This window comes from Streptomyces sp. NPDC044044 (assembly GCF_056434405.1).
The window spans coordinates 224,302-334,806 of the sequence record NZ_JBWKFG010000001.1 but is presented as its reverse complement, the minus strand read 5'-3'; the positions used below and the strand labels follow the sequence as shown (position 1 = coordinate 334,806).

Annotated in this window: 110 protein-coding genes, 2 pseudogenes and 1 riboswitch (2 of these 113 cut by a window edge); of the genes and pseudogenes, 56 read left to right on the top strand and 56 right to left on the bottom strand. The window is 70.7% G+C overall.

The genetic code is table 11. The features are described 5' to 3' along the window. On the top strand, positions 1-418 hold the 3' portion of the coding sequence (locus tag AC07AG_RS01590) for a glutathione S-transferase C-terminal domain-containing protein (protein WP_478750734.1). It extends 362 nt beyond the left edge of the window; the window shows 418 of its 780 coding nt (coding positions 363-780); its start codon lies beyond the left edge, outside the window; it ends in the stop codon at positions 416-418. A 112-nt stretch (positions 419-530) separates the two neighbouring features. On the opposite strand, the gene AC07AG_RS01585 is transcribed toward AC07AG_RS01590, so the two are convergent. Beyond that, positions 531-2,492: a M13 family metallopeptidase gene (locus tag AC07AG_RS01585; RefSeq protein ID WP_478750732.1), complete on the bottom strand. Its 1,962-nt coding sequence runs from the start codon at positions 2,490-2,492 to the stop codon at positions 531-533. Between the two features lie 60 nt (positions 2,493-2,552). Continuing rightward, a complete protein-coding gene (locus AC07AG_RS01580; protein WP_478750730.1) occupies positions 2,553-4,817 on the bottom strand; it encodes an ATP-binding cassette domain-containing protein in 2,265 nt (754 codons plus the stop codon). A 218-nt stretch (positions 4,818-5,035) separates the two neighbouring features. Here AC07AG_RS01580 and AC07AG_RS01575 point away from each other — a divergent pair, with 218 nt between their 5' ends. Together AC07AG_RS01575 and AC07AG_RS01570 are read left to right on the top strand one after the other, a co-directional pair. Continuing rightward, positions 5,036-6,181, top strand: a complete 1,146-nt coding sequence (locus AC07AG_RS01575) for a S1 family peptidase (protein WP_478750728.1) — start codon at positions 5,036-5,038, stop codon at positions 6,179-6,181. A gap of 182 nt (positions 6,182-6,363) precedes the next feature. After that, positions 6,364-7,338 (top strand): DUF3048 domain-containing protein, encoded by a 975-nt coding sequence (locus tag AC07AG_RS01570; RefSeq protein WP_478750726.1) that lies wholly within the window; start codon positions 6,364-6,366, stop codon positions 7,336-7,338. Positions 7,339-7,425: 87 nt separating this feature from the next. On the opposite strand, the gene AC07AG_RS01565 is transcribed toward AC07AG_RS01570, so the two are convergent. After that, positions 7,426-9,654: an MMPL family transporter gene (locus AC07AG_RS01565; RefSeq protein ID WP_478750725.1), complete on the bottom strand. Its 2,229-nt coding sequence runs from the start codon at positions 9,652-9,654 to the stop codon at positions 7,426-7,428. A 368-nt stretch (positions 9,655-10,022) separates the two neighbouring features. On the opposite strand from AC07AG_RS01565, the gene AC07AG_RS01560 reads away from it, so the two are divergent. Continuing rightward, positions 10,023-11,123, top strand: coding sequence for a hypothetical protein (locus AC07AG_RS01560; RefSeq protein WP_478750723.1), 1,101 nt, complete (start codon positions 10,023-10,025; stop codon positions 11,121-11,123). A 179-nt stretch (positions 11,124-11,302) separates the two neighbouring features. Continuing rightward, positions 11,303-12,331, top strand: a complete 1,029-nt coding sequence (locus AC07AG_RS01555; protein WP_478750721.1) for a tetratricopeptide repeat protein — start codon at positions 11,303-11,305, stop codon at positions 12,329-12,331. A 42-nt stretch (positions 12,332-12,373) separates the two neighbouring features. On the opposite strand, the gene AC07AG_RS01550 is transcribed toward AC07AG_RS01555, so the two are convergent. The 3 genes from AC07AG_RS01550 to AC07AG_RS01540 all read right to left on the bottom strand — a co-directional run bounded on the left by AC07AG_RS01550 (position 12,374) and on the right by AC07AG_RS01540 (position 15,026). After that, positions 12,374-12,760: a PPOX class F420-dependent oxidoreductase gene (locus tag AC07AG_RS01550; protein WP_478750719.1), complete on the bottom strand. Its 387-nt coding sequence runs from the start codon at positions 12,758-12,760 to the stop codon at positions 12,374-12,376. Between the two features lie 174 nt (positions 12,761-12,934). Further along, positions 12,935-13,435, bottom strand: a complete 501-nt coding sequence (locus AC07AG_RS01545) for a hypothetical protein (protein ID WP_478750717.1) — start codon at positions 13,433-13,435, stop codon at positions 12,935-12,937. A gap of 190 nt (positions 13,436-13,625) precedes the next feature. Continuing rightward, complete coding sequence (locus AC07AG_RS01540; protein ID WP_478750715.1) at positions 13,626-15,026, bottom strand: tetratricopeptide repeat protein; 1,401 nt, start codon at positions 15,024-15,026, stop codon at positions 13,626-13,628. A 220-nt stretch (positions 15,027-15,246) separates the two neighbouring features. Here AC07AG_RS01540 and AC07AG_RS01535 point away from each other — a divergent pair, with 220 nt between their 5' ends. The 4 genes from AC07AG_RS01535 (at position 15,247) to AC07AG_RS01520 (ending at position 19,409) form a co-directional block, all read left to right on the top strand. Further along, complete coding sequence (locus tag AC07AG_RS01535; protein ID WP_478750713.1) at positions 15,247-16,593, top strand: M64 family metallopeptidase; 1,347 nt, start codon at positions 15,247-15,249, stop codon at positions 16,591-16,593. A gap of 111 nt (positions 16,594-16,704) precedes the next feature. Further along, entirely contained in the window at positions 16,705-17,187 is a 483-nt protein-coding gene (locus AC07AG_RS01530; protein ID WP_478750711.1) for an N-acetyltransferase family protein, read from the top strand. 168 nt (positions 17,188-17,355) lie between these two features. Then, a complete protein-coding gene (locus tag AC07AG_RS01525; protein ID WP_478750709.1) occupies positions 17,356-18,636 on the top strand; it encodes an MFS transporter in 1,281 nt (426 codons plus the stop codon). A gap of 32 nt (positions 18,637-18,668) precedes the next feature. Further along, complete coding sequence (locus AC07AG_RS01520) at positions 18,669-19,409, top strand: Clp protease N-terminal domain-containing protein (protein ID WP_478750707.1); 741 nt, start codon at positions 18,669-18,671, stop codon at positions 19,407-19,409. Here the strand turns inward: AC07AG_RS01520 and AC07AG_RS01515 are convergent. Together AC07AG_RS01515 and AC07AG_RS01510 are read right to left on the bottom strand one after the other, a co-directional pair. Then, positions 19,396-20,487, bottom strand: coding sequence for an isopenicillin N synthase family dioxygenase (locus tag AC07AG_RS01515; protein ID WP_478750705.1), 1,092 nt, complete (start codon positions 20,485-20,487; stop codon positions 19,396-19,398). The two genes, AC07AG_RS01520 and AC07AG_RS01515, sit on opposite strands and share 14 nt — an antisense overlap. Before the next feature lie 42 nt (positions 20,488-20,529). Beyond that, positions 20,530-21,387: a (2Fe-2S)-binding protein gene (locus AC07AG_RS01510; RefSeq protein WP_478752171.1), complete on the bottom strand. Its 858-nt coding sequence runs from the start codon at positions 21,385-21,387 to the stop codon at positions 20,530-20,532. Between the two features lie 264 nt (positions 21,388-21,651). On the opposite strand from AC07AG_RS01510, the gene AC07AG_RS01505 reads away from it, so the two are divergent. The 9 genes from AC07AG_RS01505 to AC07AG_RS01465 all read left to right on the top strand — a co-directional run bounded on the left by AC07AG_RS01505 (position 21,652) and on the right by AC07AG_RS01465 (position 33,332). Then, complete coding sequence (locus AC07AG_RS01505; protein ID WP_478752169.1) at positions 21,652-22,662, top strand: FecCD family ABC transporter permease; 1,011 nt, start codon at positions 21,652-21,654, stop codon at positions 22,660-22,662. Next, entirely contained in the window at positions 22,659-23,714 is a 1,056-nt protein-coding gene (locus AC07AG_RS01500) for a FecCD family ABC transporter permease (RefSeq protein WP_478750703.1), read from the top strand. Before AC07AG_RS01505 ends, AC07AG_RS01500 begins: the two co-directional genes overlap by 4 nt. Further along, positions 23,711-24,577, top strand: coding sequence for an ABC transporter ATP-binding protein (locus tag AC07AG_RS01495; RefSeq protein WP_478750701.1), 867 nt, complete (start codon positions 23,711-23,713; stop codon positions 24,575-24,577). The genes AC07AG_RS01500 and AC07AG_RS01495 overlap by 4 nt, the downstream gene beginning before the upstream one ends. Before the next feature lie 85 nt (positions 24,578-24,662). Next, positions 24,663-25,667: an ABC transporter substrate-binding protein gene (locus AC07AG_RS01490; protein ID WP_478750699.1), complete on the top strand. Its 1,005-nt coding sequence runs from the start codon at positions 24,663-24,665 to the stop codon at positions 25,665-25,667. A gap of 61 nt (positions 25,668-25,728) precedes the next feature. Further along, the gene (locus AC07AG_RS01485; protein ID WP_478750697.1) at positions 25,729-26,997 is read left to right on the top strand and encodes an ATP-grasp domain-containing protein; all 1,269 of its coding nucleotides are present in this window, start codon (positions 25,729-25,731) and stop codon (positions 26,995-26,997) included. 89 nt (positions 26,998-27,086) lie between these two features. After that, entirely contained in the window at positions 27,087-29,087 is a 2,001-nt protein-coding gene (locus tag AC07AG_RS01480; RefSeq protein WP_478752167.1) for an IucA/IucC family protein, read from the top strand. After that, on the top strand, positions 29,087-30,313 hold the full coding sequence (locus AC07AG_RS01475; protein WP_478752165.1) for an MFS transporter: 1,227 nt from the start codon (positions 29,087-29,089) through the stop codon (positions 30,311-30,313). Before AC07AG_RS01480 ends, AC07AG_RS01475 begins: the two co-directional genes overlap by 1 nt. Further along, complete coding sequence (locus tag AC07AG_RS01470) at positions 30,313-32,130, top strand: IucA/IucC family protein (protein WP_478750695.1); 1,818 nt, start codon at positions 30,313-30,315, stop codon at positions 32,128-32,130. Before AC07AG_RS01475 ends, AC07AG_RS01470 begins: the two co-directional genes overlap by 1 nt. After that, a complete protein-coding gene (locus AC07AG_RS01465; protein WP_478750693.1) occupies positions 32,127-33,332 on the top strand; it encodes a type III PLP-dependent enzyme in 1,206 nt (401 codons plus the stop codon). The genes AC07AG_RS01470 and AC07AG_RS01465 overlap by 4 nt, the downstream gene beginning before the upstream one ends. On the opposite strand, the gene AC07AG_RS01460 is transcribed toward AC07AG_RS01465, so the two are convergent. Both AC07AG_RS01460 and AC07AG_RS01455 read right to left on the bottom strand, forming a co-directional pair. Beyond that, positions 33,329-34,327 carry a D-2-hydroxyacid dehydrogenase gene (locus AC07AG_RS01460; protein ID WP_478750691.1) on the bottom strand — a complete coding sequence of 333 codons (999 nt, stop codon included), beginning with the start codon at positions 34,325-34,327 and terminating at the stop codon, positions 33,329-33,331. The two genes, AC07AG_RS01465 and AC07AG_RS01460, sit on opposite strands and share 4 nt — an antisense overlap. A 163-nt stretch (positions 34,328-34,490) precedes the next feature. After that, on the bottom strand, positions 34,491-35,000 hold the full coding sequence (locus AC07AG_RS01455) for a DUF2269 family protein (RefSeq protein WP_478750689.1): 510 nt from the start codon (positions 34,998-35,000) through the stop codon (positions 34,491-34,493). 316 nt (positions 35,001-35,316) lie between these two features. On the opposite strand from AC07AG_RS01455, the gene AC07AG_RS01450 reads away from it, so the two are divergent. Next, a complete protein-coding gene (locus tag AC07AG_RS01450) occupies positions 35,317-36,255 on the top strand; it encodes a GlxA family transcriptional regulator (RefSeq protein ID WP_478750688.1) in 939 nt (312 codons plus the stop codon). 75 nt (positions 36,256-36,330) lie between these two features. On the opposite strand, the gene AC07AG_RS01445 is transcribed toward AC07AG_RS01450, so the two are convergent. Beyond that, positions 36,331-37,059 (bottom strand): class I SAM-dependent methyltransferase, encoded by a 729-nt coding sequence (locus AC07AG_RS01445; protein WP_478750686.1) that lies wholly within the window; start codon positions 37,057-37,059, stop codon positions 36,331-36,333. A gap of 140 nt (positions 37,060-37,199) precedes the next feature. Here AC07AG_RS01445 and AC07AG_RS01440 point away from each other — a divergent pair. After that, positions 37,200-38,021, top strand: a pseudogene (locus AC07AG_RS01440) (slipin family protein); the annotation flags it as partial. Between the two features lie 236 nt (positions 38,022-38,257). Beyond that, complete coding sequence (locus AC07AG_RS01435; RefSeq protein ID WP_478750684.1) at positions 38,258-39,085, top strand: hypothetical protein; 828 nt, start codon at positions 38,258-38,260, stop codon at positions 39,083-39,085. Between the two features lie 113 nt (positions 39,086-39,198). Here AC07AG_RS01435 and AC07AG_RS01430 read toward each other — a convergent pair whose 3' ends face one another. Then, complete coding sequence (locus AC07AG_RS01430; RefSeq protein ID WP_478750682.1) at positions 39,199-39,882, bottom strand: alpha/beta fold hydrolase; 684 nt, start codon at positions 39,880-39,882, stop codon at positions 39,199-39,201. Positions 39,883-40,023: 141 nt separating this feature from the next. On the opposite strand from AC07AG_RS01430, the gene AC07AG_RS01425 reads away from it, so the two are divergent. From AC07AG_RS01425 to AC07AG_RS01405, 5 genes are all read left to right on the top strand, one after another. Next, on the top strand, positions 40,024-42,462 hold the full coding sequence (locus AC07AG_RS01425) for a polysaccharide lyase 8 family protein (RefSeq protein WP_478750680.1): 2,439 nt from the start codon (positions 40,024-40,026) through the stop codon (positions 42,460-42,462). A 378-nt stretch (positions 42,463-42,840) separates the two neighbouring features. Further along, a complete protein-coding gene (locus AC07AG_RS01420) occupies positions 42,841-43,284 on the top strand; it encodes a subtilase-type protease inhibitor (RefSeq protein ID WP_478750678.1) in 444 nt (147 codons plus the stop codon). Positions 43,285-43,546: 262 nt separating this feature from the next. Further along, positions 43,547-43,897 (top strand): YciI family protein, encoded by a 351-nt coding sequence (locus AC07AG_RS01415; RefSeq protein ID WP_478750676.1) that lies wholly within the window; start codon positions 43,547-43,549, stop codon positions 43,895-43,897. Beyond that, a complete protein-coding gene (locus AC07AG_RS01410) occupies positions 43,897-45,138 on the top strand; it encodes an RNA polymerase sigma factor (protein WP_478750675.1) in 1,242 nt (413 codons plus the stop codon). The genes AC07AG_RS01415 and AC07AG_RS01410 overlap by 1 nt, the downstream gene beginning before the upstream one ends. Before the next feature lie 86 nt (positions 45,139-45,224). Continuing rightward, a complete protein-coding gene (locus AC07AG_RS01405; RefSeq protein WP_478750673.1) occupies positions 45,225-45,767 on the top strand; it encodes a GNAT family N-acetyltransferase in 543 nt (180 codons plus the stop codon). Positions 45,768-45,792: 25 nt separating this feature from the next. Here the strand turns inward: AC07AG_RS01405 and AC07AG_RS01400 are convergent, their stop codons facing one another. From AC07AG_RS01400 to AC07AG_RS01385, 4 genes are all read right to left on the bottom strand, one after another. After that, positions 45,793-47,025, bottom strand: coding sequence for an epoxide hydrolase family protein (locus AC07AG_RS01400; protein WP_478750671.1), 1,233 nt, complete (start codon positions 47,023-47,025; stop codon positions 45,793-45,795). Between the two features lie 30 nt (positions 47,026-47,055). After that, positions 47,056-48,015, bottom strand: a complete 960-nt coding sequence (locus AC07AG_RS01395; RefSeq protein ID WP_478750669.1) for a TauD/TfdA dioxygenase family protein — start codon at positions 48,013-48,015, stop codon at positions 47,056-47,058. Between the two features lie 153 nt (positions 48,016-48,168). After that, positions 48,169-49,017, bottom strand: a complete 849-nt coding sequence (locus tag AC07AG_RS01390; RefSeq protein ID WP_478750667.1) for an SAM-dependent methyltransferase — start codon at positions 49,015-49,017, stop codon at positions 48,169-48,171. A gap of 132 nt (positions 49,018-49,149) precedes the next feature. Continuing rightward, positions 49,150-50,553 carry an 8-oxoguanine deaminase gene (locus tag AC07AG_RS01385; protein ID WP_478750665.1) on the bottom strand — a complete coding sequence of 468 codons (1,404 nt, stop codon included), beginning with the start codon at positions 50,551-50,553 and terminating at the stop codon, positions 49,150-49,152. Positions 50,554-50,756: 203 nt separating this feature from the next. Between AC07AG_RS01385 and lpdA the strand changes: the two genes are divergently transcribed. Beyond that, positions 50,757-52,160, top strand: a complete 1,404-nt coding sequence (gene lpdA / locus AC07AG_RS01380) for a dihydrolipoyl dehydrogenase (RefSeq protein ID WP_478750663.1) — start codon at positions 50,757-50,759, stop codon at positions 52,158-52,160. Between the two features lie 143 nt (positions 52,161-52,303). After that, positions 52,304-54,463, top strand: a complete 2,160-nt coding sequence (locus AC07AG_RS01375) for an MMPL family transporter (protein WP_478750661.1) — start codon at positions 52,304-52,306, stop codon at positions 54,461-54,463. A gap of 14 nt (positions 54,464-54,477) precedes the next feature. Here the strand turns inward: AC07AG_RS01375 and AC07AG_RS01370 are convergent, their stop codons facing one another. After that, the gene (locus AC07AG_RS01370; RefSeq protein WP_478750659.1) at positions 54,478-55,293 is read right to left on the bottom strand and encodes an isocitrate lyase/PEP mutase family protein; all 816 of its coding nucleotides are present in this window, start codon (positions 55,291-55,293) and stop codon (positions 54,478-54,480) included. A gap of 200 nt (positions 55,294-55,493) precedes the next feature. Here AC07AG_RS01370 and AC07AG_RS01365 point away from each other — a divergent pair, with 200 nt between their 5' ends. From AC07AG_RS01365 to AC07AG_RS01355, 3 genes are read left to right on the top strand one after another with little or no spacing between them, the layout of a single operon-like run. Beyond that, a complete protein-coding gene (locus tag AC07AG_RS01365; protein WP_478750657.1) occupies positions 55,494-55,910 on the top strand; it encodes a YciI family protein in 417 nt (138 codons plus the stop codon). An 11-nt stretch (positions 55,911-55,921) separates the two neighbouring features. Then, a complete protein-coding gene (locus tag AC07AG_RS01360; RefSeq protein ID WP_478750655.1) occupies positions 55,922-57,142 on the top strand; it encodes an RNA polymerase sigma factor in 1,221 nt (406 codons plus the stop codon). After that, positions 57,139-57,807: a formylglycine-generating enzyme family protein gene (locus AC07AG_RS01355; protein ID WP_478750653.1), complete on the top strand. Its 669-nt coding sequence runs from the start codon at positions 57,139-57,141 to the stop codon at positions 57,805-57,807. The genes AC07AG_RS01360 and AC07AG_RS01355 overlap by 4 nt, the downstream gene beginning before the upstream one ends. Positions 57,808-57,817: 10 nt before the next feature. On the opposite strand, the gene AC07AG_RS01350 is transcribed toward AC07AG_RS01355, so the two are convergent. Next, complete coding sequence (locus AC07AG_RS01350) at positions 57,818-59,155, bottom strand: FtsX-like permease family protein (RefSeq protein ID WP_478750651.1); 1,338 nt, start codon at positions 59,153-59,155, stop codon at positions 57,818-57,820. Between the two features lie 3 nt (positions 59,156-59,158). After that, positions 59,159-59,962, bottom strand: a complete 804-nt coding sequence (locus AC07AG_RS01345; RefSeq protein ID WP_478750649.1) for an ABC transporter ATP-binding protein — start codon at positions 59,960-59,962, stop codon at positions 59,159-59,161. A gap of 347 nt (positions 59,963-60,309) precedes the next feature. Between AC07AG_RS01345 and AC07AG_RS01340 the strand changes: the two genes are divergently transcribed. After that, positions 60,310-60,639 carry a plasmid mobilization protein gene (locus AC07AG_RS01340; RefSeq protein WP_478750647.1) on the top strand — a complete coding sequence of 110 codons (330 nt, stop codon included), beginning with the start codon at positions 60,310-60,312 and terminating at the stop codon, positions 60,637-60,639. 3 nt (positions 60,640-60,642) lie between these two features. Here AC07AG_RS01340 and asnB read toward each other — a convergent pair whose 3' ends face one another. Both asnB and AC07AG_RS01330 read right to left on the bottom strand, forming a co-directional pair. Continuing rightward, positions 60,643-62,484 (bottom strand): asparagine synthase (glutamine-hydrolyzing), encoded by a 1,842-nt coding sequence (asnB, locus tag AC07AG_RS01335; protein WP_478750645.1) that lies wholly within the window; start codon positions 62,482-62,484, stop codon positions 60,643-60,645. Positions 62,485-62,660: 176 nt separating this feature from the next. Next, positions 62,661-63,236: a TetR/AcrR family transcriptional regulator gene (locus AC07AG_RS01330; RefSeq protein WP_478752164.1), complete on the bottom strand. Its 576-nt coding sequence runs from the start codon at positions 63,234-63,236 to the stop codon at positions 62,661-62,663. 191 nt (positions 63,237-63,427) lie between these two features. Here AC07AG_RS01330 and AC07AG_RS01325 point away from each other — a divergent pair, with 191 nt between their 5' ends. Further along, complete coding sequence (locus AC07AG_RS01325) at positions 63,428-64,390, top strand: DMT family transporter (protein WP_478750643.1); 963 nt, start codon at positions 63,428-63,430, stop codon at positions 64,388-64,390. Here the strand turns inward: AC07AG_RS01325 and AC07AG_RS01320 are convergent. From AC07AG_RS01320 to AC07AG_RS01310, 3 genes are all read right to left on the bottom strand, one after another. Continuing rightward, a complete protein-coding gene (locus tag AC07AG_RS01320; protein WP_478750641.1) occupies positions 64,363-64,809 on the bottom strand; it encodes a cupin domain-containing protein in 447 nt (148 codons plus the stop codon). The two genes, AC07AG_RS01325 and AC07AG_RS01320, sit on opposite strands and share 28 nt — an antisense overlap. A 97-nt stretch (positions 64,810-64,906) precedes the next feature. Then, positions 64,907-65,548 carry a TetR/AcrR family transcriptional regulator gene (locus AC07AG_RS01315; protein WP_478752162.1) on the bottom strand — a complete coding sequence of 214 codons (642 nt, stop codon included), beginning with the start codon at positions 65,546-65,548 and terminating at the stop codon, positions 64,907-64,909. A gap of 22 nt (positions 65,549-65,570) precedes the next feature. Beyond that, a complete protein-coding gene (locus AC07AG_RS01310) occupies positions 65,571-67,049 on the bottom strand; it encodes an MFS transporter (protein WP_478750639.1) in 1,479 nt (492 codons plus the stop codon). A 222-nt stretch (positions 67,050-67,271) separates the two neighbouring features. Here AC07AG_RS01310 and AC07AG_RS01305 point away from each other — a divergent pair, with 222 nt between their 5' ends. From AC07AG_RS01305 to AC07AG_RS01290, 4 genes are all read left to right on the top strand, one after another. Then, positions 67,272-68,183, top strand: coding sequence for a Gfo/Idh/MocA family protein (locus tag AC07AG_RS01305; protein ID WP_478750637.1), 912 nt, complete (start codon positions 67,272-67,274; stop codon positions 68,181-68,183). Between the two features lie 432 nt (positions 68,184-68,615). Beyond that, positions 68,616-69,437: an MmyB family transcriptional regulator gene (locus tag AC07AG_RS01300; protein ID WP_249585792.1), complete on the top strand. Its 822-nt coding sequence runs from the start codon at positions 68,616-68,618 to the stop codon at positions 69,435-69,437. A gap of 107 nt (positions 69,438-69,544) precedes the next feature. Beyond that, entirely contained in the window at positions 69,545-70,585 is a 1,041-nt protein-coding gene (locus AC07AG_RS01295; RefSeq protein ID WP_478750635.1) for a 3-oxoacyl-[acyl-carrier-protein] synthase III C-terminal domain-containing protein, read from the top strand. A gap of 67 nt (positions 70,586-70,652) precedes the next feature. Further along, entirely contained in the window at positions 70,653-71,450 is a 798-nt protein-coding gene (locus AC07AG_RS01290; RefSeq protein WP_478750633.1) for a GNAT family N-acetyltransferase, read from the top strand. Positions 71,451-71,512: 62 nt separating this feature from the next. On the opposite strand, the gene AC07AG_RS01285 is transcribed toward AC07AG_RS01290, so the two are convergent. The 4 genes from AC07AG_RS01285 to AC07AG_RS01270 form a co-directional block, all read right to left on the bottom strand. Beyond that, entirely contained in the window at positions 71,513-72,061 is a 549-nt protein-coding gene (locus tag AC07AG_RS01285; protein WP_478750631.1) for an isochorismatase family protein, read from the bottom strand. A gap of 94 nt (positions 72,062-72,155) precedes the next feature. Beyond that, positions 72,156-73,553, bottom strand: coding sequence for an MFS transporter (locus AC07AG_RS01280; RefSeq protein ID WP_478750629.1), 1,398 nt, complete (start codon positions 73,551-73,553; stop codon positions 72,156-72,158). Beyond that, positions 73,550-73,993 carry a MarR family winged helix-turn-helix transcriptional regulator gene (locus tag AC07AG_RS01275; protein ID WP_478750627.1) on the bottom strand — a complete coding sequence of 148 codons (444 nt, stop codon included), beginning with the start codon at positions 73,991-73,993 and terminating at the stop codon, positions 73,550-73,552. Before AC07AG_RS01275 ends, AC07AG_RS01280 begins: the two co-directional genes overlap by 4 nt. 150 nt (positions 73,994-74,143) lie before the next feature. After that, positions 74,144-75,370, bottom strand: coding sequence for an acyl-CoA dehydrogenase family protein (locus AC07AG_RS01270; protein ID WP_249585947.1), 1,227 nt, complete (start codon positions 75,368-75,370; stop codon positions 74,144-74,146). Positions 75,371-75,537: 167 nt separating this feature from the next. Between AC07AG_RS01270 and AC07AG_RS01265 the strand changes: the two genes are divergently transcribed. Further along, positions 75,538-76,185, top strand: a complete 648-nt coding sequence (locus AC07AG_RS01265) for a TetR/AcrR family transcriptional regulator (RefSeq protein WP_478750625.1) — start codon at positions 75,538-75,540, stop codon at positions 76,183-76,185. A gap of 38 nt (positions 76,186-76,223) precedes the next feature. On the opposite strand, the gene def is transcribed toward AC07AG_RS01265, so the two are convergent. Next, positions 76,224-76,763 carry a peptide deformylase gene (gene def / locus AC07AG_RS01260; RefSeq protein WP_478750623.1) on the bottom strand — a complete coding sequence of 180 codons (540 nt, stop codon included), beginning with the start codon at positions 76,761-76,763 and terminating at the stop codon, positions 76,224-76,226. 142 nt (positions 76,764-76,905) lie between these two features. Here def and AC07AG_RS01255 point away from each other — a divergent pair, with 142 nt between their 5' ends. From AC07AG_RS01255 to AC07AG_RS01235, 5 genes are all read left to right on the top strand, one after another. Further along, positions 76,906-78,144, top strand: a complete 1,239-nt coding sequence (locus tag AC07AG_RS01255; RefSeq protein ID WP_249585950.1) for a MurT ligase domain-containing protein — start codon at positions 76,906-76,908, stop codon at positions 78,142-78,144. Positions 78,145-78,184: 40 nt separating this feature from the next. Beyond that, entirely contained in the window at positions 78,185-78,913 is a 729-nt protein-coding gene (locus tag AC07AG_RS01250) for a type 1 glutamine amidotransferase (RefSeq protein ID WP_249585951.1), read from the top strand. A 143-nt stretch (positions 78,914-79,056) separates the two neighbouring features. Then, positions 79,057-80,082 carry a 6-phosphofructokinase gene (locus AC07AG_RS01245; RefSeq protein WP_478750620.1) on the top strand — a complete coding sequence of 342 codons (1,026 nt, stop codon included), beginning with the start codon at positions 79,057-79,059 and terminating at the stop codon, positions 80,080-80,082. A 115-nt stretch (positions 80,083-80,197) separates the two neighbouring features. Continuing rightward, positions 80,198-81,148: a cytochrome c oxidase assembly protein gene (locus tag AC07AG_RS01240; protein ID WP_478750618.1), complete on the top strand. Its 951-nt coding sequence runs from the start codon at positions 80,198-80,200 to the stop codon at positions 81,146-81,148. An 85-nt stretch (positions 81,149-81,233) separates the two neighbouring features. Further along, positions 81,234-81,395, top strand: coding sequence for a hypothetical protein (locus tag AC07AG_RS01235; protein ID WP_453396101.1), 162 nt, complete (start codon positions 81,234-81,236; stop codon positions 81,393-81,395). Positions 81,396-81,435: 40 nt separating this feature from the next. Here AC07AG_RS01235 and AC07AG_RS01230 read toward each other — a convergent pair whose 3' ends face one another. Then, complete coding sequence (locus AC07AG_RS01230; RefSeq protein ID WP_478750617.1) at positions 81,436-81,855, bottom strand: SSI family serine proteinase inhibitor; 420 nt, start codon at positions 81,853-81,855, stop codon at positions 81,436-81,438. 304 nt (positions 81,856-82,159) lie between these two features. On the opposite strand from AC07AG_RS01230, the gene AC07AG_RS01225 reads away from it, so the two are divergent. Beyond that, positions 82,160-82,888 carry a lysophospholipid acyltransferase family protein gene (locus AC07AG_RS01225; protein ID WP_361040388.1) on the top strand — a complete coding sequence of 243 codons (729 nt, stop codon included), beginning with the start codon at positions 82,160-82,162 and terminating at the stop codon, positions 82,886-82,888. Positions 82,889-82,911: 23 nt separating this feature from the next. Further along, entirely contained in the window at positions 82,912-83,406 is a 495-nt protein-coding gene (locus AC07AG_RS01220; RefSeq protein ID WP_478750614.1) for a YbaK/EbsC family protein, read from the top strand. A 106-nt stretch (positions 83,407-83,512) separates the two neighbouring features. On the opposite strand, the gene AC07AG_RS01215 is transcribed toward AC07AG_RS01220, so the two are convergent. The 8 genes from AC07AG_RS01215 to AC07AG_RS01180 form a co-directional block, all read right to left on the bottom strand. Beyond that, on the bottom strand, positions 83,513-85,117 hold the full coding sequence (locus AC07AG_RS01215) for an alpha/beta hydrolase (RefSeq protein WP_478750612.1): 1,605 nt from the start codon (positions 85,115-85,117) through the stop codon (positions 83,513-83,515). A 151-nt stretch (positions 85,118-85,268) separates the two neighbouring features. After that, entirely contained in the window at positions 85,269-86,042 is a 774-nt protein-coding gene (locus tag AC07AG_RS01210; RefSeq protein WP_478750610.1) for an urease accessory protein UreD, read from the bottom strand. Beyond that, the gene (gene ureG / locus AC07AG_RS01205) at positions 86,039-86,722 is read right to left on the bottom strand and encodes an urease accessory protein UreG (protein ID WP_478750608.1); all 684 of its coding nucleotides are present in this window, start codon (positions 86,720-86,722) and stop codon (positions 86,039-86,041) included. Before ureG ends, AC07AG_RS01210 begins: the two co-directional genes overlap by 4 nt. Positions 86,723-86,871: 149 nt before the next feature. Next, a complete protein-coding gene (locus AC07AG_RS01200; protein ID WP_478750607.1) occupies positions 86,872-87,546 on the bottom strand; it encodes an urease accessory protein UreF in 675 nt (224 codons plus the stop codon). Positions 87,547-87,557: 11 nt separating this feature from the next. After that, positions 87,558-89,279, bottom strand: coding sequence for an urease subunit alpha (locus AC07AG_RS01195; RefSeq protein WP_478750605.1), 1,722 nt, complete (start codon positions 89,277-89,279; stop codon positions 87,558-87,560). After that, positions 89,272-89,583 carry an urease subunit beta gene (locus tag AC07AG_RS01190; RefSeq protein ID WP_478752160.1) on the bottom strand — a complete coding sequence of 104 codons (312 nt, stop codon included), beginning with the start codon at positions 89,581-89,583 and terminating at the stop codon, positions 89,272-89,274. Before AC07AG_RS01190 ends, AC07AG_RS01195 begins: the two co-directional genes overlap by 8 nt. A gap of 32 nt (positions 89,584-89,615) precedes the next feature. Then, positions 89,616-89,918: an urease subunit gamma gene (locus tag AC07AG_RS01185; protein WP_266873899.1), complete on the bottom strand. Its 303-nt coding sequence runs from the start codon at positions 89,916-89,918 to the stop codon at positions 89,616-89,618. A 199-nt stretch (positions 89,919-90,117) separates the two neighbouring features. Continuing rightward, on the bottom strand, positions 90,118-90,738 hold the full coding sequence (locus AC07AG_RS01180; protein WP_478750603.1) for a TetR/AcrR family transcriptional regulator: 621 nt from the start codon (positions 90,736-90,738) through the stop codon (positions 90,118-90,120). A 226-nt stretch (positions 90,739-90,964) separates the two neighbouring features. Between AC07AG_RS01180 and AC07AG_RS01175 the strand changes: the two genes are divergently transcribed. Then, complete coding sequence (locus AC07AG_RS01175) at positions 90,965-91,978, top strand: ABC transporter permease (RefSeq protein ID WP_478750601.1); 1,014 nt, start codon at positions 90,965-90,967, stop codon at positions 91,976-91,978. A gap of 174 nt (positions 91,979-92,152) precedes the next feature. Here AC07AG_RS01175 and AC07AG_RS01170 read toward each other — a convergent pair whose 3' ends face one another. Next, entirely contained in the window at positions 92,153-92,440 is a 288-nt protein-coding gene (locus tag AC07AG_RS01170) for a type II toxin-antitoxin system Phd/YefM family antitoxin (protein ID WP_478750599.1), read from the bottom strand. A gap of 64 nt (positions 92,441-92,504) precedes the next feature. Beyond that, the gene (locus AC07AG_RS01165; RefSeq protein WP_478750597.1) at positions 92,505-92,876 is read right to left on the bottom strand and encodes a helix-turn-helix transcriptional regulator; all 372 of its coding nucleotides are present in this window, start codon (positions 92,874-92,876) and stop codon (positions 92,505-92,507) included. A 133-nt stretch (positions 92,877-93,009) separates the two neighbouring features. Here AC07AG_RS01165 and AC07AG_RS01160 point away from each other — a divergent pair, with 133 nt between their 5' ends. After that, positions 93,010-93,390 (top strand): ANTAR domain-containing protein, encoded by a 381-nt coding sequence (locus AC07AG_RS01160; RefSeq protein WP_478750595.1) that lies wholly within the window; start codon positions 93,010-93,012, stop codon positions 93,388-93,390. A gap of 125 nt (positions 93,391-93,515) precedes the next feature. Continuing rightward, a pseudogene (locus AC07AG_RS01155) lies at positions 93,516-93,740 on the top strand (WhiB family transcriptional regulator); the annotation flags it as partial. Between the two features lie 64 nt (positions 93,741-93,804). Here the strand turns inward: AC07AG_RS01155 and AC07AG_RS01150 are convergent. Further along, complete coding sequence (locus AC07AG_RS01150) at positions 93,805-94,815, bottom strand: Ppx/GppA family phosphatase (protein ID WP_478750594.1); 1,011 nt, start codon at positions 94,813-94,815, stop codon at positions 93,805-93,807. Positions 94,816-94,963: 148 nt separating this feature from the next. Between AC07AG_RS01150 and AC07AG_RS01145 the strand changes: the two genes are divergently transcribed. Then, positions 94,964-95,509 carry a type 1 glutamine amidotransferase domain-containing protein gene (locus AC07AG_RS01145; RefSeq protein ID WP_478750592.1) on the top strand — a complete coding sequence of 182 codons (546 nt, stop codon included), beginning with the start codon at positions 94,964-94,966 and terminating at the stop codon, positions 95,507-95,509. Positions 95,510-95,583: 74 nt separating this feature from the next. On the opposite strand, the gene AC07AG_RS01140 is transcribed toward AC07AG_RS01145, so the two are convergent. From AC07AG_RS01140 to AC07AG_RS01085, 12 genes are all read right to left on the bottom strand, one after another. Then, the gene (locus tag AC07AG_RS01140) at positions 95,584-95,877 is read right to left on the bottom strand and encodes a gas vesicle protein K (RefSeq protein ID WP_478750590.1); all 294 of its coding nucleotides are present in this window, start codon (positions 95,875-95,877) and stop codon (positions 95,584-95,586) included. After that, positions 95,874-96,062 carry a gas vesicle protein gene (locus tag AC07AG_RS01135; RefSeq protein WP_160509195.1) on the bottom strand — a complete coding sequence of 63 codons (189 nt, stop codon included), beginning with the start codon at positions 96,060-96,062 and terminating at the stop codon, positions 95,874-95,876. The genes AC07AG_RS01140 and AC07AG_RS01135 overlap by 4 nt, the downstream gene beginning before the upstream one ends. Further along, entirely contained in the window at positions 96,059-96,859 is an 801-nt protein-coding gene (locus AC07AG_RS01130) for a GvpL/GvpF family gas vesicle protein (RefSeq protein WP_478750589.1), read from the bottom strand. The genes AC07AG_RS01135 and AC07AG_RS01130 overlap by 4 nt, the downstream gene beginning before the upstream one ends. Beyond that, positions 96,856-97,323, bottom strand: coding sequence for a gas vesicle protein (locus AC07AG_RS01125; RefSeq protein ID WP_478750587.1), 468 nt, complete (start codon positions 97,321-97,323; stop codon positions 96,856-96,858). The genes AC07AG_RS01130 and AC07AG_RS01125 overlap by 4 nt, the downstream gene beginning before the upstream one ends. Further along, positions 97,320-98,444, bottom strand: a complete 1,125-nt coding sequence (locus AC07AG_RS01120) for an SRPBCC family protein (RefSeq protein WP_478750586.1) — start codon at positions 98,442-98,444, stop codon at positions 97,320-97,322. The genes AC07AG_RS01125 and AC07AG_RS01120 overlap by 4 nt, the downstream gene beginning before the upstream one ends. Further along, positions 98,437-99,099: a DNA primase gene (locus AC07AG_RS01115; protein WP_478750584.1), complete on the bottom strand. Its 663-nt coding sequence runs from the start codon at positions 99,097-99,099 to the stop codon at positions 98,437-98,439. The genes AC07AG_RS01120 and AC07AG_RS01115 overlap by 8 nt, the downstream gene beginning before the upstream one ends. Further along, positions 99,096-99,359, bottom strand: a complete 264-nt coding sequence (locus AC07AG_RS01110; protein WP_478750582.1) for a gas vesicle protein GvpG — start codon at positions 99,357-99,359, stop codon at positions 99,096-99,098. The genes AC07AG_RS01115 and AC07AG_RS01110 overlap by 4 nt, the downstream gene beginning before the upstream one ends. Positions 99,360-99,362: 3 nt before the next feature. After that, complete coding sequence (locus tag AC07AG_RS01105) at positions 99,363-100,142, bottom strand: GvpL/GvpF family gas vesicle protein (protein ID WP_478750580.1); 780 nt, start codon at positions 100,140-100,142, stop codon at positions 99,363-99,365. After that, positions 100,139-100,561, bottom strand: a complete 423-nt coding sequence (locus tag AC07AG_RS01100; protein WP_478750578.1) for a gas vesicle structural protein GvpA — start codon at positions 100,559-100,561, stop codon at positions 100,139-100,141. The genes AC07AG_RS01105 and AC07AG_RS01100 overlap by 4 nt, the downstream gene beginning before the upstream one ends. Positions 100,562-100,626: 65 nt before the next feature. Further along, positions 100,627-100,992, bottom strand: a complete 366-nt coding sequence (locus AC07AG_RS01095; protein ID WP_478752158.1) for a gas vesicle protein GvpO — start codon at positions 100,990-100,992, stop codon at positions 100,627-100,629. 65 nt (positions 100,993-101,057) lie between these two features. Then, complete coding sequence (locus AC07AG_RS01090) at positions 101,058-101,525, bottom strand: phage holin family protein (protein ID WP_478750576.1); 468 nt, start codon at positions 101,523-101,525, stop codon at positions 101,058-101,060. Continuing rightward, positions 101,503-103,044 (bottom strand): amidase, encoded by a 1,542-nt coding sequence (locus AC07AG_RS01085; protein WP_478750574.1) that lies wholly within the window; start codon positions 103,042-103,044, stop codon positions 101,503-101,505. The genes AC07AG_RS01090 and AC07AG_RS01085 overlap by 23 nt, the downstream gene beginning before the upstream one ends. A gap of 278 nt (positions 103,045-103,322) precedes the next feature. Here AC07AG_RS01085 and AC07AG_RS01080 point away from each other — a divergent pair, with 278 nt between their 5' ends. The 4 genes from AC07AG_RS01080 to AC07AG_RS01065 all read left to right on the top strand — a co-directional run bounded on the left by AC07AG_RS01080 (position 103,323) and on the right by AC07AG_RS01065 (position 105,979). Next, entirely contained in the window at positions 103,323-103,958 is a 636-nt protein-coding gene (locus AC07AG_RS01080; RefSeq protein WP_478750572.1) for an ATP-dependent Clp protease proteolytic subunit, read from the top strand. A 7-nt stretch (positions 103,959-103,965) separates the two neighbouring features. Beyond that, entirely contained in the window at positions 103,966-104,274 is a 309-nt protein-coding gene (locus AC07AG_RS01075; protein WP_383272226.1) for a hypothetical protein, read from the top strand. A gap of 364 nt (positions 104,275-104,638) precedes the next feature. Next, positions 104,639-104,802: riboswitch (cyclic di-AMP (ydaO/yuaA leader) on the top strand. A gap of 3 nt (positions 104,803-104,805) precedes the next feature. Next, positions 104,806-105,279, top strand: a complete 474-nt coding sequence (locus AC07AG_RS01070; RefSeq protein WP_478750570.1) for a C40 family peptidase — start codon at positions 104,806-104,808, stop codon at positions 105,277-105,279. A 139-nt stretch (positions 105,280-105,418) separates the two neighbouring features. After that, positions 105,419-105,979: a DUF6328 family protein gene (locus AC07AG_RS01065; RefSeq protein WP_478750568.1), complete on the top strand. Its 561-nt coding sequence runs from the start codon at positions 105,419-105,421 to the stop codon at positions 105,977-105,979. Here the strand turns inward: AC07AG_RS01065 and AC07AG_RS01060 are convergent. Further along, positions 105,957-106,586, bottom strand: a complete 630-nt coding sequence (locus tag AC07AG_RS01060; RefSeq protein ID WP_478750566.1) for a LysE family translocator — start codon at positions 106,584-106,586, stop codon at positions 105,957-105,959. The two genes, AC07AG_RS01065 and AC07AG_RS01060, sit on opposite strands and share 23 nt — an antisense overlap. 130 nt (positions 106,587-106,716) lie before the next feature. Here AC07AG_RS01060 and AC07AG_RS01055 point away from each other — a divergent pair, with 130 nt between their 5' ends. Then, complete coding sequence (locus AC07AG_RS01055; protein ID WP_478750564.1) at positions 106,717-107,628, top strand: LysR family transcriptional regulator; 912 nt, start codon at positions 106,717-106,719, stop codon at positions 107,626-107,628. On the opposite strand, the gene AC07AG_RS01050 is transcribed toward AC07AG_RS01055, so the two are convergent. Continuing rightward, on the bottom strand, positions 107,617-108,078 hold the full coding sequence (locus AC07AG_RS01050) for an ATP-binding protein (RefSeq protein ID WP_478750562.1): 462 nt from the start codon (positions 108,076-108,078) through the stop codon (positions 107,617-107,619). The two genes, AC07AG_RS01055 and AC07AG_RS01050, sit on opposite strands and share 12 nt — an antisense overlap. 270 nt (positions 108,079-108,348) lie before the next feature. Between AC07AG_RS01050 and AC07AG_RS01045 the strand changes: the two genes are divergently transcribed. Both AC07AG_RS01045 and AC07AG_RS01040 read left to right on the top strand, forming a co-directional pair. Beyond that, a complete protein-coding gene (locus AC07AG_RS01045) occupies positions 108,349-109,209 on the top strand; it encodes a helix-turn-helix domain-containing protein (protein WP_478750560.1) in 861 nt (286 codons plus the stop codon). A 9-nt stretch (positions 109,210-109,218) separates the two neighbouring features. After that, positions 109,219-109,443, top strand: a complete 225-nt coding sequence (locus AC07AG_RS01040) for a DUF397 domain-containing protein (RefSeq protein ID WP_478750558.1) — start codon at positions 109,219-109,221, stop codon at positions 109,441-109,443. Here AC07AG_RS01040 and AC07AG_RS01035 read toward each other — a convergent pair whose 3' ends face one another. Beyond that, positions 109,444-110,505: the 3' portion of an 8-amino-7-oxononanoate synthase gene (locus AC07AG_RS01035; RefSeq protein ID WP_478750556.1), read on the bottom strand. The gene runs 81 nt beyond the window's last position; only the last 1,062 of its 1,143 coding nucleotides appear in the window; its start codon lies off the right edge, out of view — the gene reads right to left on this strand; its stop codon occupies positions 109,444-109,446.

The window sequence follows — 110,505 nt, the reverse complement described above, 5'->3', positions numbered from 1 at the left end:
CGGGCACGTCGTCAGCAACCACACGCCCGACATCCTGCGCGACCTCGCCTGCCGCCTCGCCGCGCACGGCAGCGGCCCTCGCCTGCGCCCATCGGCCCTGGCAGCGCACATCGACACCTGGCACGAACTCCTCGCGAGCCCCCTCACCCACGAGACGCTGGACCGACTCGACAGCCGTCTGGCCTCCCACCCGTACCTCGTGGGCGACGAACTCACCGCAGTGGACGTGGACTTGTGGGCAGCGCTGGTCCACCCCACTCCGGACGCGGCCGAGCCCGGCGACTCCCACCCCCACGTCCGCGCCTACGTCCGCCGCCTGCACACCCACCCCGCCTTCTACGCCAACGGCCCTCACCCCAGGGCCGCGAGCACCTCCCGCGCCACCCGTTCCCCGCTCTCCACCCCGCCGTCGAGGTAGCCCTGGCCGTGCGTGCTGGTGTGTTCGCCGCTCGGACTCCCTCATCAGGGACCACCCGTTGTGCGGTTCTCGCAGCGGCGGCCGCGGCAGGATCGCCGCGGCCGCCGGTGGATCACCAGATCCGGACGCGCTCCGCGCGGTCCAGCCAGAGACCGTCGCCCTCCGCCGTCCCGAACGCCTCGTGGAACTCGTCGAGGTTGCGGACGATGTTGGCCCGGAACTCGGGCGGCGAGTGCGGGTCGATGGTGAGGTACTGCTGCTCCTGCTCCTTGCGGCGCTTGGTGCGCCAGCAGTAGGCCCAGTTCATGAAGAGCCGCTGCGAGCCGGTCGTGCCGTCGCTCTCGGGCATCGGGGCGCCGTCGAGCGCGATCTTGTACGCCGTGTGCCCGATGGTCAGGCCGCCCAGGTCGCCGATGTTCTCGCCGACGGTCAGGGAGCCGTTGACGAACTCGTCGGGCAGGTTGCGGGGCGAGAAGGCGTCGTACTGCTTGACCAGCGCCTTCGACTTCGCCTCGAACGCGGTCTTGTCGGCCGCGGTCCACCAGTCGTTGAGGTTGCCCGCGCCGTCGTACTGCGCGCCCTGGTCGTCGAAGCCGTGGCCGATCTCGTGGCCGATGACCGAGCCGATGCCGCCGTAGTTCTCGGCGGGGTCGGCGTCGGGCGAGAAGAACGGCTTCTGCAGGATGCCCGCGGGGAAGCAGATCTCGTTGGTGCCCGGGTTGTAGTACGCGTTGACCGTCTGCGGCAGCATGAACCACTCGTCGCGGTCCACCGGCGCACCGATCTTGGCGAGCTGCCGGTCGGACTCGAAGGCGTCCGCCGCGTGCGCGTTGCCGAGCAGGTCGTCGGGGGACACCTCGAGCGCCGAGTAGTCGCGGAAGGTGTCCGGGTAGCCGATCTTGGGACGGAACGTGGCGAGCTTCTCGTACGCGCGCTCCTTCGTCTCGTCCGTCATCCAGTCGAGGCGCGCGATCGACTGACGGTAGGCCTCAAGGAGGTTGGCGACGAGGTCGTCCATCATCGCCTTGGAGCTCGGCGGGAAGTGCCGCGCCACGTACTCCTTGCCGACGGCCTCACCGATGGAGCCCTCGACGAAACCGACCGCCCGCTTCCACCGGGCGCGCAGCTCCGGGGTGCCGTTGAGGGTGCGGCCGTAGAACTCGAAGTTGTTCCGGACGAACGCGTCCGTGAGGTACGGAGCGCACGAGCGGAGCACCCGGACCAGCGTCCAGTCACGCCACTGCCCGATCGGCACCTCGTCGAGGACCGCGGACAGGTGACGGAAGAAGGACGGCTGACGGACGCACGTCTCGGCGATGGTGGCGTCCGAGCCGCCGAGCCCCTCGGCATAGCCGCGCCAGTCGAAGTGCGGCGCCAGGGTGATCAGTTCGTGCAGGGTGAGGAGGTTGTAGGTCTTCTGCACGTCACGCGTCTCGGCCCGCTCCCAGTGGCCCGCGGCGAGACGGGTCTCCAGGGCGAGGACCGTCTGCGCGGCCTCGGCGGGCGCGGCGTGCTGCCCGAGCGTGAGGAGCTCGGTGAGATAGGCGACGTACTTCTCGCGGATCTCGGCGAACTTCTCTTCGCGGTAGTACGACTCGTCGGGCAGGCCGAGCCCGCCCTGGAGGACGTTGAAGAGGTAGCGGTCGGAGTCGCGGTCGTCCGTGTCGATGTACGTGCCGAAGAGGCCGGAGCCGCCGGTCCGCTCGAAGCGGCCGAGGAACGCGGCGAGCTCCCGGGTGTCCCGCAGCCCCGCGACCTCGTCGATCAAGGGCTGCGCGGGGGCGAGCCCGCGGGCGGCGATCGTCTCCTCGTCCATGAAGGAGGCGTACAGCGTGGCGATCTTGCGCGCGTCATCCGGGACGGCGCCGGACGACGCGGCCGACGCCAGATCCTGGATGATCACCTTCACTTGTTCCTCGGCCGTGTCGACCAACTGCACAAAGGGGCCCCAGCTGGAGCGATCCTCGGGGATCGCCTCGGTCTCCAGCCAGTGACCGTTGACGTGGCCGAACAGGTCGTCCTGCGGCCGGATCTCAGGGTTCATGCCCGCGCGGGCGTCATCCAGCATGCTCATTCACGCACCCTACGCGGACACGCCCCCCGAGCACGATCGGCCGGTCACCGCGGGCACGCCTCATCCAGCGACGTACTCCCGCAGGTGCTGCGCCGTCACGGTCTGCGCATCGGCCACCAGGGACGCGGGCGTCCCGGTGAACACCACTTGACCGCCGTCGTGGCCGCCGCCGGGGCCGATGTCGATGATCCAGTCGGCGTGCGCCATCACCGCCTGGTGGTGCTCGATGACGACCACCGAGTTGCCGTCGTCGACGAGGCGGTCGAGCAGGGCGAGGAGCTTGTCCACGTCGGCCAGGTGCAGTCCGGTGGTCGGCTCGTCCAGGACGTACGTCGATGACTTCTCGGCCATGTGGATGGCGAGCTTGAGGCGCTGGCGCTCACCGCCGGAGAGAGTGTTGAGCGGCTGGCCGAGCCGCAGATAGCCGAGGCCCACATCGCTGAGGCGGCCGAGGATGGTGTGCGCCTGGCCCGAGGGGAAGAAGTCATGCGCCTCGGCGATCGACATGCCGAGGACCTCGCTGATGTTCTTGCCGCGCAGCCGGTAGGTGAGGACCTCCGCCGTGAAGCGCTCCCCCTCGCAGGCCTCGCAGACGGACGCCACCCCGGCCATCATCGCCAGGTCGGTGTAGATGAGCCCGATGCCGTTGCACTTGGGGCAGGCGCCCTCCGAGTTCGCGCTGAACAGCGCGGCCTTGACGCCGTTGGCCTTGGCGAACGCTGTGCGGATCGGGCCGAGCAGTCCGGTGTAGGTCGCCGGGTTCGAGCGGCGCGAGCCGCGGATCGGCGACTGGTCTGCCACCACGACGCCCTCCCGGCCGGAGAGATAGCCGTGGATCAGCGAGCTCTTGCCGGACCCCGCGACCCCGGTCACCACGGCGAGCACCCCGAGCGGGATGTCGACCTCGACGTCCTTGAGGTTGTGCAGATCGGCGCCCTTGATGGACAGCTGCCCCTTGGGCACGCGCACCTGTTCGCGCAGCTGGGCCCGGTGCTCCAGGTGCCGTCCGGTCAGCGTGCCGGAGGAGCGGAGCCCCGCCACGTCGCCGGTGAAGCAGATCTCGCCGCCCGCCGTTCCGGCCCCCGGGCCGAGGTCCACCACGTGGTCGGCGATCGCGATGACCTCGGGCTTGTGCTCCACCACGAGCACCGTGTTGCCCTTGTCGCGCAGCCTGATGAGCAGGTCGTTCATGCGCCGGATGTCGTGCGGGTGCAGGCCGATGGTCGGCTCGTCGAAGACGTACGTCACGTCGGTGATGCTGGAGCCGAGATGGCGGACCATCTTCACGCGCTGCGCCTCGCCGCCGGAGAGCGAACCCGATGTGCGGTCCAGGCTCAGATAGCCGAGCCCGATCTCGACCAGCGATTCGAGCAGCTCGCGCAGGCTCGTGATCAGCGGCGCGACAGCGGGGTCGTCGAGTCCGCGTACGAACACGGCCAGATCGCTGATCTGCATCGACGAGCAGTCGGCGATGTTCAGGCCGTCGATCCTCGACGACAGCGCCGCCGCGGTGAGACGCGTGCCGTCGCACAGCGGGCACCGCGCGAACACCACGGCCCGGTCCACGAAGGTCTTGATGTGGGACTGGAGGGATTCGCGGTCCTTGGCGAGCCAGGTCCGCTGCATCTTGGCGATCAGGCCTTCGTACGTGAAGCCGTTCGAGCCCACCTTCACCTTGACCGGGGGCTTGTGCAGGAGGTCGTTCCACTCCTGCTCGGTGTAGTCCTTGAGCTTCTTGTCCGGGTCGTGGAAACCGGAGTTGACCATGATCTGCCAGCTCCAGGAGTCCACCGCGTAGTACGGGATCGTGATCGCGCCCTCGTTCAGCGAGAGCTCGCGGTCCACGAGCTGGTCGACGTCGACCGTGGAGGCCTCCCCGGTGCCCTCGCACTCGGGGCACATGCCTTCGGGCAGATTGAAGCTGAAGGCGCCCGATGTCCCTATCTCCGGGACGCCGAGGCGGCTGAAAATGATCCTGAGCATGGTGTACGCGTCGGTGGCGGTGCCCACCGTGGAGCGCGAGTTGGCGCCCATCCGCTCCTGGTCGACGACGATCGCCGCGCTGAGATTGCGCAGGCCGTCCACGTCGGGGCGGCCCAGGCTCGGCATGAACGACTGGATGAACGCGGTGTACGTCTCGTTGATCAGCCGCTGGGACTCGGCGGCGATGGTCCCGAAGACGAGCGAGGACTTCCCGGAGCCCGAGACTCCGGTGAAGACGGTGAGCCGCCGCTTGGGGATGTCGAGCGAGACGTCGCGCAAGTTGTTCTCGCGGGCGCCTCGCACCTGAATCACGTTGTGGCTGTCGGCGGGGGTGACCGTCACTGATGCTCCTTGGCCTGAACCGGGCGGAAGGAAAAGCGTACACCGTACCCAGTCCTCGTCCGGCATCAATTTTCCGACACCAATTGCCGCCCAATGGCGCTGAGTTGGTATGGACATGACGACCAAGCCGCTCCTATGCTCCGCCTGAACTCATCGTGAGAGCGCTCTCATCACCCTGTTCCTCCCCACCACGATGGAACGACAGAAAGGGCACTGCCATGAGACGCAGAACCGGAGTGCGCATCGCCTTCTCCTCCTTGCTCCTGGTCGGCACCTGGGCGAGCGCCTCGCTCGCCCCCACCGCGAGCGCCGCCCCCGCACCCTCCGCTCCCCACGCCTCCGCGGGCATGCTCACCGCCCTGCAGGACGACCTCGGGCTCACCGCGAGCCAGGCGCGCGCCCGACTCGCCTCCGAGAAGACCGCGATCCGCGTCGACCGCGCCGCACAGCGAGCGGCCGGATCCTCCTATGCCGGGTCCTGGTACGACGCGGACACCGGAAAGCTGACCGTCGCCACCACCAGCGCGGGCAGGACCGACGCCCTGCGCGAGGCCGGCGCCGCCGTCCGCGTGGTCCGCCACAGCGCGAAGGAACTGGACGCCGCCAAGGAACGCATCGACGCCCTGCCCGCGCCCAAGGGCGTCAGCAGCTGGCACGTGGCGCCCCGCAGCAACAAGGTCGTGGTGAACGTCGTCGCCTCTCAGCAGGACGACAACGATGTCCAACGCTTCGTCGAGCGTGCCCGCGAGGCGGGCCCCGTGCAGGTCGAGACGGTCGGCAAGGCGCCGAGCACCTTCGCGGCGGGGACCGTGGGCGGCGACCCGTACTACACAGGCAACGTCCGCTGCTCCATCGGCTTCTCGGTGCACGGAGGGTTCGTCACGGCGGGCCACTGCGGGCAGGCGGGAGCCGCGGTGCGCGGCTGGGACAACTCGAACATCGGCACCTTCCAGGGCTCTTCGTTCCCCGACAACGACTACGCGTACGTCAGCGTGGGCAACGGCTGGTGGACCGTCCCGGTGGTTCTCGGCTGGGGCACCGTCTCCGACCAGCTCGTGCGCGGCTCGGCCGAGGCTCCGGTGGGAGCGTCGATCTGCCGCTCCGGTTCCACCACGCACTGGCACTGCGGCAGCGTGCTCGCCAAGAACGAGACCGTGAACTACAGCCAGGGCGCCGTCCACCAGATGACCAAGACCAGCGTCTGCGCCGAACCGGGCGACTCCGGCGGCTCGTTCATCAGCGGCGACCAGGCCCAGGGGGTCACCTCGGGCGGCTGGGGCAACTGCAGCGGCGGTGGCGAGACCTGGCACCAGCCGATCAACGAGATCCTCGGGCGCTACGGACTGACCCTGCACACGGCCTGACGGCGGCGGACCGTGCCGGGCTCGCGCAAGGGCCCGGCACGTACGCCGCTGCGGTGAGTCCTGGCGGCTGGATGGCCCTAACCGGGTTCACCGCGGGTGCCCCGGAGGAAGGACTGCGGCTGCCACTGCCAGGAACGAACTGGTCCCGGAACCGCGTGTTCGGGGACGGACGGAGAACCGCGATGACCGCCAGGGCCCGCCGCCACAGCCGCATCGGCACCCGACTCCTTGCCACGGTCGCCGTGGGCGCGCTCACCATGGGAGCCGCACAGGAGAGCGCACCGGCGGACCCCGGCGCCCCGCCGCGCGACCGCTCCCCCTTCACCGGCGTGAACGCCGATCAGGGCCCGGTACTCGCGGTGAAGTTCGACAACGCGCGCATGGCACGGCCGCACACCGGTCTCGCGCAGGCGGACATCGTGTACGTGGAGAAGGTCGAGGGCGGCATGAGCCGGCTGATGGGGGTCTACTCCAGCCGCCTGCCGCAGTACGTCGGCCCGGTGCGCAGCGCCCGGGAGTCCGACGTCGAGCTGCTGCGGCAGTTCGGCCGCCCCGCCCTCGCCTACTCGGGAGTGCGCAGCTCGCTCAGCAAGATGCTCAAGCGGTCCCCGCTGTACGTCCGCTCGCACGGCCGACTCCCGGGTGCCTACTTCCGCACCGGCAGCCACCCCGCCCCGCACAACCTCTTCGTCCGCCCCCGGTCCGTGCTGCGCTCGGCCCCGAAGGCCGACCACCCCACCGACATCGGCTTCCGCTTCGGCGCGGCCCCGGCCGGCGGCGCCCCCGCCACATCGCGGACCGTCCGCTACGCGTCGGCGAGCCACACCTTCCACTGGTCGCCCCAGGAGCGCCGCTGGCTCGCGTCGTTCGACGGGGCCCCGGCCCGCAGCACCTCGGGGGCGCGTCTCGGCGCGAAGACGATCGTGATCCAGTACGTGGACATGCCCCCGTCGCGCTACAAGGACGTCAACGGCGCGGCGACGCCGTACATCAAGACGATCGGCAGCGGCAGGGCGACCGTCCTGCGGGGCGGCAAGGCGTACAAGACCCACTGGAAGCGGTCGAGCGCCACCGGCGGCACGACGTTCACCCGCCCCAACGGAGAGCGGATGCCCTTCGCGCCCGGCCAGGTGTGGATGGTCTTCGCGGACCGCTGAGCGGGCGGGCCGGGACAGGCGTCAGCCCGGTGACCGTGATGGGTCACCGGGCTGACGGGGGGGTACTCCTCACGGAGCGTCAGGTGCTCAGCCGCGTACGGACGCGAGCTCCCGGTCCTCGTCGTCCTTGCGCGCCTCGGGGAAGTCGCCGAGCTGCTTGTGCAGCTTCTCGCCCTCCACGTCGACGTTCGGGAGCAGCTTGTCGAGCCACTTCGGCAGCCACCACGCGGACTTGCCCAGGAGGGCGAGCACGGCGGGGACGATCGCCATCCGGACGACGAAGGCGTCGAAGAGGACGGCGATGGCAAGGCCGAAGCCCATCATCTTGATCATGTCGTCGTTCTCCATGATGAAGCCGGAGAAGACGCTGATCATGATGACGGCCGCCGCGGCGACGACCCGTCCGCCGTGCGTGAAGCCGGTGACGACGGACTCGCCGGGGCGCGCCCCGTGGACGTACGCCTCGCGCATGCGGGTCACGAGGAAGACCTCGTAGTCCATCGCGAGGCCGAAGACCACGCCGATCATGAAGATCGGCATCATGCTCATGATCGGGCCCGGCTGGTCCACGCCGACGATGTCGGCGAGCCATCCCCACTGGAAGACCGCGACGACCGCGCCGAGCGCGGCTGCCACCGACAGGAGGAAGCCGAGCGCCGCCTTGAGCGGCACGAGCACCGAGCGGAAGACCAGCATCAGGAGCAGGAAGGCCAGGCCGACGACGAGTCCCAGGTAGGGCAGGAGCGCGTCGTCGAGGGTCTGCGAGAAGTCGATGGTCATGGCGGTCGCGCCGGTGACCAGGACCTCGGAGCCCGTCTTGTCCCCGAGACCGTCGACCGTCGAGCGGATCGTCTTGACGACGCTCTCGGTCTCGTGGTCGCTGGGGCCGGTCTTCGGTACGACGTTGAAGATCGCGGTGTCGTCGGACTTGTTGCCGTTCGCCGGCGTGACGGCGGCGACGCCGTCGATCTTGGCGATCTCCTTGCCGACGGTGCCGGCCGCGGCGGCCGCGCCCTCGTCCTTGTCGGTGTCGACGGTGACCATCAGCGGGCCGTTGAAGCCGGCGCCGAAGGACTCGGACAGCATGTCGTACGCCTTGCGCTGCGTGGTGTCCGGTGCCGATGTGCCCTCGTCGGGCAGGCCGAGCTCCAGGCTGGTCGCCGGTACGGCGACCACACCGAGGCCCACCACGGCGAGCAGCAGGACCGGGATCGGGCGGCGCAGCACGAAGCGTGCCCAGCGCGTGCCGAGCTTCGGCTTGGCGTTCGGGTCGTTCAGGGTGCCTGCGGGCTTCTTGCGGTCCTTGCGGCGCAGCACCTTCTTGCCCGCGAAGCCGAGCAGCGCGGGGATCATGGTCAGCGCGATGAGGACGGCTATCGCGACCGTGCCCGCGGCGGCCAGGCCCATCTTGGTGAGGATCGGGATGTTGACGATCGCCAGGCCGGAGAGCGCGACGATGACGGTGAGTCCGGCGAACACCACGGCGGAACCGGCGGTGCCGGTGGCGCGGCCCGCTGCCTCCTCGGGCTCCCGGCCGTCGGCGATCTCCGCCCGGTAGCGGGAGACGATGAACAGGGCGTAGTCGATGCCGACGGCGAGGCCGATCATCATCGCCAGCGTCGAGGTCGTGGCGGAGAGGTCGAGGACGCTGCCGAGGGCCGCGATGCCCGAGACGCCGATGCCCACGCCGATGATGGCGGTGAGGAGCGGCATGCCGGCGGCGACCATCGAGCCGAAGGTGATGATCAGGACGACCGCGGAGACCGCGATGCCGATGAGTTCGGCGGAGCCGCCCATCTCCTGCTCGGCCATGACGGCGTCGCCGCCGGTCTCGACGGTGAAGCCCGTCTTGCGGGCGTCGTCGGTGGCCTTGGTCAGCGCGTCACGCGCCTTGTCGGTCAGCTCGGTGGCGGCCACCTTGTACGTGACGGACGCGTACGCGGTGGTGCCGTCCTTGCTGACGGCGTTGGCCTTGTACGGGTCGGCGACCTCGGAGACCTGCGGGCCGGTGCCCAGGGTCTTGACCAGCTTCTCGACGTCGCTCTTGGGGCCGGACTGCGTCAGCTTCTCGCCCTCGGGGGCGCGGATGACGACACGCGCGGTGGCGCCCTCGGCGCTGGCCGCGGGGAACTTCTCGTCGAGGAGGTCGAAGGCCTTCTGGGACTCCGTCCCCGGCATGGAGAAGGAGTCCTCGGGCGGTGCGGGTGCGGCCGACGCGGAGAAGCCGACGCCGACTAGCAGCACCACCCACATCAGTGCCACATAGCGGCGTCGCCGGAAGGCGAGGCGGCCCAGTTTGTAGAGGAACGTAGCCACGGCGAAGGGGCTCCCGTCGGTTTCGGCAGGCAGGGTGACACCCCCCGCGGCACGATCAGCGCACGTCAGGGCGGTCAGCAGGTTTCCTCTCAATAGTCCAGGCCCTGACAGGCCCGGAAGTCAGACTCAGAGCCGGACTATCGGCCCACGGGCGCTGTAGTGCCGTGCACCCTGGGTCATCCTCGGGTAGGAGATGTGGTCATGTTGTGTAGGACCCACACCGCACGCCTGATCGCCGGAGGATTCGCCTCCGTACCGTGGGACACCTCTTCACCACTCAACAACTCGCCCTCATAACACCTCAATAGGAGCGATAAGGTGTCGAGTCAGCTCTCAGATACTTGTCATCACCATCCAGGAGAACCTTCGTGACTCTTGCCATCGCGCCGTCTGAAGCCGCCGACCCGGCCGACGCCACCCCGGCCGACGCAACCTCGGCCGATGCCACCTCGGCCGACGTGCCCGAGCCGGTGGCCCGGGACGCCCGCGACTTCGGCGCCTACGCACGGACCGGCGGCTGGACCTTCGCCCTGAAGGTGGCGCGCAGCGTGCGCCCCGGCGGGCAGGGCGCCGACGAGACGCCGAAGGTCTCGGCGAAGGAGTTCAGCGAGCTGGCCGGCTGCTCCGCCGAGCGCGTCATGCGCTACTACAAAGCCTGGGACAAGGCCGCTGACGACGGCCTCGTACCCCACTTCGAGGCGCTCACGCCCGGCGAGGACATCGAACTTCCGGACTCCGACGTCTGGTTGACGTACTACGCATCCCGCTCCAGCGCCCTCACCCCGCGCGGCACCGCGATCACGGAGGCCGCCGAGGCCGAGGGCATCCGCCCCACCAAGGCCCTGGAGGTCGCCGAGAACCCCACCGCGCTGCGGGCCGCGATCCTCGCCGACCCCGGCACCGCGGAGGCGGCGCGGCGCGCGCTGATGGACCGGCTGGAGGAGGACCCGGCGCTGCGCACCGAGATGGTGCGCGACATCGTCAGGGCCGACGACCTCAAGAAGGCGGTGGCGGCCGAGGCCAAGGCGGGCGACCGCGTCGACTACGTCCGTCAGATCGTCGACAAGGGCCAGGTCAAGACGCCGGCGGGTCAGCTGATCGACGCGCCCGCCGAGCTGAAGGAGGAGGCCGAGCGCCACCTGTCCCTCATCGACGAGCTGGACGACGGCGAGGACTCCGGCGAGTGGGCCCGCGAGGCGTACGACACCGTGAAGGACCTGGTCGCCCAGACCGTCCAGAGCGACCCGCAGCTGCGGGTGCAGGAGCGCCGCGCGAAGTTCTACAGCAGCCTGCAGAAGGCGACGAAGGTCTTCGAGGAGCTGACCTTCGACGACGCCGAGGTCGACGACATCTACGAGGACGACATGCTGCTGCGCCTGGAGGAGCTGCAGAAGTCGATCGCCGCGTGCATCACGGCCTTGCAGGCGGCGACCACGGGCGCCGCCGCACCCACCGGGGACGCCGCCTGACGTCGGCGGAACCCCACCCTCCCCGTACATCCCGATGATGACCATGGCCTCTCCCGTAGCCCTGGAGTCGTACGGAATGACCCATACGCGGAGGGATTCGCCGCACCCCGCCCCGCTCGTAGCTTCTTGATCAACGTACGGAGACCGACGTACGGAGTTGATCGAGAGGTCATGGATCTATGCACGGCAAGGCATTCGCGCCTGAATACCAAGGCGAGTTGGGCACGGCACTCGGGGTGAACTCCTCCTACGAGGAGGTGCTGACAGCGGCGGACCGCGCCCTCTCCCAGGCGGACACCGCACTGGAGAGGGCGCGCGCCGCTCTCGCCCTGGCCGAGGCCAACCGGCGGCTCGGCCAGGTGGACGACGCGGGGACCGCCTGGCGCCAGAGCTACCGCAGCGCGCGCGTCGCGGGGGACGAGGGGGCCATGGCCTGGGCCCTGTGGAGCGGCGGCACGCTCGCCCGCCAGTGCGGACAACTGCGGCTCGCCCGAAGGCTCTTGACCTGGGGGGTCGCACTGGCCGCCGACAGCGGTGAACGGCTCGCGCACGGCTACGCGCTCGCCGGGCTCGCCGAGACGGGACGCATCCAGGGGGACTACGCGGCGGTGGCCGCGCTCCACGAGCAGCTGCTCGAACAGGGCCGGGCGCACGGCGAGGCGCGGCACATGGTGTGGGCGATGTCCGGCATCGCCCAGATGCGGCGGAACACCGGCGACTACACCGAGGCGCTCGAACTCTTCGAGGAGTGCGTCAGGATCGCGGCCGACGCGCAGGACGCGCGGGGGCGCGCCTGGTCGCTGCGCGGGGTCGCCGACGTCCTCTCGCTGCGGGGCGAGACGGAGCGGGCACTCGCACTGCTCTCGGAGGCGGAGGTCATCTGCCGGTCCATGGATCTGGCGAGCGCGCTCGCGTACAACCACAAGATGCGCGGCAATGTCCTGTTCCGGGACGGGAGTTACGACGCGGCACGCGAGATGTACGCCATCGCGCTCGATGAGTTCAGCGTCATGCGGGAGCCGCGCGGTGTGGCCCTCGCCCGCCTCGGCCTGGTCAAGTCGCGCGCCCGCCTCGGTCGCGACCACAGCGAGACGCTGGCCGAACTGACCGAGCTCGAAGGTGACTTCGCGCGTATCGGGCTGCGTCACGCGCGGGAGACGGCCGTCGCCTTCCGCGGCGAGCTGGCGGCGGAGCCGAGCCTGACGTGACGGCGGGGCGGCACGGGGGAAGCGGTCGGCGGACGCGGGGCGTCACGGGGTCGGCGTGATGCGGATGCCCACTGTTCCCGTCGCGCCGCGCCGGAGCTTGCTGCCGAGCAGGGTGAGGCGGCCGACCAGACCGTACTTGCGCTTGATGAGGGTGCGGTAGCGCTCGGTCGTCTCCGGGTCGCAGATCTCGGCGGTGGCGGGGACCGACTCGCCGGTCGGGTTGCCCCGCAGGTCGCAGGGGCCGATGAGGACGTCGGCGCGGTTGCGGATCCGCTTGACCTTCCAGGAGTCCGTGACCGTCCAGATGCCGAGCGCGGAGCCGTCCTCGACGACCCAGACGGGGCTCGGCACCCCGTTGCCGTTCTTGCGGAAACTGGTGACCAGCAGGTACTTCCCGGCGCCGAGCCCCGCCTGCGCTACGTCGTCCACTTAACCGCTCCAACCTCTTGTTTGACTCAGATTCAAACAGCCTGTGGAGCGGATGTTACGCGCGATGAGGTTCGCTTCCGGCGGTGGACCCGAACCTCACGGTCACCACCGGCCAGGTCCCGCTCTCCGGGACCCGGACGGATCCGGGTCCCGGAGGCATGGGCCGTGCGATGCTCAGGCGCCCCAGGTGCCCTGGTTGACGGCGCAGTTCCAGCCGTTGCCGTGGACCTTGAACTTCACCTTGTACGACCTGGTGTTCAGCAGGCGCGTCTTGACCCTGACCCCGAGGCTGGCCTTGCCCTTGAGGCTCTTGTCGTAGACGGAGATGGTCTTCGAGGTCTTGTGCGTGACCTTGCCGCCCTTCGCCTTCGCCGTGCCGAAGCGGACGTTCTTGACGTTGCTGACGGTGAAGGTGACCTTCTTGAAGGTCTTCGTGCTCTTGTTCTTGAGGCCGAAGTACAAGCCGTCGCCCTTCACCCAGCCACCCGGACCGATGTAGAACCGGGACGTGTAGACAATGTCGATCGGGCAGCCGGCACTCTGCGCCGCTGCGGCCGACGCCTTCGGTGCCTTCGGTGCGTCCGCCGCGGACGCGGATCCGGCCAGGCCGAGCTGAGCGGCCGTGAGCGCCCCCGCCGTGGCCAGGACTGCGGCGGTCGTGCGTGCGTGGTTCATCAGGCTGTTGCCTTTCCCCCTGCGGCCCTCTCGGGCCCAACTGTCGAAATACTGCGATGCAGGCACACAAGGCGGTCTGCGTCCCTGCGCCGCCCGTATTTTTAGCAGGCGGACGGACATGAGGGGACATCAGGTTGTCCGCGCGCACAGCACCGTGACAGAAGCCGGACAATCGCTCAGCGGTCCGCCCTCACATCGGCGGTGGCGCGGGCGCGGGCCCCAGTGTCGTCGTGCCCGGAGTGGACCGGTGGGCGAGGCCGGTGCGGTAGGCGTCCAGGGCGGCCTCCGTCCGCCCCGTGCGCCGGAGCAGATCGCCGAGGAGGCAGCACAGGTCGGCCACGTCCCCGGCCACGCCCGCGCGTTCGAGCAGCGGCAGTGCGGCGCGGTAGTGCTCCTCGGCGGCCTCCGTGTCGCCGCACTCCTCCGCGATGAGGCCGAGCAGCCGGTGCGCCGCGCCCACGTGCACCGCGCCGCGTCCGGCCCGCAGGGCCGGGATCTCCGTGGAGTCCACGGTCTCCCTGCCGGTGGCCAGCAGCGGCCTCAGCAGCGCCTCCGCCTCACGGGCCTTGCCGCGCCGCCGCAGCACGTCCGCGAGTTCCACCTCGACCTGCTCGGCGTAGAGGGCGGCCCGCTTGGCGGTGAGCATGGCCTGTGCGGTGCGCAGTTCGCTCTCGGCGCGTTCCAGTTCGCCGTCCTGGGCGTGCACATAGCCGCGCATCCAGTGGCAGTGGGCGAGTTCGGTGCGCATGTGCAGCTGCTGATAGAGATCTTGGGCTTTGGCGAGCGATGTGTCGGCCTCGGCGATACGGCCCTGGGCGATGAGGGTACGGGCCACCCCGCGGTGCATCCCTGCGAGCAGTGCCGGATCGTCCACGCGCGGCGCGAGCGCGAGGGCCAGTTCGGCGGCGTGGGCGGCGCGTTCCGGTGCCCCCATGTCCATGTACGGGGCGATGGACGCCGAGTAGAGGAGGAGCAGCGCGTCGGGGTCGTGCAGGCCCGACGCGTTGAGCTGGTCGAGGGCGGTCTCCAACAGGTGGCAGGCGTAGCGGAGTTCACCCGTGAGGCGGTGGGCGTTGGCGCGGCCGCGGATGGCGGGGACGCGGCGTGGCAGCGGCTCATCGGCGAGCAGCCGCTCCACCGATGCGAAGCACTCGTGCGCGTCGTCGAGGTCGCCGGACTCCAGGAGGCACTCGCCGAGGCCGAGGAGCGCGGTGGCCTGCTCTCCCGGCAGCGCGTGCTCGACGGCCTCGGCGCGCAGGGTGCGGAAGAGGGCGGCAGCGTCCTCGGGGGCCCCGGTGGCCAGGGCGCGCCGCGCGTCGGTGAGGCGTAGGCGCAGCTCCGCGGCGAGGCGGGCGGGGCGCCCCGTCGCGAGCTCCTCGGGAGTCACGCCGAGCCGCTCGGCCAGGTGCCTGAGGGCCGCCTCGGAGGGTCTCACCTTGCCCGACTCCAGCGTGGAGACGTAGGCAGGCGTATACGCGGGCTCCGCCAACTGCCGCTGGGTGAGCCCGAGTTCCGTACGCAGGCGCAGGACGCGGCGCCCGATCACCCCGGGCCCGTCGAGCCGCACACCCCCAGATCCGCTCTCCGTCATCTCTTCCTCTCCGGTTCCGAGCCAAGTCCATCGACGCCTGATGCACGGGAATTTGGGACCACGTGGCGCGAACTCACCACTCCCACAGCCACCTTGCGTCCCAGGCATTGCCTGGCTTCCCGACAGCCCCTACATTGAACCGCGCCTTAACCTCCCTTAACCCCCCACTTACGTCGCGGACTTGCCGACCCCAGTCCGCACAGATCCCGGGAGATCTTCCATGCGCCGCAGACACTCATCTCGCATATCCCCCATATCCCGCATATCCTGCAAGCACCTCGCCATCGCCACCGGTGTCGCCCTGGCCGCCGCGCTCGCCGTCACCGCGCCGGTCGCCGCGGACCAGGGGCAGGACAGCACCGCCGCTGCCGCCCACGACACCGGCCAGGTCGAGGTCGAGTACTTCGCAGGACCCGGCAGCCACCCCCGCCACACCCAGGTCCCCGCCTCCGCCCCGCTCACCAGGAACGAGCGGTCCACGATCAAGGGCGACGGCGACGTCCTGCCGATCGTGGAGGCCGGAGCGAGCGACACCAAGGTCGACGTCGTCTTCATCGGCGACGGCTACACCGCCGCCCAGCAGGAGGACTTCCACGCCGACGTGCGCACCAAGTGGAAGGAGATGGCCGCCGTCGAGCCGTACGCCGAGTACGAGGACCTCTTCAACGTCTGGGCCGTCGACGCGCACTCGCAGCAGTCCGGCGTCTCGGGCGACCCGACGAGCGACGTCCGCAAGAACACCGCCCTGGACTCGGCGTTCTTCTGCGACGGCATCGAGCGGCTGCTGTGTGTCGACACCAACAAGGTCGAGGCGTACGCGAGCAAGGCCGCCGACCCGGACCTGGTCATCGTGCTCGGCAACTCCACCAAGTACGGCGGCGCCGGCTACAACGCCATCACCTCGCCCTCCGGGTACGACGGCATCGGCACCGCCTCCTCCGACCACCCCGACTCCGACCAGGTCGCCGTCCATGAGACCGGCCACTCGTTCGGCAAGCTCGCCGACGAGTACTGGTACGACGAGAGCACCTACACCGGCCCCGAGCCGGGCGAGTCCAACCTCACCAAGCTCAGCGCCGACGAGATGGCCGCGCAGAAGACGAAGTGGCACCAGTGGCTCGGCCAGGAGTCACCTGACGGCGGCGCCGTCGGCGCGTACGAGGGCGGCGGCTACCACGGGCACGGCCTCAACCGCCCCACCGAGGACTCGATCATGCGCACGCTGGGCCGCGAGTTCAACCTGCCAGGACGTGAGGCGATGATCGCGGGCTTCCACCAGCACGCGCCCGTCCTCAGCGGTGTCACCCCCTCGGACCGGCAGGTGCGCGGCTCCGAGCGGATACGCGTCGAGGCGTCTTCCCACGCACGGGTGCGCTGGTACGTCGACGGCCGCGAGGCACGCAAGGCCAGGGACGCGAGCAGCGTGACCGCCGCCGCACTCGGCGTACCGGCCGACGGCCGCGCGCACACCGTCACGGCACGCGCCACCGACCCGACCAAGGCGGTGCGCGCCCCGGAACTGCGCAAGCACCTGACCGGCTCGCTGAGCTGGCAGGTCACTCGCTGATGTGCCGTAGCGCCATGACGTACGCCATGGCATAGACGGGAGCCGGGGCCCGCTCGGCGCCGATGGCGCCCCGGCCCCGTTCCGCCGGTCATGGCCGGGGATACTCCGGCCATGACCACACATGCGAAGCAGTCGCGGGAGGCCGCGGCGTCTGTTCCGGGATGGGCGCTGCGGGCCGCCGAGCAGACCGACCTGGAGGCCATCGTCGAGCTGCGCGCGAGGGTGATGCGCCCGGATCTGGAGCGGCTCGGCCGGTTCGACGAGCATCGGGTGCGCCAGAAACTGCGGGACGCGTTCTCCCCCCGGGACACCTCGGTCGTCGTCGCCGACGGCTCCTTCGCGGGCTGCGTCGCCCTGCGTCCGGCCACGGACGGGCGGTGGCTCGAGCACTTCTACCTCGACCCGGCGCTCCAGGGCCGGGGCCTGGGTTCGGCGGTGCTGCGCAGGCTGCTCGACCGGACCGACGCCGACGGCGACCTCGTCCGCCTGAACGTCCTGCAGGGCAGCGCGGCCCAACGCCTTTACGAGCGCCACGGTTTCAGCGTCGAGCACGAGGACCCGGTCGACGTCTTCATGGTGCGAAGGCCAGGCTGATCCTGGGGGGGGGCGGGGCGCATCTTCGTGGCCGCCCACCCGGCTTCGGGCAGGAAATTGGCCCGCGCTCACGACCCGTGAATGGTCCACGAGCTGGACCATCTGGCTGGCTAGCCTCTTCTCATCAGCGAAGAATCCGGCCCAACGGCCGCCTAGCCAGGGAGCCTTGTGCCGCTCGAGATCCTGCCGCCGGCCGGAGCGCCACGCGTGCTCGCCGCCGCCCAGCTGAGCAACTCCCTGGGCGACGGCGCCTACTACGTGACCTCGGCCCTGTACTTCAGCCGCGTCGTCGGCCTCTCCCCCACACAGATCGGACTCGCGCTCACGGTCGCCTGGGCCATCGGTTCCGTCACGGGTGTGCCGCTGGGCGCGCTCGCCGACCGGAAGGGGCCGCGCGGCACCGCGGTGCTGCTCGCCCTGGCCACCGGCGCGTCGGTCGCCTCCTTCCTGTTCATCCGCTCCTTCGTCCCTTTCCTCCTCGCGGCCTGTCTGTACGCGGTCGCCCAGTGCGGGCTCGCCGCGGCACGGCAGGCGTTGCTCGCGGGGCTCGTGCCGCCCGCGGCACGTACGGGCGTCCTGGCCCATCTCCAGTCAACGCTCAACGCGGGGCTCGCCATCGGTGCCGCGCTCGGCGGCCTCGCCCTGCACCACGACTCGCGCGGGGCGTACCTGGCGGTCTTCGCCCTGGACGGGGTCAGCTTCCTGCTCTGCGCGCTCGTACTGCTCCGACTGCCCGCGGTGCCGCGGTCCGTGGCCCGCGGGAAGGGGGAGCCGCGCCTTGCGGTGCTCCGCGACCGGCCGTACGCCGTCATCACCGCACTCAACGCGGTCCTGCTGCTGCGGATGCCGCTGCTGAGCCTCGCGATTCCGCTGTGGGTGGTGGACCGGACGGACGCGCCGAGCTGGCTGGTGTCGGCGCTCTTCGTCCTCAACACCCTTGCGGTGACGGCCTTCCAGGTCCGCATGGCCCGCGATGTCGCCGGGCCGCGCACGGCCACGCGTGCGGTGCGCCACTCCGGTCTCGTCATGCTCGCCGCGTGCGCCGTCTTCGCCTTCTCCGCCGCGGGGCTTCCGGTGTGGGCGACGGTGGCCGTCCTGGTGGTGGGGGCGGTGCTCCAGGTCATCGCGGAGATGCAGCAGTCCGCCGGTTCCTGGCAGATCAGTTTCGACCTGGCGCCCGCGCACCAAGTGGGGCAGTACCAGGGCTTCTTCGGCACCGGAGTCCCCGTCGCCCGCACCATCGGCCCGCTCCTGCTCACCTCGCTCCTCGTGGTGTGGGGCGTGCCGGGCTGGTTGCTCCTCGGCGGGATCTTCCTCGCGGCGGGACTTGCGATGGGGCCCGCGGTGCGGTGGGCGGAGCGCTCACGGACGGGCACGGCGGCCCGCTCCCCGCGAAGGTCGCCGTCTCCGGCAGGAAGCCCGAGCGACCGAGTGTCAACGCAGGGTTGACGCTCACTCCACTGTCAACCTAACGTTGACACATGACGCAGCCCACTCAGCCCACACAGCCCGTCCGTCTCGACGATCTGATCCAGGCCATCAAGAAGGCCCACCCCGAAGCCCTCGACCAGCTCTCCGACGCCGTGATCGCCGCCGATCACCTCGGTGACATCGCCGATCACCTGATCGGCCACTTCGTGGACCAGGCGCGCCGCTCGGGTGCCTCCTGGACGGACATCGGCAAGAGCATGGGGGTCACCCGGCAGGCGGCCCAGAAGCGGTTCGTGGCCAAGGACCCCGGCGAGATGTCCGACCTCGACCCCCGGCAGGGCTTCAGCCGGTTCACCCTCCGGGCGAAGAACGTGGTCATGGCCTCGCAGGAGGAGGCCCGCGCGGCGGGCAACGACGAGATCGGCCCCGGCCATCTGACGCTCGCCCTCCTGACCGACCCGGACGCCCTCGCCGCGAAGGCACTTCTCACACAGGGGAGTTCGCTCGACGCGATCCGCGAGCGCGTCACCGAGGCGCTGCCGCCCGCGGTCGGCGAGGTGCCCGACCTGATCCCGTACGACGCCGGGGCGAAGAAGGTCCTTGAGCTGACCTACCGCGAGGCACTGCGGCTCGGTCACAACTACATCGGGACCGAGCACATCCTGCTCGCCCTCCTGGAGGCGGAGGGCGGCACGGGCACACTCGGCGGGCTCGGCGTAGACAAGGCGGCCGCCGAAGCGAACATCACCGAGGCCCTGGAGGCGATCCGCACCTCCCTCAACCAGGGGTGACGGAGCCCGAGTCGGCCGCGGGACCGCCCTTCCCCGCCTCCCGCCCCGCGGCCGCGCGCACCCGCGCCGCCTCCCGGACGGCCGCCACGTTCGCCTTGCCCTGCCGGGATCCCGCGAGCTTCGCCTTGATGTGGTCGCGCACGAGGATCGGTTCGTAGGCGAGTTCGTCGGCCGCTTCGAGGTGGCTCGGCAGCGTGGAGATGACCGCGTCGACGTTGCCGTCGTGGAAGTAGGCGGCGGACCGGCGCCGGACGATGCCGCCGTCCACGATCGGCGGCTTGACGCGGTGCAGGGTGGACATCCAGCGGTCGTTGGTGAGCCGGGCAGTGAGGTCTCCGAGGTTGACCAGGAGCGCGCCGTCGACGGGGGACACGTCGTGCCAGGCGCCGTCCGTGCCGAGCACCTGCAGTCCGGCGACCTGGTCCGCCCACAACACCGTGACCAGACCGAAGTCGGTGTGCTCCCCCATCCCCGTCAGGTCACCGTCGAGGGTGACGGTCCCTTCCGGCAGCGCGTAGTGGTTCATGCGCAGTACGTCGATGGAGTGGTCGGTCAGCGACTCGAAGAAGTCGGCGGGCTGCCCCAGGGCGTCCGCGAAGATGCGGGTCAGGGTGCGTGCCACGCGGCCTGCGCGGGCGAAGTAGCCGAGCACGGCCGGTTCGAAGCCGTCGACCTGCGTGGGCCAGACGTTGAGACCGTAGTCGTCCTCGAACAGGTCGAGTCCGGGAAAGGAACGGGCTTCGGTGCCGATGTTGAACGCTTCGAAGAAGTCGTTCATTCGGGCGGCGGACTCCACGCCGAGGCTCAGGCTGAGGGATTCACTCCTGGGCGGGCTGTAGCCGCGGTTCGCCCCGGTGACGCGGTAGCTCTTCTTCGTCTCCAGGGGCAGTCCGAAGAAGCCGTCCACGGCGGCGGCCAGACCGTCCACCGTCTCGTCGGGGATGCCGTGCCCGAGGATCTGGACGAAGCCGACCGCGGAGCAGGCTTCGTCCATCTCGCGCGCCACACGGGCGCGTTCGGCCGCGGAGCCGCCGTCGACGTACGGCGTGATGTCGATGACGGGAACGTGGAAGGGCACGGGCGTCTCCTGGCGCGAGCGAGGGCTACGCCAGATTCCCTATCACGATTCCCCTTCCAGCCTCCGCAGCCGTTCCGCGTCGCAGACGCGCGGGCAGGTGCCGCACGCCTCGGCGGCGCGGATCGTGTAGTAGAGGCAGCAGCCGAGACGCGTGCGGGTCGGGTGCCGTTCGCCGTCGAGGGTCGTCAGGTGACGGAAGGCGGCGCCACCGGGGAAGGGTCCCACGGGGCCCGGGAGCAGGGCGTCCACCGCGCGCAGCGCCTCGTCCTCCTGGCCGAGCATGCGGCCCAGATACCAGATCCCGGAGATGAGATCGTCCCCGGCCATGCCCCACAACGCCCGCTGGCCCCGCCGCAGTTGAGGCCCGATCGCCGCGAGCAGCGGGCGCATGTGCGCGACGACCGCGGCGCGGAGTTCGGCGCGCAGCGACTCCTCGTCGGGCAGGACCCGCACTCCGGGAAGTCCGGCCGCGGGGTCGTCCGGGAGGCAGGCGAAGGATCCGGTGACGACCTCGAAGGCGCCGGTCTCCAGGTGGACACGGACGTCCTGAGGGCGGATCCGCGGCACGCGCCGATCCAGGTACCAGGCGCCGCTCATCAGCAGGGAAACCGACCAGAGATAGCCGTGCAGCGCGCGGGACGCGGCGACATCCGGGCGCGGGACGTGGTCGTGACCGGCGCGGATCCGTGCGTCCTCCGCCGCGACGAAGGCTCGCAGCGCATCTTGATGTGCCGTCAGTTCGGCGCCGGTGAGCCACCCTTGACCCGCGGCCGAGCCGGGTTGCGCCACCGTGACGGCGAGCGTCCCGCAGTGCGCGACAAGCCGCCGATAGGTCGTGGCGAGCAGGGCGGCGGGGCTCAGGGCGGTGGCGGTCGACGCCAGGGCCGGGGCCACGGTCAGCGGCACGCGTAACTCCTTGAAAGGCAGGTCCATCGGTCGTTCGGCGGCGAACCCGTCCACCGCGAACTAGGTAAGGCTTACCTTATTTCACTTGAACTTGCCTCATCGGGGGCGACGCACCGCGCACTCTGCCGTCCGAGTGACCCGCGAGCGATCCGCTGGTGACCCACGAGTGAGACACAAGCGAGTCGCGAGTGAGCCACCCCTCACAGCGAGTTGACATCGTTAGGTATACCTAACCTAAACTCTCACCCCGTGTCCAAGATCGCTCGGGCCGTCCCGCCAGACAGCCTCGTCACGCGGCGGATCCCTCTACTCCTCGCCGGATTCGGCACGTTGGTGCTGTGCGCCGCCCTGAGCCTGGCCCTGGGATCACGCCCCGTGCCGCTCGCCACCGTGGCCGAAGCGCTCTTCGGCGACGCCCACGGACGGGACGCGATCGTCGTCACCGGGCTGCGCCTTCCGCGCACCGTCGTCGCACTCGCCGTGGGCGCCGCCCTCGGCGTCGCCGGAGCCGTCGCCCAGGGCATCACCCGCAACCCGCTCGCGTCGCCGACCACGCTCGGCATCAACGCGGGCGCCGGTTTCGCGGTCGTCGTCGCGATCTACGCCCTGCATCTCACGCGGCCCGTCGAGTACTTGTGGTTCGCCTTCTTCGGGGCCGCGGCGGCCGGGATGCTGGCCCAGATGCTGGCCCGGCGCGCGGGCGACCTCGATCCGGTGCGCCTCGCGCTCGGCGGAGTCGTACTCCAGATGGTGCTCCTCTCCTGGACCCAGGCCGTGATGCTGGCCAGCGAACGCACCCTGGACGAGGCCCGCTTCTGGCTGGCCGGATCCTTGTCCGGGCGTACGTTCGATGTGCTCTGGCCGGTCCTGCCCACCCTCGTCATCGGCCTGGTGCTCGCCCTCGCGATCTCGCCCGCCCTCAACGCCCTCGCGCTGGGGGATGATTCGGCGCAGGCCCTCGGTGTGCCGGTGGCCAGGATCCGCGTCGCCGGCGGCATCGCGGTCGTATTGCTGGCGGGCTCGGCGGTGGCGGTCGCCGGGCCCGTCGCGTTCATCGGGCTCGCGGCCCCGCACCTGGTGCGGCTCGCGGTCGGCTCCGACCACCGGCTGCTCGTGCCGGGGTGCCTGATCGCCGGACCTCTGCTGCTCCTGGCCGCCGATGTCCTCGGCCGCGTCGTCGTGCGCCCCTCCGAGCTGGAGGTCGGCATCGTCAGCGCCTTCCTCGGCGCGCCGCTCCTCGCGGTCCTGGCCCGGAAGGTGGCGCGATGACCGTCTTCGCCGTACGCGAGGCCGCTGCCGCGCCCACCGGCGCTCGGGTGCGGCAGCGGCGCCGCCTCGCACTGCTCGCCTGCGTCGGCCTCGCCGTCCTCTTCGTACTCGTCACGCTCGCCCTGACCACAGGTCAGATGCCGCTGCCCGCCACGGTCGCGCTGCGCGGCCTGATCGGGCTCGGCGACCCGGCGGACGTGCTGGTGGTGCAGGACTTCCGGGCGCCCCGGGTGATCGCCGCGGTCGTCGCCGGGGTCGGGCTCGGGGTCGCGGGCTCGCTGCTGCAGCGGGTCTTCCGCAATCCCCTGGCCTCACCGGACGTGATGGGCGTGACGGGCGGCGCCTCCTTCGGGGCCGTCGTCCTGCTCGCCACCGGGGCTTCCCAGACCCTGATCCCGCCGGCCGCGCTGGCCGGCGGTCTCCTGGCCGCGCTGCTGCTCGGCGTGTTCGGCTGGCGCTCGGGGCTCACCGTCACCCGGCTCGTGCTCGTCGGGCTCGCCGTCCAGGCGGGTCTTGCCGCCGCCGTGAACCTCATGGTCGTACGCTTCCCCGCCGAACTCGCGGGCTCCGCGCTCCAGTGGACCACCGGATCGCTCTACGGACGGACGTGGACCGAGGTGTGGGCCGCCGGAGGCGCGGTGGCACTCGCGCTGGTGGCCGCGTTCGCGCTCCAGCGGCGGCTCGCCGTACTGGATCTGGGCGACGAGTCGGCGGGCGGGCTCGGCCTGAATCCGTCGGCCGCGCGGCTCCAACTCCTGCTCACCGCGATCGTGTTGGCCTCGCTGGCCGCCGCGCTCACCGGACCCGTCGCGTTCGTGGCGCTCGCCGTGCCGCACCTGGTGCGGTTCGTGGCGGGTCCGCCGACTCCGGGGACGCTGGCGCTGACCGGCCTGGCCGGGGCGGTGCTGCTGCTCGCCTCCGACCTGGTGGTGCAGCACCTGCTTCCCGTGGCGGGCCTGCCCGTCGGGGTGGTCACCGCCACGCTCGGCGCCCCTTGGCTCCTTGTGCTGATGATCCGACAGAGCAGGCCCGTCAACCGGAGTGCCGCATGAGCCCCACGCCGACGTCCGCACCGACCTCCACGCCGACGCCCTCCGCCAATCAACTCTCCACGCACGGGCTCGATCTGCGGTACGGCGACAAGGTCGTGGTCGGCGGCCTCGACGTGACGCTGCCGGGCGGCGCCGTCACCGCCATCGTCGGACCGAACGCCTGCGGCAAGTCCACGCTGCTGCGCGGCCTGACGCGGCTGCTCGCGCCCGCCGGCGGCAGTGTCGCCCTGGACGGCGCGGACATCCACCGGATGTCGGCGCGGTCCCTCGCCCGGCGGATGGGGCTCCTGCCGCAGCAGCCGGTGACGCCCGAGGCCATCACCGTCGAAGCCCTCGTACGCCTGGGCCGCTACCCCCATCAGACCTTCCTCAGCCCCTGGTCCAAGGCCGACCAGGCCGCGGTGGACGAGGCGCTGGAGCGCACCGGCACCACGGAGCTTCGCGACCGATCCGTCGACCGGCTCTCCGGCGGCCAGCGTCAGCGCGCCTGGATCGCCCTCGCGCTCGCCCAGGACACCGACCTGCTGCTCCTCGACGAGCCGACCACCTTCCTGGACCTGCGGCACCAGCTCGACGTACTCGACCTGGTCGCCGATCTGCACAGCGAGGCGGACCGCACCGTGGTCATGGTGCTGCACGACCTCGGGCAGGCCGCCCGGTACGCGGACCATCTCGTCGTACTCAAGGACGGGCGGCTCGCCGCGGCCGGGGCGCCCGCCGACATCCTCGACGCGGACCTCGTGAAAGACGTCTTCGACGTCGACTGCCGGGTCATCCCCGACCCGGAGACCGGCACCCCACTGGTCGTACCGAAGGGCAGAGCCGCCCGCCGCGCCACGGGCGATCCGGCAGTCCCCGCCTGATCGTCGCCCCGTGTGTTCCGTCCCGCCCCGTCCACCTCTCTCGTCCCCGTCCCAACCTCCGCTCACAGCAAGGGATCCAGGCCTCATGACCACCAGAAGCCTTCCGCGCGGGCTCGCTGCCGTCCTGCTCTCCGTCGTCATCGGCACCGGGGCACTCGCCGCGTGCGGGGACTCCGGGGGAGACGACAAGGGCACGACCGACGCCGCCGCCGACGCCGGATTCCCGCGCACCATCAAGCACGCCATGGGCAGCACCAAGATCCCCGCACGGCCGCAGAAGGTCGTCGTCCTCGACACCGGCGAGCTGGACGACGTCACGCTGCTCGGCATCAAGCCGGTCGGCGCGGTCTCCCCGCACTTCAAGACCTCGGGCGGCTTCCCCTCGTACCTCAAGGGCAAGATCGGCGGGGTGAAGGACGTCGGCCCGATGGAGGAGCCGAACCTGGAACTCATCGCCTCGCTCAAGCCCGATCTGATCCTGTCCTCCAAGGTCCGGCACGAAAAGGTCTACGACAAGCTGGGCGGCATCGCGCCGACCGTCTTCACCGAGACCACGGGATCCCCCTGGAAGGAGAACCTGAAGGTCCACGCCAAGGCCCTGGGCATGGAGAGCAAGGCCGACACGGCGCTCAAGAGCTACGAGACGCGTGCCAAGGCCCTCGGCGACTCCATCAAGGCGAAGTACGACGGGAAGATGCCGTCGGCCTCGGTCGTCCGCTTCATCGCAGGACCGACCCGGCTCTACCAGAAGTCCTCCTACAGCGGCATCGTCCTCGACGACATCGGCCTCACGCGCCCGGCCTCGCAGAACTCGTCCGACCCCGAGAAGACGATGCTCGACGTCAGCCCCGAGCAGATCGACAAGGCCGACGCCGACCTGATCTTCGTGACGGTGGCCGACGCCCCCGACAAGACCCAGCAGAAGGACGTCACGTCCAACCCCGTCTGGAAGGACCTGGACGCCGTCAAGAAGGACAAGGTCTTCACGGTCCCGGACGAGACGTGGATGTCGGGCATCGGGGTCCAGGCCGCGGAGCACGTCCTTGAGGACGTGGCCAAGGCGACGGGCGTCGAACTCCCGGTGAAGTAAACGGCCTTCCCCCCTCCCCCCCCCACGCACCTCCGCTCGCACCCGGAAGTGGACCCACGCCATGCGGCTGTACGTCCTTGCCCGCAACCCCACCGACTCGGTCACCGAAGGCTTTCTGCCCGCCGCGCGCAGGCTCGGCCTCGACGTCACCCTCCTCACCGATCAGCCCGATGCCCACCGGCGCGGTACCGCGCAGGCGACCCTGGAGTCATCGGAGACCCCGGACAGCCTTGAGACCCCGGACAATCTGGAGACCCAGGACAACCTGGAGATCCTGGAGATCCTGGAGTGCGACGTACGCGATTTCCGCGCCGTCATCAGCCGGATCTCCGCACACCACTCCCCCGGCGCGATCTTCACCAACAGCGACCACCTGCAGACCCAGGCCGCCTTGGCCGCCGAGTACTTCGGGCTGCCCGGCAAGGACTGGCGGGCGGCGCTGCGCACCAAGGACAAGGCGCAGATGCGCCGCCATCTGGCGGCTGCGGGCGCCGACGCGGTCTGGTCGGCGGAGCTCTCCGCCGACCAGGATCCGGCCGAACTCACGGCCCTCGACGTCCCGTTCCCGTGCGTGGTCAAGCCGCGGGAGGGCGTGGCGAGCGAGGACGTGGTGCTGGCCGACGGTCCTGCGGACCTGATCCGGCGGTGCACGGAGATACAGGCGCGGCGTCCGGGGGCGGCACTGGTCGTCGAGGAGTATCTCGCCGGGGAGCTGTGCACCCTGGAGACGCTCGGCGACGGACGCGTCCGGCACATCCTGGGCGGCTTCCGTACGGAGGTGTCGCCGCCGCCGTACTTCATAGAGGAGCGGATGACGTTCGTCCCGGCGCATCCGGAGCCGGTGACGGCTCAGGTTCTTGCCCAACTGGACGTGCTGGGTGTGGGGTTCGGGGCATGCCACACGGAGTTCGTGGTGGCGCAGGGGCGGGCACGGCTCATCGAGGTCAACTACCGCGCCATCGGCGACCAGTGCGACCTGCTCCTGGCGCAGCTCCTGGACATACCGCTCTTCGAGCACATCCTCCGTACGCATCTGGGCGAGCCGCTCCCCTCGGACCTGGGCGCGCGGACGGACGGCAGGGCCCGGCTCGACTATCCGTGCGCGCAAAGCTCCGGAACGCTGACGGCCGCGCCGCGCGCGAGCGAAGTGACGGTGGGAGGCGTGCGACTGACGTACCGCCCACTGCGCGAGGTCGGCGAACGGCACGAACTCCACGGCACCAACCGCGACTTCCTCGGCGTGGTCCGCGCCACCGGCACCGAACAGGCGGCGGTGGACCGGGCCGTGGCGGACTTCCTCGCCGAGCAGCACTGGGAGATCACGCCGTGACGCGCCTGACGGACGGAACGGGCGCGGCGCGTTCAACCGCCGAGGGCGTCGAGGACGTCGACGGCGTCGATGGCGTCGCGGGCGAGCTCCTGTTACGCGTACTGAGCGCGCTCCTGCGCGAGGACGTGGTGGGGTGGCGCACCCGGAGCGAGGCGGTGCGGCATCCGGACGGCTTGTGGCTGAGGCTGCCGGTGACGCCACCCGATGACTCCGAGGCAACTGGGGTCCCGCCCAAGACCCCCACGCCACGCGCCTCCACGGAAGACACAGCCGAGCGCGGGACTACCGCGGCCGAGCACGACGTCGACGCGACCCGGAATAGAGAGGGCAACCTGCCGAGTGCGGCACCAACCCGCCCTGCGGAGGCCGAATTCGCGGTCGGTGGCGACGCCTCGCAGTCTGGTGGCGACGGCACCGGGCATCCGCGTCCGTCGGGGGCCGGGAATGCCCTCGGGGCGGTTTCCCGCGGGTCTGGGCCCGGCGACGCCCTGCTGATGCCCGTCCGCGCTGACGGCTATCAGGCGACGTACGCCGCCCGGCTCCCCCTGCTCCGACGCGAGTACGACGGAGTCGAACTCACCGACACCGGCAGCATTCTGTCCGCCCTGCGTGACCTCGCCGACCCCGTCGACCGTGGCGGGTTCGAGGCGCTCGCCGTGGAGTGCGGGCAGGCGCTCGACGCCATGCGGCTGCACGTCGCGACGAAAGGCGAGGCGAACGCCCTGCTCACCGGGCGGTACGGCAGCGAACCCGCCGACTGGACCGGCATCGCGGGCGGGCTGGGTCATGACACCCTCGCCGCGCGTGCGGATCATCCGGTGTATCCGACCTCGCGGGGCCGCTCCGGGCTCTCCGTCACCCAACTGCGCGCGTACGCGCCCGAGTTCCACCCCACCTTCGCGCTGCGTCAGCTCGCCCTGCCCCGCGAGGCCGTCACCGTCGGCGGCGGCATCGAGGCCTGGCTCTCACCCCGTGAGGCAGGCGTTCCCGAGCTCGAAGGGAGCCATCTCGTGCTCCCCGTGCATCCCTTGACCGCGGACGGAGCCCTGCGGGACGCACTGCGCGAGGCAGGGCTCGAAAAGCGGGCCCTGCTCCTCGACCGGCCCGGAGCAGACGTCGTACCGACCCTCTCGATGCGCACCGTCGCCCTCACCTCGCACCCCACGCACCACCTCAAACTGCCGCTCGCCACCGCCACCTTGGGCCTGCGCAACCGGCGCACCATCAAGCCGGGCACCCTCGTCGACGGCGCCGCGGGCCAGCGCCTGGTCGAAGCCGTCATCGCCCGCGAGCCCCGGTTCCAGGGTGTCGTCCTGCACGCGGACGAGACCCGCTTCGCGCACGCCGGGCACGAGCTCATCGCCGTGCTCCTGCGCCGCTGCCCCGCCGGTCTCGACGGCGCCGCCGTCGTGCCGATGGCCGCGCTCCTGTGCCCGGCACCCGGTGACGACCGGCTGCTCATCGACCACCTCGCCGACCGCTTCTACGGCGGCGACCCCCTCGCCCTCCTGGACGCCACGCTCACCCTCCTCTTCGACTGGCAGACCGCCCTCTTCACCTATGGGATCGCCCTGGAGTCGCACCAGCAGAACATCTCGCTGGTGTTCGACCAGGGCGCGGACCACCGGACCCGGCTGCGGCTGCTGTTCAAGGACAACGACGGGCCGCGCATCAACCTCGCCCGGCTGCGCGATGCCATGGGGCAACGAGCGGCGGAGTACGTCGCGTTCGATGACGCGCGGATCTTCGTCGACGGAGATCTGCCTGTGCTCGACGTGTTCACCACCATCACCCTCCACCTCTGCGCGGGCTCCTACGCCTTCGGTCTCGCCCGGCACGGCCACGCCCCACTGGAGCGACTGCTCCGGCTCGTGCGCGAGAGGCTCGCCGAGGCCGTGGACCGGCTCGGCACCGCTCCCGGCGAACCCGGCGCGCTGCTGCGGACGCACGTCCTGGACGCGGCGGAGCTGCCCGTCAAGGCGATGGTCACCGCGGGCACCCTGCTCTCCAAGGAGCGCTCCGGGGCGGCCGACATCAACAAGCACTACACGACAGGCCCCAACTACCTCCGGATGACGGGGACTTCATGATGGCCACCGCCTCGTCGGCGCACGCGCTTTCGGAGGGACCGTCCGTGGGCGCGGGATTCGGGCGTCGCCAGGTCCACGCCGTCGCCGCCTGCTACTTCGTCGCGTCCTTCGCCGCGCTCGGTCTGCCCCCGTACCTCACCACGATCCTCCCGGATCTCGGCGACGCGAGCGCCCGCTGGGCCGGACTCCTGTACGTCGTCCCGACCGTCTTCGGCGCGCTCGGCGCGCCCCTCTGGGGCCGGGCCGCCGACCGCTTCGGCCGAAAACGGCTCCTCCTGCGGGCCCAACTCGGCCTCGCCGTCTCCTTCTTGCTCGCAGGCTGGGCTGACTCCCTCGGCACGTTCGTCACGGCGCTCGTCCTTCAAGGGGTCCTCGGCGGCACGTTCGCCGCGTCCAACGGCTACCTCGCCGCCGCGCTGACCGGTTCGGGCCTGTCCAAAGCGCTGACCTTGATGCAGGGTGCCGCCCGGGCGGCGCTCGTCCTCGCGCCGATCCTGGTCGGCTCGCTCGCCCCCTGGGTCTCGCCGCACCGCCAGTACGCGCTGCTCGCCGTCCTGCCGCTGGCCGCGGCCGCGATGCTCGCCGCCCTCCCCGAACCCACGGCGGATCGATCCGATGCCACGCCGGCCGAAGTACCGGACGCCACCGCCCCGCTCGCTCCGCTGCGGGCGCTCTACGCCTTCGAGTTCGCCTTCGTCTTCTCCACCGTCATCTCCTTCCCCTACCTGATCGCTCTGGTCGAGGACCGAATACCCGGCGTCTCCCCTGTCGTGTCCGGCGCGCTGTTCGCCCTGCCGCACCTGTGCTATCTCCTCTTCGCACTGCGGGTGCACCAGGCCGTCGAGCGCCGCCCCCTGCAGGGGATCGCCGCCGGGTTCGGTGTGGTCGCGCTCGGTCTCGCCGGGCACGGCGCCGCCGACTCGCTCGCCGCGTTCACCGGTGTTCGGCTGCTGCTCGGCGCGGGTCTCACGCTCGGCCTCGTCAGCCTGTCCGTGCTGGCCGCCGAGTGCGCCCACGGCAGACCGCCCGGCGGAATGTTCGGCACGCTGGAGCTCGTCTCCAAAGGGGGCGCGGTCGCCGCCGGTCTCGCGGCAGCGGCCGGCAACAGCCTCATCGGCCTGCCCGCGCCCCTCCTGACCGGCACCGCGATCGCCCTGATCGCCCTGGCCGCCGCCACTCTTCCCGCCCTGTTCCGCCGCTCGCCCCGCATCCGCTGGAGCCGTTGATGTCCTTGCCGACCGGCACGTTCTCCGCCCCGTCCTGGGCGCCCGCCCAGTCCGCCGCCCTCGTCGCAGGCGCCCCCGTCGCCGGCGCCGCGCCCACCCGTCTGCCCAGCGCCGACCAAGCCGTGACGCACACCCTCCTCAACTGCCTCCTGCGCGAGGTCTCGGGGCCCGAGCACCAGACCGCCGTCGTCGACGGCGACCTCCTGCTCCGGCTGCCGCGCCGCGGGGTCCTCCTGCGCGTCGCCCTGCGCCGCGCTTCCCTCCTGGGCGCTCACCGTTTCACCGGCCCGGTGACCGAGCAGCGCGACGGCGCCTGGGTGGAGGTGGACTGGCCGCGCCTCGCCGAGTACACGCACGCCGAGCTCTCGCTGCGTACGGGCGTGCGCAACGAGGAGTTCCTGGAGCAGATCGCCTCAAGCCACCAAGGCGTCAGCGCCGCGCTCGCCGCCGACCGTCCGGTCCCCGCCACGCAGAACGCCCCGAAGTGGCGCGCGGACTACCTCGCCTCCGAGCAGTCCCTGCTGTTCGGCCACCGTTTCCATCCCACCCCCAAGGCCCGCGGCGGCGACCTCGCCGACTGGTCCGCGTACGCCCCCGAGACCGCGGCGGCCTTCCCGCTGCGCCATCTCGCCGTACGGGACCACCTCGTCGCCGAGGAGACGGCGCGGCCGGGCGCCACGGCCCCGCTCGACCGCCTCGGGACCGTGCCGGACGGCTACCGGCTGCTTCCCGTGCACCCCTGGCAGTACGACCTGCTGCGGGAACACACCGGGCTGCGTGCCGCCCTGGACCGCCGGGACGTCATCGACCTGGGCCCCTGCGGCTCACCCTTCGCGGCCACCGCCTCCGTGCGCACGCTGTACGACGGCGACACCTTCCTGAAGTTCAGCCTGAACGTCCGCATCACCAACTGCCTGCGCAAGAACGCCAGTTACGAACTTTCGGGCGCCGTCGCACTCACCCGCGTACTCGAAGGAGCCCTGGACGACCTGGCCGCCCGCTTCCCGGGCAGCGCCGTGCTCCGCGAGCCCGCCTACCGCAGCCTGGCACTCACAGAGCCGGATGGCACTCCCGACCTGGCCCTCCTGGAGGGCTTCGGCGTCATCGTCCGCGAAGGCCTGTCCGGACGGCTCCTTCCCGGTACGACGCCGCTGCTCGCCGCGGCCGTCGCCGACGAGTACCCGACGGGCCCCGGCCACATCTCCCGCCTGCTCGAAGGCGCGGGCCCGCAGCGGGCCCTCGAGTGGTGGCGGACCTATCTGCGGCTCCTGCTGCCACCGGTGCTCGCCGCGTACTTCGACCACGGCCTGGTGCTCGAACCGCATCTGCAGAACGTCCTCGTCTGCGTCGACGACGACGGCATGCCCGCCCAGGTGCTCTTCCGCGACCTGGAAGGCACCAAGCTGCTCCCCGAGCGGCACGCCAGGACCCTAGCCGCGCTCCCGCCCGAGGTCGCGGCCCCGATGACGTACGACGCGCAGCGCGGCTGGGACCGCGTCGTCTACTGCCTCCTGGTCAACCACGTCGCCGAGCTGCTCGCGGCCCTCGCCGACCTCCACCCGCACACCGAGCCCGCACTGTGGTCCCAAGTGCGCGCCACCGTGCAGGAGTTCGCCGACGCGCACGGCTGCCCGCCCCGGCTCAGCGCCCTGCTCGCCGGAGTGCCGCTGCCCGCCAAGGCCAATCTGCTCACCCGCTGGGAGCGCAAGGCCGACCGGGACGCGGGGTACGTCCGCCTCACCTCACCCTTTCCGCTCGCCGAGCACGTACGGGACCTGGGTTCCCGCACCGACGCACCTTGGAGCACCGCCGAATGACCGCCCCCACTCCCGCCGTACGTGACCGTGCCCTCGGCCTCGCTCCGCAGGAACTGCCCGCCTACCTGTACGACCTGTCGGCGCTGGACGCGCACGCGGCCGCCGTGCGCGCCGCGCTCCCGCGGCAGGTCGAGCTCTACTACGCAGCCAAGGCCAATCCGGAGCCGGAGATCCTCACCGCGCTCGGGCCGCACGTCGACGGCTACGAGGTCTCGTCCGGCGGCGAACTCTCCCATGTGGCCAAGGCCGTGACGGGGCGTCCGCTGGCCTTCGGCGGGCCCGGCAAGACACCCGACGAGATCACGGCCGCGCTCGAACTCGGCGTGGAGCGCTTCCATGTGGAGAGCGCGTACGAGCTGCGGATGCTGGACGCGATCGCCGCCCGCGTCGTGCCGCACGCCCGCGTCGGCGTCCTGCTCCGGTTCAACCTCGGCCTCAACGCCGCCGCCCTGGAGGGGAGTTCACTCGCCATGGGCGGGCGACCCACTCCGTTCGGCATCGACCCGGCCGAGGCGGACTCCGTGGTCGCGCCGTTCACCGACGGCAGCCTCCCGCAGGTGCGCCTGCTCGGCGTGCACGCCCATCTGGCCAGCGGACTGGACGCACCACGGCAGCTGGCGGTCGCCGGGTCCATCGTGACCTGGTCACAGGCGCTCGCCCGACGGCACGGCGTCCGCTTCACGGAGGTGAACGTCGGCGGCGGCATGGGCGTGGACTACACGCGGCCCGGTGCGCACTTCGACTGGGCCGCCTACGGAGACGGCCTCGCCGATCTCTGCGCCGCGCACCCCGACCTGACGCTCCGCATCGAGCCGGGGCGCTCGCTGACCGCGTACTGCGGCTGGTACGCGACCGAGGTCCTGGACGTGAAGCAGAGCCACGGCGAGGAGTTCGCGGTGGTGCGCGGCGGCACCCACCATCTGCGCACCCCCGCGGCCAAGGGCCACGAACAGCCCTGCACCGTGCTCCCCGCCCGCGAGCCGTGGCCGCATCCCTGGCCGCGGTCGAAGGCGCTGCAGGACCGGGTGACCTTCGCGGGGCAGCTGTGCACCCCGAAGGACGTCCTGGCCCGGCAGGTTCCGGTGACGGGGCTGCGGGCCGGGGACAGGGTGGTGTTCGCGATGGCGGGTGCGTACGCGTGGAACATCTCGCACCACGACTTCCTGATGCACCCGAGGCCGGGCTTCCACTTCCTCCCCTAGTAACCCTGTGACCATCGCACGACGTTGCGCAGCGGCTCTCCGTCGGCGAGCCGCTGCCAGTTGTCGGCGAACAGGTCGATGACGCGCTCCGTCTCGTCGCGCGAACCGCCCGCGGTGTGCTGGGTGAGGATGACGTTCGGGCAGCTCCACAGGGGGTGCCCGGCGGGCAGCGGCTCCTCGCGGGTGACGTCGAGGACCGCGCCGCCGAGACGGCCGGAGGCGAGGGCGGCGACCAGGGCGTCCTCGTCCGCGAGGGTGCCGCGACCGGCGTTCACGAAGACCGCGCCGGGGCGCAGCAGGCCGACGCGCCGCCGGTCGAAGAGGTCGGCGGTCCCGGCCGTTCCCGGAAGTAGCCCCACGACGATGTCGAACTCGGGGAGCCTGGAATCGAGTTCCTGCCGGGTGCGGATGTCGCCGTCACCCCGTGCGAAGTGCGACACGGAGCAGCCGAAGGGCGCGAGCAGTTCGGCGAGGCGCAGAGCGATGGACCCTTTGCCCAGGATGAGGACGCTCGCGCCGCCCAGGAGCCTCAGTCCGGGCCGGACGTCGAGCTTCGACCAGGACTCCGTGGTGCGGAGTCCCGCCAGCACGTCGACGCCGCGGTAGAGCGCGAGGATGCCCGCGAGGCAGGTCTCCGCGACCGGGTCGGCGAAGAGCCCGCCGAGGTTGGTGACGGTGAGGCGCTGCCCCAGGGCCGGCCAGTCGAGGCCGACGTAACGGTCGATGCCGACGGACGCGAGTTGCAGCCAGCGCAGCTGGGGCGCCTTCTCCACCCGGTCCGGCCTCGGGTTGCCGAGGGCGATGTGGGATTCGGCGAGGACACGCGCGTCGTCGGTGGATCCGGAGTCCGGTTCGGCGAACCAGACCGGACCCGGCGCGACGGCGCGCAGCCGCTCCTGTTCGGCTTCGTCGAGCGCCAGCTCCACATACAGGCCGGCGTCCGGTGGCAGGGCGGCCCGTTCAAAGGCCTGCGGAGCATGTGGTGCACGGACCATTCCTGATACCCCCGTGGTAAGGAAAGCGCTGGTGAACGCACGTTCACCGAACTTAGGGGTTTCGCTCCACGGGGGTCAACAGCGATCTGTCCGGAGCTGAACCGGTCGGCCGAGGAAGGGCCCAGGAGGGGCCAGGAGGGGGCCAGGAGGGGGTCAGGAGGGATCAAGCCCCGGTCGTGGAGCCCGGCCTGATGATCATGAGGATGGTGACGGTGGCCCAGAGGAGGTTGAACACGCCCGTGTACATGGCCAGTTGGGGCCCGGTGCGCTCCCCCACGGCCACCACGCCCGCCCCACCGGCAGGTTGAGCACCCATGCCGTCGCCGCCCTCCCCGGTCACGGCGTCGAGCGCGGCCTCCTGGCGTGGCAGGACGAGGATGATGAGCACGACGGCCGCGGCCATCGTGAGGATGATCGAGGCGATCAGCCAGGCGCTGCCGAGCACGCCCAGGCTGCCCGCGGTGGCGAACCCGGTGATGGGGACGGCGACGCCGACGAACGCGTACACCGAGCAGATGCGCTGCAGCAGCCGCATCGAGGCGACGGCTGCCATGTCCTGCGGGTCGGCCTGGGCGCGGCGCAGGGCCGAGGGGAACATGCTGGCGGCGACGGTGACCGGGCCTACGGCGAGAATGGCGGCCAGCACGTGGAGCGTCAGGAAGAACTTGGTCACAGCGGGAGCCCTCGGGATTCGGAGAACGGCAGAGCACGGCGGAGAACTGCGGAGAACGGCCGAGAACGGCGGAGAACGGCGGAGGTCTGGCGGCTCCCGAAAGGGACCCGGCCGCCGAGATTAGTCAGCGCCTCGGGCCACCGACAGTGGCATTAATGACACGCTTCGCAGAGATACCGCCATCGGCTCCCTAGCCCGCTCTTCTCGACCTTCTCGACGTTCTCGACCTCCTCATCAGGGAGGAGAAGGGCATGAGAGAGCCACACCCCCTGCGCACGAGCTTGGCGGGATGGCGACTCTGCCGTACGTTGCCGCCATGCACACCGTGGCCGTCCTGGCGCCGGACAACGTCATCCCGTTCGACCTGTCCACCCCCATCGAGGTCTTCAGCCGTACCCGGCTGCCGGGCGGGCGGGCCGGCTACCGGGTGCGGGTGTGCGCCGCCGCGCCGCAGATCGACGCCGGTCTGTTCACGCTGCGGGCGCCGTGGGGCCTGGAGGGGCTCGCGGACGCGGACACGATCATCGTGCCGGGCATCGCCGACGTGTCACGGCCGGTCCCCGAAGCGGTGCTCGACGCGCTGCGGGACGCGGCGGCCGACGGCACGCGGATCGCCTCCATCTGCGCGGGCACCTTCACGCTCGCCGCGGCCGGTCTCCTGTCCGGGCTCCGCGCCACCACGCACTGGGCGGCCGCGGCCAGGCTCGCCGAGCACCATCCCGACATCGACGTCGACCCCGACGTGCTCTACGTCGACAACGGACAGATCCTGACGTCCGCGGGCGCGGCCGCCGGGCTCGACCTGTGTCTGCACCTGATCCGCCGGGACTACGGCTCCGCCGTCGCCGCGGACGCGGCCCGCCTCTCGGTGATGCCGCTGGAACGCGAGGGCGGCCAGGCCCAGTTCATCGTCTCCGAGGCGCCGCCCACACCGCAGAGATCGGAGCTCGAACCGCTGCTGCGCTGGCTGGAGGAGAACGCCAGGCGCGAGCTCACCCTGGAGGACATCGCGGGCCACGCGGGCATGAGCACCCGCACCCTGCTGCGGCGCTTCCGGGAGCAGACGGGCAGTACGCCGCTGCAGTGGCTGCACCGCACGCGCATCCGGCAGGCCCAGCACCTGCTCGAAACGACGGGCCATACCGTCGAGCGCATCGCCGTCCAGGTCGGCTTCGGCTCGCCCACCGCCTTCCGCGACCGCTTCAAGCGCGTGGCAGGTGTCAGCCCGCAGGCCTACCGCAAGGCGTTCCAGTGAGCCACGGGCACGAGCCGGAGCACAGGGAGAAGCAGGGGCCGGAGAAGGAGCAGGGGCCGGAGCCCGCGGTGGCGCTCAGGCCTTCCGTGCCTCGACGAGGCACCAGTGCGGGCTGCCGTCGGCCCGGCGGCCGAACTCCTCCAGCGTGTGCAGCCGCACCGTGAACCCGGCCCGGCGCAGGTCATCGAGCACGCCCCGCAGCGGGAACGTCCGGTAGTACATGACGAACGGCGGACGCCACAGCAGGTTCCGCACCCGCATCACCCCGTCGAAGCCGAGCAGCGCCCAGTACAGCGGCGAGGTCATCGGCTGCGGCGCGCCGACCGGAAAGGCGAAGACGCCGCCGGGCTTCAGCGCTCCGTGGACCTGCGCGAAGAGCCGTGGTCTCTCGGCGGGCAGGAAGTGTCCGAACGCCCCGAAGCTCACCGCCAGATCGAAGGCCGCGGCGAAGGGCAGGGCACGCGCGTCGGCCCGCACCCACTCCACCGCGGGCCCACCGCCCCCACCAGCGACCGCGGCGTGCGCCCTGGCCAGCATCCCGGCGCTGAAGTCGACACCGGTGACCCGCTCACGACAGAGCGGCAGCAGCGTCTCGACGCCCGCGCCGGTCCCGCAGCAGACATCGAGCCCCGCGTCGAACGGCCCGAGACCACGCAGCGTGTCCGCGACCGCGTCGAGCATCCGGTCGGGAGTACGGAACGGGGTGTGGTCGAACTTGGGGGCCAGCAGGTCGTAGCCGTCCTCGATGGAGGAGAGAGCCTGCACGGTCAGTTCGCGGAGCGTGGGTCCCTGAGAGGTGAACACCGTCCCCACCCTAGTCAGCGGAGGGGCGGGGTCAGCGGTGGGCAGGACGGTCAGCGGTGGGGAGCACAAGGGGCTCGACCCCGGACAAACCTGGGCATATCTTTGTAATGACGGGCGACTCGGAAGATAGGGGGGTCGTCATGGTCGAAGAGCTGCTCACAGCAGGGGCCGCGGTCGCGGCTGCCGGATTTGTGTACGTGGTGTCGGCGGCCCGTGTGGTCAAGCAGTACGAGCGGGGCGTGGTGCTCCGCCTGGGCCGGCTGCGGGAGAACATCCGCGAGCCGGGTTTCACCATGGTGGTCCCCGGCATGGATCGGCTGCACAAGGTGAACATGCAGATCGTGACGATGCCGGTGCCCGCTCAGGACGGCATCACCCGGGACAACGTCACGGTGCGCGTCGACGCGGTCATCTACTTCAAGGTCATCGACGCCGCCGACGCGGTGATCAAGGTCGAGGACTACCGCTTCGCGGTCTCCCAGATGGCCCAGACCTCGCTCCGGTCGATCATCGGCAAGAGCGATCTCGACGACCTGCTCTCCAACCGCGAGAAGCTCAATCAAGGCCTGGAGCTGATGATCGACTCGCCCGCCCTCGGCTGGGGCGTGCAGATCGACCGGGTCGAGATCAAGGACGTGTCGCTCCCGGAGACGATGAAACGCTCCATGGCCCGGCAGGCCGAGGCCGACCGTGAGCGGCGGGCCCGCGTGATCAACGCGGACGCCGAACTGCAGGCCTCCAAGAAGCTGGCCCAAGCCGCGCACGAGATGGCGGACGAGCCCGCGGCGCTCCAACTGAGGCTTCTGCAGACGGTGGTTGCCGTGGCCGCCGAGAAGAACTCGACGCTCGTTCTGCCCTTCCCCGTGGAGCTGTTGCGCTTCCTGGAGAAGGCCCAGCAGGCGCAGCCGCCTTCGCCCGCACCACCCGCCCCCGCGGCGAAGCCGATCCCGGGACGACCGTCCGCGGCATAGGCCTGGTCCCAGCCGTTCGGGCTTGAACCAGCTTCGGAGGCGTTCTTCGACAACAGCGGAGCATCGGGCTTTGACCAGCGTGCACGGAGGACGGGCCGGGGTGGCGCCAGGGACTCGTAGCCACCGTCATGGCCGGTTACCGCCGGGAGGTCTATCGGGTTGAGCCATGGGTCAGGTAGACGTATCGCGGCCGTAGACCCGCCACTCAGCACGAGGAGGCATGCCTCATGACCGGTGCCCGAACCACCACCGCGGCAGGCAAGACCCGGTTCGACGACATCTACAACCAGCCTGACCCCCGCGCCTACTTCCGTACGCTGGCCCCTTTGCAGTACGAGATACCGCACCAGGCTCAGGACGTCTTCCGGCACACGCTCGCCCAGCGGTCCGCGGTGCGCGGCACCCACCTCCCGGTCACGGTCCTCGACCTCTGCTGCTCGTACGGGATCAACGCGGCGCTGCTCAACCACGACCTCACGCTGGAGGATCTGTACGCGCACTACACCAGCGCCGAGACCGCGGCGCTCACCCGGGGTGAGCTCATCGAGTCCGACAAGGAGTTCTACGCCTCGCGGCGGCGTGCGGAAGCGGTACCGGTCATCGGGCTCGATACGGCCGAGAACGCGACCCGCTACGCCCTGGAGGTGGGCCTGCTCGACGAGGCCTATGCGGAGAACCTCGAGCGTCACCCGCCCAGCGACGAGCTGCGCCGCGCGGTGGGGAGCGTCGGCCTGATCACGGTCACCGGAGGCATCGGCTACATCACCCACCACACTTTCGGCGCGCTCCTCGACGCGACGCGCGTACCGGTGTGGGTGAGCGCGTTCGTCCTGCGCACGGTGCCCTTCCAGGAGATCCTGACCGTCCTGGACTCCCATGGCCTCGCCACCGAGACCGATCCCGGACGGAGCTATCCGCAGCGGCTGTTCAGCGATCCCAACGAGCAGAGCAGCGCGGTGGACCAGGTGCTCAAGGCCGGTGACGACCCCACGGGCCTGGAGGCGGAGGGCCGCTACTACACCCGCCTCTACCAGTCACGGCCCCGCCCGGCGTAACCCCCGGCGGAGGTGGTGCGGGACGTGGTCGGACCACGCCCCGCACCCTTGGCCCAGCTCGGCTGGGCCCAGCTCGGCTCAGTTCGGCCCTGCTCAGTTCGACTCGGCTCGGCTCAGCTGGTGAAGAACTCGCTGACCTGCTCCGCGAACTGCTGCGGGCTCGCCTCGTGCACCGAGTGCCCGACCGGGATGGTGATCAGCCGGCAGTCGGGGATCTCCGACGCCATGTCGGGGATGCGCCCCTGCGGCATGCTGCTGTCCGGTCCGCCCGCCACGATCAGCGTCGGCGCGACGATCTCGCCGAGCCGCTCGCCCCACTCCGGGTCGGGGTCGAAGATCTGGGCGCGGACCGCGGGGGACACGGGCCAGTCGAAGTCGAGGGCCCCTTCGGGGCGCGGAGCCTCGACCATGTCGCGCGGGTAGGGCGGCGGGGTCTCCTCCAGGACGAGGCGCTCGACGCGGTCCGGGTGCTCCTGGGCGAGCAGGTACGCCACGACCCCGCCCATGGAGTGGCCCACGACGCCTACGCGGTCGAGGCCGAGCTCGTCGAGGAAGCCGAGCACGTCGTCCCGCATCAGCTCGACCGAGTACTCGTACGGCCAGTCGCTCTCCCCGTGCCCGCGCAGATCGAGCGCGTACACGCGCCACTCCTGGCCGAGCACCTGCCCGACCTTCTCCCAGGTCGCCGAGGAACCGCCGAGCCCGTGCAGCAGCACGACGGGCGCTCCGTACGAGTCGCCCCAGGTCCGATAGGCCAGGCGTACGTCGCCCACATCCACCACTGCGTGATCGTTCATACCCCTGACGCTACAGCGCGTTGCGCGACCCATTGAGCAGTGGCCTGGACCCATGCTAGAAAGCGCTTACTCCGCTCGCCCCCCGCGCACACCTTCACCCCCCTCTCCCCTCCCCTCCCCTCCCTCACCATCGGAGACCCCATGCACTCTCCCTGGTCCCGCCGCGCCTTCCTGCTCACCACCGGCGGCTCCGCGCTCGCCCTGACGACCTCGGGGCTGCTGCCCTCGGACCAGGCGGAGGCAGCGGTGGCCGCGGACGCGTACGAAGCACTGCGCACCAAGTGGCGCACCTTGATACTCGGCGAGGGCTTCTCCCCCGCGGCCGAGCCCTTCAAGAGCCGCCTGGCCGAACTCGGCACCACAGCACGGGAGTTGCGCGACACCATGACCCCCGCCACGGGTTCCCTGTGGCCGGACGCCTCGTACGCCGACCCCGATCCGGACACCGACCAGGAGTCGTACGGATACTCGGCGAACGTCGTAACCGGTTACAGCAGACTCAGCACCATGGCGCAGGCCTACCGGCAGGAAGGCACGGGCCTGACCGGCGACGCGGACCTCAAGGCCGACATCCTCACCGGCCTCGACCACCTCTACACGCAGGTCTACAACGAGAACCAGGCGCGCTTCGGCAACTGGTACAGCTGGCAGATAGGCGCCCCGCAGAACCTCCTCGACATCTGCGTGCTGATGTACGACCAGCTGTCGGCCACCCAGGTGGCCAACTACTGCAAGGCCGTTGACCACTTCGTGCCCGACTCGGCGGTGGGCAGCTACACCGGGACGAGCACCGGCGCGAACCGCGTCGACCTGTGCCGCGTGCTCGCGCTGCGCGGGGTCGTCGGAGCGAGCTCCGCGAAGATCGCGCTGGCCAGGGACGCACTGTCCCCCGTCTTCCCGTACGTGACGACCGGCGACGGCCTCTACACCGACGGCTCGTTCATCCAGCACACCACCGTGCCCTACACGGGGTCGTACGGATCGGTGATGCTCGGCGGCCTCGGCATGCTCTTCTCCCTGCTGCGCGGCTCCAGTTGGGAGGTCACGGACGCCAAGAAGCAGATCGTCTTCGACGCCGTGGAGAAGGCGTGGGCTCCCTTCATCTACAACGGCCTGGTCATGGACGGCGTGGCGGGCCGTGCCATCAGCCGTGGCCTGGCCACGTCCGACGCCAAGAAGATCCAGGCCGACGACCACCGCCGCGGCCACCCCATCATGTCCGCCGTCGTACTCCTCGGTCAGGGCGCGAGCGCGGCCGAGAACGCGCGCTGGCGCGGCCTGGTCAAGGGCTGGATGCGGCGCGACTACTACAGCCCGCCGCTGGGCGACACCTCGCTCGGCCTGACAAGCCTGGCCCGTCTGCACGGGGTCGAGAACGACACATCAGTGACCGCGATCGCCGAGCCGACCGGCCACCGGCTCTTTCCGAACATGGCGCGCGCGACGCACCGGCGCCCCGGCTGGGCCGCTTCGATCAGCATGGCCGATCCCCGCATCACGTACTACGAGACGGGCAACGGCGAGAATCTGCGCGGCTGGCACACCGGCTCCGGAATGCTCTACTGGTGGGGCGACACCTACGCCAACGGGCAGTACAGCGACGCCTTCTGGCCCACGGTCGACCCGTACCGGCTGCCCGGCATCACGGCCTCGCGCAAAGCGCTCGCGGACGCGGCGGGTGGCGACTGGGGTGCGTCGATGCCTGACGTGAAGTGGGTGGGCGGGGCGAGTGACGGCCAACGCGCCTCCATCGGGCAGTACTTGAAGGGCCTGCAGAGCACCCTGCGCGCGAAGAAGTCGTGGTTCTGCCTGGACGACGCGATCGTCTGTCTGGGCGCGGGCATCGTCTGCACGGACGGCGCGGCGGTCGAGACGACCGTCGAGAACCGCAATCTCGGCCCGACGGGCACCACTTCGTTCCAGGTGGACGGCGCGGCCAAGCCGACCGGCACCCCCTGGTCCGCGACCCTCACCGGCGCCAAGTGGGCGCACATCGGGGGCCACGGCGGCTATGTCTTCCCCGGCGGGGCGACGGTCAAGGCGCTGCGCGAGGAGCGCACCGGCAAGTGGAGCGACATCAACAAGGGCGGCGCGACGACGGCGATCGCCCGCAAGTACCTCACGATGTACGTCGACCACGGCACCGCACCGACGAATGGGACGTACGCCTATGCCCTGATGCCGGGCGCGAGCGCGGCGCAGACAGCGGCCCGGTCGGCGGACACCGGATGGCTGCAGATCCTCGCCAACTCCGACAGCCGGCAAGGCGTTTCGGTCCCCTCGCTCGGCTTCACCGGGGTCAACTTCTGGCTCGGCGGCGCGGTGGGCAAGCTGACCGCGAGCGCGCCCTGTTCCGTGCAGATCAGCGAGAAGAGCGACGGCACCGCGGTCATCTGCGTCAGCGACCCGATGCGCGCGCAGACCTCCCTGACCCTCACCTGGAACCGCGCCGTGTCCGCGGTGACGGCCAAGCCCGCCACGGTCACGTCGGCGGTCACCGGCTCCTCCCTGAAGCTGACGTTCGGGGATCTCAGCGGCACGAAGGGCGCCGGCCAGCGGATCAGCGTCACGCTCGGCTGAGGCGCGACTCAGGCGCGGCTGCCGCGGCGCGCCGCCTTGCGCTGCGGCGGCCCGCTTTGCGTTGCGGCAGCCCGACCTGCCCCCTAGCACCGATGCTTTCCGGTCGACCGTCGATTCCGGTAGAAAATAAAATCAACTGTTCCCGCAGGTCAGACAGTTGTTCCGCCTTGCACCATCGCTTCCGGTCCACATGTTGGACACTCTTCGCGCGACTTTCCGTGCCCCCCGCGCCCGTCCTGAGCTGCCCGAACGGTCATTCGGCGACCGCTCAGCGGACACTTGCATCCGGAAATCGACCATGCGTTTGGAACTCACTCTCCGCACCGGCAAGACTCCCGTCTGCAACCAGCAACACACCCGCATCAAAGGAGAGTTGACGTGCGTTTCTTCCTCAAGACGGTGGGCGCCACCGCTGTCGTGGCCGCCTGCGTGATGTCCGGAACCTCTGGCACGGCGCAGGCCCAGCCCAAGGCTGCCGCCGCCGGCCTCTACGCGCCCTCGTCGCTGGTCCTCGCCGTCGGCCAGGGCGAAGAGGCGGACACCGCGATCATGCAACGCGCCGTGACCCTGACCTGTCTGCCCAAGGCCTCGGGAACCCACCCCTCGCCGTCCGCCGCCTGCGCCGAACTCCGTTCGGTCGACGGTCAGTTCGCCCAGCTGGTCAGCAGGTCGCCCGGCATGGCCTGCACGAAGGAGTGGAAGCCCGTCGTGGTCTCCGTCGACGGCGTGTGGCAGGGCAGACGAGTCGCGTGGTCGCAGACGTTCGGCAACGACTGCGAGATGCGGGCGAGCCTCGCGGAGGGCGCTGCCCTCGCGTTCTGAGCTCCGCCCTCCGTGCGGCTCTGAGCTCCACGACTGCGCCTTGGACGACGCCCTGAGCGACGTCCAAGGCGCTGTTCATGCCGTGAGCCGCACATGACAGGAGACGAGCTCGCCTCCCCCCCCGTCGATCAATCCCGATCTCTCGACCCGGATGTCGTTCCAGGTGTCGATCCGGCCGGTCGCCGTTCGTATAGACAGTGAACGGACAGTGAGAGGACGGCACCGGGCCGGCCCAGGCACGATCCGCCAAGGAGCGACGACCATGAACCAGTACTTGCTCAGCATCTACCAGCCCGACGGCGGCGTGCCGGATCCGGAGTTCCTCGAACCCGTCATGCGCGACGTCGAAGCGGTGAACGCCGAGCTCAGGGAGGCGGGCGCCTGGGTGTTCGCCGGGGGCCTCTTCCCGCCGAGCACGGCCACCGTGGTGCGCCTCAAGGACAGCGAGGTGCTCACGACCGACGGCCCGTACGTCGAGGGCAAGGAACATCTCGGCGGCTTCACCGTCATCCGGGCGGCCGATCTGGACGAGGCGCTCGCATGGGGCCGCAAGCTGGCCCGCGCCATCACCCTGCCCATCGAGGTCAGGCCGCTGCAGCACGGATCCTGCTAGTGGCATCGGGTCCCCCGGAGGTCACGGTCACGGCGGGGATCATCGAGCGGGTCTTCCGTGCGGAGTACGGGCGCGCGGTGTCCGTCCTGGTCCGCGTCCTCGGCGACATCGACATCGCCGAGGAGGCGGTCCAGGAGGCGTTCACCACGGCGGTGCAGCGGTGGCCCTCCACCGGTCTGCCGCCGAGCCCCGCGGGCTGGATCATCACCACCGCCCGCAACCGCGCGATCGACCGCCTCCGCAGGGAGGCGTCCCGCGAGGACCGGCATGCGCAGGCCGCGCTGCTGCAGGCCGAGGATCCACCGGCCGTGGAGGGACCCGTGCACGACGACCGGCTGCGTCTGATCTTCACCTGCTGCCATCCGGCGCTCGCCCCCGCGGCTCGGGTGGCCCTCACCCTGCGCCTCCTGGGCGGACTGACCACCACGGAGATCGCCCGCGCCTTCCTGGTGCCGGAGCCGACGATGGCGCAGCGGATCGTGCGGGCCAAGGGGAAGATCCGCGACGCGCACATCCCGTACCGGATCCCCGGCGACGCCGATCTGCCGGAACGGCTTCGCGCGGTCCTCGCCGTCGTCTATCTCGTCTTCAACGAGGGGCACACGGCCAGCGCGGGTGACGCGCTCGTGCGCGACGACCTCTGCGCGGAGGCCATCCGCCTGGGCCGACTCCTGACGGAGCTGATGCCCGACGAGCCGGAGGCCCTGGGCCTGCTCGCGCTCATGCTGCTCTCCGAGTCGCGGCGGGCCGCCAGGACCACCGCGGACGGTGGGCTCGTCCTCCTCGCCGACCAGGACCGTGACCGGTGGGACCGCGCGCTGATCGACGAGGGCCAGGCGCTCGTCCGCCGCTGCCTGCGCCGCGCCAGCCCGGGGCCGTACCAGATCCAGGCCGCGATCAACGCCGTGCACAGTGACGCGCCGACCGCGTCGGCCACGGACTGGGGCCAGATCCTCCAGCTGTACGACCAGCTCCTCGCGGTGGCCCCGAGCCCGGTCGCGGCCCTCAACCGTGCGGTCGCGGTGGCCGAGGTCGAGGGACCCGCAGCGGCGTTGCCGCTGGTCGACGAGCTCGCTCTCGACAGCTACCACGTGTTCCACGCCATCCGCGCTGACCTGCTGCGACGCCTCGGCCGCACCGATGAGGCGGCACGCGCGTACGAGTCCGCACTGGCCCGCACCGAGAACGCCGCCGAGCGGGCCTTCCTGCTCGGCCGCCGTCAGGAGGGACCGGCGCGGTGACGCCGCACCGGCCGCGGGCAGACTGGTGCCGTCGCCTCAGCAGATGAGGGGATGAGTTGGCAAGAGAGATGAGGAGGGTTTCGTCCTTGACCGCGATCCACGCCCAGGAGATCCGCACCGCCCGCCTCGTCCTCGTACCGCTCCAGGTCGAGCACGCGGACGAGATGGCCGATGTGCTCGCCGACCCCGCTCTGCACACCTTCATCGGCGGTTCTCCGGACGGTCCCCAGGCCTTGCGCGCCCGCTACCTGCGAATGACAGCGGGCTCCCCCGACCCGGCGGTCTCCTGGTGCAACTGGGTGCTGCGGCTGCGCGACGAGGACCGCCTGGCCGGGACGGTGCAGGCCACGGTCGGCCCCTCCGACGACGGCAGCGAGGGCGGCAGCGGCGCGCTGGTCGCGGAGATCGCCTGGGTCGTGGGAACTCCCTGGCAGGGGCGGGGCATCGCGGCGGAGGCTGCCCGCGGCCTCGTCGGCTGGCTCGCGGGACAGCGGGCCGTGCGCCGCATCGTCGCCCATGTCCACCCGGACCACCTGGCTTCGGCCGCCGTCGCCGCCGCCGCGGGTCTTTCCCGCACGGACGAGCGGCAGGACGGCGAGGTCAAGTGGCAGCGGATGCTGGAGCGTTGAGCGCAGCCGCCCGGTGTCGCCTCGCTCAGCATCGGCCGCGGAACGTACGGCGCAGGTCGCCCACCCAGCCGTCGGGGATCTCCCACGGGATGAAGTGACCGCCGCTCTCGTGCGCGGCGAGGTTCACGTGGTGGTACCAGTCGGCACGGTCACCGGCGAGCCAGCTCTGGATCCGCTGCTCGGTGGTGGTGACTCCGGGCGGGTTCTCGTGGCCGACGAACGTGAGTCCGGTGGGGGCCTCGATGGCAGGCCGGCGGTCGTGGGAGGGCGTCCAGGGGTAGCGGTTGGCGTTCGCGTAGTAGCGCACCGACGTTCCGATGGCGTTGTTCACCCAGAAGATCATGGCGTGCGTGAGCAGATCGTCCTTGGAGAAGACGCTCTCCACATCACCCCGGTTGTCGCTCCACTTGTCCCAGCGCTCCAGGATCCAGGCGAGCAGCCCGACCGGTGAGTCGCTGAGACCGTAGGACAGGGTGCTGGGACCGAGGACGTGCACGGCCAGGTGAGCGGCGAACCGCCGTTCCAGGGAGAGCAGTTGGCGGTGGGCGGGCTCGGGCAGGCCCTCCGGGATCGGCTGTCCGCCGCTGAGGTCCCAGCCCCGGTCGCCGTTGAACATCGTGAGCTTCTGGCCGGAGCCGATGTGGATGCCGTACAGCTCGTCGGCGTACTTGTGGCCGAGCTGACCCGTGACGAGGGCGCCGATGTCACATCCCGCCGCGGCGTACTTCTCGTGGCCGAGCGTGTCGGTCATCAAGGTGTGCCAGAGGTCGGCGACCTTCCAGAAGTTCATGTCGGGGTGGTCCGGCAGCGGCGTGGAGAACCCGAAGCCCGGCAGGGAGGGGACGATGACGTCGAAGGCGTCCGCCGGGTCGCCGCCGAACGCGGCGGGGTCGGCGAGCGGATCGACGACCTTGGACCAGTGCCAGAAGGTCCAGGGCCAGCCGTGCGTGAGGACGAGCGGGGTGGGGGCGGGGCCGACACCGGGCCTGCGCATGAAGTGCACGGGCACGCCGTCGACGCTCACCCGGTAGTGCTCATAGGAGTTGATGGCCGCTTCGGCCTTGCGCCAGTCGTAGTGATGGAGCCAGTACTCGGCCAGTTCCTGGAGGTAGCCGCGGCGGACGCCGTAGTACCCGTCGTCATTGCCCACGTCGTCGGGCCACCGCGTCAGCCGCAGCCGCTGCCTGAGGTCGTCGAGCACCGCGTCGGGGACGTGGATGGGCTCGGGAGTCAACGGGAAGCGCGCTGCGGCTGACATCAGGAATCGGGTTCCTTCCGAGGACGGGGGTCAGTACGGGCGGTCGCCCGCGATCGCGACACGTTCGGCCACGCGACGGTGCGGGGCGTAGTCGTCGACCGCGTAGTGCTGGGTGGAGCGGTTGTCCCAGAAGGCGACGTCACCGGCCTGCCAGTGGAACCGCACCTGGTACTCGGGGATCTGCGCCTGCCGCACCAGATAGCTCAGCAGCCTGTCGCTCTCCGCGCGCTCCATGCCCACGATGTGCGTGGTGAAGGAGGTGTTCACGAAGAGCATCCGCCGCCCGGTCTCCGGGTGCCTGCGCACCACGGGGTGCGTGACCGGCGGGAACTGCTCCTGGAGCGGGATCAGCTTCTCGGGTCCGTAGAAACGGGCGAAGCCGGGGATGAAGTCGTGCACCGCCCGGGCCCCTTCGATACGTTCCTTCACCTCGTCGGGGAGGTTGTCGTACGCGGCCGCCATGTCCGCCCACATGGTGTCGCCGCCCACCGGCGGGACCTCACGCAGCTGCAGGACGGCGCCGAGCGCCGGACGCTCCCGGAAGGTGACGTCGGCGTGCCAGACGTTCTCGTACGTGGGGGTGGCGCTGCCGCCCTTGTCGAACCGGACGACGTCGTCGGCCGAGCCGCGCGCGAGCAGCGGATTGGTCTCGAGGTCGCCCCAGTTGAGGGCGAAGGCGCGCTGCTGTTCGGAGGTGATCCCCGCGCCCCGGAAGAAGAGCACCTTCCACTCCAGGAGAGCGCGGTTGAGCTCCTCGCGCAGGGCGGCGGTGAGCGGCTCCGCGAGGTCGACGCCGCGGATCTCGGCGCCGATGAGGCGGCCCTGGGGGACGACGTCGATCAGGTCGTAGGGGCGCTCTTCCCAGCCTTCGGGTACGCGGCGCAGGGTGCGGCGGCCTTCGTACATGCCGTCGGCGGGGACGCGGGCGTCACGGAGCGCGGGCGGGGCGGCGGGAGCAGCGGAGGAGACGGCAGGGGAAACCACAGCCATGGTGATCCTTCAGTGGTGAGTGAGCGGGTGGCGGCAGGGAGACGGATCCCCGGGCAGCTAGCGACCCGATCGCTCGCACCCGCGCCGCCACGGGACCCCGAAGGTCCTCACGGCGGCGGTCAGGTGCTGGATCATGCACGCCATTGTGTATGGCTATGCCTTGCGGAGCAAACCCCCGTACTCGTAGATCCCCTTGCTCTGCTCGGTGGCGCCCAGGTAGGGGGCCAGATCCTCGTGGACCGGGGCGAGCGGGGGCTGGTCGGCGTCCGGGCGCCAGTCGGCCAGGTTCACCAGTCCTGGCTCGACCGGCTCCAGGCCGCCCAGGAGCGCGTCGAGCTCGGCGGGGGTGCGGGTCCGCCAGGGGACGCCGCCGCCGGAGATGTGCGCGCTCATCGCGGCGCCGCGCTCCGGGTCGTCGGCGACGACCTGCGAGAGGCCCAGGTAGCTGCCGGGGGCCGCGCGGTCGATGATGGTGCGCAGCACGCGGCGGGGGTTGTCGGCGTCGGTGAGGTGGTGCACCACCGACAGGAAGAGCACCGCGACCGGCTCGTCGAAGTCGATGAGGCGCCGCACGTCCGGGTGGCCGATGACGGCGTCCTGGTCGCGCATGTCACCGTGGATGACGGTGGTGGTGGCGTCGTCGGCGAGCAGCGCCCTGCCGTGTGCGAGGACGATCGGGTCGATGTCCACGTAGACGACGCGGGTGTCGGGCGCGAAGCGCTTGGCGACCTGGTGGACGTTGTCGTCGGTGGGCAGGCCGCAGCCCATGTCGATGAACTGGCGGATCCCGGCCTGGGTCAGATGGCGCACGACGCGGAAGAGGAACTCGCGGTTCTGCCGGGCGATGTCGACGCACTCGGGGAAGTCGGGCAGCGTCCGCAGCAGGAAGTCGCGGTCGACCGCGTAGTTGTCCTTGCCGCCGAGCATCCAGCCGTAGGCGCGTGCCGACGTCGGCACGTCGAAGGGTATGGATGTGATCCCGGACTGGTCGTCTGCGGCCACAGCGCGTTCTCCACCTCTCCCAGAGGGACATGGGTTTCTGCTCCGTCGCGGCGACACTATCCCGTGACCTTCGGCCGGGTGAACCCGGTACCGGATCACCAACAGGCTTGCCCGCAAAGCCGGTTGGCGGCTTCACACCATCCCTTGCATACGGCGCGCGATCCGGGCGTGGTCCCGCAGCGCGTCCGCGAGGCCGGGCAGATCGGGCTCGCCCCGGTCCACCAGGACGCGGCCCGCGACGACCGTGGTCCACGCCCGCGCGGGTCCGCAGCGCAGCCAGGCCTCGACGGGATCGCTCAACGCCCCTGCGAGCGCGACCTCGTGGAGATCCCAGACGACCAGGTCGGCGCAGGCTCCCGGGCGCAGGTGCCCCAACTCGTCCGCGCGGCCCAGGCATTGGGCGGAGCCCCGGGTCGCCATGTCCAGCGCGTCGCGTGCGGTCATCGCGGCGGGTCCTCCTCGGTAGCGGCCGAGGAGCAGGGCGGCGCGGGTCTCCATCCACAGCGAGGCGTGGTCGGTCGACGCGGAGCCGTCGCAGCCGATGCCGACGGGCAGGCCGAGTTCGCGCATCTCGCGTACGCGGGCGGTGCCGCCGCCGATGAGCATGTTGGAGCTGGGGCAGTGCGCGACGCCCACTCCGGTGGCCGCGAGGCGCCGCAGTTCGGCGTCGTCGGGGTGGATGCAGTGGGCGACCCAGGTGCGGTCGCTCATCCAGCCGGCGTCCTCGAAGTACTCGACGGGACGGCAGCCGTAGACCTCCTGGCAGTAGGTGTCCTCGTCGGGGTCCTCCGCGAGGTGGGTGTGGAGGCGTACGTCGTGGCGCTCGGCGAGTTCGGCGGTCGCCGTCATCAGCTCCTTGGTGACGGAGAAGGGTGAGCAGGGCGCGAGCGCGACACGTACGAGCGCGCCGGGACGCGGATCATGGTGGGCAGCGATCAGGCGTTCGCTGTCGGCGAGTACGTCCTCCTCGGTCTGGGTCACACCGCGCGGCGGCAGGCCTCCGTCGTCCACGGAGCGCGTCATGGAGCCGCGGGTGGCGTGGAAGCGGAAGCCGATGTCCTGGGCGGCCCTGATCTCGGCGTCGACCAGGCGTGCGCGGGGATGGACGTAGAGGTGGTCCATCGAGGTCGTACAGCCGCCCATGAGGAGTTCGGCCATGCCGACGTACGCCGAGACGTGGACGGCCTCTTCGTCGAGCGCGGCCCACAGCGGGTACAGGGTGGTCAGCCAGTCGAAGAGCGAGCCGTTGACGGCGGGCGCGTAGGAGCGGGTGAGGTTCTGGTAGATGTGATGGTGCGTGTTGACCAGGCCGGGGGTGACGAGCCGTCCGCCCGCGGACACGGTCCGCCGGGCCGCGGGCTCGCTGCCCGGTGCGCCGACCGCGCTCACCCGGCCGCCGGTGAGCGCGACCCAGCCGCCGGGCAGTTCGCGCTCGCCGTCCACGACGAGCAGTGAGGCGTCCTTCACAAGGAGATCAGGAAGAGCGGAGCCGTCGTCCGGGTTGTGCGGGACATGGGGAAGCGGATCGTGGGGCACGGTGAACCTCCGGCAGAGGAGCGCTACTTGACCGACCTGCTGCGTGGCCCTCTCGTGCGCCGCGCCACCGGGGCACCCGCCCGCCGCCGAGGCGGCCACATGACGCATGATCGTGGCATCGGGCCGTCCGCACCAGCGGCCGCGTCCCACCAGCGGAACCACCACCCGTACGCAAGATACGTACCACCAGAGAGGACCTCCCCATGGAAGACCGCTTCGACGTCGTCGTGCTCGGAGCAGGACCCGGCGGCTATGTGGCCGCCATCCGCGCCGCCCAGCTGGGCAAGCGGGTAGCGGTCGTCGAGGAGAAGTACTGGGGAGGTGTCTGCCTCAACGTCGGCTGTATCCCGACCAAGGCACTGCTGCGCAACGCCGAGCTGGCCCACCTGTTCACGCACGAGCAGAAGACGTACGGCATCAAGGTCGACGGGAACGTGTCCTTCGACTACGGCGAGGCGTTCAACCGCAGCCGCACCGTCGCGGACGGCCGCGTCAAGGGCGTCCACTTCCTGATGAAGAAGAACAAGATCACCGAGTTCGACGGCCGGGGCACGTTCCTCGACGCGAACACGCTCCAGGTCGCCAAGTCGGACGGCACCACGGACACGATCACGTTCGAGAACTGCATCATCGCCACGGGCGCGACGCCGAAGCTGCTGCCCGGCACGCGGCGCTCCGAGCGCGTCGTGACGTACGAGGAGCAGATCCTCGCCGACAGCGTGCCGGAGTCGATCGTGATCGCGGGCGCCGGCGCCATCGGCATCGAGTTCGCCTACGTCCTGCACAACTACGGCGTGAAGGTCACGATCGTCGAGTTCCTCGACCGCATCGCGCCCCTGGAGGACGCGGACGTCTCGACGGAGCTGGCCAAGCAGTACCGCAAGCTCGGCATCGACGTGAAGACCTCGACCCGCGTCGAGTCGATCGACGAGTCCGGCGCCAAGGTCAAGGTCACGGTGACGGGCAAGGACGGCAAGCAGGAGGTCCTGGAAGCGGACAAGGTCCTGCAGGCCATCGGCTTCGCGCCGAACGTCACGGGCTTCGGCCTGGAGGCGACGGGCGTGGCGGTGACCGAGCGCGGCGCCATCGACATCGACGGGCACGGGCGGACGAACGTGCCGCACATCTACGCCATCGGTGACGTCACCGCGAAGCTGATGCTCGCGCACACCGCCGAGTCCATGGGGGTCGTGGCCGCCGAGACGATCGCGGGCGCCGAGACGATGGAGCTCGACTACCCGATGATCCCGCGGGCCACCTACTCCCAGCCGCAGATCGCCAGCTTCGGCTGGACGGAGGCGCAGGCGAAGGAGAAGGGCTTCGACGTCAAGGTCGCCAAGTTCCCGTTCATGGCGAACGGCAAGGCGCACGGCCTCGGCGACACCGTCGGCTTCGTGAAGATCATCAGCGACGCGCGGTACGGCGAGATCATCGGCGCCCACCTGATCGGCCCGGACGTCACGGAGCTGCTTCCCGAGCTGACCCTGGCCCAGCAGTGGGACCTGACGGTGCACGAGGTCGCGCGCAACGTACACGCGCACCCCACGCTCGGCGAGGCGGTCAAGGAAGCGGTGCACGGACTGGCCGGACACATGATCAACTTCTGACCGCACCCGGGCCCCGAGGCCCCGGGCCCTCCGGGTGCGCCCCGCCGTTGCGCCGAACGGCTCAAGTGGCGGGGCCACCCGGTCCGGAAGATCCTTGGTCAGAACGCATCGTTACGCCTCGGGGGCGAGGGAGAGGCAGCAGCATGTTCTCTGGCCTGGGCCGATTCGTGGTCCGTCGCCCCTGGTGGATCATCCTGGCGTGGGTCGTGGCGGCCGGTGCCGTGATCTCCCTGGCGCCGAAACTCACCTCCAGCAGCGACGAGGCGAGCTTCCTTCCCGACCATTACGAGTCCATCCGCGCGGCGGACGTGCAGGAAGCGGAGTTCCCCAAGCAGCAGAACGTCGGCGCGATCATCGTCTTCCAGCGCTCGGACGGCGGGAAGCTGACGGCGGCCGACTCCGTGGACGTCGTCCGCATCTCCAAGGATCTGCAGGCCAGGAAGATCCCCGAGGTGCAGGCGGTCGTGCCCGGCGCGGTCTCGCCGAACAAGCTGGTGCAGACGTCGGTCGTCGCGATGCCCAAGATCACCAACCCCGAGGACACCGCCCAGCAGGACGCGGTCGAAGACCTGCGGTCCGACCTCAAGCCCGAGCTGAAGGGCACGGACCTCTCGGCCGGGATCACCGGCTCCGCCGCGCAGGCGCTCGACGAGAGCGACGCCTCGGAGCGGGCCGGAATCCTCGTCGGGGTCGGCACGATCGTGATCATCATCGTGCTGCTCCTGGTGATCTTCCGGAGCCCGATCATCGCGCTGCTCCCCGTGGTCCTGATCGGCCTCATCTCACCGATGGCGACCGGTCTGATCGCCTCCGCGAACAAGGCCTTCGACATGAAGGCCGACTCCTCGATCCAGGAACTCCTCACGGTCGTCCTGTTCGGTGTCGGCACGGACTACATCCTGTTCCTGCTCTTCCGCTACCGAGAGGCGCTGCGGGCGGGCGAGGATCCCAAGGGCGCCATGGTGCATGCCGTCGAACGGGTCGGCGAGGCCATCACCTCGGCGGCGGGCGCCGTCATCGTCGCGTTCGCCGCGCTCACGCTCTCCTCGCTCGGGATGCTGCGGTCGATGGGCCCGGCCCTGGCGATCGCGGTCTTCGTGACGCTGCTCGCCGGGCTCACACTGGTCCCCGCCGTCGTCTCGCTGCTCGGCACGAAGGTGTTCTGGCCCTCCAAGTCGTGGCAGCGGGAGCCGCAGGGCACCGGATTCGCGCGGCTCGGCAAGGCCATCGCCCGCAAGCCCGCCGTCTGGGCGCTGGTGTCGGCGCTGTTCATGGGCGCGCTCACGCTCGGCGCCCTCGGGTACAAGGCCAACTTCGACCTGGCGGGCTCCTCGCTGCCCAAGGACAAGGAGTCGATGGTCGCCCTGAAGAACCTCCAGAAGGGCTTCCCCGCGGGCACCACCGACCCGACCTTCGTCTACCTCACGTCGACGGACGACGGACCGCTCCCCGCGGCGCGCACGGCCGCCTTCCGGGGACAGCTGGACGCCATCCAGGGCGTGGGCGAGGTCTCCGCTCCCCGGCTGAGCACCGACCGCTCCACGGCGTCGTTCTCCGTGGTGCTCTCGGACCCACCCGCCTCCGACAAGGCCCTGGAGACCGTCAAGGACCGCCTGCGCCCGACCGCCCACGAGGACGCACCGCCCGGCACCGAGGCACTCGTCGGCGGGACGACGGCGGTGTACGTCGACATCAACAAGGCCGTGGACCGCGACTACTCGGTGGTCTTCCCGGTGGCGGCGCTGGCCATCATGGTCATCCTCGGCCTGTTGCTGCGCAGCCTGGTGGCGCCCTGGTACCTGATGCTGTCCGTGGCACTCGGCTTCGGCGCGACCCTGGGCGCGACCTCGCTGCTGTTCCAGCAGATCGGCAGCCAGCCGGGGTTGATGTTCATGCTGCCGGTGATCATGTATCTGTTCGTGGTCGCCCTCGGCACGGACTACAACATCCTGATGGTGTCGCGGCTGCGCGAGGAGGCCCGCGAGGGCCGCACCCCGCACGACGCGGCCGGCACGGCGGTGCGCCACTCGGGCCCGACGATCGGCTCGGCGGGCGTGATCCTTGCGGGCACGTTCGCGACCCTGATGCTCGCGGGCAACTCGACGCTCTCCCAGATGGGCTTCTCCCTCTCCTTCGGCATCCTCATCGCCGCCTTCGTCATGGCGATGATCTTCACGCCCGCGCTGACGGCCCTCATCGGGCACGCGGCGTGGTGGCCGGGCCACGGGGACGAGAAGCGCAACGGCGGCGGCACACCACACAGCGAAGACGAAGGGCCGGACGCGGACGGAGTGCGCCCCTAGTCCCCCTGGTCCCCTTAGTTCCCCTGGTCCCCCTTGCCGTACGCCGCGGAAAGCGCCTGGGCGTCCGCGTACGAGGGCATGCCGTCCGGCACGGCGAGGCCCCCGGCGATCGAGCGCGCCGCCTCGACGGCTCCGTGCAGGGCTGCGCGGAAGAGCAGCGAGCCGCTGCTCACGCGGCGCACGCCGAGCTCCGCCAGCCGCCGGTAGCCGAGGGCGCCGGGCGCGAAGAGGATGTTCAGCGGGACACCGGCCATCCCCTCGACAAGACCCGCGATGACCTTCTCGTCCTGGAGCCCGGGGACGAACAGACCGTCGGCGCCCGCCTGTCGGTAGGCGTCGGCCCGGCGCTCGGTCTCTCCCTCTCCCCCGGCGTGCAGCCAGTAGGTGTCCGTGCGCGCGTTGACGAAGAGTTCGGGGGCCGTCTCCTTGACGGCACGGATCAGCTCGCACTGCGAGGCGGTGTCGGCCAGTGTCCCGTCCGGGCGCCCGTCCTCGATGTTCACGCCCACGACACCCGCCAGGGCAAGTTCCGCCGCGAGGGCCGCGACCTCCTGAGGCCGCTCGCTGAAGCCGCCCTCGATGTCCACGGTGATCAGCGCGGGCAGCCGGGCCAGGCCGCGGGCCAGGCGCAGCGTCTCCTCCCGAGTGCCGCCCATGGCGTCCGCCTTTCCGGCGGCTGCCGCGACGCCGAGGCTGGTGGTGCCGATCGCCGGGAAGCCGCCGTGGGCGAGGGCGGCGGCGGAGGCGTGGTCCCAGGCGTTGGGCAGCAGCAGGGGTTCGCCGGTGCGGTGCAGGGCGCGGAACTGGTCGGCTCGCTGTGCGTACGTCATGCCCGGACCGTAGCCGCGCGTCGATGCGGCGACCACCGAAACGTCTTGGTGGACGGGGTCCTGTCCCGCCGCCGGGCAGACCCTTCCGACAGGGCACGAAAAATGTTCCGGCGTAATGTCGAGAACGGGTCGTCCGCTCCGACGTCCCCTGTGAGAGTTGCCCACAAGGGGTGACCACCGCACAGCGGAGGAGCGACATCATGAAGTATCTGGTGATGGTTCAGGGAACGCAGGCGGACTACGAGGCGCAGAGCGGCAAGGGGAACGCGACCAGCCCGGCCTGGAGCGAGAAGGACCTGCAGGCGATGTTCGCCTTCATGGGCGCACTCAACGACGATCTGGCCGAGTCCGGCGAGATCGTCGACGGTCAGGGCCTGGCCGAGCCCGCGCAGACCCGCCTGGTCGACGTGGACAAGGAGGGCCGCCCGGTCATCACGGACGGTCCCTACGGCGAGACGAAGGAAGTCCTCGCCGGGTACTGGGTCCTCGACTGCGCGAGCCTCGACCGGGTCACGGAGATCGCCAATCGCATCCAGCAGTGCCCGATTCCCGAGGGCGCGCCCAACTACCCCGTGGTGATCCGCCCCATCATGGGCGGCCCCGACGACGCGTCCTGAACAGCGAAGCCTTGATCGAGGACCTGCTGCGCCTGCACGCGCCGCAGGTCCTCGGCGCGCTCGTGCGCCGGTACGGACATTTTGGCGAGGCCGAGGACGCCGCGCAGGAGGCGCTGCTCGCCGCGGCCCGGCAGTGGCCCGAGCAGGGCGTTCCCGAGAACCCGCGCGGCTGGCTGATCAGGGTCGCCTCGCGGCGGCTGACGGATCAGCTGCGCAGTGACGAGGCGCGGCGCAGACGCGAGGAGGAGGCAGCCCAGCTGTCGCCCCGGGACACGTTCACGGCGCCCGCGCCCGGCGAGAGCCGCGCGCCCTCCGACGACGACACGCTGACCCTGCTCTTCCTGTGCTGCCATCCGGGGCTGAGCCCGGCCGCTCAGGTCGCGCTGACGCTGCGCGCGGTCGGCGGTCTGACCACGGCCGAGATCGCCCGCGCCCATCTCGTGCCCGAGGCGACGATGGCGCAGCGGATCAGCAGGGCGAAGGCCAAGGTCAAGGGGGTGCCCTTCCGGCAGCCGGGCCCCGAGGACCGTGATCAGCGGCTCGCGGTCGTCCTGCAGGTGCTCTACCTCATCTTCAACGAGGGCTACACGGCGACGTCGGGCAGCTCCCTGCACCGCGCTGATCTGGCGCGCGAGGCGATCCGGCTCACCCGGTCCGTGCGCACCCTGCTGCCCGAGGACGGCGCGGTGACCGGCCTCCTCGCGCTCATGCTGCTCACCGAGGCCCGCAGCTCGGCCCGCACCGGCCCCCACGGTGAGCTCATCCCGCTCGACGAACAGGACCGCTCACGCTGGGACCGGCGCGCGATCGAGGAGGGCTGCGCGCTGGTCGAGAAGGCCCTGTCCCAAGGCTCCGCGGGCGCCTACCAGTTGCAGGCGGCGATCGCCGCGCTGCACGACGAGGCGGTGCACGCCGACGACACCGACTGGCCGCAGATCCTCGCCCTGTACGACATCCTCGTACGCCGCACTCGCGACCCCATGGCCGAACTCAGCCGGGCGGTTGCCTTCGCGATGGTGCACGGGCCGCGGGCCGGGCTCGCCGAAGTCGCGGCCCTGGAGGACCGGTTGACGGGCCATCACCGGCTCGACGCCGTGCGCGCCCATCTCCTGGAGCGGGCGGGCGACACCGAGGAGGCCCGCGCCGCGTACCAGTCGGCGGCCAAGCGTACGCTGAGCATCCCCGAGACCCGCTACCTGAAGATGCGTGCGGCTCGCCTGTCGTCGACATGAGCACGGAGCACAAGATGATCAGCGTCCCGGCCGGTCAGGTGACGTTGTCGGACCGGCGGACACAACGCAGTTGGCCGGTGGAGGTCGCGGCCCACGAACTCGCGGCGTTCCCCGTCACCCAGGAGCTGTACGCGCAGGTCACCGGCGAGCGGCCGAGCACCGCGCACGGCGACCGGCTGCCCGTCGAGGGGGTTTCCTGGCTGGACGCGGTCCGGTTCTGCAACGCCCTGTCCCTGCGCGAGGGGCTGGCACCCGCCTACCGTCTCCCCGCCGATGGCGAAGGTGCCGAGTGGGACGCGTCCGCCGACGGTTACCGGCTGCCGACCGAGGCCGAGTGGGAGCACGCGTGCCGGGCCGGTACGGCCGGTGCGCGGTACGGGCCGCTCGACGAGATCGCCTGGCACGGCGGCAACGGCTCCGGACGGATCCACGACGTGGGCGGCAAGCAGCCCAACGCGTGGGGCCTGCACGACATGCTGGGCAATGTGTGGGAATGGTGCTGGGACCTCTACGACCCCGAGGTGTACGGCACTTATCGGGTGCTCCGTGGCGGTGGCTGGTTCGACGAGCACTGGAGCTGCCGGGCCTCCGTGCGGCGCCGCAGCCACCCGACGTTCCGGATCGACGACGTGGGGTTCCGCGTCGCGCGCTCCCCCGCCGGCTGAACCGGAGCCGTCACGCGGCCAGGGTCACCGCTTCCACCGCCGGGGTGCGCAGCGTCCGGCGCGCCGTGCCGATGCTGGTGACCATCGTGGCCGCGGTGGCGACGGCGACGATCCCGAGCCAGATGCCGATTCCCTGGTCGGGCAGGAGCGCGTCGGCCCGCACCGAGCTGAAGGGCAGGATGCCGGCGAGCCCGGCCACCGTCCCGAGGAACACGCCGGTCGCGGTGAGGACCAGGCCCTCGACGCCGACCAGTGCGAGCACCTGGCGGGGAGTTGCCCCGGCAAGGCGCTGCTGGCCGAACTCGCGACTGCGGTAGGAGGTCGCGGCGTACAGGCTGTTGATCAGCATGATGCAGGAGAAGACCACGATGATGCCGACGACGGTGAAGTTCAGTGTCTCCAGGTTCTTGTCCTCGACGGACTTGGTGAGACCCGACGCCTTGATCGCGTCGCTCTCGACGGCCTGGATGTAGAGCGTCGCGGTCGCCATCCCCGTGAAGAGCACGAGCGGCATCAGCACGCCGGCGAGCTCGTCGGCCCGCCGCCGCATGGTGCGCACGGTCAGATAGCCGCTCGGCCCGGCGATCGCCTCCAGCGGTCCGGCAAGGACGTCGAGCAGCGCCCGCAGCAGCCTGGGCGAGAGCAGCGCGAAGCCGACGGAGAGCAGGATGGCGCCGTAGGCGGGGGTCGCCATCAGCGCGGGGGCCGTCGCGTCGAAGGCGAAGGTGGAGAGCACGGACGCAGCACCGGCCGACATGGCGGCGTAGGCGGCCATGTTCCGCAGCTTTCCCCGACGGCGGGGCGCGCCTGCGGCCGCCCTGGTCGCGCGGCGCACCGCGAGGAACGCGGCGCCCACCGATGCGAGCAGGGTGATGCCGATCCCCGACATGAGGGCGATCGGCCCGAAGGAGAAGTCCACGCCGTGGGCGACCTGCCCGCCGTCCTTGAACAGCCCGAGCAGCGCCCGGCCGCCGAGCATCCCGGGGCCGACGGCGAGCAGCGCCCCGGTCAGGGCGACCACCGCGGCCTCGCCGACGACCATCCGCTTGATCTGTGCCGGAGTGGCGCCGGTGCTGCGCAGCAGGCTGATCTCCTCGCCGCGCTGGCGGACGTTCACGGTCAGGGTGGAGGCGATGGCGAAGAACACCAGGAGTGCTCCGTAGCCGCCGACCACGCTCGCCGCCGTGGTGAGGGTGTCCGCGCTGACGTCGTCGACGCCCTTGGCACCCGCGGTGTCGTGCATCGAGTGGAACGTCATGATGATGGCCGCGCCGAGGAAGGCCGAGAGCAGGGTGGCGACGAAGCGCCCTGGGCGCTGCCGGACGGAGCGCAGGGCGAGTGTGAACATGGCTCAGACCCCCAGGGGCATCGTGTCGGAGCGCGCGCCGGCCGCGGCGTCACCCAGGTGCGCCAGGCGCTCGGCGACGGCGTCGACGGTCGGGGACTCCAGGTGTCCTGCGAGGCGGCCGTCCGCGACGAACAGCACGGAGTCGGCGTACGAGGCGGCGACCGGGTCGTGGGTCACCATCACCACCGTCCCGCCGTGCACGCGCACGGTCTCCTGGAGCAGCCGCAGGACGTCCCGCGCGCTGCGGGTGTCCAGGGCGCCGGTCGGCTCGTCGGCGAAGATCACGCTCGGCTCGGTGACCAGGGCACGCGCGATGGCCACCCGCTGGCGCTGGCCGCCGGAGAGCTGGTCGGGGCGGTGCCCGAGGCGGTCGCCGAGGCCGACCTGGGTGAGGACGGCGCGGGCCTTTTCCCGGTCGATCCTGCGGCGCGCGAGCTTGAGGGGCAGCGTCGTGTTCTGGGCGACGGTGAGGGTGGGCAGCAGGTTGTACTGCTGGAAGACGAAGCCGATGCGCTGTCGCCGGAACTTGGTCAGCTCGGCCTCGCTGCCGCCCGTCATCTCCTCGCCGTCCACCACGACGATGCCGGAGTCGGGCCTGTCGAGTCCCGCCGCGCACTGCAGCAGGGTCGACTTTCCGGACCCGGAGGGCCCCATCACCGCGGTGAAGCTCCCCGCGGGCAGGCTCAGCGTCACGCCGTCGAGCGCGGTCACGGCACTCTCGTCGGCTCCGTAGGTCTTGCTGACCTTGACCAGCCGCAGGGCCTCGGCGCTCCTGGCGGATCCGGCTCCGCTCGTTCGACGAAACATGGCCACGTCCCTTCCGTGCGGGCGCCTGGTGCGCCATGCCTCAGAAGTTACGGACGGCGGGGGCCCGGCACATTGGGCGTACGACCCGAGATCGAGGTGGCGGTAAGTACACCCCCCGACACCGACCGGCACGTAATGCAGCTCACAGGAACAGGGGTCCGACCTGGGAACACAGGCTATTGGTTCACCGTTGAACAGTACGTAGGTCCCGATCGCGATTCCCCCGTCCGGTCGGGGCCTACCTCTATTTCCGACCGGACATGTCCATCCCGTTCCGTTTCACGCCTTCGAGCGCGAATATGCCAACCGCACCGCGCGGCGCACCCCCCGGACGGCATCATGCGTTCATGGACGGTGCCAAGCCTGTGCAGGTCTTGTTCACACCCGACGAGTACGAAGCGGTCCAGCGCAACGCGGACCAACTCGGCCTGCCGGTCGACGAGTTCATACGCCGGGCCGCGACCGTCGACGCCACGGAACTCCCCTGCCTCACCCCCGGCTCCCGGCGCGGCTCCGGCACACCGGCGGCCGTGCCGCCCGTCCGCAGGAGCCTGGGCCCCGGTGGCGCACCCGCGCTCCAGCGCTTCCTTGACACACTCGCGGCCACGGTGGAGCCCGCCCCGGACGAGGAGCGGGTCCCACCGCAGCCGACGGTCCGCAGCTGCTCGGGGCAGTGACGCTCAGGTCAAGGTGATCTCCGGCTCGTACAGGTCGAGCCAGAGCGCAAGGTCCAGCGTGCGTTCGAGGCCACGCCGGGACGCCTGCGTGATCTGCGGTACGTCGCGTCCCGCGGCCCGCGCCACCCGGTCACGGTCGACCAGGTCGAAGACCGGGTGGTCGGGCTTGGCGAGCAGGTCCTTGACGTGCTCCTGGAGGGCGGTCGCGTACTTCGGGTCCTGTGTGGAGGGATAGGGGCTCTTCACGCGGTCGTACACGGAGCGCGGCAGGACGTCCGCCGTCGCCTCCCGCAGGAGGCTCTTCTCCCTGCCGTCGAAGGACTTCAGGGACCACGGCGCGTTGTAGACGTACTCGACAAGGCGGTGGTCGCAGAACGGCACCCGCACCTCGAGCCCGACGGCCATGCTCGCGCGGTCCTTGCGGTCGAGCAGGACGCGCACGAACCGGGTCAGGTGCAGATGAGAGATCTTCCGCATCCGGAACTCGAAGTCGCTCTCGCCGTCGAGGCGTCGGATGCCCGCGACGGCCGTGTCGTAGCTCCGCTGGATGTACGAGGGAAGGTCGAGGGCCGCGGTCAGGTCCGGGCGCAGGACGTCCGCGTCGTCACCGAAGTGCTCGGCGAACTTCACCAGCCAGGGAAAGGTGTCGGCGTTGCGGGCCTCTTCGTCGAAGAACTGGAGGTAGCCGCCGAAGACTTCGTCCGCGGACTCCCCGGAGAGCGCGACCGTCGAGTGCTCCCGGATGGCCCGGAAGAGGAGGTAGAGCGAGGCGTCCATGTCACCGAAGCCCATGGGCAGGTCGCGGGCGCGGATCATCTTGGCCCTGACCTCGGGGTCGGCGAGGGCGTGCGAGTCGAGGACGATGTCGCGGTGATCGGTGCCGGAGGCCTTGGCCACGTCGTGCACATAGGGCGTGTCCGGGGTGGAGCGCAGCGCGTCGGCGACGAAGTTCTCACTCTGGCCGACGAAGTCGACGGCGAAGCTGCGTACGGTCTCGCCCGCTTCGCCGAGTTGACGTGCGGCGATGGCGGTCATCGCCGAGGAGTCGAGGCCGCCGGAGAGCAGCGTGCAGCGCGGCACGTCCGAGACGAGCTGGCGGCGCACGATGTCGTCGAGGAGTTCGCGCACCTTGGCGACGGACTCCTCACGGCCGTCGGGGTGCGGCCTGGTCTCGAGGCGCCAGTAGACGTGCCGGCGCAGACCGGAGCGGTCGACGGTCACGACGGTCCCGGGCTCGACCTCGTGCATGCCGTCCCACACGGCGTGGCCGGGCGTCTTGACGAAGGTGAAGAGCTCCCGCAGACCGTCGGCGGTCACCCGGGCGCGGGCCAGCGGGTTGGCGAGGATCGCCTTGGGCTCGGAGCCGAAGAGGACGCCGTCCGGGGTCTCGTAGTAGTAGAAGGGCTTGATGCCCATCCGGTCGCGGATCATGACGAGCTTGTCGTCGCGGCCGTCCCACACCGCGAACGCGTACATGCCGTTGAGGCGTTCGGCGACCGCCTCGCCCCACTCCAGATAGCCGCGCAGGACGACTTCGGTGTCGGAGTCGGTGGTGAACCGGTGGCCGCGGCCGGTCAGTTCGCGGCGCAGTTCCGTGTAGTTGTAGGTCTCCCCCGAGTAGACGAGGGCGACGGTGCCGCGCGGCGTGCGCGCGGTCATGGGCTGGCGCCCGCCGGGCAGGTCGATGATGGCGAGCCTGCGGTGCCCGAGTCCGGCGGGGCCCTCGATCCAGGTGCCGCGGTCGTCGGGGCCGCGGCAGGACATCGTCTCGGTCATCGTGTCCAAGGTGCCGGAGACGGACCGCAGGTCACGGTCGAAGGAGACCCAGCCAGTAATGCCACACATGCGCTACCTCCTGCTTCACGCTGCCTCTGCGCTTCCACCCGGCGAACTAGGTGTAGATAGCAGCTATATGGTCAGCGTGCGCCTTACGACTGCGTACGGTCAATGAGCCGGTAACACGGAACGGCGCATTCCGGCCAACGGCAAAGAGTTCCCCAAGGGGGCTCCCACCTGCGGTTCTACTCGGCGGCGCGGGCAGCGCGGGGAGCGTCACGCAGCAGCGCCGCCGCGTCGTCGCGGGCCCGGCCGATCGCGTCCGGGAAGATGCGCAGACCGTGCGCGACCAGGGCGCCCTCGTGCAGCAGCATGAGCGTCCGGCCGAGCCTCGCCGCCCGCCGGGGAGCGACATCGCGGGCCAGGCCGGTGAACAGGGCGAGCATCCAGGCCTTCTGGCCGGTGATGACCTGATAGGCGGGGTGCGCGGGGTCGCTGATCTCGGCGTGCGCGTTGACCATGCTGCACCCCTTCACGCTGTTCGTGTCGGCCCAGTCTCGCGAGGCGTCGAAAACGGCCAGGATCCTGGCCCGCGGGGTGGTCGCGGCCTCGACGTACGGAGCGAGGAAGGCCTGCCACCGCTCGTCACGGGCCGCCAGGTACTCGACGACGATCTGCTCCTTGGAGCCGAACCTGTCGTACAGCGTCTTCTTGGTGACCCCGGCCTCGGCGGCGATGAGGTCCACACCGACGGCATGGATGCCGCGGTCGTAGAACAGCGCGCTCGCGGCGTCCAGGGCACGCCGCGCACCCGGCGTCATGGCGATCCTCCGCGGCGCGCTCCCGGAACCCGTGGCGGCCTTCGCGATCTCACTCACTCTGTCACCCATGCCTCCATAGTAAACCGATCTGTATACTCAGGAGCGAGTAGACAGATCGGTTTACTTCTGCTTGCTTCACCGTCCGCTCCTGACGGCCCTGTCGGGACCGCAGCCGCCATCGGAGGATCGCCATGAACGTCCTGCTCTCGATCGCGTTCGTACTGACCTGGAGCTCGGGTTTCATCGGGGCCAAACTGGGCGCCGGGAGCGCGTCAGCGGTGACGGTCCTGATGTGGCGGTTCCTGCCGCTGGCCCTCGCGCTCGCCGTCGTCGCCCTCACCGTGGCGCGGGCGTCCTGGCGCGGGCTCACGGCACGCGACGCGCTGCGGCAGGCGGCGGTCGGCGCACTGTCGCAGAGCGGCTATCTGCTCACCGTGTACTACGCGATACAGCTCGGCGTCTCCAGCGGCACCACCGCCCTGATCGACGGCACCCAGCCGCTGGTGGCCGGCGCCCTGGCCGGACCGCTGCTCGGCCAGTACGTCTCGCGCACGCAGTGGGTGGGTCTCGGGCTCGGCGTGACCGGGGTCGTCATCGTGACAGCGGCGGACGCCACGGGCGGCACGGACGCTCCCTGGTGGGCCTATCTGGTGCCGTTCCTCGGGATGTTCTCACTGGTCGCGGCGACCTTCCTGGACCGCCGCTCCCCCCGCCCGGTCGCCCCGGCGGTCTCCATGACGGTCCACTGCGTGACCAGCGCCGTCATCTTCACAGCGCTGGCCGTGGGCGCGGGCGCCGCGGTGCCGCCGGCAGAGGCGTCGTTCTGGGTGGCGATCAGCTGGCTGGTGACGCTCTCCACCTTCGGCGGGTACGGGCTCTACTGGCTGATCCTGCGGCGCTCCGGGGTCACGCAGGTCAACACGCTCATGTTCCTGATGGCTCCGGTGACGGCCCTGTGGGGCGCCCTGATGTTCGGCGAACCCTTCGGCGTACAGACGGCGTTGGGCCTCGCGGTCGGGCTCGCGGCGGTCGCCGTCGTGCACCGGGGGAAGGAACCGGCGGCCACGGTGGCGTGCTCGCCGCGGGACGCGTCCACGGCCGCGCGGTCCGCGCCCGCCGCGCCGCGTCAGTCCGCCAGCCGGAAGTCCGCGTAGTCGAAGCCGGGCGCGACGACGCAGCTCACCAGGACGGGATCGTCACCGGCCGGGCGCGCCGCCTGCCACACACCGCCCGGCACCAGGATCTGCGGGCGCTCGCCGTGCTCGACTCCCGGGCCGAGCCGCATCGGCGCCGCGCCCTCCTTGGGGAGTTCGCCGTCACCTCCAAGACGCAGGTCCAGCGGACCGCCGCGGTGCCAGAGCCAGATCTCGTCGGAGCGCACCACGTGCCAGCGGGACTCCTCTCCCGGGCAGAGCAGGAAGTAGATGGCGGTGGCCGCGGCCCGCGCGCCGGGGTAGCCCGGGGGCGTGAAGGAGTGGTCCGAGGCCCAGGTCTCGACGAACCAGCCGCCTTCGGGGTGCGGCTCCATACCCAACTCGCTTGCCAGGGCGGGGCGTTCGCTCGCGTTACTCATGCGTGCTCTCCATTCCGGAAGTCGACGGCTCGGTCGACGATACGCAGCTGGGGAAGCGGTCGGGCACGGGCTCGCGGCGCTCGCCGTCCCGTGCCCCTCACGGCGGGGTGAGGAAGGCCTGCACGGTGGGCGCGTACCGCTCGGTGATCTCGTCGATCGGCGTGCCGCGCACATGCGGTCCGCGGGCAATTCCGTACATCACGCCCAGACCGAGCAGCGTGCCCACCGCGAGCTCCGCGCGCACGCCCGCGTCCGGCCCTTCGAGGCGCTCGCGGAGCCGCTCCACCACCTGCGTACGGAAGTTGGTGCGCAGAGTGTCGCCCTGTTCACGGTGGAGCGGGGCGAAGACGATCCGCAGGATGGGGTCGGCGCCGTGCTCCGCCTGGCCGGTCAGCAGGTGGTGGACCATGTGGCGGCCCAGCGCGGCCAGGGGCGCGTCGAGCAGGGCATCGGCGTCGGCCTCGAAGGACATGATGCGGGCGAAGAGCGCTTCCTTGTTGCCGAAGTACTTGAGGATCAACGGCGGGCTCACACCGGCCCGTTCGGCCACCGCCCTGAGCGTGATGTCGGCGTGGGCGTGCCGGGCCAGAAGATAGCGGGCGGCGCGGATGATGGCGGCCTTCGTCGCCTCGGCGTCGCGGCGGGCGGGTCCGGTGGCGCACGCCCCGGGTTCCGGTGCCGCTCCGGGTTCCCGTGCCGCGCCGGGTTCCGGCACCTCGCCGGAGGCCGCTGCGGTCATGGCGTCAGAGGTGTTCAAGGCGTCAGCTTCTTCCTTCCAGGGCCGTCTCCTGCAGGGGTCCTGGCCGGCCGGCGGTCCGCTGCGGGCCGTCCGGCGATGGGTCCGAGGGTATGGCGATGGCCGCGACGCAGGCGATAAGTGCGACGGATCCGGCCATGACGAAGGCCAGCCGGTAGCCGGGCAGGGTCGGCACCTGCACCCCGTCGAGCACGGTGGTGTGCCGCACGAGCACGGCGGCGACCGCCGCGCTGCACACGCTCTGCCCGATGGTGCGCATCAGGACGTTCACACCGTTCGCCGACGCGGTCTGCGCGAGGGGCACCGCCCGCAGGATCAGGGTGGGCAGGGCCGAGTACGCGAACGTCGTGCCCACCGAGACCACGGCCGCCCCCAGGACGATCACCCACAGGTGGCGGCTGTCGACGATGCGCACGACATAGCCGAGCGCGATGACGCCCGCCCCGATGGCCAGCGTCACGCGGGCGCCGTACGCGGTGGACACACGGGCCGACACGGGCGAGAGCACCAGCATGATCACGCCGTTGGGCAGCAGACAGAGCCCCGTCGCCACGATCGAAAGGCCTAGGCCGTAGCCGCTGGCGACCGGCGCCTGCACCAGCTGGGCGGTGACCAGCGAGTTGGCGTAGAAGGCGAACCCGGCGAGCAGCGCCGCCACGTGGGGCAGTGCCACGCGCCGCCCCGTGGCCAGACGCAGGTCCACCAGGGGCTGCTTCGACCGGAGTTGCTGTCTGCACCACACGGGCAGGGCGACGAGGGCACCGGCGAACAGGCCGAGCACGGGCGCACTGCCCCACCCCCACTGACCGCCCTGCGACACCGCGAGCAGCAAACAGACCAGCACGGCGGCGAGACCCAGCGCACCCCACGTGTCGAAGCGTCCGGGTGAGCGGACGGGCGACTCGCGCACGGTCCACCAGGCGAGGGCGAGTCCGATGGCGCCCAGCGCGCTCGTGGCCCAGAACATGGCGTGCCAGTCCGCGTACTGCACGATCAGCGCGGCGAGCGGCAGGCCGAGTGCCGCCCCGATCCCGACCGTCGAGCTCATCAGCGCCACCGCCGAACCGGTGCGCTCCGGCGGGAGTTCGTCCCGCAGGATGCTGATCGACAGCGGTACGACGGCCGCCGCGGCGCCCTGCAGCGCGCGGGCCGCGATCAGCAGCCGGATGTCGGAGGTGAGCGCACACAGCGTCGAGCCCACGGTCATCAGGCCGAGCGCGGCGAGCAGCACCCGGCGCTTGCCGTACATGTCGCCCGCCCGGCCCAGTACGGGCGTGAGAACGGCGCCCGCCAGGAGGGTGGCGGTGACCAGCCAGGACACCGCGCCCGGTGAACTGCCCGTCAGGCGGGGCAGATCGGGGAGCAACGGCACGACCACCGTCTGCGTGATCGCCATGAGAATGCCGCCGAAGGCCAGGACCGGGACCGTCAGGCGGGCGCATATGCCTGCGCTATCTGCGGAAGAAATCGGGACGAGCTTCATGATCACTCCAGCGCGGACACGAAGTGCAGAGAAGTGAATGGGGGACGAAACGAAGTGAATGAGAATTCACCATAGCGGGTGAATGGGCTTTCACTACCGGCGAGTTCGTATACGAGATCAAGCCATCCGCGACTTGGGCACAACAGCGAAGAGCGGCCAACCGCCTTGTGAGCACGGGCCGTCGCCACCCACGACAGTATGGAGTCAGCCATAATGCGGCCCATGAAGATGTTGCGAATTGGACTGGTCGGCACGGGTCCCTGGGCCTCGTCCACGCACGCTCCTGCGCTCGCCGCGCACCCGGAAGTGGAGTTCAGCGGCGCATGGGGTCGCCGGCCCGACGCGGCGGCCGCGCTGGCGTCGGCGCACGCGACCACGGCATACGCGGACGTGGACGAGCTGTTCGCCGCGAGCGACGCCGTGGCGTTCGCCGTGCCGCCGGACGTGCAGGCACCGCTGGCCGCACGGGCCGCGGCGGCGGGCTGCCATCTGCTCCTTGACAAGCCGGTGGCGACGACGGTGGCCGCGGCACATGACCTCGCGGCGGCGGCCGAAGCGGCCCGGGTCGCGTCGGTGGTCTTCTTCACGCTGCGCTTCGCGGGGCCGACGTCGGCCTGGGTGTCGGAGCAGGCGGCGACGGAGGGCTGGTTCACGGGGCGCGCCGACTGGTACGGCTCGTTCTACTCACCGGACGGGACCAGCCCGTTCTCCTCGCCGTGGCGGGCGCAGCGGGGCGGCCTGTGGGACGTCGGCCCGCACGCCCTGTCCGTCCTGATGCCGGTGCTCGGCGATGTCACGGAGGTGACGGCGGCGGCGGGCCAGGCGGACCTGGTCCATCTGATCCTGCGTCACGACGGCGGGGCTTCGAGCACGGCGACACTGAGCCTGACCACGCCGACGAAGGCTTCGGGGGTGACGGTGGAGCTGCGCGGCGAGGCGGGAACGGCGCTCATGCCGTCGGGGGGCGGGGCGCTCGACGCGTTCGGCTCGGCGGTCGACGCGCTCGTCGATTCGGTGCGGTCGGGACGGCCGCACGCCTGCGACGTGCGATTCGGACTGCGCGTGACGGAGGTCCTGGCCCAGGCCGAGGAACAGCTTCCCGCCGGACGAGCCGATGGCCCGCCGGCTCACTGAACCGCCCGGGACAACCGCGGGCGGCCGGTACCGTGGCCGCTACGTAATGGCGAGTGACGGCACCGGCCGCAGCCAGTGGGCCCAGGAACCGATGCGGGAAGTCATGCGTCGTACGTCCCGAGTGCGACGTTTCCGACCACACGCATCGGAATACGAACAACCGATCCATACTCTTCCCACAGCGACCCAATGGGCCTAGGGGGTACCCAACGCCGAGGAATTTCAGCCAATTTCAAGCTCCCCGGTCAAGATGCCCCACACTTGTGTCCGCGTGCCCACCGACGATGGAACTCGCAGGTCGGTGGTCCCGCTCCGTCCATGATGCAGCATCGACTGATCGTTTTTCTTCGGGCAATCTTTACTACCAAAGCTGGTGAGAATATTTAGACTGCTGATGCTCAACTCGGCGTGTACCAAGAGGGATTACCCACCATGAACAAGACGGCGCTCCGCGCTCTGCTCCGCGAACGACGCGCCCTCATTGCCCCCGAATCGCACGGCTTCAGCCGCCCCACGGGCCAGGGGCGACGGGCCCGCGGCCTCTCCCAGCACCAGGTCGACCAGCTGCTGCACCGGGCCATCGGGACGTATCACCGCCTGGAGTCGGGCAGTTACCCCAATCCGCCGACCGCGTTCCTGCGGGACGTGGCGCGGCTGTTCGGCTTGAACGAGCAGGAGTGGGCTTCTCTGTGCCGGTACGCGTTGGCTCAGGAGCCACCCGGCCCCCTGTATTCGTCATCCGGCAAGGAGATAGCCGGCGTGTGGCAGGAGGCCGTGGACGGCATCAGCCACATGGCCTATGTCACCGACGCGTCCTGGGAGTTGCTCGCGTACAACGACGCCTTCGCCGCCCTGTTCGCCCAGGGCAACGTTCCGAGCAACACCATGCGATGGATGCTCCTCGACCGCAACGGCCGTGAATCACTGACGGACTGGCGCAACTCGTGGGCGCCCATGGTTCTGCCGCAGCTGCGCGCCGCGCTCACGGCCCGGCCCGACGACGAGATCCTCCGCCAGATCGAGAAAGAGGTCCTCACCGACCCCGAGATGGCCACCCTGTACGAGGTCGACGGCGCCCTGATCCACCCTGACGGGCACGAGCGCCCGCTGAGGCACGCGGAACAAGGACCGGGCTGGGTGTCCATCTGCGCGGCACAACCCATGGCGGCGCCCGGTTCGAGGTTGTTCATCCTGATATTCAAGGCGGGCGTTCAACGCAACCACACACGGGCGCCGGTACTGCGGGCCAACTGAAGGTGGGGCAGCAGGGCCGTCTCTCGGCGAGGCAAGAGGGGTGCGGATTCACCCCCGTCGAGTACGTTGAACGGCACCCAGCCTGCCCTAGCCTCGTGGGAGCAACCGTGCCTGCCTTCGTCTCCAGTCCTAGAACTGTGTTCGGTTCGCACAAAGTCACCACCGACGAGATAGTCGACGACATACGCTCCCACCACAACGAGCACCCGCGGCTCACCGCGATCCTGCGTGTCGTGGGCAACTGCGGTGTACGCACCCGCCATTTCACCCGCCCCCTCGCCTCCCCCACCGTCTCCGGAACGGCCGATGTCCACGAGCGCACACAGGCCGCATTCGACGATGCCGTCGCGATGTCCGAGCAGGCTGCCACCGCAGCCCTCGATGCGGCCGGGCTGACGGCGCAAGACATCGACGCAATCGTCACCACGCACTCCACCGGGTGGGCCGTCCCCAACCTCGACGTGCACCTCATCGCCCGGCTCGGCCTGCGCCCCACGGTGCGCCGCGTCGCGCTGACGACCATTGCCTGTGCCGGGGGCGTCCAGAGCCTCATCCGAGCGTCGGACCTCGTCGCCGCTCGTCCGGACAGCAAGGTCCTGGTCGTGGCGGCAGAAGTCCTCTCCACCTCGTACAACCACTCCGCCACCACCATGGAATCGATGATCTACAAGGCGCTGTTCGCGGACGCCGCGGGCGCCGTCGTCGTCACCGGTGCTCCGCTGACCTCCGGCTTGGCCATCGAGGACAGTTTTGAGTACACGCTGCCCGACAGCCTCGATCGGTACCGGGGCCGACTCGACGCCTCCGGGATGCATTTCGATTCCACCAAGCAGGCGCCGTCCACGGCTGCCGCCACCCTCCCGTCCCTCGTGGACTGGCTCGGGCCGCAGGCGGTCGACTTCGCAGTGATTCACCCTGGAAGCCATCGCATCATCTCTGACACCGCGCAGGCACTCGGCCTCGATGCCGACGGAACTCGCCACTCCGTGGACACGCTTACTGATGAGGGCAACATGGGCGCTGCCAGCATCTTCCGCGTGCTCGAACGCACTCACGCCGCCCCGCCTGCCGACGGTTCGCACGGCGCCGCCGTGGCCTTCGGCCCGGGCTTCGTCACCGCAGGGCTCCGCTGCCACTGGCAGGTATGACCGGCAGCACGCCGCCGCCCTCGCTAATTCGCTTGCCGCACCCCACCGCCCCTGCTGAAGTGCCCGCATGGACCATGAAGCGGTACTCGCGGCGTACGACCGGCAGCTCCGGCGTGATGCCCGCACGGACAGCCCCGGCGCGCGCATCGAACGAGCCGGAGTCGTCGTCCGGCAGACCGGGGCAGAGCACGACTGGAACGGCGTCCACTGGGCGGACGTCGACGCGACCACGGCGGATGCCGTCATCGCCGAGCAGGTGCGCCACTTCACCTCTCTCGGCCGCGAGTTCGAGTGGAAGCTGCACTCCCACGACCGCCCCGCCGACCTCGCCGACCGGCTGCGGGCGGCGGGCTTCGTCCCCGAGCCGCCGGAGACCGTGATGGTGGCCGAGGTCGCCGACCTGCCCACACAGCCCGAACTGCCCGAACTGCCCGAAGGAGTACGCCTGCTCCCGGTGACGGACGCGTCCGGCGTGCGACTGATGGCGGACGCCCACGATGTGGCGTTCGGCGAGGACGGCTCGGGACTCGGCGAACGCCTCGCCAAGCGGGTCCTGACCCAGCTGACCGAGACCCCGGACGCCATCGTCGCGGTGGTCGCGATGGCGGGCGACGAGCCGGTCAGCTCGGCGCGGATGGAGTTCTGTCCGGGCACCGACTTCGCCGGCCTCTGGGGCGGCGGCACCGCGCCGCAGTGGCGGGGCAAGGGCATCTACCGGGCCCTGATCGCCCACCGCGCCCGCATCGCCGCCGAACGCGGCTACCGCTACCTCCAGGTGGACGCCTCCGCCGACAGCCGCCCGATCCTCCAGCGCCTCGGGTTCGTGCCGCTGAGTGTGACGACGCCGTACGTATACGCGCCGTAGGGACGTGCAACGCCGTGGAGACGTGTACGCGCCGTAGAGACGTGTACACGCTGTACAGCCGCCTACAGCAGCTTCGCGATCGCCTCCGCCGTGTCCGTCTCGCCGAGCCTCGGGAAGATCTTCTCGACGCTGTTGACGTGCGCGTCGGCGTCCATGTCGGTCACCGCGTCGACGGCGACCGTGACGTGGTAGCCGTGCTCGTGTGCCGCGCGGGCCGTCGACTCGACACCGATGCTCGTCGCGATGCCGGCGACCACGACCTGGGTGACACCGCGGCGGCGCAGCTGGAGGTCGAGGTCGGTGCCGTAGAAGGCGCCCCACTGCTGCTTGGTGACGACGATGTCGCTGTCCTGGCGGCCGAGTTCGGGGACCAGGTCCGCCCAGTCCGCGGGCACCTCGCCGCTGCGGGCGGGGCCTTCGGTGCGGCCGGGTGCGCCGCCGGTGACCCGGACGAGGACGACGGGCAGACCGCGCTCGCGGAAGGCGTCGGCGAGGCGGGCGGACCGTTCGACGATCTCCGCGGCGGGGTGGGCCGTGGGCAGGGCAGTGATGCCCTTCTGGAGGTCGACGAGGACGAGGGCCGTGGTGGGGTCCAGGGCGGTGGCAGTCATGGTTCGGTTCTCTCTTTCTTGCGTGGGTGGGGGGGGGCTGGAGAGTCGGGAGTGGGGCAGGTACGGCGGGTGCGAGACCCGGTCCGTGAGTTGGTCAGGGGCGGGCGCGCAGGGCCCGGTCCGTGAGGGTCAGGGCGACCAGGGCGAGCGCGAGGACGGTGCCCACGGCGGCCATCAGGTGCAGTCCGGCGTCGTCGGCCCGCTGCCCGTAGGCGAGGCCGATCAGGCCGGACGCGGCGATGGCGCCGATGTACTGGGCCGTGCGCTGGAGCCCGGCGGCGGAGCCGATCGCGTCGGCCGGGGCGAAGCTCTGCACGGCTGCTTGGTTGCTGGTGCCCATCAGGCCCTGCGGGATGCCGAAGCAGGCGCCGGCCAGGAGGAGCACGGCGAGCGGCGTGCCGCCCGAGGTGAAGAAGAGCAGCGCGCCGCCCACGACCAGGAGGACGGAGGCGATGCCCAGCGGGGCACGGAGGCCCTTCGTGCGGGCGCCGAGCAGTGAACAGGCCAGCGCGGCAAGGGACATGGGGAGCATGACGAGCCCGGTGTGGAGGGACGAGAGGCCGCGCGCCTCCTCCAGCCACTGGGTGAAGCCGTACATCACGCAGTACACGACGAGGTAGCTCAGGCCGTGCCGCAGATAGGTGCGGGCGAGCGCGTGGTTGCGGCCGAGCATGCGCAGGTCGATGAAGGGGTGCGGATGGCGCAGCTGCCACCAGGTGAGCACGGCGCTCAGCGCCGCCACGGGAGCGAGCAGCCACCACAGGGGGTGCGCCAGGTCGAGCAGGAAGACGACGAGGCAGGTCAGCGCACCGCTGAAGAGCAGGGTGCCGAGCGGGTCGAGGCCGCCCGCCGCGCCCTTGCCCGGCCGTTCCCCGCGCGGCGGGTCCTTGGGTATCCAGCGGAGCGCGGCGCCGTACGCGAGAAGTGCGACGGGGACGTTGACGGCGAAGATGGCGCGCCATCCGGCGGTCGCGACGAGGAGTCCGCCGAGTGTCGGTCCGATCGCCGCGCTGCCGAGCGCGGCGAAGGAGAGCCTGCCGAGCACGGTGCGCGGGGTCGGGCTGCCGAGCCTGCGTGATTCGTCGCGCAGGACGGCCATGGCGGCGGGGTAGGCGGCGGAGGTGCCGATGCCCAGGAGCAGCCGGGAGACGAGCAGCCAGCCGAAGCCCGGGGCGAGCGTGCCGACGAGTCCGGAGGCGACGACGACCACGAGCCCGCCGAGGAATACCCGGCGCGGCCCGATGGTGTCGGCGAGTTTGCCGAGCACCGGCTGGGAGACGGCGCTCGCGAGGTAGAGCACGGACACGAGCCAGACGGTGTCGGCGGCACCGATCCCGAAGTCGTGCCCGATCGCCACCAGGGCGGTGGAGATCATCGTGGTGTTGAGCGGGTTGAGCAGCGAGCCGAGCAGGAGGGGTGCCGTGAGCCGTGCCCCGAAGGCGGGACGCCCGCCCGCCGCCGGGCGGGCCGGGGCGTCCTGCTCCGTCCTCACTTCTGCACCAACCGCTCCAACAGCACGATGGCATCGGCCAGTTGGCGTCGCTCGGCCGGGTCGAGTCCGTCGGCAAGGGCCGTCGAAAGCCAGTCGTGCTTGGCGGCCCGCATCTCCGTGAGGGTGCGATGCCCCTGATCGGTCACGGAGACGACGGACTGCCGCCCGTCGTCGGGATCGGGGGCCCGCGCGACGAGCCCCATCTCCTCCAGCGCGCCCACGGTCAGGCGCATGGACTGGGGCCGCACGAGCTCCTCGCGGGCCAGGCCCGCGGTGGTGGCCGGGCCCGCGTGGTCGAGGCGGGCGAGCACGGAACGCTGCGTGGGGCTGAGTCCGGTCGCCGGTGTCACGGCGCGCAGGCGCCGCACGAGCCGCCGGACGACGTTCGACAGATCGGCGGCGATCCGCTCGGGATCCGAGTCGTCAGAGGGTGCGCTCATGTACGCCACCGTACGAGATAGACAGGTAACCTTGCAAGTCTGCCTACCTATCTCCCCGGGGAGGGCGAGAGCCGTCGGCAGGGGCCGCACATGAAAACCGCCCCTGCCGCGGGAGCGACAGGGGCGGTGCGTCACGGGCGACACGCGTTACTAGCGGATCGGCATCCCCGACAACGTACGCGCGATCACCAGACGCTGGATCTCGCTCGTACCCTCGAAGATCGTGTAGATCGCGGCGTCACGGTGCATGCGCTCCACCGGGTACTCGCGCGTGAAGCCGTTGCCGCCGAGGATCTGCACCGCCTGCGCGGTGACCTTCTTGGCGACCTCGCTCGCGTAGAGCTTCGACATGGAGCCCTCGGCCGACTCGAACTTCTTGCCGGTGCTTGCCATCCACGAGGCGCGCCAGACGAGCAGACGGGCCGCGTCGATCTGCGTACGCATGTCGGCGAGCTGGAAGGCGATGCCCTGGTTGTCGATGATCGGGCGACCGAACTGCGTACGCGTCTTGGCGTACTCCAGGGCCTCTTCGTACGCGGCGCGCGCCGTGCCCACGGCCATGGCGCCGACGGCCGGGCGGGACGCCTCGAAGGTGGCCATCGCGGCGTTCTTCACGCGCTCGCCGCCGGTCTTGGCGCGCTCCCGGGCGCGGGCGAGGCGCTCGTCGAGCTTCTCCTTGCCGCCCAGCAGGCAGTGACCGGGAACGCGCACGTCCTCCAGGACGACCTCGGCGGTGTGCGAGGCGCGGATGCCGTGCTTCTTGAACTTCTGGCCCTGGGAGAGGCCGGGGGTGTTCGGCGGGACGATGAAGGAGGCGTGGCCCTTGGAACCGAGCTCCGCGTCGACGACCGCGACGACGACGTGGACGTTGGCTATGCCGCCGTTGGTCGCCCAGGTCTTCGTGCCGTTGAGGACCCACTCGTCCTTGGCCGCGTCGTAGACGGCGCGGGTGCGCATCGCCGCCACGTCCGAGCCCGCGTCGGGCTCGGAGGAACAGAAAGCGGCGACCTTGACGTCGTTCACGTCGCCGTACATCTGGGGGATCCAGGTGCCGATCTGCTCCTCGGTGCCGTTGGCGAGGACGCCGACGGCGGCCAGGCCCGTGCCCATGATGGACAGGCCGATGCCCGCGTCACCCCAGAAGATCTCCTCGGTCGCCATCGGGATGCCGAGGCCGGTGGGGTCGAAGAACTGCTGGGCGTAGAAGTCCAGGGAGTAGATCCCGAGCTTCGAGGCCTCCTGGATGATCGGCCACGGGGTCTCCTCGCGCTCGTCCCACTCGGCGGCCGCCGGACGGATCACATCAGCGGCGAACCCGTGGAGCCAGTCCCGGACCTCCTTCTGTTCGTCGTTGAGCTCCATGGTGAACTCGGCCATGACCCCTCCAGGACCTGCGGTGAAGACGTACGTTACTTGCGGTAACTGGAGTCTGTTACCGGCCGGTAGCCGATGTCAACTCCCGGCCGCCCGTTCGATGGGCGCACCGCGCGGGGTGTTACGTTGCGCGTGCGGGGCGCAATCGCACGGGCGGGGAGAGAAACGCTATGGAGACCACCACACAGCAGACCGATCAGCAGCGGTCCGCCGAGCGTCGGCGGCGCGAGCTGCTCGAGGCCGCGGACCGGGTGGTGCTTCGTGACGGGCCCGGCGCCTCGATGAACGCCATCGCCGCCGAGGCGGGCATCACCAAGCCGATCCTCTACCGGCACTTCGGCGACAAGGGCGGACTGTACGCCGCGCTCGCCAAGCGGCACACCGACGCGCTCCTGGAATCGCTGCGCGCCGCCCTGGACGCCCCGGCCGAGCGCAGGGAGCGCGTCGAGCGGACCCTTGACACCTACCTCGCGGCGATCGAGGCCCGCCCGCAGGTCTACCGCTTCCTCATGCACCCCTCGGACGGCGCCGCACCCGGTGAGGGCGGCTTCGACGTGGGGCTGCACTCCGCCCCCGTCCTCCGCCGCATGGGCGAGGAGCTCGCGCAGGTCATCGAGGAGCGGATCGACCTCGGTCCCGGCAGCGCGCAGCTCGCACGCGTGTGGGGGCACGGCATCGTCGGCATGATGCACGCGGCCGGCGACTGGTGGCTCGGCGAACGGCCGTGCTCGCGCGCGGATTTGGTGAGCAGCCTGGCCGATCTGCTGTGGGGACGGCTCGCCGCGGCGGGTGACCGCGTCGGCGGCCCCGGCTTCTGAACCGCCCCTCCGGAAAACCGCTCCCGGAACCTTGAAAGTCAGCTGTTCCAGGGCGCCTTGGCGGCGGCCCGCAGGACCCTGCGCCGCCGCCAGCCCGTGACGTGATCGGTGTAGACGCCGCCCTCCAGGTGGTCGCACTCGTGCTGCAGACAGCGCGCGAACCAGCCGGTCCCGTGCACCCGCACCGGCTCACCGTGCGCGTCGACCCCCTGCACCACGGCGTGGTCGAAGCGCGGCGTGCTCGCCTCGAGGCCCGGCAGCGAGAGACAGCCCTCCGGGCCGCGCACGCTGATGCCGTCCGCCTCCACGAGGCGCGGGTTCACCACGTACCCGAGATGGCGCACATCGTCGTCGTCCGGGCAGTCGTACACGAAGACCCGCCGGTTCACGCCGATCTGGTTGGCCGCCAGGCCCACGCCCTGGGCCGCGTACATCGTGGCGTACATGTCCTCGATGAGCCGGGCCAGTTCGGGGCCGAAGTCGGTGACCTCCTCACAGGCCTTGTGCAGCACGGGATCACCGAGCAGGGTCAGGGGTCGTACGCGCCCTGAGGCGCCCGGGATCAAGCCGCTTCGCATGGCCGCAAGGGTACGGTCCTTGGAAAGCCCCGGGGTCGGGGTGGTGCCGCGGTTCGGCCTTGACAATGGATCTCGATAGGCTGAGGTTCATCGCGTTGCCGGGGGCAGACGCGGCGCCGTACGCAAGGAGGATCCAGAACTGATGGCAGGCAACACGGACCCGCTGTCGCCGCGGGCCAAGCTGGCCGTGACGGCGGGCAAGGCGGCCGCGGCGGTGTCGCGCGCGGCGGGCCGCGGCAGCGGATCGGTGATCGGCGGCCGCGTCTCACTCAAGCTCGACCCCGACCTGCTCGGGCGACTCGCCACGCACCTGGACGTGGTGCTCGTCTCCGCCACGAACGGCAAGACGACCACGACCCGGCTGCTCGCGGAGGCGCTGCGCGCCAGCGGGCCCGTGGTGTCGAACGCGCTGGGCGCGAACATGCCGGCGGGAATCACCTCGGCCCTCGCGGGCGGTTCGGACGCCAGATTCGGCGTGATCGAGGTCGACGAGAAGTACCTCGCCGGTGTCGCCCGTGACGTGGAGCCGAAGGCGATCGCGCTGCTCAACCTCTCGCGCGACCAGCTGGACCGCGCCGCGGAGACCCGCATGATGGCGGAGGCCTGGCGCGAGGGCCTGGCGGGCTCCAAGGCGGTCGTGATCGCCAACGCGGACGACCCGCTGGTCGTCTGGGCCGCTTCCTCGTCGCCGAACGTGGTGTGGGTGGCCGCGGGCCAGGAGTGGAAGGACGACGCCTGGTCGTGCCCCTCCTGCGGCGGTGTGATGCAGCGTCCCGGGGACGACTGGTTCTGCGGCGAGTGCGGCTTCCGCCGCCCCGCGCCCAGCTGGGTGCTCTCCGGTGACCACGTCCTCGACCCGCACGGCTCGGCCTGGCCGATCCATCTGCAGCTGCCGGGCCGGGCGAACAAGGCGAACGCGACCACGTCGGCCGCCGTCGCCGCCGTCTTCGGCGTGCCGCCGCAGGTCGCCCTGGAGCGGATGTACCAGGTGCAGGCCGTCGCCGGGCGCTATGACGTCGTGCAGTTCCAGGGCCGCGATCTGCGGCTGCTGCTCGCGAAGAACCCCGCGGGCTGGCTCGAGACGTTCTCGCTGATCGACCCGCCGCCCACCCCGGTGGTGCTCTCCGTGAACGCCCGTGGCGCCGACGGCACCGACACCTCCTGGCTGTGGGACGTCGACTACACCCGGCTCGCCGGTCACCCGATCTTCGTGCTCGGCGACCGCAAGCTGGACCTCGCCGTGCGTCTTGAGGTCGCGGGCCTGGACTTCCGGGTCTGCGAGTCCCTCGACGAGGCCGTGCAGCTGGCGCCGCCCGGACGGATCGAGACGATCGCGAACTACACCGCGTTCCAGGACCTGCGCCGCCGCGTCGGCAACTGACCCCACCGGACCCTCTAGACCCTCGTAGGGACGAATGAGCATGAGCGACAACAGCCTGCGGCTGGTGTGGGTCTACCCCGACCTGCTCAGCACGTACGGAGACCAGGGCAACGCCCTGGTCGTGGAGCGCCGCGCCCACCAGCGCGGCCTCCAGGTCGAGCGCTACGACGTGCGCAGCGACCAGCCGGTGCCCACCTCCGGCGACATCTACCTGATCGGCGGCGGCGAGGACCGCCCGCAGCGCCTGGCGGCCGAGCGGCTGCGCCGCGACGGCGGTCTGCAGCGGGCCGTCGGCAACGGCGCGATCGTCTTCTCGGTGTGCGCGGGCTACCAGATCCTGGGCCAGGAGTTCATCAACGACCTCGGCCAGCGCGAGCCGGGCCTCGGCCTGCTCGACGTGATCTCCACCCGCGGCGAGGGCGACCGGTGCGTCGGCGACGTCCTGGGCGACATCGACCCGCAGCTGGGCCTGCCCCCGCTGACCGGCTTCGAGAACCACCAGGGCATCACGCACATCGGCCCGTCCGCCCGCCCGTTCGCCCGCGTCTCGCTGGGCCGGGGCAACGGCACGGGTGACGGCACCGAGGGCGCGTACAACGGCACCGTCTTCGGCACGTACATGCACGGTCCCGTCCTCGCCCGCAACCCGCTGATCGCGGACCTGCTCCTGAAGCTGGCCCTCGACGTGAACGCGCTGCCGCCGACGGACGACCGCTGGTACGAGGCGCTGCGCGCCGAGCGCATGAACGCGGCGCAGCAGCCCGCCTGAAGCCTTTGCCGCACAGGTGAGCGGCACCGTCCAGCAGTCGGACGCCCGGTGCGGCCCCGCCCCCTGACGCCTATAGGGTGGCGGGGTTCCAGCCGGACGACGTGGTCCGGACTTCGGCCCACGTTGCAAAGGTTTCCCGGGCTATGCGCATTGGTGTCCTCACCTCCGGCGGCGACTGCCCCGGTCTGAATGCCGTCATCCGTTCGGTCGTGCACCGCGCCGTCGTCGACCACGGCGACGAGGTCATCGGCTTCCACGACGGCTGGCGTGGCCTGCTCGAATGCGACTACCGCAAGCTCGACCTGGACGCGGTGGGCGGCATTCTGGCGCGTGGCGGAACGATTCTGGGCTCGTCCCGGGTCCAGCCCGCGCATCTGCGCGACGGCGTCGAGCGGGCCAAGGGCCACCTCGCCGACCTGGGCCTCGACGCGGTCATCCCGATCGGCGGCGAAGGCACCCTGAAGGCCGCCCGGCTCCTGTCGGACGCGGGTCTGCCGATCGTCGGGGTGCCCAAGACGATCGACAACGACATCGCGGTCACCGACGTCACCTTCGGCTTCGACACCGCGGTCGGCGTGGCGACCGAAGCCCTCGACCGCCTCAAGACGACCGCCGAGTCGCACCAGCGGGTCCTGATCGTCGAGGTCATGGGCCGGCACACCGGATGGATCGCGCTGCACTCGGGCATGGCCGCGGGCGCGCACGCGATCGTCGTTCCGGAGCGGCCCTTCGACATCGAGGAGCTGACGCGGAAGGTCGGCGAACGCTTCTCCGCGGGCAAGAAGTTCGCGATCGTCGTGGCCGCCGAGGGCGCCAAGCCCCGTGAGGGCTCGATGGAGTTCGCCGAGGGCGTCAAGGACATGTACGGCCACGAGCGGTTCGCCGGCATCGCACGCCAGCTCTCCATCGAACTGGAGGAGCGCCTGGGCAAGGAGGCGCGCCCGGTGATCCTCGGGCACGTCCAGCGCGGCGGCACCCCCACCGCGTACGACCGCGTGCTCGCCACCCGCTTCGGCTGGCACGCCGTGGAGGCCGTGCACCGCGGCGAGTTCGGCAAGATGACGGCGCTGCACGGCACGGACATCACCATGGTGCCGCTCGCCGAGGCCGTCGAGACGCTGAAGACGGTGCCGGACGAGCGCTACGCCGAGGCGGAGTGCGTGCTCTAGAGCCAGGCCCTGTTTCAAGGCTGAACGAACGGCCCCCGGACGCGTCGGCGTCCGGGGGCCGTTCTAGTCTGGTGCGGACACACAGCGCACAACCGCACGAATCAGGAGCCACTGGATGGATCACAGCGGGCACGGCATGAACATGGATCTGCCGCCGTTCACGCTGGGGCGCGGGCTCGAACTCTCGGCCGACCCCTTCTTCCTCATCGGCTGCCTGGTGGCCCTCGCGCTCTACGGCTGGGGCGTGGTCCGGCTCCTGCGGCGCGGTGACAAGTGGCCGGTCGGCCGCACGATCTCCTTCGTGGCGGGCGTCCTGACCATCCTGCTCGTGATGTGCACCAAGCTGAACGACTACGGCATGGTCATGTTCAGCGTGCACATGGTGCAGCACATGGTCATCAGCATGCTCTCGCCGATCCTGATCCTGATGGGCGCCCCCATCACCCTGGCCCTGCGCGCGCTGCCGGTCGCGGCCCGCGGCCACAAGGGCCCGCGCGAGTGGCTGCTGTGGGTCCTGCAGAGCCGCTACATGCGGATCATCACGCACCCCGCGTTCACCATCCCGCTGTTCATCGCGAGTCTGTACGCGCTGTACTTCACCCCGATCTTCGACACCCTGATGGGGTCCAAGGTGGGCCACATCGGGATGATGGTGCACTTCCTGGCGGTCGGCCTGGTCTTCTTCTGGCCGATCATGGGCGTCGACCCGGGTCCGCACCGGCCCGGCTACATCATGCGGATGCTGGAGCTGTTCGCGGGCATGCCCTTCCACGCGTTCTTCGGCATCGCGCTGATGATGGCCTCCGAGCCGATGGTCGGCACGTACAAGAACCCGCCCGGCTCCCTGAACATCGACGCACTCGCCGATCAGACCGCCGCGGGCGGCATCGCCTGGGCGTTCAGCGAGGTGCCCTCGGTGCTGGTGCTGCTCGCGCTGCTCTTCCAGTGGTACCGCTCCGAACAGCGCCAGGCACGGCGTACGGACCGGGCCGCGGACCGTGACGGTGACAAGGAGCTGGAGGCGTACAACGCCTATCTGGCATCACTGGCCGCGCGCGGCCGCTAGCGGCGAAGGGTCTTCGCGGGTCAGGATGGTCTCAGGCCGCGGTTTCGGCGTCGAGGCGCCGGGGCTGCCGGGAGGAGGCAGGGCGATGCCTGATTCTACGAAGACGATGGGTGTATTCACCATCGGAGGCTTGGTCGCGGTGACCGCGTACTCGGTCGCACTCGGAAGCAACGGCTGGCTGTGGTTCGGCTGGGTCGTCATCGGGATGCTCACACTGGCGATGGTGCTCTCGCGCAGCACCCCCTGAGGGGCGCCGCGCGATGGCACCGGGGACCGCGTCGGGCCTGTCAGAAGCGGAAGACGGCGCCCGTCGCGTACCCCATCTCGCAGGCGTTGCCGTACGTCTTGTTCCAGCTCACCGGCTTGCCGCGGTGGACCCCCGTCGCGCTCACGGTGACCGGCGCGTACTGCTTGGTGCAGATCCCCGACTTCGCGGGCAGGGCGTCGAAGTCACCGCGCGCCTTGTCGATCGCCGCGCAGGCCTCGGCCGCGTGCGGGTGGTGTCCGGGCTGCCGGGTCACGCAGTCCAGGAGCACGCCGCGGACCCAGGCGTTGTCCTGACCGGTGACGGTGAGGAAGACGCCGCTCGACCGCTTAGGGGGCGCCGTCCCTTCTGCCGCGTGGGCGGGCGCGGCCGCGGCCAGGGAGATCAGCGCGACGGCGGTGGCCGCGACCGGGCGCAGGCGGGACGTGGGACGAGACCTCATGAGGACCTCCTGGGACGGTGACGTGCTGCGTCGGAGAGCTGCGTCGGAGAGACGCCAGGCCACCCCCGCACGCGCCGCCCACCCGGGTGACACGCCGGGCGCTCACCCGTACGAGGCCCGAGCGGGGCCCGGATGGCGTCCTGACTGCCGTTCCTGCGGTTCCTTTCGGCCCGGGGACCGGGTCCACCCGGCTTCGCTCCCTTCTCCCGTACGGATGTCGCACCTAAACTGACCGCTGCGCGAGGACCCGTGACCTGCGACGACGCAGCACCCAGGCCGGTCCACCTACGTCAAGGAGCAACGGGTGTTCTACTACCTGCTCAAGTACGTCGTCCTGGGGCCGCTGCTGCGGCTCATGTTCCGGCCGCGCATCGAGGGGCTCGAGCACATACCGGAATCCGGCGCGGCGATCGTGGCGGGCAACCACCTCTCGTTCTCGGACCACTTCCTGATGCCCGCCATCATCAAGCGGCGGATCACCTTCCTCGCGAAGGCCGAGTACTTCACGGGCCCCGGCGTCAGGGGCCGCCTCACGGCCGCGTTCTTCCACAGCGCCGGGCAGATCCCGGTGGACCGCACCGGCAAGGAGGCGGGCCAGGCCGCGATCCGCGAGGGGCTCGGCGTGCTGCGCAAGGGGGAGCTGCTCGGCATCTATCCGGAGGGCACGCGCTCGCACGACGGCCGCCTCTACAAGGGCAAGGTCGGCGTCGCCGCGATGGCGCTCAAGGCACAGGTGCCGGTGATCCCGTGCGCGATGATCGGCACGTTCGAGGCGCAGCCGCCGGGACAGAAGATGCCGAACTTCCAGAAGGTGTCCATCCGCTTCGGCGCACCGCTGGACTTCTCGCGCTACGCGGGCATGGAGAACGAGAAGGCGGTCCTGCGCGCGGTCACGGACGAGATCATGTACGCGATCCTCGGGCTCTCGGGGCAGGAGTACGTCGACAAGTACGCCGCGGTCGTGAAGGCGGAGGAGGCCGAGCGGGCCGCCGCCGCGAGCAGGCGGAAATTCCCCCGGATGCCGCTCAGTTGACGTCCTGACGTACGGTCCTGCACATGAGCGAACACAACCTGTACACCAAGCTGATCGGGCTGCTCGAGGAGCGCGGCGCGACGTACCGCGTCATCGAGCACGCGGAGGAGGGGGCCACGGAGGCGGTGAGCGCGCTGCGGGGCAACACCCTCCAGCAGGCCGCCAAGTGCATCGTGGTGATGGTGAAGATCGGCAAGAAGACGAAGCGGTACGTCCTCGCGGTGGTGCCCGGTGACCGCCGCGTCGACCTGAACGCGGTCAAGCAGCTCCTGGGCGGCACGTATGCGGGGTTCGCCACGCAGGAGGCGGCCGAGCGGCTCGCGGGCAGCGTGAGCGGCACGATCCTGCCGTTCTCCTTCGACCCCGAGCTCGAACTGGTCGTGGATCCGGCGCTGCTCGCCCACGACGAGCTGTTCTTCAACGCGGCGCGCCTTGACCGTTCGCTGGCGCTGCGGACCGCGGACTACGAGGCGATCGCCGAGCCGCGCAGGGCCGCGATCGCGCAGGAAGCGGCATAGCGAAGGGGCGACCGGGAGGCCCCGGTCGCCCCTTGCTCAGCTGCCTGGTTGCCTGGCTACCTAGCTGCCTAGCTGCCTAGCTGCCTAGCTGCCTAGCTGCCGAAGGCTACGGCTTGGGCGTGGCGTGCGGCGCGCACGTCACGTCCTTGCTGTCCAGCTTGCCGGTCAGCAGGTAGGCCTCGACACGGTCGTTGAGGCACGGGTTGACCAGGTTCGTGATGCCGTGCGAGCCGGCGTCCTTCTCCGTGATCAGACGCGAGCCCTTGAACCGCTTGTGCAGCTCGACGGCACCCTCGTACGGGGTGGCCGCGTCGCGGGTCGACTGCGCGATGAGGACGGGCGGCAGGCCCTTGCCGGTCTTGACCTCGACCGGCTCGTGCTGCTTGCTCTTCCAGGTGGCGCAGGGCAGGTTCATCCAGGCGTTGGACCACGTCATGAACGGGTTGTCGCGGTGGATGCGGGTGTTGTCGCGGTCCCACTTCTTCCAGCTGGTGGGCCACTTGGCGTCCGCGCACTCGACGGCCGTGTAGACGGCGTTGCCGTTCTCCGACGCGATGTTGCCCGCGGTGTCCGACAGGTCGGGGCTGGCTGCCTCGATCAGCGGCTTGGCGTCACCGGCGACGTACTTGCTGAAGTTCGTCGCGATCTCCACCCAGGCGGAGTCGTAGTACGGAGCGCTCTGGAAGTAGGCGATGAGCTCGGCGGGGCCGACCACTCCGCCCAGGGGCTCCTTCTTCGCGGCGGCGCGGAGCTTGTCCCAGTTCTTGGCGACCTTCCCCGCGGTGTCCCCGAGGTGGAAGGTGGCGTCGTACTTGGCGACCCACTTCATCCAGTCCTTGAGACGGATCTCGAAGGCGACGTCCTGGTCGAGGTTGGCCTCGTACCAGATCTTCTTCTTCGACGGGTTGACCACCGAGTCGACGACCATCCGGCGCACGTGCGACGGGAACAGCGTCCCGTAGACCGCGCCGAGGTAGGTGCCGTAGGAGACGCCGAGGAAGTTCAGCTTCTTCTCGCCGAGCGCGGCCCGGATGACGTCCAGGTCGCGTGCGGTGTTCGGCGTCGTCATGTGCGGCAGCATCTCGCCGCTGCGCTCGGCGCAGCCGTCCGCGTACTCGGCGGCGAGCTTGCGCTGGGCGCGCTTGTCCGCCTCGGAGTCCGGCACCGGGTCGAGCTTGGGTGCCTTGACGAACTCCTGCGGGTCCACACAGGAGATGGGCGCCGAGTGACCGACACCGCGCGGCTCGAAGCCGACGAAGTCGTACGCCTTCGCCGTCTTCTCCCAGAGTGGTGCCTTGGTGACCACGCGGTTGGGGAAGCGGAGGCCGGAGGCGCCGGGGCCGCCCGGGTTGTAGAGAAGAGCGCCCTGGCGCTCCTTCTTCGTCCCGGTGTTGCCGATGCGGTCCACGGCGAGCTTGATCTTCTTGCCGTTGGGCTTGGCGTAGTCGAGCGGGACGGTGACCCAGCCGCACTTGATCGCCTTGTCCAGGCCCCAGTCGGCAGGGCATGCCTGCCAGTCGATGCCGGCCTTGGCGGCGCGCTGCGCCGCGAGCGCGACACCGCGTGCCTCGGCGCTGGTGCGCTGACGGGCGTCAGCGCTGCCGCCGCTCCGGCGGGCATCGGCACTGGCGACGGGCGCCAAGATCGCGCCCGCTATGAGCGAGCCCGTGATCAGCGTGCCGGCTGCGCCGAATGCTGTGGTGCGTCTCAACTGGTTCCTCCCCCTGTCGATTTACCTGTCGATTTTCGAACAGTAGGAGGATCCTGTCGGTCGGAGGGTTCAGTGCGACAGACGGAGCAGGGGTTTCTTTACCAATCCGATAGACGGTGCACGGAACTCCGCTGAGCGGTTATGCCCCTGTTCAGGTGAGAGTGCGCAACGCCTCGTCGAGGACGCGGCGCACCCGCAGCGCGTCGGGGGCGACGGCGGTGACCAGTACGGCGGGTCCGGCGAGCGGGGTGAGGGCGGCCGCATCGCCGAGCACTGCGGGCTCCGGGCGGTGCTGCTCGAATTGCGGGCGTACGACGACCAGTTGCCCGATCGCGCGATGCCCGGCGAGGACTGCGGGACCGTCCCACCCGCCGGGCGCTCCGGGCCCGCAGGAGAGCTCCTGGTCGAGGAGGAGCCGGCCCGCGCGGCGCACGGTGAGGCGGCTGGTGAGGCGCCCCGGGGCTTCGCCCGTCCGGCCGAGCACCTGCTCCTCCCGCAGCACCAGGCTCGCGCTCGCGGCGAGCTCGGCCCGCGTGGTGACCCGCAGATCGCTGTCGCGTACGGAGATCAACTGCTCGGGCAGCCAGCGCAGTTCCGCGTCGTCACCGACCGTGAGGCGCACGTCGTAGCGCGCCGCCTCCTTCGACTGCCCCGGCAGGGCGAGCGTGGCGGCGGCCGAACCGATCTGCAGCCGGGCCCCGTCGTGGGCGGCGGCCTCGACGGTGAGGTGATCACCCCCGAGGGGGCCGCTCATCGCGCCGACGAGGGTGACCTGGGCGCCCGCTCCGGCCGCCCGGGTGCGCCGCGGGGCGAGCGGCCCCTCCCCGTCGAGCACGGGCAGGACGGTGCCGCCCCGCCCGTTCCCTCGCGCGGTGATACGGGCGATGCCGCGCACCCCGGATGCCGCGACGGCGTGCACGGTCATGCGGACGCGGTCCAGGCGGCGTACTGGGCACGCACCCAGGCGGCGACGGGGCCGACGCCCTCGTCCGACCTCAACGACTGGAAGACGACCGGGAGTTCGGCACGCTGGGCCTTGGCGTCCGCGGCCATGCCCGCGAGGTCGGAGCCGACGTACGGGGCGAGGTCGGTCTTGTTGACGACGAGCAGATCGGCGGTGGTGACGCCGGGGCCGCCCTTGCGCGGGATGTCGTCGCCGCCCGCGACGTCGATGACGAAGATCTGCGCGTCGACGAGTCCCTTGGAGAAGGTGGCGGTGAGGTTGTCCCCGCCGGACTCGACGAGGATCAGGTCCAGCGGCCCGACCTCGTCCTCCAGGTCCTCGACGGCCTCCAGGTTGGCGGAGATGTCGTCACGGATCGCGGTGTGCGGGCAGGCGCCGGTCTCCACCGCGGTGATCCGCTCGGGCGGCAGGACGGCCTCGCGCAGCAGGAACTCGGCGTCCTCGCGGGTGTAGATGTCGTTCGTGACGACGGCGAGGGACAACTCGGCCCGCAGTTCCTTGCAGAGCGCGGCGACGGTGGCCGTCTTGCCGGATCCGACGGGCCCGCCGAGCCCGATCCGCAGCGCGCGACGGCGGCCGTCGGGACGGTGGGCGTCGGCGCTCACCGCGGCGGATTCGTCGTGGGAGTGATCGAGGTGCATGGTGCGACTCCTATGGTTCAGCAGTTCTTCAGTGCTTCAGCGCTTCAGTTCTTTCAGCCCGTGCGGCGGGCTCTGTGGGCGGCTCGTTCGGGGTGGCTCGCGCGGGGGCGGCTCGTGCGGGCGGCGGCTCGTGCGGGCGGTGGTGCCCTCTACGAGGCGAACAACCGCGCGGGCCAGGCGGCATGCGCCTCGGCACCCACCTCGAGCAGCGGCGCGGACGCCGCGGGCAGCGCGTCGACCCCGTCGGTCAGCGCATCGCGCGCCGCGCCCGCCGCGGCCCGCGCGACGAGGTCGAGCTCGGGTGCGAGCCGGGCCAGGACACCCGTCGCGTCGAAGGGGTCCAGGCTCAGCAACCGCACGGTCGCCGTCGCGGGCCCGCTGACGCACTCGTACGCGGAGCAGTACGCGGCGTCCTGCGCCCCCAGACCCGCCGCGCGTGCGGCGAGGCCGAGGACGACCGGCTGGTGTGCCCCCTTGGGCCGGGCGGCGGCCAGCTGGTCCAGCGAGGGATTGGGCCACGCCGACCGCGCGGCCCGCATCATCTGCCGCCCGAGCCGCCGTCCGGCGACCCGCAGCGCGGCCGAGGGTGTCCGCGCGTCGGCGGCCTCGTCCAGCTCCAGCGGGTCGATGCCGAGCGCGGCGGCCGCGGCCAACGCGGCGGACACGAGCCCCGTGGTGTGCAGCCGCCCCCGGCAGAACTCCGCCAGGTCGGCTCCACCGGTGATGCGCCCCGCCTTGACGGCTTCCTCGGCCCCGCCGGAGTGCGCGTGCCCTCCGGCGGGAAAGCGGCCGTCGGCCAGGACGAGTAGTGCGGCACTGGACATGACGGCGCCCGTCAGAACAGGAAGTACCGCTGCGCGAGCGGCAGTTCGGCGGCGGGTGACGGTTCGACGAGCTCCCCGTCGATGGTGACGGCGAAGCTGTCGGGCGCGACCTCCACCCTGGGCAGGGCGTCGTTCTCGTACATGTCCGCCTTCGTGCGCCCGCGCGTCGAGCGGATCGCGGTGAACTCCTTGGCCAGCCCGAGCCGTTCGGGCAGCCCGTCGTCAAGCGCCGACTGCGTCACGAAGTTGAAGGAGTTGAGGCTCGGCGCGGTGCCGTGCGCACCGAACATGGGCCGCGGAAGCACCGGCTGCGGCGTGGGGATGGAGGCGTTGGCGTCGCCCATCTGCGCGTACGCGATCTGACCGCCCTTGATGACGAGCAAGGGCTTCACACCGAAGAACTTCGGGTCCCACAGCACCAGGTCGGCGAGCTTGCCGGTCTCGACGGAGCCGATCTCGTGGTCGACGCCCTGCGCGACCGCCGGGTTGATCGTGTACTTGGCGACATAGCGACGCGCGCGGCGGTTGTCCGCCCGGGTGTCCCCCGGCAGGAAGCCGCGCCGCCGCTTCATCACGTGCGCGGTCTGCCAGGTCCGCATGACGACCTCGCCGATGCGCCCCATGGCCTGCGAGTCCGACGACATGATCGAGATGGCGCCGAGGTCGTGCAGGATGTCCTCGGCCCCGATGGTGGTGGGCCGGATCCGCGACTCGGCGAAGGCGAGGTCCTCGGGGACCGCCGGGTTGAGGTGGTGACAGACCATCAGCATGTCGAGGTGTTCCTCGATGGTGTTGACGGTGTGCGGCCGGGTCGGGTTGGTGGAGCTCGGCAGCATGTTGGGCAGGGACACCGCCGTGATCATGTCCGGTGCGTGCCCACCGCCCGCGCCCTCGACGTGGAAGGCGTGCAGGGTGCGGCCCGCGACGGCGTCGAACGTGTCGCCGACGAAGCCCGCCTCATTGAGGGTGTCGGTGTGGACGGCGAGCTGGGCGCCGGTGTCCTCGCAGACGTTCAGGCACGCGTCGATGGTGGCGGGCGTCGCGCCCCAGTCCTCATGGATCTTGAAGCTGACGGCTCCGGCCCGCAGTTGGGCGTGCATGGACTCGCTGGAGACCGTGTTGCCCTTGCCGAGGAAGCCGATGTTGACCGGGCTCGACTCCATCGCCGCGAACATCCGGGCCAGGTGCCACGAGCCGGGGGTGATCGTGGTCGCCTTGCTGCCCTCGGCCGGGCCGGTGCCGCCCCCGATGAGGGTGGTGACGCCGGAGGCAAGCGCCTCGTCGACGATGGTCGGCGAGATGAAGTGGATGTGGGTGTCGATGCCGCCGGCGGTGAGGATCTTGCCGTTGCCCGAGAGGATCTCGGTCTCCGGGCCGATCACGAGATCGGGGTGTACGCCGTCCATCGTGTCCGGGTTGCCGGACTTGCCGATGCCGGTGATGCGGCCGTCGCGGATGCCGATGTCGGCCTTGACGATGCCCCAGTGGTCGATGATCACGGCGCCGGTGACAACGGTGTCGGGGGCGCCTTCGGCGCGCGTGGTGCGCGACTGCCCCATCGACTCGCGGATGACCTTGCCGCCGCCGAACACCGACTCGTCGCCGGAGAGTCCGGGGCCGCCGGAGCGGTCCTCCTCGATCTCGACGAGGAGGTCGGTGTCGGCGAGCCGGATCCGGTCACCGGTGGTGGGGCCGAACAGGTCGGCGTATGCGGCGCGGGACAGTTCAGGCATCGAGGGCACCTCCGGTCTCGCCGCGCAGTCCGGGCACGATGCGCAGTCCGGCCAGGGGGACGAGTTCGACGTCGACGGGGATTCCGGGCTCGAAGCGCACGGCGGTGCCGGCGGCGATGTTGAGCCGCTTGCCGTGCGCGGCGGCACGGTCGAAGTCGAGGCCGGGGTTGGCCTCGGCGAAGTGGTAGTGGGAGCCGACCTGGACGGGACGGTCGGCGGCGTTGAGGACGGTGAGGGCGGTGACCTCGCGGCCCGCGTTGTAGGCGACGGGCTCGTCGGCGAAGAGGATCTCGCCGGGGATCACGGGCTGCGTGGGACTCATCTGGCCGGCCCCCGTCAGACGATCGGGTCGTGGACGGTGACGAGCTTGGTGCCGTCCGGGAAGGTGGCCTCGACCTGGACGTCGTGGATCATCTCCGGGATGCCGCTCATGACGTCGTCGCGCGTGAGCACCTTGCGCCCCGACGACATGAGTTCGGCGACGGTGCGGCCGTCGCGGGCCCCTTCGAGGATGTGGGACGTGATCAGGGCTATCGCCTCGGGGTGGTTGAGCAGCAGCCCCCGCGCCCTTCGCTTCTCGGCCACGTCCGCGGCCACATGGATGAGCAGTCTCTCCTGCTCGTGCGGGGTCAGTTGCACGCGTCCCACCTCACAGTCCTCGCTCCGGACCGTGCGGGGTCCGGCTGCCGCGGCCACCGCGACGGATATAGATGTAACACACAGACAGTGCGCTTGATCTTGCGCACCCCGGTTACGAAATCCCCTGGTGACGTGGCATCGCAGGCTAGTTGGGAGGAGTTTCAACGAGGTTAACCAGCGCTTGACCGCCCCATGACCATCAGCTGGGCTTCCCCATACTCATCAGACCGCGCAGCCCGTCCTGCAGCGCCTCGACCGGAACCTCGTCGAACAGCGCGAGCTGCGCGGCGAATCCCTGAGCCGTGGCGACCATGACCCGCGCGACATGGTCGGCCGGGACGTCGTCACGCATCATGCCCGCCGCCTGATACCCCTCGACGATCTTCACCCAGGCCACTCGCACCTTGGCGTACCCCTGCTTCATCAGGTCGGCGAGCTCTTCGTTGCGGAGGGTCTCCGCCCACACCTGGACGATCAGACGCGGGAAGTACGGGGTCTCCCCCTCGCCGCCGCCCTGCTTCTGGGCGAGCACCTGCCTCAGCGCGCGGCCGACCAGCACATCCGGCGGTGGCGGCGGGGTCTCCTGGGCGGCCGCCTCGAAGGTCGCCCGAAGCCACTCGAGGACCTCGCCGACGATCGCCCCGATCAGCTCCTCCTTGCCCCGGAAGTAGCGGTAGACCGCCCCGGCCGAGAGGCCGACCTCCTTGAGTACGTCCTGCATGGAGGTGGCGTGGAAGCCATTGCGGGCAAAGCAGAGGGCGGCGCCGTCCATGATCTGGCGGCGGCGTGCGTCGAGGTGCTCCTGGGATACGCGGGCCATACCACCCAAATTAAAACGAACATTCATTCTTGACAAGCGGCGCGCCCGGCAGCACAGTGTGGGCATTCCGTAAAACGAACGATCCTTCTCTTTACTGTCCGCCGCTGCACCCTCCGATGCTTCGACCCTCCGCCACTTCGGCCCTCCGCCACTTCGGCCCTCTCCCGCTGCACCTTTCGACAATTCCCCCCTTCACCCCTTCGCACCTCCAGAAGGAGCTCAGCCCATGTCCACGTCGGTCGCCACCCCGCCCCCGCAGGGCCGCCGCATGGTGGCGGTGGCCATCCTGGTCTCCGCGCTCGTGGCCCTCGCCCTGTGGGCCTTCGCCTGGCCCGCCGCGAGGACCGCCCCCCGCGATCTGCCGCTCGGCGTCGCGGGACCCGCCACCGCGACGGCGCCTCTCGAGTCCCAACTGCGGGAGCAAGAGGGCGCGTTCGAGATCCATCGGTACGCCGACGAGGCCGCGGCCCGCGACGCCGTCGAGGACCGGGCCGTGTACGGAGCGGTCGTCGTCACGCCGCAGGGCATGAAACTGCTGACCGCGACCGCCGCGAGCCCGGTGGTCGCCCAGCTCCTGGAGCAGGCGGTGGCCGGTCAGGCTCCGGAGGGGGCCGCGGTGACCACCACCGATGTGGTGCCGGCGCCCGCCAACGACCCTCGGGGCTCCGCTCTGGGGGCGAGCGTGCTGCCGCTGGCGATCGCGGGCGTCGCGGCCGGTGCGGTCGTGACGCTGTTCGGCCTGCGCGGCATCCGCGCGGTGGCCTCCCTCACCCTGGCCGCCGTGCTGGTCGGCGTGGTCGCCGCCGCCGTGACACACAGCTGGCTGGGAGTGCTGACGGGCAACTGGTGGGCGGAAGCAGGGGTGTTGGGGCTCTCGACGCTCGCGGTGGGAGCCGCCGTGGCCGGGTGCGCCGCACTCATCGGTCCTGCGGGCATCGGGGTCGGCGCGCTGACCATGGTGCTGCTCGGCAACCCGTTCTCCGGAGTGACGTCCGCGCCACGGCTGCTGCCCGAACCGGTCGGATTCATCGGCCAGTTGCTGCCACCCGGCGCCGGCGGCACTCTGCTGCGCTCGGTCTCCTTCTTCGACGGCGCGCGCATCACGGGCCCCCTCGTCACCCTCGCCGTCTGGTCCCTGCTCGGCCTGATGGCCGTACTGCTCGGCGTGCTCCGCCGCCGCCCCGGCACCAGGGCGCGTGACGAGGCACCGACCGCGCCGGAAGCGGTGCGGGTCGCCTGACCCGGCAGCGCACAGAGACAGCCGTACGCCTCCGCTGTAGCGGACGGGGGCGTGCGGCGCTTGCTGCTTACGGGGCCCGTCCTGCTTGCGGACGCCGCCCTGCTCACGGGCGCCGTGCTGCCTACGGAGCCCGTTCTCCTTACGGAGCCCGCTCTGCGCTCGATCGCCGTACGGCTACGTCGCGTTGGGTCCCCGGTGTTCGGCGGCGATCCCGAAGCGCTGCCGTTCACCCGCACCCGACGACGGGGACGAGGTGGAGCGCAACGACGAGACGGAGCTGACCACCTGCTCCCCGTCCACGTCCGGCAACGCCTCGAGCCGCTCCAGGTCGGCGGCGGAGACAAGGGCCACGAGTGGCTTGCCGTGGCGGGTGACGACGACCCGTTCGCCGCCGTACACGACGCGGTTGATCAGATCGGCGAGCTCTGCTCGGGCTTGCGTCACCGGAATCTCGTAGGCCATGCCCCCAGCCTAACCGTCGTCCGGCACGGTCGTCCGGCCCCGCGCGCAACGGATACGCCGCAGGTCAGGGGGCGGTATCCGGGTCGGACGTGCGCGAAGGCGTGGCCTGCAACCGCCGGGGGGCGTCGCCGCGTTCGTCGTCGTGCTGGACGAGGAGCGTGAGGAGTTCCGCCACGGCGAGACCCGATTCGGCGGGGTGGCGCAGGATGGTCCCCGATTCGATGCGGTACGCGTTGGAGCGGCCCTGGCGCGTGTGGGAGAGGTATCCACCCCCCTCCAGATCCGCGACGATCTTCTGTACGGCACGCTCGGTGAGTCGGCAGCGCGCGGCGATGTCCCGGATACGGGTGGCGGGGTCGTCGGCGATCGCGGCCAGCACGCGGGCGTGGTTGGTGAGGAACGTCCAACCGATGTGTGGTTCAGGTACTGCACCCATCCCTCCAAGGTAGGGGGTCTGATTCACGCATTCAAAAAGGCGAACTACATTTCCGGTATCTCTTGACGGGTGAACCTCGCCGGGCCGACGCTGGGTGAGGTGACGACCCACGGAAGCCTACGGAGTGGCCGCCATGACAGATCGTGCACTTCCCGCGCAGCTCGCGGAGGGCAGCGAAGCTCCACCTGACACATCCCCCTGCCCGACGACCGGCCACATCGAGCAGGACCCGCGGGTGGAACTCGGTCAGCTGCGGCGGGCCATGCGGACGCGGCCCGTCATCGACATGGCGCGCGGAGTCCTGATGGCGTCGTTCGGGCTGAGCGCCGATGACGCGTGGGACGTCCTCGTCTCGGTCTCCCAGAACACGAACACCAAGCTGCGTCTCGTGGCCGCCGAACTCGTCGCTGCCGCAGCGGGAGGTGAGATCCCGAAGCCGTTCCGACGGCAATTGGCCGCGACGGTCGCCCAGCTCCAGGAGCCGCCGACGGCGCCCCGCACCGACGAGGGATGAGCCCGGCGGAACACGGGCCCCTCCCTCCTCCCGGCTCTCCTCCGTTATCGTCCGCGCGGCAAGGGCACCCGCGCCCCCGTCCCGGACCGGACGGAGGCGGACCCCACTCCCCGAGGGAGGCGTTGATGGAGTGGATGACCAGCGCGCTCTGCGCGCGAGAGGATCCAGAGCTGTTCTTCCCCGTCAGCGTGACAGACCCCGCGCTGCGCGAGGAGCTGGCCGCCAAGCGGATCTGCCTGCGCTGCCCCGTGCTCCGCCCCTGCCTCAGCTGGGCCATCGACACCGGTCAGGCGTACGGCGTCTGGGGCGGGACCAACGCGGAGCAGCGTGCGGTGCTGCGCCGGAAGGCCGGCAGCTCCGCACCGGCACACCTCGGTTCCGCGGAGCCTCGATTCAGTTCCGCGGAGCCGCGATTCAGTTCTGCAGAGCCGCGATCCGCAGCTCCATCGGATGCACCGTCGGCTCCGCCACCGCCTCCCGCTGACTGACCTCGGCCCACCACGCCCCGCCGTCCTCCATGTGCCGCAGCAGCACGCCTTCACGGATGGCCCAGGGGCAGATGGTGACCGTCTTGATGCCCGTCAGCTTCATCGCCGTGTGCCCCACGATCGCGCCGGCCAGGCTCTGCACGGCCCGCGGCGCCGACACCCCCGGCAGCCGGGCGCGCTCGGCCGCCGGCAGCGCGGCGAGCCGGTCACGGCACAGGCGCAGCTCCGCGCGGCTCAGCTGACGTGCCATGAACGGTCCGTGGCGGCCGGGGGCGGCACCCCCGAGCCGCGCCAGCTGCTGGAACGTCCGTGACGTCGCCACGGCGGTACGCGGCCCCTCCCAGCGGATCCGCGCGGCGACGTCACGCAGCTGATGCCGCACCTTGCGCCGCAGCGCCTTCAAGCTCTGCTCGGTCGGCGGGTCCTCGCCCTCGAAGAACTCCCGGGTCAGCCGGCGCGCGCCGAGGGGCAGCGAGGCCACGTAGTCCGGCAGCCTTCCGCGCCCGAAGGCCACCTCGAGCGAGCCACCGCCGATGTCGAACAGCGCGAGGGGACCGGCTCGCCAGCCCATCCACCGGCGGGCGCCCAGGAAGGTGAGTTCGGCCTCCACCTCTCCGGGCATGGTGCACAGCGCGACGCCGGTCTCCTCACCTATCGTCCGCAGCACGTCCAGCCGGTTGGGTGCGCTGCGTACGACGGTCGTCGCGAAGGCCAGCGGCTCCGCCGAGCCCCATCGCCGGGCGGTCCTCGCGGCCTCGGAGACCGCGGTGACGAGCTGCCCCACCGACTCTTCGGGGATCGCCCCGGTCGGCCCGACCTCTTCGGAGAGTCTCAGTCTCCACTTGGCGGTGTGAACCGGCAAAGGCACACCGTCCTCGGCGTCCACGACAACCAGCCGGACCGCATTGGAACCCACGTCCATCACACTCATTCGCATGTAACTCTGAGTACCCATCAGGCCACGGGTCAGTCACCCTGGTTGACCTTGACCGGGCCAGGGAACCGGTGATGCGTGCAACAGACCCCACCCGACGAACGGATTCCGGACGTGACCGTCCTGGGACCGGCAAGGAGAGTGAGCAGCCATGCGTATCGCGTTCTTGATGGCACCCGAGGGCGTCGAGCAGATCGAACTCACCGACCCCTGGAAGGCGGTGACCGACGCGGGCGGTGAGCCCGTCCTCGTCTCCACGCGGCCGGGCCGCATCCAGGCCTTCGACCATCTCGACAAGGCCGACACGTTCCCCGTGGACGAGGTCGTCGGCGAGGTGTCGGCCGACTCCTTCGACGGGCTCGTACTGCCGGGTGGCGTGGCCAACCCGGACGCGCTGCGCCTCGACGAAGCGGCCGTGTCCTTCGTGCGCGACTTCTTCGATCGCGGCCGTCCGGTCGCCGCGATCTGTCACGCCCCGTGGGTCCTCGTCGAGGCGGACGTCGTCTCGGGCCGGGGACTCACCTCCTTCCCCAGCATCCGCACGGACGTCCGCAACGCGGGCGGCACCTGGGTCGACGAGCAGGTGAAGATCTGCCACGACGGGCCCAACACGCTGATCACCAGCCGCAAGCCGGACGACCTGAAGGCGTTCTGCGAGGCGTTCCTGACGGAGTTCGCGAAGCCGACCGCTCCCTGATCCCTGGTGGTCCCTGATCCCTGCCCCCCTGACCCCTAAGGGGGGCTACTCCCTTGATCCCTGAGGGGGCGGGGCTACTCCCTCGGCAGCAGCGGCCCCAGCGGCCCGAGATCCAGATTCAGGTCCTCGGGCCGCAGGCCGTAGCGGTCGCGCAGTTCGGCCATCCGGTCGTCGAGGAGCATCAGCGTGAGTCCGATGCGCTCCTCCTGGTCCTCGCTCAGCTCCCCGGTGTCGAACCGGCGCACGGCCTGCCGCTCCATGAGCTGACGCAGCAGCTCCACGACGGTCAGGACGAGTTTGATCAGGTCGCGTTCCACCGTGTCCGGCTCGAGTTCGAGGCGGTTCTTTCCCGGAGTCCGCTCGCTCACAGCAACTCCTCAAAAGGGGAGGGCACTTGCTCGTTGACCGAGCTGATGAGTGCGTTCAGGTCGATACGGACGAGGTCGACGTCCGCGATGCGCAGGGTGAGGTCCCCGGTGATGACGACCCCGCCCGCGAGCAACCGGTCGAGCAGGTCGACCAGGGCGACCTCCCGGCGTTCGACGACGGTCACGATCCCGCCTCCCCCGCCACGCCGTCCACCGCGTCGCCCCCGTCGTCCTCCAGGCCGGCGAAGGAGTACGCGGCCCACGGTCCGGTGAGTTCCACGCGCAGGCCCGGCTCCTCGCCCTTCACGCGTTCCACCAGTTCGACGAAGGCCTCCGACTCCGAACGCGGCACCAGATAGGCGGCGTTGAGTACGTTGCGGCCCGGCTCCTGGGAGAGCGCGGAGTTCTGGGGTGCGTGCAGCCGGGCGTCCTCGGCGTGGCCGCAGAGCGTGTCGTGCAGCCGGCGCGCGAACTTCTCGGCGCTCTCCCACATGTCCTCATGGGCCCTGTTGCGCTGTCGGCGCTGGCGCAGGTAGTCCCGGCCCGACGCGGCCTTCTCCGGCTTCTCGGCCGCGGGGGCGGGCTCCGCCTCGGCATGGATCTTGACGCCCCATTCCACGCGGCCGTCGAGCCGGTCGAGCGTCCGCCGGAACGCCGCCTCCCGCTCCTCCATCATCGCGCGCACTCCCGCGTCGTCCCGGAACACCGTGGCGAGCCGCATCGGCAGCGGCGTGGTGACCACGGTGAGCGCGTCGATCACCGCCTGGTGGGCACGCGCGGTCGCGCTCAGCCAGTCCAGGTCCTCCAGATGGCGCCGGAGGGGCTCCTCGGCGAAGTCCCCCTCCGGCACAGTGCCGACCACGGCGATCAGGCCGTGGTGCGGCAGCTGACCGGGGGGCGCGCCCTCCACCCCGGTCACCTGCGCCTGGAGTGCCGCGTCGAAGGGCCGGCAGATGGCGTAGACGTAACGCAGTCCGCTCATGTGCTTTCCTCCGCCTTGCCTTGCGCCGCCCTGCCCTGCTCGGCCTTGCCTTGCTCCGCCTTGCGTCGCGCGGGCTTGCGCCGCTCTGTGCTGCCTTGCTCTGTCCTGCCTTGCTCTGTGCTGCCTTGCTCCGTCCTGCCCTGCTCCAGCCTGCCTTGCCCCAATTGCTCAAGCTCGGCGACCTGGGCACGCAACTCGGCGTTCTCACGCGTGAGTTCCTTGCTGTGTGCACGGGAGGACAGCTCGGGGTCGTCCTCCCACCAGTCGATTCCCATCTCCTTCGCCTTGTCGACGGAGCAGACGATGAGCCGCAGCTTGATGGTGAGCAGTTCGATGTCGAGCAGGTTGATCCTGATGTCACCCGCGATCACGATGCCCTTGTCGAGCACGCGCTCCAGGATGTCGGCCAGGTTCGCGCCGCCGCCCTGCCCGTACGGCTCCGGGATCCGACCAGGCATCGTCATCGGCGACTCCCGCTCGTCGCGGGCTCTTCGTCGTACTTGGCGTCTTCGTCCTCGTCTTCCTCGTACTCCTCGTACTTCGCCTCGTCGTCCTCGCCCGCGTCCTCCTCCTCTTCATCCGCCTCGCCGTAGGCGTCCCGCTCGTCCTCGTCCGCCTCGCCCTCGCGCTCTTCCTCGTCCTCGTAGGACTCCTCCGGCTGTTCCTCGTCGCGCTCGTACTCGTCCTCCGCGACGTCCTCGTGCTCGCCCTCTTCCTGCTCCTCCGCGAGCGCGTCCTCATGGCTGACGACGACCTCGCCGTCCTGGATCTCGCCGCGCCAGCCGTCCTCCGCCTCACCCTTGATGGTGATGAACCGGGCGAAGTTCTTCAGGTCGAGCCGCGCCCTGCGGCCCTGGGCGCGCCAGATGTTGCCGGTCTTCTCGAAGAGGCCCTTGGGGTAGTACTCCAGGACCAGCAGGACGCGCGTGAGGTTCTCGGCCAGCGTGTGGAAGGAGACGACGCCCTTGGTCGTGCCCTTCGCGCCCTCCGATGTCCAGGCGATCCGGTCGTCCGCCACCTGCTCGGTGGTGTGCGCCTTCCAACTCCGGCTCGACCAGAAGACCTTGGCCTGCCAGTCGGACGTGGTGTCGTCGGCGCGGTTCGCGCTCTTGACACCCTTGGCGAAGTTGCTGAAGTCCTGGTACTGGGTCCACTGGTCGTACGCCGTGCGCAGCGGCACACCGACGTCCACGAACTCCATGATGACCGTCGGCTTCTTGCCGGCCCCGCCCTTGCGGCGGCCCTTGCCTCCGGTCATGTTCTTGAAGGCGTCGACCACACTGTCCTTGGCCCGCCCCGCACCGACCTCGATGGCGGACCGCAGCGGCCCCTTGCCCTCGGCCATCTTGCGCCCGCCGTCGAGGGCGAGCTTGGCGAAGCCGGGGCTGTTGCCGTCGGCGATGTCGTTGAGCTTGCCCGTCGTCTCGCCGAGCTTGTGGCCCACTCCGACCAGCAGCCGCTGGGCCTGGGCGGCGAGATACTCCTGGACCTCCGCCTTGAGCCGGTCCGCCGCCTCGCTCTGCACGACGCCGGTGATGGGGTTGTCCTTCGCCTTGCCCGTCGCCGACTTCAGCGTGTCACTCATCGCGGCCACCCTCCTTCGGCAGGCGGGCCCCGGTGGCGCGGCGTGCGGAAGTCTTCGCCGCCGCCCTGGCGGGAGCCTTCTTCGCCGGCGCCTTCCTTGCGGGGCTCTTCGCCGCCGTCTTCCTCGCGGGGCTCTTCTTGGCCGCCGCCTTCTTGGGGGCGGCCTTCTTCTCGGGAGCCTTCTTCCTCGGCCGGGGCCTTTCCTCTGGCTCCTCCTCGGACTCCGCCTCCACGGGCTCGTCGTCCCGGTCGTCCCGGTCGTCGTACTCCTCGTACTCGTCGTCCGCGTCGTCCGGCTCGGCCTCGTCCTTGCTGCCGCGCCCCGGTATGTCCGGTGTCACGCCCGCGAGTTGGTCGCGCACATCCGCCGTCCGTCCGTGCAGCCGGTCGGCGAGCCCCGAGATCTGCCGCTCGACCAGCGCTCCGGTGGCGGCCTTCCCGACCCCGCGCAGATCGCCGCGCAGCTGGTCGCCTATCTCCTTGAACTGCGGGTTGTTCTGCAGCTGTTGAGACACCAGGTCACCAAGGGCCCGCGGGCTCAGATTCATCCGCTTGCCGGCCACCATGGTGCCGACCGCGAACGCGAGCTTCATCTTCTTCGTACGTCCGAGGACGTATCCGGCCCCTACGGCGAGGCCAAGTCCCAGTCGATTCATCGTGTGGTCCCGTTGTCAGTTCCCGCGCCTGTGCGCAGGCCGATTTCCAGGCGGTCGAGCAACTCGTCCTCCTGGCGGTCGAATTCGTCCTCGTCGATCTCCCCCGACTCGAGTCGCTGCTCGAGAAGGGCGAGTTCGGTCCGGACAGTGGCCGGGTCGTAGTACAGGCGCTCGGCCTCGGCGAGTACCTGGCTCACCGCCCAGAGACCGCCGCGCACGGGCGCGAACGGCAGCATCAGCACTTCGCCGATCAGTCCCATGTCCTACTCCCTGCCTGCCTGCGAGCCCGCGGACTCCGGTGCGGCTCCCGTCGGCTCGGAGGGGCCGGGCTCGACGAAGCTGTAGGGCGGCAGCGGGCCGTTGACGCGCAGCTCGACGTGCGGATGCCCCTTGCGGGCCTCCTCGACGGCGGCGAGGAACACCGCAGCCGCGTCGCGCTCCACCAGGAACGACAGGTTGGCCAGCCATCCCGTGGACTCGGGGCCCACACTGATGGCGTGCGCGGCCGGCTTCAGGATGCGGTGCAGTGCCACCGCGTCCTCGGCCTCCCGGCTCTGCAGGGCGGCCACCACCATCTCGCCGAGCTGCAGCTTCTGCTCGTAACTGCCGCCGCCCGCCTGCCGATTGGCCTCGGCGAGGGCCTGCACCTCGGAGTTGTCGGCCATCACGCGGTGCAGGGCGGCCTGTTCGTCGTGGCTGGCCTTGACGTTGTACTCGACCTTGCCCGCCAGCGTGGTGAGCCGCTCGCGGTAGTGCTCGGCACGTTCGGCGAGGACGCTCGTGACGGACGCGTCGTCCGGGGCCACGTTGCCGAACCGCATGGGAAGGACCGCACCCGCCGCGCCCGCCTCGTTCAGCACGTTCTGGTGGGCCAGCAGGTCGATGCGCTTGGGGCGCAGCCCCTCGGGCGCGTCACTGACGATCGCCGCCAGGTCGCCTTCCTTGAGGATGCGCACCTGGCGCGCCGGCTTTCCCACGCCGTTCATGCCTTCGGGGAGCGAAGGGTGCGAACTCGCGGCGATGCCATAGACGTACGTGCTCATTCCTGCTCCTCCTTCCTGCGCGCGGACGTGCTCTTACGGGCGCGCGGGCGGGACTCCGACTGGCTCTCTTCACGGGACTGCTTGAAGGCGTCCGATATGGTCTCGGCCGCACCGGACAGCGCTCCCTTGGACTTGCCGCGCGCGCCGGATTCGGTGATCTCGCCCATCAGGTCGGGGAGTCCGGGGCTCTTGTGCGGGCCCGCCTCCAGGTCCAGGCGGTTGCACGCCTCGGCGAAGCGCAGATAGGTGTCGACGCTGGCGACGACCACGCGCACGTCGATCTTCAGGATCTCGATGCCTACGATCGAGACACGCACGAAGGCGTCGATGACGAGGCCACGGTCGAGGACTAGCTCCAGGACGTCGTACAGGCCACTGGTGCCGCCCGATCCGCCTGCTTGCTGTGGGACAACGGTCATGCCGACCGGCCCTCCTTAGCTGGGAAGTTGTGGAAAATCTGCGGAAACCCGCGCGCAAAGGCGCTCTAGCGGCCGCCGCCCTTGTGGGAGTCGGCGCGCCCGCGTTCATAGCGGCGGACGCGTTTGTAGCCCAGAAGCTCGCCCTGCGGGTCGCACTCCACCTGGTAGCTCGCGAGGAGACTCATCGTGTCCGGAACCCGGCTGAGTTCCAGGACCTCGATGTCCAACGTCCAGCCGTCATCGGTCTGTTCGAAGGACGACACGGACTCGACGGCCATCCCGGTGAGTTCGGTGAGCTGGGTGCGTGCCGTGCGCAGCACCTCCATCGGGCTGGGGCCGCGCTTCGCCCTGCCGTTTTCCGCGTGTTCGGTTGAATTCCTCGAGTTCTGCGAACCCGTCTTCTTCTCTGGATCAGACTGTGTGTTCAAAATGGCCACCTCGCCTTCACGGGTGGCCCACAATCCGTTGGCCAAACATCTCTCTCAGGCGTCACGGCTCACCGGCCCCAACGGTGCGGCATCTCCGGATCCACACTCGGATCCGTCGCGTCCACACCCGGATCGGCCGCGTCCACGGTCGGCGGCGACACGGGCGGAGGGGGCACGGACGGGGTGTCCTTGGTGTCCGCGGCAGGGCGGTTCACGGCCGGGCCGTCCGGGGAAGGCCGACCCTTTGCGGGGCGGGCGGCCTCACGCAGGAAATAAGCCACGCCGGCCAGGACCACCGCGGTGATCAACGCGGCCGCCCAGTCGGGCAGCCCCAGCGCGAGCGCCAGGCCGAAGGCCAGCGCCAGCGCGGCACCCGCGTAGAGACCGAAGGCCCCCGCCCCCGCATACAGCGCGGCCGTGCGGCGCTGTTTCCGCGTCTGCTCCCGCAGTTCGTCGCGCACGGCCTCGCGGGCGGCAAGCGTCAGTTCATCGACGAGGCTCTTCTCCAGATGGTCAAGATGCTCCAAACGATTCATGGCGCCCGAGTACCCGAACATCCGTGCGCGTAACGCGGCGCTCCGGCCCGCGCTCGCCGTGCCGGGTGGCTTGTTCAAAGGCGTGACCGATCTGCAGAACCCGCAGATCGCCGCGGTGCGGTCCGACGATCTGCAGCCCCACCGGCAATCCGTCCGGGGTGAATCCGGCGGGCACGGACAGCGCCGGACTGCCCGTCGCGGACACCAGGTACGCCGAGCGCATCCAGTCCAGATAGTCCGCCATCGACACCCCGTCGACCTCGGCCGGATACTCCAACTCGACGGGGAACGGGACGACTTGACTGGTCGGCAGGATCAGGGCGTCATACCGATCGAAGAACTCCCGTACCCGGTGGAACAGTTCGGCGTGCAGCACGGTGGCCCGCTCCAGGTCGATGCCGGTGAGCGTGCTCCCCTGTCGTACGTTCCGGACCAGGCTGGGCTTCATCCGGTCGCCGTCGGTCTCCAGGAGCGCCCCGAGCCCCAGGTGGAACTGCCAGGCACGGAAGGTCCTGAACACCTCGTCGGCGCCGGACAGATCGGGGCACGCCTCCTCGACCGCGCACCCCAGGCCGGCGAAGACGGCGACGGCGGGCGTGAGCACGTCGGTGACCTCGCGGTCGACCGGCACCGCTCCGCCCAGGTCCGGCGACCAGGCGATCCGAAGGCCCGTCAGATCCCGTTCAAGTGACCCGCCGAACGCGCTCCCCGGCGTCTCCAGGGCGATCGGCGAGCGCGGGTCGGGCCCGGCGACGACGGAGAGAAGCAGCGCCGCGTCGGCGACCGTGCGCGCCATCGGCCCCTGCACGGCCATCGTCGACCACGGGGCGGTGTCCGGCCAGCTCGGCACGCGGCCCGGCGAGGGGCGCAGGCCCACCACGTTGCAGAACGACGCGGGATTGCGCAGCGAACCGCCCATGTCGCTGCCGTCGGCCAGGGGGTGCATGCCGCACGCGAGCGCGGCCGCCGCTCCCCCGCTGCTGCCGCCCGCCGACCGCCGGAGGTCGTACGGGTTGCGGGTGGCCCCGAATACCGGGTTGAAGGTGTGCGAACCGGCCGCGAACTCGGGCACGTTGGTCTTGCCGATGGTGATCGCCCCGGCGGCGCGGATGCGCTCGACGATCAGCTCGTCGTGATCCGGGACGTTGTCGGCGAGGAGCGGTGTGCCGTAGGTGGTCCGGATGCCGCGGGTGTCGTGGGTGTCCTTGTGGGCGACGGGCAGACCGTGCAGCGGGCCGAGCGGTGCGCCGCGCGCGGTTTGTTCGTCGGCGGTGCGCGCCTCGTCGAGCGCGCGCTCGGCCGCCAGGGTCACCACGGCGTTCACGGCGCCGTTGACCTGCTCGATCCGGTCCAGGTGCGCCTGGACGACCTCGCGTGCGGACAGCTCGCGGGTGCGGATTTTGGCGGCGAGTTCGCGGGCGGTGAGCCGGACGAGCTCGGCGGCTTCGGGCACTTGCTGCGCGCCCAGGTCTTCGGGGACTTGGTGGGCTCGGTGGCCTTGGTGGGCTTCAGGGCTCATACGACGCTTTCGACTCGGGGCGGCCTGCGCCTGCTCGGGGCGGTCGGCGGCTCGCGGCTGAGGCCGTGACGAGGCGGAGTATGCCCACGTCACCGCGTCGGCCATCCGGTCCCGCACGCTGCGGCCCTCGCGTTCAGCGAGCGGCTGAAACACGTCGCATCTGTTGACTCCGGCAGATCACCCGAACATGCTCCTCACGACGAGGTTACGTACGTCCTGTACATTTTTTACAGACGCCCTTGGGGAGCAGCCGGCCCCCGGCAGAGGAGAGACGCGCCATGAACCGACCCATCGCCCGCCATGTCCTGCCCGAGTTCACCGAGCGCACCAGCGCGGGGCGCCGGACCCTCGACCCGTACTCGAAGCTGCTGGAGGAACGCATCGTCTTCCTGGGCACGCCGATCGACGACACCTCGGCCAACGACGTGATGGCGCAGTTCATGCACCTCGAACACGCGGCGCCGGACCGCGACATCGCGCTCTACATCAACTCCCCCGGCGGCTCGTTCAGTGCGATGACGGCGATCTACGACACGATTCAGTTCGTCACCTGCGACGTGGAGACGACCTGCCTGGGGCAGGCGGCGTCGGCGGCGGCCGTCCTCCTTGCCGCGGGCACACCCGGCAAGCGGTTCGCGCTGCCCGGCTCCCGCGTGTTGATCCATCAGCCGTCGCTCGCCGAGCCGATCCAGGGCCAGGCGACCGACTTGGCGATCCAGGCCGACGAACTCCTGCGCACCCGCGCCGCCCTGGAGAGGCTGCTGGTCCAACACACCGGCCAGAGCCCACAACGCGTCGCGGCCGACATCGAGCGGTACAAGATCCTCAGCGCCACCGAGGCAGTCGACTACGGCCTGGTGGACAGGCTCATCACGAGCCGCAAGTCGTCCCTCCGCGCCCCGGACGCACGGTGATCAGCCGATGCTGCCACCCGAACTTCCCCCACTGCCCGCACTCACCCGCGCCGAGGGCGAGTTGATCGACCGGTATCTCGAAGTGGTCGACCTGGTGGGCCGGATCAACCCCGCCCGCGCCTCGGACACCTACGGCGGACTGCGCGCCGCCCAGGCCCTGGTCGGCAGCGCGACCGCCCTGCGGGACGCACTGACGCTCATGCACCAGCGGGGCGAGAGCGCCGTGCACGCCCCGACGTTGGCACGAGCGCTGCGTGTGCTCGACGGGGAGCGTCGCGCGGGCCGGGTCACCGTGCCACCCCCGTCGGCATCCTGAGCACCCGTCACCCCCGCTGCCAAATCCCGAAGCGCCCGGGTCCGGTCTCAAACGAACCAAACGGGCTACCTCGTTCGGCGTAGACAATCGTCATTATTTGAGACGTCTTCAGTTGCGTCAGAGGTGTACGCGATGGCCGGAATTACTCGTTCCGGTGCTGGTCGAACGATCGCCTGGTGACGCCTCCCGATCCCGAATCCGACCTTGTCCACCCGAACGGTTCAGCCGTGAGGAGCCTCACAAAACGCCGTTTCGGCTCGGAATTCCACCCCTTGACGGGTCAAGATCCCTTCCGACGACAAGCCCCCGCCACAGCGGCGGGGCGGTCCGGGCGGACGCCGAGTCCTGCCGCCGCCCGGATGACCGGTCGACATCGGTGCATCGGCAGGAGTGGAGGACCCAGGCATGACGGGTCGGTCCGGAAGGTCCGGACGCCGACCCTTGGGGTGAAGCCGCACACCGCGGCCGGGCAACTTCGCCAGCCCGAATCCGACAGGTCATCCTTCACAGGCGGTTGACGAAGGGTTGCGCATGACCGCGCTGAATCATGTTCCGTCGCTGCTCACCAGGGCCGGTTCCGTATCGGCCCTCACGCTCGCCGTCGTAGGCGGCACCCTCGTGGCCCCCGGGCTCACGTCGGAAGCAGAGGCCGCGACACACGGGACCAAGGCGCTCAAGATCGCTGCCTCCAAGAAGGGCTCTCCGTACGGCTACGGAGCCGTGGGGCCACACCGGTTCGACTGCTCGGGCCTGACGCTCTACTCGTTCAAGCGCACGGGCAAGAAGCTGCCGCGCACCGCCGCGCAGCAGTACAACAAGACCCGCCACGTCTCGGCGTCGAAGCGATCCCGCGGCGACCTGGTCTTCTTCCACTCCGGCCGGAGCGTCTACCACGTCGGCATCTACGCCGGGAAGGGCAAGATCTGGCACGCGCCCAAGAGGGGGACCGTCGTGCGCCTCGAGAAGATCTGGACGAAGAGCGTCTCGTACGGCCGGGTGCGCTGACAGCCCGCCACTGACCGTCGACCGCAGACCTGTCGGAGGGCGGCGGCGGTGGCCGCACGGCCGCTGCCGCCGCTCGACCGGCCCTCCGGTCGGCGCGCCCGACGGGCGGGGAGCGCGTCGACGCGGATACTCGGTCGCCATGTCCGAAAACAACGGTGCCCGCTCCACGGGTGAGTCCTCCGACGCCCGCAACGAGACGACGCTCGAACGCGCCGACCGGAACTTCTCCGAGATCCTCCAGGAACTGCGCGTCACGCAGGCCGGGGTGCAGATCCTCTTCGCGTTCCTGCTGACGCTCGCCTTCACCGAGCGCTTCACCTCGCTCGACACGGTGCAGCGCACCACGTACGTGACCACGCTGCTGCTCGCGGTCCTGTCCGCCGCGCTGTTCACCGCGCCGGCCGCCGTGCACAGGTCGCTGTTCGGGCAGCACTCCAAGCCGCGGATCGTGCGGGTGTCGTCCCGTCTCGCCGGCATCGGCATGGCGGTCCTGGTGTTCGCGCTCGCCGGTTCCGTACTTCTGGTCGTGGACGTGGCCGTGGGCCGCACCGGCGGGATCATCGCGAGCGCGGGCACGCTGGTGGTGTGCGCGGGCCTGTGGGGCCTGCTTCCCGTTCTGGTGCGCGGCGCGGACAAGGGCCGGGACCCGGAACCGGACACCGGCGCGTCGGACGGCGTCAGGCCATCAGGGCCTCGGTGAGGAGCACCAGGCCGAGGACGCTCAGCGCGACGCCTGTGCCGCCCTCGATCGCGCGGGCCGTACGCGGCCTGCGCAGCCGGCGGCCAAGACGGTCCACCAGGAGCGCGACGACCGGGAACCACACCAGGGCCAGGACCACGATGATCGACGCGAGCAGCAGTGTCCTGGGCATCGCGGGGCTGCCCGCGGGCACGAACTGGGGCAGGACGCTGAGGAAGGTGATCGGCGCCTTGGGGTTGAGGGCGTTGGTGAGGAACCCCTGCCGCAGGCTGCCCCCGGCCGCGGGCTGTTCCGCGCCGTCCGGCGCACCGGAACTCGCCAGGGGCCGCGCCGCCGACCGCAGCGCGCGATACCCGAGGTACAGCACATAGGCACCGCCGAGGACCTGCAGCGCCCGGAACAGCGTGGGAACCGCCGTGAGGACCGCGGCGACCCCGGCCACCGCGAGCGCCGTGTGCACCAGGAGCCCGCCCGCGACACCGATCGCGCAGGTGACCCCGGCGCGGCGGGAGGCGAGGGAGTTGCGCACCACGACGGCGAAGTCGGCCCCCGGCATGGCGACCATGCCCGCGGCGACTCCCGTGAAGGCGACCAGTTGAGCGTCCATGGCCGCCAGCCTGCCGTTCTTCTGCCTTCAGCGGGTATGTGGAATATCCTGGATCTGCCTAAAGCAGGCGTTTAGCCCCACGCCGGCGGACAGCCCCCACCGCCCGTCGGCTCCTGCACCGGGAGACACCATGTACGACCCGACGCGGCTCGCCGCACTGGTGGCGGTCTCCGAGGCCGGGTCGATCACTCGCGCCGCCGAGCGCCTCGGCTACACCGTGCCCGCCCTCTCCCAGCAGCTGGCCAAGCTCGAACGCGAGGCGGGCACCGCGCTCCTGGTCCGCCACCACCGCGGGGCGCGGCTGACCGGCGCGGGCGAGCTGCTGCTCGCGCGGGCGCGCCGGGTCCTGGACGAGATGGAGCAGGCCCGGCACGAACTGGCCCAGCTGGCGGGCCTGTCCGGCGGCAGGCTGCGCGTGGGGACCTTCGCCACCGCCGGGATCCATCTGGTGCCGCCCGCGCTGACCGCGTTCCGCCGCGCCCATCCGGACGTCGACCTGACGGTACGGGACTATGAACCGCCGCTCGGCGTCGCGGCCGTGGCTGCGGGCGAGGTCGACCTGGCCCTCACGCACACGTACGAGCCCGCGGATCCGGTGGCGCTGCCCGCGGCCGTGACCGCGGAGCCGATCCTGGTCGAGGAGCTGGTCCTGGTGACCTCGCCCGGCCACGCGCTGGCGAGCGCGTCGTCGCGGCTGCCTCTGACCGAGCTCGCCGGGCAGCCGCTGATCAGCATGGCGCCGACGCATCCGCCACGGCAGGGCGTGGAGTCCGCGCTCGTACGGGCCGGGGCCACGCCTTCGGTCCTGGTCGAGACCCCGGGGTACGCGCTGGTGTGCGCGCTGGTCAGCGCCGGGCTCGGCGTCGCCGTCGTACCGGAGATGGTGGCGAGGACGGCGGCCACCCCGGTGGGGGTCAGGCCGCTTGAGCCAGGGGATCTTCGCCGCACGATCTCGGTCGTCCACCGCACCGACGAGTCACACCCCGCGGCGGACACCTTCAGGGCCCTGCTCCGTGGGGCCTTCGGACGCTCACCGGGGTGAGGGCGAGGGGGCCGCTGTCCCGCCGCGGACGGGCGCGGTCCACGGCAGCGCGATCCAGACCGTCTTGCCGCCCTCGGGGGTGGGCGTGACCGAAAGCCTGCCGCCGCACTCCATGGTCAGCCAGCGGATGATCACCAGACCTCGGCCGTTGTCCTGCTGGACGGCGGCGGGCAGCCGCTTGGGGTAGCGGGGGTGGCTGTCGGTGACGCCGATGCGCAGCTGCTCCTCCCGGTCGAGCTCGATGTCCACCGTGAAGGTGGGCGACTGGCCCCGGGTGTGCTGGACGGCGTTCGTGGCCAGTTCGGAGACGATGAGCCGGACCGTGTCCGCCACTTCGGTATCACCTGGCAGGCCCCACTCGGTGAGGATGTTCGAGACGAATTTCCGGGCCGCGGAGACCGAGGCAGGAGCGCTCGGCAGGGTGACGGATGCTTCCTGAAGGTCTGCCATGGCGACGTGTCCCTTTCCCACCGGGGCTCGGCTCCGACTCGTAGCGGAAGGCACGAGGACAGTCCCGGAATGGTGCTTCGCGCCAGCCTGCCACTCTTGGGGTGCTCAGAGGTGGCCATCCACCAAGATGTGCATATATCTGTCGCTCGAAGCGGTGAACTCTGCTACGAGAGACCGTATTTGGGCGGCAGGTCGGCGCTTCCTCTACTGTCGCCGGGAAGAGGGCGGAGGGAGGCCGAAAAAAGAGGCTCCGTCCGAAAGGAGACGGACATGCGGTACGGTCCCGCGGTGCGCCGACGGAAACTCGGCGCCGAACTGCGTGCACTGCGCACGCACGCCGGGCTCACCAGTGGCCAGGCCGCGGACCGGGTCGGCTGGCATCAGTCGAAGGTGAGCCGGATCGAGACGGGGCGTAGCAGCGTCAAGGCGGCCGACGTACGTCTCCTGCTCGAGGCGTACGAGGTCAAGGACCCCCGACTGCGCCAGTTGCTGGTGGCGTTGGCGGGCTCGGACGACGACGGCGGGCGCCGCCACTGGTGGCACGCCTATCGCGAGCTGCTGCCGCCCGCCTACCGCGACTTCATCAGCCTGGAGTCACAGGCCTGTCGGATGCGCACCCTGGAGACCACCGTCGTGCCCGGCCTCCTGCAGACGCCGGACTACGCGCGTGCGGTGACGCGGGCCGCGCTCGACGGGCTGCCGGACGAACAGGTGGACACGCTGGTCGAGGTGCGTCTGGCGCGTCAGGACGTGCTGCGCGCGGCTCCGCCGCTGCGACTGAGCGTGATCCTGGACGAGGCGGTGCTGCACCGTCCTGTGGGCGGGAATCATGTGCTCGCGGGTCAGTTGAAACGGTTACTGGAAGCAGCACAGTTGCCCCATGTACGACTTCAGGTGTTGCCGTTCGCCGCCGGAGAGCACGTGGGCCTCATCGGATCTTTCGTTATCTTCTCCTTTCCGAACATTGCTGATCTGGATGTGGTTGTTCTAGACCACTTGACGAGTAGCCTCTACCTCGAACGGAGAGAAGACCTCCAGGCATACACGGCTGCCTTCAACTCCCTTCAAGGAAAAGCACTTTCACCCGAGGAATCAACGGATCACATCGCCGGGATAGGTGACGGCGCGTAAGGGGGCACCATGACTGCACTGCCTCGGCACGTACCCTCCAGCACATCTCTGCACGGCGCACGGTGGCATCGCAGCAGCCGCAGCAACGGCATGAACAACTGCGTGGAGACAGCCTCGCTCGCTTCAGGGCCGAAGCAGGGGCTTCTCGCCGTGCGCGATTCGAAGAACACCGCAGGGCCCGCCCTGCTCTTCTCACCCGCCACATGGGAGGCCTTCGTCCACGGCCTCCGGTGACTACCGGGGTGCGGTGCGGCTGATCACTCGTACGGCATCGGCGATCTGTGTGCCGGTGAGATCCGCACGTGCGGTCAGCCGCAGCCGCGAGATGCCGTCGGGCACCGACGGCGGACGGAAGCAGCCGACGGCGAGGCCGGAGCCCCGGCAGTCGGCGGCCCACCGCACGGCGGCTTCCGGTGACGGGGCACGCACGGAGACGACGGCGGCGTCGGGACGTACCGCCGAGAGACCTTCCGCCGTGAGGCGTTCATGCAGCTCGGCCGCGACCGCGCGGGCCCGTGCCGCGCGCTCCGGCTCCCGGACGAGCAGCCGCAGGGCGGCCAGTGCCGCACCCGCGGCGGCGGGGGCGAGCCCGGTGTCGAAGATGAAGGCGCGGGCCGCGTTGACCAGGTGGTCGATGACCTTGGCGGGGCCGAGGACCGCGCCGCCCTGACTGCCGAACGCCTTCGACAGGGTGACCGTGGCCACCGTGTGGGCGGAGCCCGCGAGCCCGGCCGCCTGCGGTGCGCCCCGTCCACCGTCGCCGAGCACACCGAGCCCATGGGCGTCGTCGACGATGAGTCCGGCGCCGAACTCACCACAAACGGAAGAGAGTTCGGGGAGTGAGGCCGCATCGCCGTCGACCGAGAAGACCGTGTCCGACACGACGACCGCGGGGCCCGTGTGAGAGTCCAGCGTCTTGCGCACCGCTTCGGGGTCGGCGTGCGGCACCACCTGCGTCGTCCCGCGCGCGAGGCGGCAGCCGTCGATCAGCGAGGCGTGGTTGCCCGCGTCCGAGACGATGAGCGAACCGTGCGGGGCGAGAGCGGTGACGGCGGCGAGGTTCGCGGCATATCCGGAGGAAAGGACCAGGGCGGCCTCGAAGCCGCAGAACTCGGCGAGCTCGCGCTCCAGTTCCGCGTGCAGCTCCGTGGAGCCCGTCACCAGGCGGGATCCGGTCGCCCCGCCACCCCAGCGGCGGGCAGCGGCCGCGGCGCCCTCGGTGATCTCGGGGTGCCTGGCCAGGCCCAGGTAGTCATTGCTCGCCAGGTCGAGGAGGCCGCCGGAGTCGGCGGGGCG

Bases quoted from the DNA above. Each gene is read 5' to 3' on its own strand.
- AC07AG_RS01340 (WP_478750647.1), top strand. From the start codon at position 60,310: ATGGACGGTGCCAAGCCTGTGCAGGTCTTGTTCACACCCGACGAGTAC.
- AC07AG_RS01150 (WP_478750594.1), bottom strand. From the start codon at position 94,815: ATGCGAATGAGTGTGATGGACGTGGGTTCCAATGCGGTCCGGCTGGTT.
- AC07AG_RS01290 (WP_478750633.1), top strand. From the start codon at position 70,653: ATGGACCATGAAGCGGTACTCGCGGCGTACGACCGGCAGCTCCGGCGT.
- AC07AG_RS01485 (WP_478750697.1), top strand. From the start codon at position 25,729: ATGCGGCTGTACGTCCTTGCCCGCAACCCCACCGACTCGGTCACCGAA.
- AC07AG_RS01315 (WP_478752162.1), bottom strand. From the start codon at position 65,548: ATGACCGCAGCGGCCTCCGGCGAGGTGCCGGAACCCGGCGCGGCACGG.
- AC07AG_RS01375 (WP_478750661.1), top strand. From the start codon at position 52,304: ATGTTCTCTGGCCTGGGCCGATTCGTGGTCCGTCGCCCCTGGTGGATC.
- AC07AG_RS01285 (WP_478750631.1), bottom strand. From the start codon at position 72,061: ATGACTGCCACCGCCCTGGACCCCACCACGGCCCTCGTCCTCGTCGAC.
- AC07AG_RS01535 (WP_478750713.1), top strand. From the start codon at position 15,247: ATGCGCCGCAGACACTCATCTCGCATATCCCCCATATCCCGCATATCC.
- AC07AG_RS01465 (WP_478750693.1), top strand. From the start codon at position 32,127: ATGACCGCCCCCACTCCCGCCGTACGTGACCGTGCCCTCGGCCTCGCT.
- AC07AG_RS01475 (WP_478752165.1), top strand. From the start codon at position 29,087: ATGGCCACCGCCTCGTCGGCGCACGCGCTTTCGGAGGGACCGTCCGTG.
- AC07AG_RS01520 (WP_478750707.1), top strand. From the start codon at position 18,669: ATGACGCAGCCCACTCAGCCCACACAGCCCGTCCGTCTCGACGATCTG.
- AC07AG_RS01415 (WP_478750676.1), top strand. From the start codon at position 43,547: ATGAACCAGTACTTGCTCAGCATCTACCAGCCCGACGGCGGCGTGCCG.
- AC07AG_RS01325 (WP_478750643.1), top strand. From the start codon at position 63,428: ATGAACGTCCTGCTCTCGATCGCGTTCGTACTGACCTGGAGCTCGGGT.
- AC07AG_RS01085 (WP_478750574.1), bottom strand. From the start codon at position 103,044: ATGAGCCCTGAAGCCCACCAAGGCCACCGAGCCCACCAAGTCCCCGAA.
- AC07AG_RS01430 (WP_478750682.1), bottom strand. From the start codon at position 39,882: ATGAACGATCACGCAGTGGTGGATGTGGGCGACGTACGCCTGGCCTAT.
- AC07AG_RS01090 (WP_478750576.1), bottom strand. From the start codon at position 101,525: ATGAATCGTTTGGAGCATCTTGACCATCTGGAGAAGAGCCTCGTCGAT.
- AC07AG_RS01425 (WP_478750680.1), top strand. From the start codon at position 40,024: ATGCACTCTCCCTGGTCCCGCCGCGCCTTCCTGCTCACCACCGGCGGC.
- AC07AG_RS01180 (WP_478750603.1), bottom strand. From the start codon at position 90,738: ATGGCCCGCGTATCCCAGGAGCACCTCGACGCACGCCGCCGCCAGATC.
- AC07AG_RS01070 (WP_478750570.1), top strand. From the start codon at position 104,806: ATGACCGCGCTGAATCATGTTCCGTCGCTGCTCACCAGGGCCGGTTCC.
- AC07AG_RS01160 (WP_478750595.1), top strand. From the start codon at position 93,010: ATGACAGATCGTGCACTTCCCGCGCAGCTCGCGGAGGGCAGCGAAGCT.
- AC07AG_RS01460 (WP_478750691.1), bottom strand. From the start codon at position 34,327: ATGGTCCGTGCACCACATGCTCCGCAGGCCTTTGAACGGGCCGCCCTG.
- AC07AG_RS01170 (WP_478750599.1), bottom strand. From the start codon at position 92,440: ATGGCCTACGAGATTCCGGTGACGCAAGCCCGAGCAGAGCTCGCCGAT.
- AC07AG_RS01115 (WP_478750584.1), bottom strand. From the start codon at position 99,099: ATGAATCGACTGGGACTTGGCCTCGCCGTAGGGGCCGGATACGTCCTC.
- AC07AG_RS01330 (WP_478752164.1), bottom strand. From the start codon at position 63,236: ATGACGCCGGGTGCGCGGCGTGCCCTGGACGCCGCGAGCGCGCTGTTC.
- AC07AG_RS01270 (WP_249585947.1), bottom strand. From the start codon at position 75,370: ATGGCCGAGTTCACCATGGAGCTCAACGACGAACAGAAGGAGGTCCGG.
- def (WP_478750623.1), bottom strand. From the start codon at position 76,763: ATGCGAAGCGGCTTGATCCCGGGCGCCTCAGGGCGCGTACGACCCCTG.
- AC07AG_RS01490 (WP_478750699.1), top strand. From the start codon at position 24,663: ATGACCACCAGAAGCCTTCCGCGCGGGCTCGCTGCCGTCCTGCTCTCC.
- AC07AG_RS01310 (WP_478750639.1), bottom strand. From the start codon at position 67,049: ATGAAGCTCGTCCCGATTTCTTCCGCAGATAGCGCAGGCATATGCGCC.
- AC07AG_RS01345 (WP_478750649.1), bottom strand. From the start codon at position 59,962: ATGTTTCGTCGAACGAGCGGAGCCGGATCCGCCAGGAGCGCCGAGGCC.
- AC07AG_RS01165 (WP_478750597.1), bottom strand. From the start codon at position 92,876: ATGGGTGCAGTACCTGAACCACACATCGGTTGGACGTTCCTCACCAAC.
- AC07AG_RS01110 (WP_478750582.1), bottom strand. From the start codon at position 99,359: ATGGGACTGATCGGCGAAGTGCTGATGCTGCCGTTCGCGCCCGTGCGC.
- AC07AG_RS01450 (WP_478750688.1), top strand. From the start codon at position 35,317: ATGCACACCGTGGCCGTCCTGGCGCCGGACAACGTCATCCCGTTCGAC.
- AC07AG_RS01255 (WP_249585950.1), top strand. From the start codon at position 76,906: ATGGCAGGCAACACGGACCCGCTGTCGCCGCGGGCCAAGCTGGCCGTG.
- AC07AG_RS01495 (WP_478750701.1), top strand. From the start codon at position 23,711: ATGAGCCCCACGCCGACGTCCGCACCGACCTCCACGCCGACGCCCTCC.
- AC07AG_RS01120 (WP_478750586.1), bottom strand. From the start codon at position 98,444: ATGAGTGACACGCTGAAGTCGGCGACGGGCAAGGCGAAGGACAACCCC.
- AC07AG_RS01470 (WP_478750695.1), top strand. From the start codon at position 30,313: ATGTCCTTGCCGACCGGCACGTTCTCCGCCCCGTCCTGGGCGCCCGCC.
- AC07AG_RS01435 (WP_478750684.1), top strand. From the start codon at position 38,258: ATGACCGGTGCCCGAACCACCACCGCGGCAGGCAAGACCCGGTTCGAC.
- AC07AG_RS01125 (WP_478750587.1), bottom strand. From the start codon at position 97,323: ATGACGATGCCTGGTCGGATCCCGGAGCCGTACGGGCAGGGCGGCGGC.
- lpdA (WP_478750663.1), top strand. From the start codon at position 50,757: ATGGAAGACCGCTTCGACGTCGTCGTGCTCGGAGCAGGACCCGGCGGC.
- AC07AG_RS01320 (WP_478750641.1), bottom strand. From the start codon at position 64,809: ATGAGTAACGCGAGCGAACGCCCCGCCCTGGCAAGCGAGTTGGGTATG.
- AC07AG_RS01050 (WP_478750562.1), bottom strand. From the start codon at position 108,078: ATGGCAGACCTTCAGGAAGCATCCGTCACCCTGCCGAGCGCTCCTGCC.
- AC07AG_RS01200 (WP_478750607.1), bottom strand. From the start codon at position 87,546: ATGTCCAGTGCCGCACTACTCGTCCTGGCCGACGGCCGCTTTCCCGCC.
- AC07AG_RS01230 (WP_478750617.1), bottom strand. From the start codon at position 81,855: ATGAGGTCTCGTCCCACGTCCCGCCTGCGCCCGGTCGCGGCCACCGCC.
- AC07AG_RS01585 (WP_478750732.1), bottom strand. From the start codon at position 2,492: ATGAGCATGCTGGATGACGCCCGCGCGGGCATGAACCCTGAGATCCGG.
- AC07AG_RS01275 (WP_478750627.1), bottom strand. From the start codon at position 73,993: ATGAGCGCACCCTCTGACGACTCGGATCCCGAGCGGATCGCCGCCGAT.
- ureG (WP_478750608.1), bottom strand. From the start codon at position 86,722: ATGCACCTCGATCACTCCCACGACGAATCCGCCGCGGTGAGCGCCGAC.
- AC07AG_RS01105 (WP_478750580.1), bottom strand. From the start codon at position 100,142: ATGAGCACGTACGTCTATGGCATCGCCGCGAGTTCGCACCCTTCGCTC.
- AC07AG_RS01040 (WP_478750558.1), top strand. From the start codon at position 109,219: ATGACTGCACTGCCTCGGCACGTACCCTCCAGCACATCTCTGCACGGC.
- AC07AG_RS01195 (WP_478750605.1), bottom strand. From the start codon at position 89,279: ATGCCTGAACTGTCCCGCGCCGCATACGCCGACCTGTTCGGCCCCACC.
- AC07AG_RS01145 (WP_478750592.1), top strand. From the start codon at position 94,964: ATGCGTATCGCGTTCTTGATGGCACCCGAGGGCGTCGAGCAGATCGAA.
- AC07AG_RS01365 (WP_478750657.1), top strand. From the start codon at position 55,494: ATGAAGTATCTGGTGATGGTTCAGGGAACGCAGGCGGACTACGAGGCG.
- AC07AG_RS01300 (WP_249585792.1), top strand. From the start codon at position 68,616: ATGAACAAGACGGCGCTCCGCGCTCTGCTCCGCGAACGACGCGCCCTC.
- AC07AG_RS01220 (WP_478750614.1), top strand. From the start codon at position 82,912: ATGAGCGAACACAACCTGTACACCAAGCTGATCGGGCTGCTCGAGGAG.
- asnB (WP_478750645.1), bottom strand. From the start codon at position 62,484: ATGTGTGGCATTACTGGCTGGGTCTCCTTCGACCGTGACCTGCGGTCC.
- AC07AG_RS01065 (WP_478750568.1), top strand. From the start codon at position 105,419: ATGTCCGAAAACAACGGTGCCCGCTCCACGGGTGAGTCCTCCGACGCC.
- AC07AG_RS01235 (WP_453396101.1), top strand. From the start codon at position 81,234: ATGCCTGATTCTACGAAGACGATGGGTGTATTCACCATCGGAGGCTTG.
- AC07AG_RS01055 (WP_478750564.1), top strand. From the start codon at position 106,717: ATGTACGACCCGACGCGGCTCGCCGCACTGGTGGCGGTCTCCGAGGCC.
- AC07AG_RS01130 (WP_478750589.1), bottom strand. From the start codon at position 96,859: ATGAGCGGACTGCGTTACGTCTACGCCATCTGCCGGCCCTTCGACGCG.
- AC07AG_RS01240 (WP_478750618.1), top strand. From the start codon at position 80,198: ATGGATCACAGCGGGCACGGCATGAACATGGATCTGCCGCCGTTCACG.
- AC07AG_RS01575 (WP_478750728.1), top strand. From the start codon at position 5,036: ATGAGACGCAGAACCGGAGTGCGCATCGCCTTCTCCTCCTTGCTCCTG.
- AC07AG_RS01540 (WP_478750715.1), bottom strand. From the start codon at position 15,026: ATGACGGAGAGCGGATCTGGGGGTGTGCGGCTCGACGGGCCCGGGGTG.
- AC07AG_RS01175 (WP_478750601.1), top strand. From the start codon at position 90,965: ATGTCCACGTCGGTCGCCACCCCGCCCCCGCAGGGCCGCCGCATGGTG.
- AC07AG_RS01395 (WP_478750669.1), bottom strand. From the start codon at position 48,015: ATGGCTGTGGTTTCCCCTGCCGTCTCCTCCGCTGCTCCCGCCGCCCCG.
- AC07AG_RS01370 (WP_478750659.1), bottom strand. From the start codon at position 55,293: ATGACGTACGCACAGCGAGCCGACCAGTTCCGCGCCCTGCACCGCACC.
- AC07AG_RS01250 (WP_249585951.1), top strand. From the start codon at position 78,185: ATGAGCGACAACAGCCTGCGGCTGGTGTGGGTCTACCCCGACCTGCTC.
- AC07AG_RS01570 (WP_478750726.1), top strand. From the start codon at position 6,364: ATGACCGCCAGGGCCCGCCGCCACAGCCGCATCGGCACCCGACTCCTT.
- AC07AG_RS01355 (WP_478750653.1), top strand. From the start codon at position 57,139: ATGAGCACGGAGCACAAGATGATCAGCGTCCCGGCCGGTCAGGTGACG.
- AC07AG_RS01045 (WP_478750560.1), top strand. From the start codon at position 108,349: ATGCGGTACGGTCCCGCGGTGCGCCGACGGAAACTCGGCGCCGAACTG.
- AC07AG_RS01265 (WP_478750625.1), top strand. From the start codon at position 75,538: ATGGAGACCACCACACAGCAGACCGATCAGCAGCGGTCCGCCGAGCGT.
- AC07AG_RS01350 (WP_478750651.1), bottom strand. From the start codon at position 59,155: ATGTTCACACTCGCCCTGCGCTCCGTCCGGCAGCGCCCAGGGCGCTTC.
- AC07AG_RS01500 (WP_478750703.1), top strand. From the start codon at position 22,659: ATGACCGTCTTCGCCGTACGCGAGGCCGCTGCCGCGCCCACCGGCGCT.
- AC07AG_RS01555 (WP_478750721.1), top strand. From the start codon at position 11,303: ATGCACGGCAAGGCATTCGCGCCTGAATACCAAGGCGAGTTGGGCACG.
- AC07AG_RS01210 (WP_478750610.1), bottom strand. From the start codon at position 86,042: ATGACCGTGCACGCCGTCGCGGCATCCGGGGTGCGCGGCATCGCCCGT.
- AC07AG_RS01400 (WP_478750671.1), bottom strand. From the start codon at position 47,025: ATGTCAGCCGCAGCGCGCTTCCCGTTGACTCCCGAGCCCATCCACGTC.
- AC07AG_RS01060 (WP_478750566.1), bottom strand. From the start codon at position 106,586: ATGGACGCTCAACTGGTCGCCTTCACGGGAGTCGCCGCGGGCATGGTC.
- AC07AG_RS01245 (WP_478750620.1), top strand. From the start codon at position 79,057: ATGCGCATTGGTGTCCTCACCTCCGGCGGCGACTGCCCCGGTCTGAAT.
- AC07AG_RS01305 (WP_478750637.1), top strand. From the start codon at position 67,272: ATGAAGATGTTGCGAATTGGACTGGTCGGCACGGGTCCCTGGGCCTCG.
- AC07AG_RS01075 (WP_383272226.1), top strand. From the start codon at position 103,966: ATGCTGCCACCCGAACTTCCCCCACTGCCCGCACTCACCCGCGCCGAG.
- AC07AG_RS01545 (WP_478750717.1), bottom strand. From the start codon at position 13,435: ATGAACCACGCACGCACGACCGCCGCAGTCCTGGCCACGGCGGGGGCG.
- AC07AG_RS01530 (WP_478750711.1), top strand. From the start codon at position 16,705: ATGACCACACATGCGAAGCAGTCGCGGGAGGCCGCGGCGTCTGTTCCG.
- AC07AG_RS01100 (WP_478750578.1), bottom strand. From the start codon at position 100,561: ATGACCGTTGTCCCACAGCAAGCAGGCGGATCGGGCGGCACCAGTGGC.
- AC07AG_RS01080 (WP_478750572.1), top strand. From the start codon at position 103,323: ATGAACCGACCCATCGCCCGCCATGTCCTGCCCGAGTTCACCGAGCGC.